We start from the raw sequence: 115,343 nt of genomic DNA, 5'->3' as shown, positions 1-115,343 counted from the left end.
CAAGCTCGATTTCTAATTGATTTCGAAGATTGCTTTTTGAAAAATTTTTTCAATGTGACCTCTAGAGGTGCTTCAGTATAAGGGAGGTTTTTTCTTAAAGACTTCTCAGTATAAATACCTCTAGATCCTGTAGATTTAAAATGTCTGAGTATGTAATTCGAGCAATTTATCAGATCAAAAACTGCAACAAAGCTGTTTGGTAACTTAAGAAGATCTTGGAGATCCTTGAAAAACCAAATGGTGTAACCCGGTACAATATTTTTATTAAGAAGCTCGGCTTCCTTACAGCTTTGTAAAGCTAATGTTAAAGATGCTCCTGAAAATTTTTCAGAGAGACTTTGAAGAAAATTTTGATACTTACCAAGGGAAGATTCTGAGATTATAACAAGAATATGACTGTATCGATATTTCTTTTTAAGTTGAGGAGAAAGTTTTCTTTTCCATCGCTTGTGAATCCACAACCATTGTTCCGGTTTGCTTGCTATTCCTTTTTCTAAGAATCCCATAAGATTATCCATGAGTTTAGAAATAGAATCCTTCATGGGTAAGCTTTTATCTGCATAGAATTTTTTACTGGGAATGACTAGGTAGTCATGAGCTCGTCGATAAACACTGATCGCTAAAACAGGGGCTCCAGTTTTATAAGCTAATAATGCTGGAGATGTTGTTGTAAAAGCTTGCTCTCCAAATAGAGGGTAAGAATATGAAGACATCAGCAATGCCTGATCCCCTACGATACCCACGAGATGTCCTTTTTGCAAAGCTGCAATAGCATGATGAATTCCTCGTTCAGGAGCAACTATTTTACCTTTGTAGATTTCTCTTAAGGAAAAAATTTTTTTATTTAGCCTTTTATTCTTGATGGATTTTGCAAAAGCTAAACCAGGATGGCTTTTCGTAATAAAAAGAAAAGGAAGTTCCCAGTTTGCCTGATGACCACAAAATAAAATGATACCTTGTTGTTTTTCTAATTGATCGAAAGTTTCTGCAAGCTCTTTTGAAGAAAGAATTTCTTGAAGGAGGTATCCTTCCGGTGCGCTGGATAAATCACCTGTTATAGTAATTAGACTATCAATATTTCGTACAAGCTTTTCCATTGTTAACAGTTCTAGCCCTGTTAACATGAGATGTTGTAAAGATTGTTTTGCTAAAAGTCGCCTTTCTTGGAAGGTTTTTTGAGGAAAGGCTAACGCTAAATTGGTTAATGCAGTTTTCCTATAATCTGGAATACAATGAAATGCTAAGAAACCTGTTGTATTCGCAAGCCATCGACAAACATTTCTTGGCAAACATTTACAAAAAGCTATCAACCCTAATGTTGAGTAATAAAGGGGAGCTTCTAAAAGATATTGTTTTGTTTTACGGAAGAATAGCCACATGAATATAAACCCCAGGTCTGTATACCATAGGGTTTGATTAGTAAACAAATAGAAGTAGTTATTATGCAACAGTAGTGCTTAATCGATTATTCGCTTTAAAGCAGCCAGCAGAAAGAGAGCAACTTGTTAAGGACAAAAGAAGAAGAATCGGTGTAATCAAATACATACTTATACCAAGAAATGGGTCTGGTAATTGTAGAACATTTGCACATACGAGACCAAAAGCAACTGCTAAGCCAATAGTAAGAAGGGCAAAAACAATACCACAGATAATGGCTAGTATTTTTTTAGGGGTTGGATTTTCTGAACAACAGAAGGCAGCGTTTAAAAGACATTCTGAACCAGCCCCAAGGCTATTTGTTAGACACATGTGGAACTCCTTTTTTAATATGGGAAAAGATTTTCAAGTAACAAGGAGAAAAAAATAAAGCTCATTTTTTAAAAGGTGAAAGATTGGCCAGAATCACGTATAGATTTACCAATCTTTTTTATAAATGTTTGTTGTTTCTATTGTTTTGGTTTGAATGACAATTTTGTTGTCATGGATTTCCGCGGAAAGATTTAAGAGGGCTCCATCTTCAGTAAAAAGGGCTAATTTCCTTAGATATTCTCGAAAACGATGACGAATGCTGCTCTCATCTATAAGAGCAAGATCATGAAGAATACCGTATTCTTGAGCTATAATAGCTTGTACAAAAGTATCTTCTAAAGTTTTCTCATCAATAAATTCTACAGCCCATCCCAAAGAAGTCTGATTATGGAGTGGAGCCACGACTATTGTGACTGCTATATTATTTTTTACAACATCTAAGAATAATCTACTTACTTCCTTCACATAAAGAGGTATATTAAGCTGAAAGGTTCCTTGATTTAGAACAATCGGATCTCTCGATTCTAAAAAGTACACTTGTGGATTTATTTTTGAAAGATTCTTAACAGGGAAGAATAGAAATACCGGAAGGTTTAAATCTAAATAGACAAAATCTTGTTTTAAAAAGAGTAACCTCAAAAAGTCTGCTTGAGGATCATTAAGACTTATGTAAGTATTTTCAAAAGGAATAAAGATTTTTTTCCATTCTTCTGGAACAGGAAAAATTATTTCATCACGATTTCCTTGAGCTATACGATTTCTTTCTAGTTCCTCAAATGAAACTTTATTAAGATTGAAAGTAAGCTCAAGATTTTGTTCTTTTAATGCGTTAACGTGTTCTTTAGGCCCACTGACTTTTTGATGAAGAATTTTTGGCCAAACATCTAAATACTCGTAACCTTTAGGGGTGCTTCCTATAGGTGTTGTAATCGTTACTGTTATATCTTCTGTTACGTATTGCGTTAAATGAATAAAGAGGTCGTTGGCAGCAATGTGCAATATTCCCTTACTGATATTAGTTTCTTGCTCTAAGCTAACGAGATTATGCTTATTGATAGTTGCTATCCAGCTTTCTGAGTGACCTGCTGCACTAATTACTACTTCTAGGTTAGAGGAGCGTAGCTCTTGAATGGTACTCTTATTCCCTGTAATGGTTAAAGAAACTTTTTTGTTTAATAAACCATTTTTCTGTAAACCTAATACCGTTTGTTCTGCTTCTAAATCAACAATGCGTACAGGAATATTGGTTAAAGTTCGTGTTACTGTAATACTTTGTCCTACGAGAATCCAAATAATAACAGCAAACCCTAAAGAAACTGCTTTTCTAAGCCAATTTTGAATAAATAGACGGAAAAAAATTTTTATCATCTTTTCCAAATCCTAGAAATAAAGGATTTATATTTTGGTTTTTTTGGAGAGAGAATGCTACATAATACAGCTTTAAATTTATCTATTTTCACTCCTCTTGTAAGTAAACCGTCTCGAGATAGTGAAACGTTACCATTTTCTTCAGAGACTGTAATGATAAGAGCATCACTGCGTTGGCTGGCTCCAAGGGCTGCTCTATGACGAGTTCCCATGGATCTAGATAATTGTATTGTATCATGTGCTAAAGGAAGTACAACGCGAGCATAAGCTATTGTTTCCCCTCTGAGAATGACGGCTCCATCGTGTAAGGGAGACGAAGGATCAAAGATAGTTTCAAGTAATTCTTCAGAAAAGTCTGCGTTAATTTTTACAGAGGAAAAGCTTAAATATTCGTCAAAAAGATCTTGTTTTTCTAAAACAACCAAAGCACCAATCTGACGCTCTGACAAATGATAAATACTTGATGTTAAATGCTCAACGAATTGATCTTGTGTGTCTATAGCAAATCTTCTCCCTCGAAATCGTATTCGAGACAAAGCTAAGCGTATTTCAGGTTGAAAAATAATAAAAATAACGATCGCAGAGATGTTGACAACGTGCAACATAAGACGGCGAATAATTGGTAAGTTAAATTTATCTGCGAGAGCAAATAAGAATAAAAAAGCAAGCAATCCGAACACTACGTCCATAGCTCGAGTGCCCCAAAAGAATTTCAATAGGTAGTTGAGTACTGCCCAAATTAAAAGGACTTCTAAAAGAGGGGTTGTGTAAAGCGTAATGTCTTGAGGCATAATGATAGATTCTTTGCTAGAATGCTTCAAAGGAATTCTCGAAGTTCTCCGCAGTTTTCCAGAAGGGGGGATATCCTATATTGTAGCATACTAACAAAAAGGTTAACAGAAAAGCATTTTGTAGTTGCAATAGTTTATTACATACTTCACATTATAAGTTTTTTAATAGTGTATCAATTTGAGGCGATTAATGGATGCTGTGATCTTATCTAGAATACAGTTCGCAATGTTTATCACCTTTCATTACCTTTTTGTCCCATTAAGTTTAGGGTTGAGTATGATGCTTGTTGTTATGGAAGCATTATATCTGATTACAAAGAAAGCTATTTATCAGCAGTTAGTCTGGTTCTGGATCAAAATCTTTTCTTTAACTTTTGTTATTGGTGTTGTCACTGGATTCATGCAGATTTTTTCTTTCGGATCTAATTGGGCAAATTTTTCTGAATATACAGGAAACATTTTTGGTACCCTCTTAGGAAGCGAGGGAGTTTTTGCGTTTTTCTTAGAATCAGGATTTCTTGGAATTTTATTATTTGGAAGGCATAAAGTATCGAAAAAAATGCACTTCTTTTCGACATGTATGGTTGCTTTGGGAGCTCATATGAGTGCCTTTTGGATTATTTGCGCCAATTCATGGATGCAGACTCCTTCAGGTTACGAAATGATTATGCATCAAGGTAAATTCGTTCCTACAATTACTTCTTTCTGGAAGGTTGTCTTTTCTCCTTCTACTATAGATCGTTATATTCATACTGTCTTAGGAACTTGGCTCTCAGGAATATTTTTTGTTATAAGTATTTCTGCTTATTATTTGTGTAAACAGCGTCATCTAGAATTTGCTAGAAAAGGTCTTAAGTTAGGACTCATAGCTTCCGCTATTGTTTTACCTTTACAGCTGTGGTCTGCAGATGTTACTGCTCGCGGAGTTGCTAAAAATCAACCTGCAAAGCTTGCTGCTTTTGAAGGAGTATTTAAAACAGAACCTTATAGTCCTATATGGTTATTCGGTTACGTAGATGTTAAAAATGAAAAAGTCATAGGTTTACGTGTTCCAGGAGGATTATCTTTCCTTGTTCATAGAAATGTCAAAACTCCTGTTATTGGTTTAGATCGAATTCCTAAAGATGAGTGGCCTAACGTGCAAGCTGTTTTTCAGTTTTATCATTTAATGGTTATGTTATGGGGCGTTATGGTTGTCTTAACTTTTATTGGTTGGAGAGCTTATAAGAGGAAGCGTTGGGCTCTTTCTCGCTTTTTCCTATTTTTATTAACTTTTTCAGTTGTTGTTCCACAGCTCTGTAATGAGTGTGGATGGTGCTCTGCAGAAATGGGAAGACAGCCTTGGGTTGTGCAAGGATTATTGAAGACAAAAGATGCGGTGTCTCCAACGCTTGAAGTAAAACAAGTTCTTCAATCGTTAATCATGTTTGGTCTCGTTTTTACATGTCTTTTGTCGTTATTTTTATACCTTTTGTGTAAAAAGGTGAAAGAAGGTCCAGATGATAATGATCTTATAGATGTAGAACTTTCTTAAACTAGGAATTTTTATGGTATTTTCTTTAACAGAAACTCTACCTGTAATTTGGTATTTCATTTTAAGCGTAGCCGTTTTTGCTTATGCTTTAGGAGATGGATTTGACCTAGGTTTTGGAGTAATTTATCCTTTAGCTAGAGGAGAGCAGGAACGTCGTTTTTTATTGAATTCTATCGGTCCTGTCTGGGATGGTAACGAGGTTTGGTTGATTATTGTTGTTGGGGGTTTATTTGCAGGATTTCCGCCAGCATATACCTTGCTTTTAACAATTTTTTATATGCCTGTATGGACCCTAGTTATGATATTTATTCTACGTGGATGTTCTTTGGAGTTCCGTAGTAAAGTAGAAGCTCCTGCATGGAAATTTTTTTGGGACACAGTGTTTGTCGTTTCTAGCATTGCCCTTAGCTTTTTTTTAGGAACTTTTGCTGGTAATATTGTTTTAGGATTACCTATTGCTCCAGATACATCGTACTCATCAGTATCGTGGTTGCTCTTTTTTAGGCCGTATGCTGTTTTATGTGGTGCCGTTCTTACAAGTGCTTTTGCTGTCCATGGTGCCTGTTTTGCTTTAATGAAAACTTCAGGAGAGCTACATACACGTATAAAACATCGCTTCCCTTTTATATTATCAGCTCTTTTTGTTTGCTATTTCTTATTGTTAGTTGCAAGTATTGGAACTATGTCTGAACGTTTCGATTCTTTCCCAACCTATCCGCTATTTATTCTTCTTATTGCTTTTACATGTTGTTTTTGCGTTGCTGCAAAAACAAGTGTGAAACAAGAACGCTATGGTTTAGCTTTTCTCTATTCTACTTTAAATTTATTAATGTTAATCCTTGCTGCTATCTTAATGACCTTCCCAAACATTCTATTATCAACTATTGATTCGCAATACAGCTGTACGATTTACAATACTGTAGTAAACATTAAGACTTTGAAAAGCTTATGTGGTATCATTCTTGTTGGATTGCCTTTAATTATTACTTACGGTGTCTTTGTTTATCGTGTGTTTAGAGGAAAAACAAATTTCCCTTCTATTTATTAATTTAAGGCTTCTTGAATATGTAAAACGTAGTGTGCTGGGAAAGCAAAGTGATTATTTGGGCGAGATACAGCTTCTACAGTAACTCGCTTTCCAATCCAGTCTTTAAGATTGATTTTAGTTGCATATAGGAATGTGAGGACTTGCTCATTGTCTCTAAGAATATAGTCTCCAGGATTGTTTTTGACTACATGAGAATATGTTTCCAATACGCCTGTGAAAACTTGTTTGTGATGTTTATACTCTTCTCGGTAAAAATCTTCTTGAGTTAATTCTTTAGGGCTATTTTGCATACTTGCCCAAATTTTAAAAAGAGCGTGTTCAAGACTTTCCCTTCCTTTAGAAAGAGGTTGTGAGCTTAAGAGTGTTTGTTTTCGAATATGTTGAGACAATAAAGAGGTTTTAGGAGCATTTTCTAATGAAGAAAGGCTTGAAGAAGAGGTTTCGGAGTCTTTAATATTGGATTGATTCTCGGAAAAGGATTCCTGTTTTGTCAAAGACTTTGCAAGATATGCATCTTGAATTTTCTCAAGAGCAGATTGTATTATAGCTTGTAATCCAGAGATATCTGAAAATTCATCTGATTGTAGTTGGTTAATTTTTTTGTAAATTGCTTCTAAATCTATATCTTTAAGATCCTTTTCTAATTCAATATTAGCAAATTTCACTGCAGAATCTAAGATATCCAAAGCTATTTTTTTTTGACATTCAAGTTTTTGATACAGATCTATAGAACCTTTGTGAGAAACAAAATTCTTAGCAACATAGAAGGCACATTGATCTGGAAGAGAAATTTCTAGCCATTTTCCATGAGGCTGCTCAGAAGTTATGAACACTGAAGTTCCTCGAGATAGGCGTACCAATACTGGAGAAGATGTCGTCGGTTCTAAACGTACATTGACTTGCTCTCCCTCAATCTTATTATCTAAGACAAAGGTACGAAATACGTATCCTTTTAGATCATGTGGTGCAGAAACTATATAGTAGTCTTTACTTTCGCCAATGACAGCAACAAGCTCACCTTTAGAGAATTCTTTAATGATAGTACTGTCAGTCTGCGGTGCTAAGCGCATACGAACACGGTTGCCTTTGATTTCTCCAGTGAAGGGTGAAAAAGACAAAGCTTCCCTAGTTATAGAAAATTTAGAATCAACGACGTTTGCATCTGCAGGATGTACTACCCCTAGAACTAAAAGAAGCATAGAAATTAAGAATGCTCTCACGCTTTTACCCCTACAATATATTCGCATTAGCAACCGACAATAGAAAGATACCGCCTACCGCTAAGGAGGCTTTAACCCCCAAAAAAGAATTATATCGACTTAAGGGAAAAAGTCAATTGTCATACTGAAAGCTGAAATATTCATCTTTTATGTATAAAGCACTGCTTTCAAGTGTTCGCAATTGGGCTCTCCACAAGTGCAACCAATAGGAGGACCTAGATATACACTGAATTGTTCTTTTGGGTTTAAAGGATCAGAAACTATATAGAGTTTGTCTCCACTTTGAATAATATCCCAAGTTCGAAACGTCAAATCCTGATCAGAAACAACAATGCTGTCTTCTTCGTGAATCACACGTCCTATTTGACAATGCATACAATTGCAGTGAGGCTCTGGCTTGGGAAGAAGGGATGGAGTATTTCCAGACAATGTACGGATGATATTTGCTATCTTTTCTAAAACATCAGCAGGAGCATCGGGATGATCTTTGTGTTCTGGAGTATGTTGAAGAATTGCTTCTATTGGGTTTTCTACCGCGAATAAGGGTGAGATTAAATTTTTAGGTGAAAGCAGCTGAATATCAGAGTTTTTAGTGAGTTGCTGTAATACACCCATTAACATGCCAAATTTGTCATCTTCTCGAATTAATTCGTCTTTATTGGTTTGAGATGTTTCAAGATAAAGCAGATGTTCATGGAAAGCGATATCAATAATTGATTGGTCTAAATTAGGAATAGAAATCACTTTGCCGTCGATCAGGTGAAGTTTTAATGTCGCCTGTCCTTGAACATCTCCTTCTTGAGACTCAATAAAGGCTATTTGATTCCATCGAGCGGAAATAAAAGGAGGAATACAGATAAGTTGATCATTGATTTTGACTTTCATAGAAGCCTCTGGAGTAAGTCTACGGTAGTTGCTTTTTAATTTATTGTAGTGAGCTCTTCTTTTTTTGACAATAAATTAGCAGTCACTTATTACGATTGCCAATTCTTTTGAAAAAATATTTCGTTTTTAGATGTAAAGAATGCTGTTGTTTTTAATCAAGAGACCATAAAAAGAGAGCAGTTATTCATTTTGAATTAGTAGATTCCAGTTTTTATATTGTAAATAAAATTTTTATGATAGGCAATTTCTATGAAGAAAACAGTGGTTATTGATACAAGTGTTTTTATTTACGATCCTGAAGCCTTATTCTCTTTTGAAAATACACAAATAATCATTCCTTTTACAGTGTTAGAAGAGTTAGAAAGCATTTGTAAATTCCGAGACGAGTCTGCAAGAAATGCTTCTCGAGCTTTAAGCCTTATTCGTTTTTTATTAGAGAGTTCGGAAAACACTGCTTCGCAGGGAATTTCTATGAAAAATGGAAGTTTATTGCGCATAGAAGTTCCTTCTCCATCCTTAAACAGAGAAGAAAACAAAAGAAAGTTACAAACATTAGAACTACTTAAATTCATTTTTGAACGCGAACCAATGGTTTTTATAACAAAAAGCTTAGGGCGACGGGTTCGTGCAGAATCTTTAGGAATAGAATCTAGAGATTATGAAAACAAACGGTTTTCATTTCGATCTTTATATCGAGGTTATCGAGAACTTCAAGTGTCAAAAGATATTATAGAAGCTTTTTATAAGACAGGTTTTTGTGATCTTCCTTTGGATATAAATCCTTCTCCTAATGAGTATTTTTTTCTTTCTGGAGGAGAAAACTTTTTTGCTTTAGGGCGATATCACGTTGGAGAAGGTAAAATTGTTGCTTTGAAAGCTCTTCCTGATACTATTTGGGGGATAAAGCCTTTGAATGCCGAACAAAGGTGTGCCTTGGATCTGCTTTTACGAGATGATGTAAAACTTGTAACTCTGATTGGTCAGGCGGGTTCAGGGAAAACTATACTAGCTTTAGCTGCAGCTATGCATATGATCTTTGATAAAGAAGATTACAATAAAGTTTTAGTAAGTCGTCCTATTGTTCCTATGGGGAAGGATATTGGTTTTCTCCCTGGATTGAAAGAAGAGAAGCTTTTGCATTGGATGCAGCCTATCTATGATAATATGGAATTTTTATTCAATCTCAATGGTATGGGAGATTTCTTTGAAACACTGCATTCTTTGATGGATGCAAAAAAATTGGAGATGGAGGCTTTAACTTATATTCGTGGGCGATCTTTACCCAATGCTTTTATTATCATCGATGAAGCTCAGAATCTTACTCCTCATGAAATCAAAACAATTATTTCTCGAGCAGGAAAAGGAACAAAAATTGTTCTAACTGGGGATCCTACACAAATTGATAGTGCATACTTTGATGAAAACTCAAATGGGCTCACTTATCTTGTCGGTAAGTTTCATCATCTAGTTTTATATGGACACATGTTCATGTCTAGAACAGAGCGTTCGGAGCTCGCAGCAGCAGCAGCAGCAATTTTGTAAAATTAACCACTACTTCTGATTATCCAAAAATTATATCTATATCGTTTTTGTTATGTGGGAAAGGAGCCTGTTCTGGTGTAAGAGGGGGAATGAGTTGCTCAGGTTCTTTTTGCTTTCTACAGCATGTAATTAAGAAATTTTTTATTATGGAAATAATTTTCATAAATCCTACAAAAATATAATACAATCCCTTTACTCCAAAGCATTCAAGCCATGCGTGAAAGTAGATTTTTGGAAGTTGTTCTCGAATCGTAGAGCAAGGTTCCATCTGACAATGGTCTCCTAGATAGCCAGTACGGATCAGGAGGCTTGTTTTAAGAGTAGAAATACCTATAAAAGTGCGAATTCCGTAATTTATACTAAGGACAGGAATATAACTTAGAAATTCTTCAAGACAATTTCGATATAAAGGATTTTGTAGCGGAAGATTTATAGAGTTTCCAGAAACTGCACACCCTTTGGAATTATGACGGTGATTCACCATGAAAACACTAGATGAAGTTACCTGCATAACTGCTCTTGTCGGGTTTTGATCGTTTTGTGATAAAGCTTACCTAAAAACATAACTTTTTCCTAGGAGCTTTCAGGCTAAAGCCTTTTTATAATTTTCTTAGATGATGGAGGTGGAGAGACTCGAACTCTCGTCCTTGATAAACTCCATGAAAATTTCTACATGCTTAGCTCTTAATTGATTACGTTAGTTTCCTTAGATAAGAGCAACTATAGTAACTAACGACTCTCAGAAGTTTCGAAAAAGTTTTCTTGAGAATTAGAGAAAACCAATTCTAACCAGATAGATGACGGTGTTTCACAAACCTCTGGTAGAGCTCATGAACACCGGGTTATCTAGAGATTATCTAAATAACAACTTTTGCTAATTAAGCAGCAACTTTATCTTCGCAAGAAGCGAGATCGAAGAAGTTGATAATTTCGCAATCAGCCTTAGGTTCGGCATTTATTGTTTTGTTGGCTTTTTAGGAGGCCAGCCAACCCCCTCCGCATGCAATTAACACTTTATTTTCAAGTCGAAACCTATACACCCCCAAGAATATATTAAATCTTTTGTTGTTTTTACACAACCAAGCATAAATTATCTAGTGATACTCGAATCTGGACGAAAACTTTAAAAAACTTTAACCTTAAGTGAATTTTTAATCTATGACTATCTTGCGAGCAAGCATGACTATGGAAGAAAGCTGCAAAGGAAACTTTGCTGCAAGGGAAGAAAGTATCTTAGATTTTTGGAAAACTCATGATATTTTTTTTAAATCTCTAAATAATCGCTTAGGAAAACCTCTTTACTCCTTTTATGATGGACCACCCTTTGCTACGGGGTTACCTCATTATGGCCACTTATTGGCTAGTACTCTTAAAGATGTTGTGAGTCGATATGCGACTATGCAAGGATATTATGTTCCACGTCGTTTTGGTTGGGATTGTCATGGGGTTCCTGTAGAGTATGAGGTTGAGAAAACGCTTGAGCTCACTTCTCCAGGGGCTATAGAAAATTTTGGAATAGGCGCGTTTAATGAAGAATGTCGGAAAATAGTTTTCCGCTATGTCCATGAATGGGAAAATTACATTCAACGGTTAGGACGTTGGGTAGATTTTTCCTCTACTTGGAAAACCATGGATCTTTCTTTTATGGAAAGTGTTTGGTGGGTTTTCAAATCTCTCTACGAACAAGGTCTTATTTATGAGGGAACTAAAGTTGTCCCATTTTCTACCAAACTAGGGACACCTTTATCAAATTTTGAAGCTGGTCAAAATTATAAAGAAGTAAATGATCCTTCAGTAGTTCTCAAATTTGCTTTATGTGGAGATGCTGCATCTCTTCTTGTTTGGACAACAACGCCGTGGACTTTAATTTCCAATATGGCTGTTGCTGTTGGAGAGGGAATAACCTATGTTCGTATTGAAGATAAAAAAACTAAAGAGCAATGGATTTTAGGTCAGGGATGCTTGCCTCGATGGTTTTCTAATCCTGAATCCTTTGTAGTTTTAGATAAATTTTCTGGCGTAGAGTTGGTTGGAAAGTGTTATGAGCCGCCATTTTCTTATTTCGAAAATAAAAGAAAAGAAGGTGCGTTTAAAGTACTTTCTGGGCCCTTTGTTGAAGAAAGTGAGGGGACTGGAGTCGTACACATGGCTCCAGCTTTTGGTGAAGCCGACTTTTTTGTTTGTAAAGATCATGATGTTCCTATGGTTTGTCCAGTGGACGATCATGGATGTTTTACAGAAGAGATTCCTGAATACAGTGGGCAGTATATAAAAAATACTGATAAGAACATAATTACGTCTCTAAAGGTTGCTAATAAAATTTTCTATCAAGGAACAATTAAACATCGATATCCTTTTTGTTGGAGGACAGACACTCCTTTAATCTACAAAGCTGTCAATTCCTGGTTTGTTGCTGTTGAGCAAATTAAAGAGAAAATGCTTAAAGCAAACTCTCAAATTCATTGGGTTCCTAACTATCTTAAAGAAGGTCGTTTTGGGAAATGGCTGAAAGGCGCTAGAGATTGGGCTATTAGTAGGAATCGTTATTGGGGAACACCTATTCCTATTTGGAAAAGTAGTGATGGAGAAACTCTTGTTATAGGTTCTATTCAAGAGCTAGAGGCATTATCTGGAGAAAAAATAGAAGATCTTCATAGGCACTTTATAGATCATTTAAAAATTGTAAAAAACGGGAAAACATTTTTTAGAATACCTTATGTATTTGATTGTTGGTTTGATTCTGGAGCTATGCCTTATGCTCAGAATCATTATCCTTTCGAGAACAAGCAAGCAACCGAAGAAGCCTTTCCTGCAGATTTTATTTCTGAAGGGTTAGACCAAACTCGAGGATGGTTTTATACTCTTACAGTAATTGCTGCAGCACTTTTTGATCGTCCGGCATTTCGTAATGTTATTGTGAATGGGATTGTCTTGGCTAAAGATGGCAATAAGATGTCCAAGCGTTTAAGTAATTACCCAAGTCCAAAATTTATTTTAGATACATACGGAGCAGATGCTTTACGATTATATTTGCTACATAGTGTCGTTGTAAAAGCTGAAGATCTTCGTTTCTCTGATAAGGGGGTTGAAAGTGTTTTAAAGCTTGTTTTACTCCCATTAACTAACGTTTTATCCTTTTATAAAATTTACTCAAATTTATACGGATTTGATCCTAAAACTCCAGATCAAGAACTTATATATACTGAAATGGATTCATGGATCTTATCAAATTTGTACAGTGTTGTTGGCAAAGTCCGTGCTGGAATGAAGGAGTATAATCTAAACTCTGCTGTGGAGCCTTTTGTTGCATTTATTGAAGATTTAACAAATTGGTACATTCGACGTAGTCGAAGGCGTTTTTGGGAGTCTGAAGATTCTCCAGATAGGAGAGCTGCTTTTGCTACCTTGTATGAAGTGCTTTTTGTTTTCTGTAAGGTGATAGCTCCTTTTGTTCCTTTTATTGCCGAAGATATTTTCCAGCAGTTAAAGACTGCTGGTGAAGAAGAATCTGTGCATCTTTGTGATTTCCCCGAGGTTATAGATTCAAAGATCTTGGTAGATTTAGAACAGCGTATGCAGGATGTTAGAGAAATTGTTGGGCTTGGCCATTCTTTAAGAAAAGAGCATAAGTTAAAAGTGCGTCAACCCTTGGCAAATTTTTACATTGTAGGACCACGGGAAAGGTTAGATGCTTTGTCTACTTTTGAATCTTTGATCTTAGAAGAATTGAATGTAAAAAATATCATTTTTTATAAAGAGACTCCCAATTTTGTTACTACAACAGTTAAACCTAATTTCCGTGTTTTGGGTAAGAAAGTTGGATCTAAGATGCGCGAAATTCAGATAGCTTTAGAAGAGTTACCAGAAGATGCAATTTATTTTTTGACTCATGGAAAAAGCTACACTTTGGTACTCGGTAATGAAGAAATTATCCTAGGTCCTGAGGATGTTATAATATGTCTTCAAACTCAACAGGGCTATATTGCTCGTAGCTCTGGAATATTTTCCGTTGTTTTAGATTGCCAGTTGTCAGAGGAGCTTATTATTGAAGCCATTGCGAGAGAGCTTGTTAATAAGATCAATACAATGCGTCGCCAACTTCAACTACATGTTTCAGATCGCATCTCTTTAAAATTATTTACTTCTGAAAAAGTACAAAAAGCGTTTTTGCAATATGAACCTTATATTTGTGAAGAGACGTTAACAACAACATATGAATTTGTCTCGGAACCAAACGATCAAGGTGTAGATTGGGATATCAATGGATACCCCACTAATATTACTATCTCAGTTAGCGTTAGAGCTGATCCCAAAGTTTCATATCAAGAACCTACTGTTATGGGTGAATTTTTGGATCTTGGGGATTCTCACTTTTAGGAAATAATCGGCGTTTTCTTTGATAAAAGAAGTAGCATATAGAAGAAAGCACTATTACTAAAGCTGTTCCATTGACCAGGTATCCTGGTAGAGCTTTCGGAGATAAAACGTTAGAAAGTCTTCCAAAGTGACTTAAAGGCCAAAATGTCCATAAGGGAGTGCCTAACAGGTTTTCTACAGGGACAAATCCAAATTCACGACTGTCAGCGCTCATGGGATAGTTATCTCCTAAAACTAAAACATGACCTTCTGGGATTTTAAGGCCAAAATTATAAATAAACTCTTTAAAGAGTTCAGGATTTTTTGGTGGAGAGCCGCGATCTATAAAAGCTATATAAGGCTGAGTCGGAGATGATACTTCTTGTTTTGCTTTTTCAGATTCTATAAATTTTTGCAAAGTTGGGTCATTTTCTATGAAAATCGGAGAATCCATAATGTATAGGTTCCCCTGATTAAAAAAGGCGTACCGGTTTGGTAAGGGAGCTTGTTGTGGATTCGTAGGTGTAAAAATGGAGCTAAAGCTGACTCCGCAGTTAAAAAGTTCTATGACCTGAGCATTACTAAGTTTTGTTAACGAGTGCGTTGGCTTAAGTTTATAGCGAATGCCTCCGAAACCAATTTGATACGCTTCTCCTTTGGAAAATTCGTAGCAACCATTAGGAACCTTCGGCAACGCAAGTGCGAAAGTTTTTGCCGAAGAGCTAATTTTAAATGGTTGATATTTATATGCTAACCCTTGAGACACAATAAAACGAGAGGTTGTTAGGTTCTTTCGGATAAGGTGAAGATGCTCCTTTCTTAAAGGGAGTAGTGTTTTCATAGGATGAATAGTTGGAATCAGTTGATGCCCTTTATTATAGTGACGTAAGAGTGGTGGTGGATAAGAGAGATTCGGAGTGTGGCAAATTTCCAGGTAAGCTTGTGTTTTGTCGCTATTTGTTGGTAGAGGATGTGCTTTAAGAGCTTGTTTTTTTGTGAGAATTCGAACCATAGCATAGTGCCGCATCCCAAATAAATCCGCATAACTTGCTGGCTTCGGAAGAGATTCTTTTAAATTATTAGGGATGTCATCATACCATGCTTTATCGTAAAAGAATTGACCGTATGCGCTTTCTTGTGGAAAAATTATTTTTCCACAAGGCTGATTCATTTGTTTGAATGTAATGGACGTTTGAGTATCCGACGAAGAAATATTTGTCGTACCGTCAAAGCAAATATAGGGGACATGATAAAGCTGATCCAAATCTTTTTCTAAGAGGTAGTTTATAGGATCCCCATTAACATCTAAGCCGTAAAGTTTCCCCCCATAAAAGTATAAAATATCCCCGGGCTTGCCCATACAACGTTTAACATACCGTTTTTTCCCAGAGATGAATCCAAAATATTTTGTATCAGAATCAGGAATGGGAAGTCCTCCAACAGTAAAAACTACAAGACTTCCACGTGAAATGGCCTTCGGGGAGAATCCCCAAGGTTTTTTTATAAAAGGGCAATGTAAACCAAAAGTCGTTTTAGAAACAATAATGCGATCTTGCTCCAAAATAGTGGGGCGCATTGAACCTGTAGGAACTTCATAAAGTTCAAACCAAAATTGCCTTATGAGAAAAGCGACTACAGCTGCAAAGAAAATCGCTTTAGCAAATTCGAAAACTTTCCTAGAGAAAGATATCGGAAATCTTTTACAAAAAGCCTGTGCTTGTTGAGCTAATAATGCTGCAGTTTCTGTATCTTGTTGAAAAATAGTTTCTTCTAATTGTGATAGTAACTGTTGGAGATATTGATATTTTTCAGGGGACTTTATTAAGCTTTTTGTTTTAAGGAGTCTATAGGCTCTGTGAAGAGTTTGACGGCTTTTACGTAAGGAATAATTCTTCATGGAAAAAGGTTGAATTCGTAGTTCTTTATTTTGAAATCTTACCTGCGATTTAATCGCAGATCATTACTGCTTCTACTAGTTTTATAACATTCAAAATAAAAAACCCACTTTATTAAAACTCATGTCTTTTCTTATCGAGTGAAATCATTACATTTCACCATCTAAGATTTTCGATCAAAAAAGTCTTAAGCATCAATTTCAGGTAGAGAATATTCATAGGGAGAAGTTGCTTCATGACCTACGCTTAAAGCTCTTAATACGGTAGGACCTTTAGGAGTGTTGATGCTTGCCCATAGAGGAAATACAGAAATAGTTGGGTGAGTGAAATACATTAAAATATCGGCTTCCGAAAGGATTGAAAGATCTTTTGGCCATGAACCAAGTAGAGCCTCTGTTGTTGCAGATGCCGTAGAGGATTCTTCTAAAGTAACCTTAGGAGACCAGGGGTTGTGATCTTTCCCCATTTTAATAAGATGTTTAGGTGCTGGAGTAAGAGGAATTTTAAAGATCTTTATTAATAACGGTATGTTTTGTGCATTTGAAATTGGATATAATTTTTTAGTTTTTGGACACAAGGAAAAAGCTTTGAGTTGTTCTTTGGATAAGAAAATAACAATAACTGTTGCTGGAGATTTTAGGTGGTGAATAGCTGACTTCCATGAAGTTTCTTGAAGAAAATTTCTTTCGGAACAGAGCAGGCTAGGAAAGTCTATGATCTCTAGCCAGACAGAATTTATAGATGAAGATTTAACTAAGACAAAGATGCGTTGGGTGCCTCGACTGAAAACAGCGTAATCTCCAGGTTTAGCAAGAAAAATATTTTGTTGTATTGAGTGGATCTCTTGTGTGTGAAGGGCTCCTGAGTAAGGAAAAAGAAAGTTTAGAAATAGAAATACTAAAAGTGTTTTTCCTTGCTTTTTCATGGGTCCTTGCGATAAACTTTTTTACTTGAAGCTCATCCTACTTCAACCTTTCTTATAGTAGGATGGTGATTTTGGAGTTGTCAATATGAAAAAGAATATACATCCTGAGTACAGGCAAGTTTTATTTGTGGATTCTTCGACGGGATATAAGTTTGTGTGTGGATCTACATATCAAACTGAAAAAATGGAAACTTACGAAGGTGTAGAATATCCAGTATGTTATGTTAGCGTATCTTCTTCTTCACATCCGTTCTTTACTGGAAGTAAGAAATTGGTTGATGCAGAAGGACGTGTGGACAAGTTCCTAAAGCGTTACAGTTCTGTAAAGCTTTCTGTTCAACAACCTCAGTTAGATGAAGAGTCTAGTACAGTTTCTAAAGGAAAGAAAAAATCCACAAAGAAGAAAAAATAATTAGGCTTTATTTTTATAATAGAAAAAGCTCATCACCTTTATTAAAGCTGTGATGAGCTTTTTATTTTAATCTTACGCTTGCAATAAGCGTGTTGATGCAGTATTTTGATCGAGTTTATGCGCTGTTAGTTACTGAAAAAATCAAACTTCAGATGCTTTTTGTTTAATTTTCTGACAAAGAATATTTTTGATGAAAAAAAAGATTGCTGAATATTTAAAACGTCTAGAAGAGATCGAAATAAAGATTGCAACACCCGAAATTTTTGATCATCCTAAGGAGTATAAAGCTCTTAGCAAAGAACATGCGCGACTTTCTGAATTAAAAAATGTTTATACACAAATTCAAAACCTAGAAAAAGTTTTAATAGATGATAAGCAGGCTTTAGCTACTGAAAAAGATCCAGAAATGATCGCTATGTTGGAAGAAGAGATTGCTGAAAGTAAAGTTAATATTGAAAAACTTGCAAAAATTTTAGAAAATTTTCTTGTTCCTCCAGACCCTGATGACGATCTTAATGTTATTATGGAATTGCGAGCCGGAACAGGTGGTGAAGAAGCGGCTCTTTTTGTAGGCGATTGTGTGCGTATGTATCATCTGTATTCTTCTGCCAAAGGATGGAAGTGCGAAGTATTGTCTGCGTCAGAGTCGGATCTTAAGGGTTATAAAGAATATGTAATGGGAATCTCAGGAACTGGAGTAAAGCGTTTTCTTCAATATGAGGCTGGTACACATCGAGTTCAACGAGTTCCTGAAACGGAAACTCAGGGGCGTGTTCATACATCGGCTATTACTGTGGCTGTATTGCCGGAACCTCCAGAGGACGATGTGGAAGTGTTTATTGATGAGAAAGATCTAAGAATAGATACGTTTAGAGCTTCTGGAGCAGGAGGGCAACATGTTAATGTTACAGATTCTGCTGTACGAATTACTCATATGCCCACAGGAGTTGTTGTAACTTGTCAAGATGAGCGTAGTCAGCATAAAAATAAGGATAAAGCTATGCGAATTCTAAAAGCTAGAATACGTGATGCTGAAATGCAAAAGAGACATAAAGAAGCTTCTGCGATGCGTTCTGCACAGGTTGGAAGTGGAGATCGCTCGGAAAGAATACGAACTTATAATTTTTCGCAGAATCGAGTTACAGATCATAGGATAGGACTCACTTTATATAGCTTAGATAAAGTTATGGAGGGGGATCTAGATCCTATTACAACAGCTTTGGTTAGTCATGCGTATCATCAGCTTCTAGAAAATGGAACTCAAGACTATTCTTAAAGAGGCAGCAGAGTACCTCAAATATTATGGTGTGGCTTTTGAGGATCGTGAAGCTGCATACATCCTCATGGATCTTCTCGGAATAACCTCTCTTGCTCAATTGAGAGAACATTCTTTCATTTCTGACGATGTTTTATTGGCTTATTATCAAAAATTGAAATTTCGAGGAGAAAGGTGCCCTACGGCTTATATTCATGGTTCTGTTTCTTTTTTAGGCCTTTCTCTAATCGTTGATTCTCGGGTTTTAATACCTAGAATGGAAACAGAAATTCTTGCAGAACAAGTGATAAAATATATTTTAGCTCATTCAGAAATTCAAACGGTATATGATGTATGTTGTGGTAGCGGCTGTTTGGGGTTGGCTATAAAAAAGTTTTGTCCTCACATAAAAGTTTTTCTTTCAGATATTTGTCCGAAAGCTGTTTCTGTCGCAAAGCAAAACGCTGTAAATAACGGTCTGAATGTTGAGGTATTTTTGGGAGACTTATTCGACCCCTATTCTTCTCCAGGAGATGTTTTAGTATGTAATCCTCCTTATTTATCATTTAAAGAAGTTATGCGTGTTGATCCCGAAGTGCGTTGCTATGAACCTTGGAAAGCTCTTGTTGGAGGAGCTACTGGATTAGAATTTTATATTCGAATTGCAGAAAATTTATCAAAAATTTTACACCCTCATGGCGTTGGATGGTTAGAAATTGGTTATAACCAGGGGATTCAAGTGCAAACTATTTTTTCTAAATATGGTATTTCAGGTCGTTTACAGAAAGATCTCTCTGGCTGGGATAGATTTTTTTTTCTTGAAATGGATGCAAGTGATCCTGTATCCTCAGCAGTTTATTCGTGATTTTCTCTTGATAAATGATCGGTTCTTTAACACAAAAACTCTCCTCTATACTTTCTTCTTTAACCTCTTCTCGAAGAATTACAGAAGAAAACATTGCAGATGCCATTAGAGAGGTTCGTTTAGCTCTTTTAGATGCAGACGTACATTATCAAGTAGTGAAAGATTTTATCACAAAGGTAAAACAAAAAATTATTGGAAAAGAAGTCTGGAAGCATGTTTCTCCAGGCCAACAGTTTATTCGTTGTTTACATGAAGAACTCACATCTCTCTTAGGAAGTCATGAAGAAGAAAAATTGATAATTCAAGGATTTCCTTCTGTTACGCTTCTTTGTGGTTTACAAGGAGCAGGAAAAACCACAACATGTGCGAAGCTCGCTGCCTATGTTTTAAAAGAGAAAAAGGCAAAAAAGGTTTTAGTTGTACCTTGTGATCGTAAACGTTTTGCTGCTGTAGATCAATTAAAGACTTTAATCTCTCAGACAAAAGCCGATATTTACCATACAGAAGAGAATAACCCAATAAAGATTGCTGAAGACGCTGTAGCATATGCTAAAAGTCATAATTACGATTTTGTTTTAGTTGATACTGCAGGACGTCTACATTTAGATGATGATCTTATGAGTGAGCTGGTCTCCATTCAAAAAGTCGTTCAGGCTAAAGAACGACTTTTTGTTATGAATATTGCTATGGGACAAGATGCTGTAGCAACTGCAAAAGTTTTTGATGAGCTTCTAAATCTTACCGGTGTTGTTGTGTCAATGACTGATGGAGATGCTAGAGCTGGGGCTATTCTCTCTATGAAGAGTGTGTTAGGAAAGCCTATAAAACTAGAAGGTTGTGGAGAATATATTCAAGATCTTCGTCTTTTTAATTCGGCTTCTATGGCGGATCGTATTTTAGGAATGGGTGATACCGTTAATTTCGTGAATGAAATTCGGCAATGCATCTCTGAAGAAGAAGATGAAGAACTCGGGAAAAAACTAGCAACAGCAGCTTTTACTTATGAAGATTATTATAAGCAGATTAAAGCTTTTCGTCGTTTTGGCTCATTGAAAAAACTTTTCGGCATGATGCCGAAAAATCGTAACGCAAAGCTTAGTGAGCAAGATATGGAAGGGTCTGAACGGCAAATGAAATGTGCGGAAGCCATCATCCTTTCTATGACACCGGCAGAACGTTCAGAAAAAGTAGAATTAGATATGAGTCGTATGAAAAGAATAGCCTCTGGTTGCGGTTTAACTTTAGGGGACGTCAATCAGTTTCGAAAACGTATGGTGCAATCTAAAAAATTTTTTAAAGGTATGACTAAAGAGAAGATGGAACAAATGAGGAAAAAAATGTCTGGAGGAAGCTCGTGGCGTTAAAAATTCGTTTAAGACAACAAGGACGTAGAAATCATGTTGTTTATAGATTGGTGCTCGCAGATGTCGAGTCTCCTCGTGACGGTAAGTATATAGAGTTATTAGGTTGGTATGACCCTCATAGGAAGGAGAGTTACTTATTAAAAAGTGAACGAATTTTCTACTGGTTGTCTCAAGGTGCTGAGTTAACGGAGAAAGCCGAAGCTTTGGTAAAGCAAGGAGCTCCAGGAGTTTATAGCGAATTTGTTTCTAAAAAGACAGATCGTCAATCTGTATTATGTAAGAAACGTAGAGAATATCGTAAACGTCGTGCAATGAAACGAGCAGAATCTAAAATAAGTTAGCTTGAGGTATGGGAATGGAGATCGATATAATATCTTTATTCCCCGACTATTTTGATAGTCCTCTGAAGTCAAGTGTTTTAGGAAGAGCAATTAAAAAAAAATTGCTAACTATTCGAAGTAAAAATTTACGCGACTTTGGAGTTGGTAAGTGGAAACAAGTAGACGATGAGCCTTTTTCTGGAGGCGGTATGCTTCTTATGGCAGAGCCTGTTGTCAATGCCATTCGAAGTGTAAAAACAGAGCGTTCCAGGGTGATATACCTTTCTCCACAAGGTTCACTTTTAACAGCAAAAAAGAGTCGAGAGCTTGCGCAAATCCCTCACTTGATTTTGCTTTGTGGTCATTATGAAGGTATAGATGAACGTGCTATAGATAATGAAGTCTATGAAGAAATTAGTATAGGCGATTATGTCCTAACTAATGGAGGCCTTGCCGCTTTGGTTTTAATAGATACGTTATCCCGGTTTATTCCAGGAGTTTTAGGAAACCAAGAAAGCTTTGAAAATGATTCTTTAGAGAACGGTTTATTGAAAGGTCCACAATATACTCGGCCAAGAGTTTTTGAAGGAAAAGAAGTCCCTGAGATTCTGTTAGGAGGTAACCACAAAGCTATAGCCTCGTGGAGAAAGCAGATAAGTTTAGAAAGAACTCGTCAAAGACGTTTAGATCTTTATTTGCGTAATCTTTATAACTACTGTACGAATAATCCTTTTGATTCAAAGCAAGAAGACCCACACGGATCTTCAGGTCCTTTTTTAGATCAAATTACTGTAGTTGTTGAGGTTGAAATATTAAAACGCGCAAAAATTTTTTATACAAAAGTTTTTGGTTTAAGTTCTTCAAAAGGTAGAGAAGAATGGGTATATTTATCTGATCAAAACAAACCATTTCTTTGGCTTAGAGAAGTAGGATTAGAAAGGAAAAAAATTACAACGTTCTCTCTATATTTTTGTGATGAGAAGAGTTTTTATCGTGTTTTAGCAAAATGGGAGTTGTTAGGGGGTATTTTGCTAGAAAAGCAGGTTCATGATAACCTCGTTGTGGTTCGAGCTCAAGATTTGGATGGGCATACGTGGGAACTTTCTCTGCGTAATGTAGAATAGAAATAAGTGATTTTAGGTAGTGTTATGGGGAATTTACTCGAGAGTTTGAAGAAGGAACAATGTAGAAACGATCTTACAGATTTTAAGGTTGGAGATACTATTCGTGTGGCAACGAAAATTTCTGAAGGAGGCAAAGAAAGAGTTCAGGTATTTCAAGGAACCGTGATGGCTCGTAAGGGTGGTAGCTCTGGAGAAACCGTTTCTTTGCATCGCGTAGCTTACGGAGAGGGTATGGAGAAGAGCTTCTTGCTTAATAGCCCTAAGATTGTAAGTATTGAAGTTGTAAAACGAGGTAAAGTTGCTCGCGCCAGATTGTTTTACTTAAGAGGAAAAACAGGAAAAGCTGCTAAGGTTAAAGAACTTATTGGATCTCGACCTGCAAAAAAGAAAAAATAATTTATTCTTAAAAGAAGATCTTTTTTCTAAGTTAATTAATCAATCTATGAAACTGTGACTCTATCGGTATATATGACTACTTCTATCGATTACGATGAAGAACAGCGATTTTCTTTGATGATGACTTTTGAACAAGAAATGACTCGAGAAGGCTTTGTTTTGATAGCAGGAATAGATGAAGCCGGAAGAGGGCCTTTAGCCGGTCCTGTAGTTGCTGGAGCTTGTATTTTACCTAGAAATAAAGTTTTTGTTGGAGTGAATGATAGTAAGCAACTTACTGCAAAACAAAGAGGCTCTATCCGAGAAGTACTTCTTCAAGATCCAGATGTAATCTGTGGTATAGGAGTCATTTCTGTAGAAAGAATTGATGAAATTAATATTTTAGAAGCTACTAAAGAAGCTATGAGCTTAGCAATAGCTTCTTTGTTTCCGTCCCCAGATTTTCTTCTTGTTGATGGTTTACATCTTGCTCACAAGATTCCTTGTAGAAAAATTTTACAAGGAGATACAAAATCCGCCTCCATAGCAGCAGCCTCAATTTTAGCAAAAGAACATAGAGATGATTTAATGCGAGATCTGCATGAGAAGTACCCTGAATATAGATTTGATAAACACAAAGGCTATGGGACAGCTGCTCATCTTGAGGCTTTATGGCATTATGGAATTACCCCTTGTCATAGGAAAAGCTTCTCTCCTATAAAGAAAATTGTATCTGCACATGAGTAATTCTTGGACTGTTTCTCACCCTTTTTCTCGAGATCTTCAGTATTCTCGACCTAAGCTTTTCACCGTGAGTGCTCCTGCAGGTGCAGGGAAGACTACTCTAGTGAAAATGCTGGAACAAGAGTTTCCAAGCTCTTTCGAGAAGACTTTATCTATAACAACACGAAAACCTAGAGAAAATGAAGTTTTTGGAAAAGATTATCTTTTTATTTCTCGAGAAGAGTTTCAAAATCTTCTAGATCAAGGCAAAGTTCTTGAATGGGTGTTCTTGTTCGGAGAGTATTATGGAACAATTGGTTTAGAGATAGAAAGAATTTGGTCATTGGGAAAACACGCTATAGCAGTGATTGATGTTCAAGGAGCCTTGGTTATTCGTGAAAAGATGCCTAGTGTATCTATTTTTATAGCTCCCCCTTCTCATGAAGAATTGGAACGACGTTTGGATAAGCGAGGTTCTGAAGAGCTGCTTCAAAAAAAAGAAAGATTAGAACATAGTGCTAAAGAACTCGCAGTTGCCAATCAGTTTGATTATGTTATAGTGAATGATAATTTGTCTGTTACATATCAAATTGTAAAAAGTATTTTTGTAGCAGAAGAACATAGGAATAATTTATGACTAATAAAAATCGTTTAACTAATGAGAAATTAAACTTACTTTTCGAAAGCCCTTTTAGCCTTGTAAATTATGCTATCCAACAAGCTAAAAATAAGATTGCAAAAGGAGATGTACGCTCATCTAATGTTGTAATTGAGATTCTATCATTGCTAGATAGAGAAGGAATTCAAGAAGATTTGATGGAAGAAATTACATGCGTTGCTCCACCTGTTTCTTCAGAAAGATCTCGAGATAGCTATCACAGTAGAAAAAAAGATCCTTCAGCATATACCTGGAGTGATGTTAAGTAATAATTATGCGAGTATTGATCACATCAGCATTGCCTTATGCAAATGGTCCTTTGCATTTTGGTCATATTGCAGGAGCCTATTTACCGGCTGATGCGTATGCAAGATTTCGTAGATTGTTAGGAGATGAAGTTCTCTATGTTTGTGGTTCTGATGAATTTGGTATAGCAATTACTTTAAATGCAGAACGCATGAGAATGAAGTATCAAGATTACATAGATATATACCATAAATTACATAAAGATACTTTTGAAAAGCTTAATATTTCTTTAGATATTTTCTCTAGAACAACCAATTTATTTCATAAAGATATTGTTCAAAATTTTTATCTCCATTTGAAAAAACATGAAGTGATAGAAAACTCTTACTCAGAGCAATTGTATTCTGAGGAAGAAAAACGTTTTCTTGCAGATCGCTATGTAGAAGGAACTTGTCCTAAGTGTGGTTTCGATCAAGCACGAGGAGACGAATGCCAGAAATGTGGCGCAGATTACGAAGCTATAGATCTTTTAAATCCTAAATCAAAACTTTCTGGAGCTAAACTTACTTTAAAGAAAACCGAGCATGCATACCTACATTTAGAATATATGAAAGAGTCTCTTCTTTCTTTTGTTCAAACATGTTACTTACGTGATCATGTTCGTAAATTCATAATAGATTATATTGAGAACTTAAAACCAAGGGCAATCACTCGAGATCTCTCCTGGGGTATTCCCGTACCAGATTTCCCTAATAAGGTCTTTTATGTATGGTTTGACGCTCCTATTGGCTATATTAGTAGTACTATGGAGTGGGCTTCTCTTCAAGGTGATGTAGACGCGTGGAAGCGTTTCTGGCTTGAAGAAGGTGTTGAATACGTTCAATTTATAGGAAAAGATAACTTACCTTTTCATGCTGTAATCTTTCCTGCTATGCAGATGGGACAGGATCTACCTTATAAGAAGGCTGATGCTATTGTTTCTTCGGAGTTTTATTTGCTAGAAGGTCGTCAATTTAGTAAATCTGAAGAGAATTATGTAGACTTGGATGCATTTTTAACTTCTTATTCTGTGGATAAATTACGCTATGTCTTAGCTGCTACATCTCCAGAATCTTCTGATAGCGAATTTACTTTTCTAGATTTCAAAACACGATGTAATTCAGAACTTGTTGGGAAGTTCGGCAATTTCATAAACCGAGTGTTAGCGTTTGCTGAAAAGAATCAGTTTGTAGAGCTTTGTTATAAAGCAAATTTCATGAAAAATGAAGATCTAACATTTATTCAAGACGCTCAAGCTTTAGTAAATAAAGCTAGATTTTGTTATGAAAGGTATAGTTTACGCAATGCTTCTTCTGTAATTATGGAGCTTGCATCTCTTGGTAATGTGTATTTTAATGACAAGGCTCCTTGGAAATTACTGAAAGAAGGAACTCGTCAACAGATTGAAGTGATATTATTTTGTGCATGTTATTGTCAAAAATTGTTGGCTTTAATTGCTTATCCAATTCTTCCTGACAGTGCTGTTGCTATTTGGGAAATGCTTTCTCCAAGATCTTTAGAGAACCATAAAATAGATTCGTTTTTAGCTTGTAATTTATGGAATTCTGAATTTTTGAATTTTGAAAATGAAAAATTTGAATTACAAACACCTAGGCTGTTATTTACAACAGTAGACTGATTCTTAAAACGTATGAGCTTTAAAAATTCTAAAAGAAAGTTTCTGAATCATTGGTTGTGATTTCGTGATTCAATGCAAAGTCTAAAGTTTTTAGAGCTTCAGTAAGTCCTGTGCAGCGATGTTGTACTCGATTATTTCTTGTTGCTATAGCGATAGCTTTTTTAGTCCCTACAAGAATTACTAGTTGTTTTCCTCGAGTGATTGCTGTGTAAAGAAGATTTCGATACAACATCATAAAATGTGATGTATGAATAGGAATGATAACACAAGGACTTTCACTTCCTTGGTATTTGTGAACAGAAGTTGCATAAGCTAGGATAAGATCGTCAAGTTCTGCAAAAGAATAGGTAACGTATCTTCCCTCCATCTGTACAACAACTTGTTTATCTTTGAAATTTAATTCAAAGACATAGCCAATATCTCCATTGAAGACTTCTTTATTGTAGTTATTGCGAACTTGCATAACTTTATCTCCAACTGCATAAGAATGAAGTTTTCCTTGAAGATTAGCTTTCTTAGGATTAAGAGCTGTTTTAAGTTCTTTATTTAAGTTATGTATTCCTAAAATTCCTTTTTTCATAGGGGAGAGAATTTGAATATCTCTAGGATAGATGTGATATTTTTTAGGAACAAACTGTGTTATAAGATAAATAATGTATTCTAAAGCTTCTTGAGGATCCTCTTTTTGAAAAAATAAGAAGTCTTTGCGTCCAGATTCAGAGTGGAGCATGGGAAATTCTCCTTCATTTACTCTGTGAGCGTTGGTAATGATTCCAGAATCATGGACTTGTCGAAAAATTTCATTAAGTTCCGTAACACTAATTTTATTTGAAGATATAAGGTCTTTAAGAATATTCCCTGGACCGATACTTGGTAGCTGATGAACATCTCCAATAAGAATCAAAATGGTATGATCAGGAAGAGCTTTTAAAAAATGATGAAGAAGATAAGTATCCATCATTCCAGATTCATCGATAATAATGAGGTCGCAGTTTATGGGATTTTCATGATTCTTCCTGAAGGATTTTGTTTTAAAATCATATTGTAAGAGAGCATGTATAGTAACAGAGTGTTTATGAGTGATTTCTGTCATGCGTTTAGCAGCTTTTCCAGTAGGGGCTGCTAAAATAATTTTATAAGTAACTTGTTCAAAGATTTTCAGTATGGCTTGAGTTATAGTACTTTTTCCTGTTCCTGGTCCTCCGGTGATTATATGAAGTTTTTCTGAGAAGCAAGCTTTGATAGCCTCTTTTTGTTTAGTCGCTAAATTTAGATTGAGATTTTTTTCAACCCAAACTATGGCTTTTTCTCCATCTATAGGACGAATCTTTCTTGAGGAAAAGAGAATTCTTTTGAGATCCAATGCAATAGTTTGCTCTGCAAGATAAAGATAACGAGTCCATACATGTGGAATTCCTTCTATATCACAAATATAGAGAGCTTTGCTTTCTTGCATTTGATAGATTTGCGTCGCAATGTCATTGTGTTTTATGAGTTGCTTAGGAAGATCCTGGTTCAGAAGCTTGACAACTATTTCTGTTAGGGCTTTTACAGGGTAGCATGTATGACCTTCTTCCTGTAATTCTTCTAAGCTATGTTGTATGCCGGCACATAGGCGACTTTGAGAGTTAGGAGGTACACCAAGTCTCATAGCAATAAAGTCTGCAGTTTTAAAACCTATACCTTCCATTTCTCTAGCTAAAAGGAAGGGGTCTTCACAGATTTTCTCTATAGATTTTTCTTGATACTTTTTGTAGATTCTAACGCCGTAATGAATAGCGATATTGTATTGTTGAAGAAATAAAAGTGTAGACCTGAGTTTTTTTTGTTCTTGAAGTTGCTTACAAAGACTTTCTAATCGTGTTTTGCTAATGCCAGGAACTTCTGCAAGACGCTCAGGATGAAAATCTAAAACTCTTGCAGTTTCAGTTTGAAATGTTTCAATAATTTTTGTTGCGAGCTTAGGACCGATACCTTTTATAAGTTTTGATGTTAGGTAATTAAAAACTCCACGAGATTCATGTGTTTGGGGAAGATCATGCTTTTCAATTTGAAAATATTTTCCTAAATTGGGTGCATGACACCATTCTCCATAAAGTCGAAGTTGTGTTCCCAACTGTTGAAGTGATTGGGGTAGATGTCCTTTTACTAAGATCGATTCCTCTTTGTGAGAAGTTTTGATATGCGCAGTAAGATCTCCAGAGTCTATATCTTCAACGAGTATTTGTTCTAGGGTGCCGTAGATTTTCTCCATAGAATCTTTTAATATTGTTACAAAGGGTATCCTAGGAGATCTAGGTAAAGTTCCTATAAGGTAATGATTATTAAATTTTTAATCTACTAGTTATTAGACTATTCTGAGGTATCTTAAATAGCTTCTTCTTGGCTTTTATTTATTTTTCTCCCAAATAGGATGAGACTTAGGAGGCTACCTCCTAGCATTAAAAAAATTCCAATGCTCTCAAGGATTTTAGGAAGGCTTTGGGAATAGAGATAGGAAAGTATCAGACCAAAGATGGGTTCAAAGATGAGCATGGTACCAAGTAGGGCTGGAGATAGGCGTAGACTTGCTTTGTTCCAAGAAGTTATTGCTTGTGCTGAAGAAAAAATTCCCATAGTCACACAGAGACCAAAGAAAAGAAGTCGCTGTGACATTGGCGTATGCGAAACTAAAATTGGGATAATATGAGTAACTCGGCAAGTGTCTAGGACAATGATGAGTGGAAGACAGATTATTAAGGTGGTGATTCCCAAGAGATGACAGAGGTCTTGTGGTGAAAGCTTTGGATTATTTTCTAAAAGCTTTTGATTATAGATGACGTAAATTACCCATAACCCTGTGGAGACTACTGCTGAGACTATTCCAAAAATATATTGTAGTGGAGGGATTGTTGTTGTTGAGGTATGTATATCCGAAATATGTGTAAGAACAACTCCTATAAAAGTAATGCAGCTAATTATAAAGAGGAGAATCCATGAAAGTTCTTTTTGTCTTATATTCGAGAGACACAGGACGGCTATAGGCGCAAGTCCTGCAATCATAACAGTGAGCGCAGAACCGACATAACGGATCCCTAAAGTAATTCCTAAGTAATAGACAGGGTTAATTAGCAGAGACCATAAAGTGATGGTCCTCCAGAGTTTTAATGGAGTTTCTCTAAGGAGTTGGGGGTTTGAAGTCAGACATGTAATAAGTGAAAAAATCCCAAATATAGTATAACGCGTGAGGACAATGTCGAGATCTCCGAAAGACTGAAGAAGACTTGGAATTACAAAGACAATTCCCCAATAAAAGCAGGAAACAAGACCGTAGAAAATACCTTGAGATTTGTTTCGTGTAGATGTGATTTGATGTTGGTTAGAAAACATGTTGCTCTAGCTACTAACTGAAATAGAATTTCTATAATTTTATCATAATAAACATTTTTATGAATAATATGCTTTTTATATTATTTTTGATTTCTATTTATAGATAATACGGTTCAAGAGGAGACTCTTATGGAAAAATCTTGCATTTTAGTTTATTCTGGTCAAGGCGTTTCTCCGTACTATCTTCGACACACTATACGTTTTCTTAAAGAGATGCTTAATTTTTTAGAAATCGAGAGGGAAGTTCGTCGTGTTGATGGGCAGTTCATTCTTTATGATCCTATTTGGGAGGAGACAGCAAGTCTTTTAGTTTTTCCTGGAGGTGCAGATATTCCCTATCATAAGCTTCTTCATGGCTTGGGGACTGCTCGTATTGCAGAATTTGTCCTTGAAGGGGGGAAGTATCTTGGAATTTGTGCAGGGGCTTATTTTGGTGCTAAGGAGCTGTATTTTGAAAATCCCAATGGTTGTATTTTATCTGCTGGTAGAGATTTAGGGTTTTTCCCCGGGCTTGCTAAAGGGCCGGCCTATGGAAATATTTTTTCTTATACAAGCCCTATTGGTGTGAGGGCTTCAAAACAAATTTTCTCTGAGTTTGGGGAAGGATATGCTTTGTTTAATGGGGGGTGCTTTTTTGAAGTTGCCGAGACCTTTTCTGACGTTTGTATAGAAGCTCGTTATGCAGATCTTCCTAATCAGCCTGCAAGTATTATTTCTCGTCGTATTGGTCAAGGTTTCGCAGTTCTATCTGGGCCACATATTGAATATTTACCCGATTATTGTAAACAACTTCAAGAAAATGTTAAGGAAGCTAGAGCAATCTTAAAGAAAGAGTCTTATGCCTTGAATTGTTACCGATTAAGCCTTCTTTCCCGTCTTTTATTACATTGAAAGAAAATGTTAAGAATTGGTTGGTGACTGTTGTTGGTTTGTACCTTGCTTACTTTGGCAATATGTTTTTATAGTAGATAACAATTCTTCTTCAGCTTCTGTATTCATATCGGAAATAGCCAGAATTTCCAAGGAGATATCTTGAGAATTAGATTCTGGATAATACGATTTTTTCAATAGAGCCAATGGAGAAAGATTTCTGTAGTAATAATTTTTTTCTACAAAATGTTTCCAATAGTCTTCTGGGAATAATATTTGAGATATGTCTTCACCATATTGAATTTGTTCTATAGCAGAGAAAAACGCAAGCCACTCTAATTGTCTTACATTTTTGTGAGCGCTTCCTCTAGTAAGGGGTTTTATAACCAAAAATTGTTGAGACTGCGAGTTATGCAGTAGTGCGGTGTAATAAAGTAAAAACTGCTGTCGAAACATTTTAAATAGACTATGTTGAGGAGTCGTAGAGTGTTCTAAAATTTCTGAGTTAGAAGACATAACAAAATAATCATGATTTTCAAGATCTTTTTGTTTTGAGTATCGCAGAATTTCACAGGGGTTAGCTTTATTATCAGGTGGTAAATCTGTATCGACTATTTGTTCGCAGTAAGTTCTGAAAACAATATCTTTTATCTCAGTTGTTAAAGCTTGTTGAAGATCTTTATGTGAATTTAGAGAAAGGAAAATATGAAAATTTATATTAGGATGTGTGAGAACAATTCCTTCTGAGGTCTCTTCTTGAGTCCAGCTACTTAAAATTGATTTCAAAAGAAAATCTGGATCTTTAAGAAAGACTTCTTTCCAGGTATCAAAATTCGGAAAGAAGTTTTCTTCCCCATCTAGTTTGTATTTATGGAGATGAGAAGGAGTGGTTGTTAAGCATGCTTTAAGATTTTTAATATCTTGAGGAGGGGCTGTGGGCGTAATTGAGGGTAGAAGAGGAGGTTCTTTAGGAGTTTTTTTTATAAGCCTATCTCGACAGATGAGTAACAGGATTGCACAAATCAAAAAAAAACCAATGGTCGCTATAATTGCAAATACAATCATAGGAGGAACAAGAAGAGAGGCTAAAGCTAGAATGCATGCTACTATAGAAACAAATAAAATATTAAGAACAACTATAGAAAAATATGTTTTATAGAAAGATAAAGAACAGTGTTGCCGGAAGTTGGGGGACTCTATTGCTGTAGAGGCGGCTTGAGAAGGTAGAATCTTTGTCATAAAAGACTCGTTAACGAAAAAAACTCCGGAGGATGGGTTCGAACCAACGACCAATGGATTAACAGTCCACTGCTCTACCGCTGAGCTACTCCGGAACAATCATAACGTCGAGATTTTATAGAAAAATTAGTAAAAAGTCAAACTGTTTTGGGAGAAGTACACACTGATTATTTGTTAGCTTTAATGAAATAATAGTTCTCTTACGAATCCCATAATTTCTTCAGTAGGTCTTGGAGTGATTTTGGATTCTTTAAATTGGTCTTGTAATTCTGAATATGTAGAGTGAAAGTGCTCTCTTGCTTGTTGCGAAAGAGGTTTAACAATATCTCCTGGAAGATTGAGATGATATAGGCTTTCTTCTACGGCAAGGTAAAGAAGAGAAGCTAAAGCTGTAGAAAGAGTTGGAAGAGTAACAGAGCTACTTTTCGTACCATGAAATTCCAAGGACGGAACTGCTAAAGGTGAGAAGTCTTTGTTATGAGAGCGAAGTCCGTGTACTCGAGTATTAACGAAGATACAGCGTTTTACTAATATAGGGGCCTTATCTAGTTTAGATGTAGAGGAGGCTTCAGAATATGAGATATTTTTTATCGGAAGAAAATTTTTCCATAGCAAAGACCAGTTAGTCTGTGTTCCATGATTATCATGGGGAAATATTGTAAAATTTGCTCCATGCACTAGTAAATCAGAAATTTCGATTTTTTTTGCTAAAAGCATTGAAATAAGAGAAAAACGAATATTTATGTATTCAATTTCTGCTGCGTAAGGAAATCGCTCTGATGGTAAAGCATTATAAATGCATAAATGGCGTATTTTAAATCCCGAGGTTTTAGGGGAAATTCTGCCTATAGATACTTGAGTATGTAATTGGTTTGATAACCAATTTTCTACGATACTTTCTTTTCTCAGCCAAAAATAGCCAACAAAACAACAGCCTAAAAAGAATAGGTTTTTGAGGAGCTTAAACATGCTTAAGGATTGAGTTAAACGAGCTAATCATTACGATAGAACAAGGAGAAAATAATACAAAATAAAAAGGTCTTTTTCTCCCAAAACGAAGAAAAAGACCTTTTATTAAAAGCTAGAGATTAGATTTCTCTACAGATTAATAATCCATTCCTGCTCCTGGCATTGCAGGAACTGCTGGAGAAGATTTATCTTCAGGAATATCTGCAATTAAAGCTTCGGTTGTTAGGAGAAGTCCTGCAACAGAGGCTGCACTTTCTAATGCAGAGCGGGTGACTTTAGTAGGATCTAAAATACCTGCCTCGATCATATCTGTATAAACATCTCGCAAAGCATCATAGCCTTCATTTGCAGATCGTGCTAACACCTGTTGGCAGATAATAGCGCCTTCTTTTCCTGCATTAGTAGCAATTTGTTTTAAAGGAGATGTTAATGATTTCAAGATAATACGTGCACCGATTTTCTCGTCATCATTTGTAAGAGTTGAAAGGAAATCTTCCAAAGCTGGGATACAGCGGATTAAAGCTGTTCCTCCACCAGGGAGAATGCCTTCTTCAACAGCTGCAAGAGTTGCATGTTGAGCATCATCTACCCGATCTTTTTTCTCTTTCATTTCAATTTCTGTTGCAGCTCCTACACGAATTACAGCAACTCCTCCAGAAAGTTTTGCTAAACGTTCTTGGAGTTTTTCTTTATCGTAATCTGAAGTGCTATCTTCAATTTGCTTTTTGATGATTTCACAACGAGATTGAAGATCAGCTTTATTTCCTAAACCTTCAACAATTGTTGTGTCTTCTTTTGTGATAATAACTTTTCTAGCTTTCCCTAGCATTTGTAATGTGGTACTTTCTAGCTTCATACCGAGTTCTTCACTGACGAGTTGACCTCCAGTAAGAATGGCAATATCTTCAAGCATTGATTTTCTTCTATCTCCGAAGCCTGGAGCTTTGACAGCGCAGACTCTAAAACCTGCTCTAAGTCTGTTAACAACTAGTGTTGCTAGAGCTTCGCCTTCGATATCTTCTGCGATGATCAATAAAGGTCGTCCAGACTCTGCAACTTGTTGTAGAACTGGAAGAAAGTCTTTGATACCAGAGATTTTTTTATCGTAGATAAGAACATGAGCATCTTCCAATACACATTCTTGTGTTTCAGGGTTTGTAGAGAAGTAGCTAGAGAGATAACCTCTATTAAAATTCATTCCCTCAACAACATCAAGAACTGTTTCGAAACCTTTAGCTTCTTCTACTGTGATGGATCCATTTTTTCCAACTTTTTCCATAGCTTCTGCAATGAGATTACCGATTTCAGAGTCATTATTTGCAGAAATTGTAGCAACTTGAGCGATTTCTTTATGATGTTGTACTGGTTTACTTATTGATTTTAGTTGATCAACGACAACTTTAACAGCTTTATCGATACCCCGTTTAAGATCCATGGGGTTAGCTCCAGCTGTAACATTTTTTAGTCCTTCGCTGTAGATAGCTTCTGCAAGAACTGTAGCTGTTGTGGTTCCATCGCCAGCTTTGTCAGCAGTCTTACTAGCGACTTCTTTTACCATTTGAGCTCCCATATTCTCGTGTTTATCTTCGAGCTCAATTTCTTTAGCAACGGAGACTCCGTCCTTAGTAACTTGGGGAGATCCAAAGCTTTTATCAATAACTACGTGTCTTCCTTTGGGACCTAGAGTTACTTTTACAGCGTCTGCTAAAGTCTTAACTCCCTTTTGAATTTTCTTTCTAGCTTCTTCGTTATATTTAATATTTTTTGCTGCCATCGTTATGCTCCTTAACTTTTCTATGATCTATGAATGGGGTTATTTATTTGAGAATGGCTATAATCTCGGAGGACTGTAAAATGACGAATTCTTCGTCATCGATGGTGATTTCTTGGCCTGCGTACTTGTCCATTAAAACGATATCGCCAACTTTGACTTCAAAAGGAAGAATTTGGCCATCATCATTACGTTTTCCTGTTCCTAAAACAAGAACCTCTGCTCTATCTTGTTTCTTTTTTGCTGTGTCTGGCAAGATAATTCCACCTCTAGTAGAGGAGTTCTCTTCTTCCCTTTTGACAAGAATCCTGTCTCCCAAGGGTTGAATTCGGAGAGTCGTTGCTTGATCTGACATATTATTAAGCTCCTTATGTTTTACGTTCTAAGAGACTTCGTGAGTTTTGAGGTTACGATAACAAAAGCCTCATTTTTTATCAATATTTTTAGCGTTCTCGGTATGCGAGTGCTAAAAATCCTCTAGTTTGATGCAAGTAAGTGTGTTAAAGCATCAATTTGTTTGGATATAAACGAAAATGCTTTGTGTATCGGAGTTATGGTTGTCATATCTACTCCCGAATTTTTCAAAATATTTAAAGGATAATCGGAACCGCCGCTTTTTAGAAATGACAAGTAAAGTTCCAAAGCTCCTTCTTCGTGAGAAAGAATTTTTTCAGTAAAACATAGTGCTGCTATAATTCCCGTTGCATATTGATACACATAGAAATTATAGTAAAAATGAGGGATCCTAGCCCATTCTATGGATGATAGGGAATCAAAAGTTACAACTTCTCCATAAAATTGATTTTGCAGATTTTTATATGTTAGAGAAAGAAATTCTTCTGTTAGAGGTATTCCTTTCTCTGCTGCTGTGTGAATTTCAAGCTCAAATGCTGCGAAAAAGACTTGTCGGAATATAGTTGCAAAAATTGTATCCAATGATCGCGCGAGTATTGCGATTTTTTCTTCTTTAGATTGATCTGCTTTGATTAATGCATCCATAAGCAGCATTTCATTTAATGTTGATGCAATCTCTGCTAGAAAAATAGGGTATTGAGCATTGTGGAAAGATTGGGTGTTCCTACTGAAATAGGAATGCATGCTATGGCCTGCTTCATGAGCAATAACAGAAACATCGTAAAGAGTTCCAGAATAGTTTAAGAGAATATAAGGAGGACTGTCATAGCAGCCAGAAGAATATGCCCCTGATCGTTTATTTTGATTTTCGTATCTATCAACCCAGCGATCTGAGAGTAATCCTTTTCTTAAGATTTGGACATATTCTTTTCCTAAAGGTTGAAGACTGGAGCAAATAAGATCCACTCCCTCTTCATATGTATATGATCTTCCTTGAGATAAACTTATTGGAGCGAAAACATCATAGAAATGGAAATCATTAATCCCTAGAGCTTGTTTTTTTAAAGAAAAGTATTTTGTAATTAAATGAGAATGCTTTTTTGTCTCATCTATGAGATTAGTATAAACTGCTACGGGGATATTGTTCCCAAATAATGCTGCATCCAGACAAGTATCATAATTTTTTGCTTTTGAAATGAACAGATGTGCTTGAACTTTCCCGTTAAGTAGATTAGCAAACGTGTTTTTGTAGTCGTAGTAACGTTGGTTTTGTGCGAGATAAGTTGTTCGTCGTAATTCTCGATCTGTAGACTGCATGTAAAGAGAACTTAGAGCGTGGGATAAAGGGTGAGTTTGTTTTTGGGAGTCTTGGGCTTGACCAAAAGGAATATCTGAATCATTAAGGGAAGAGAATGCTTTACTAGAGGTTTCTAGAGCTGCATACGAAGATGCAAGAATTTTCTCTTCATTTGAGGTTCCTGTATGTGGGGCAAGGCGAAAAATCTTTTCTAAATAGAACTTATAAGTTTCAAGACTAGGATGAGCAAGGATTTTAGTGATATTTTCTTTAGAGAGAGCTATGAGACTAGGTTGTATCCAAGAGATTTCTTCAGAAAAAAGCGTATAAAGATAGGTAGCAGACCTTAGATCTGCCACAGCTTCTTGATTGGTAATATCTTGATCGTGAATTAGGTGTGCATATGTATAGAGTTTATCTAACTGTCTTTCTACAGCGAACATATGAGTTAACAAGGTACTTAGAGATTGTGGGTCTTCAACATTGTATTGGGATGCAGAAAGTTCTGGCCATATAGGAGAACACTCTCTTTTAGAACTACAAAGATCCAGTTCTTGTTTCCAAGCTTCTCGATCACTGTACAGAAGAGAAGTATCCCAACAATCGACCTGAGATACTTGTTGCCTTGGTGGAGGAAGCTTGTGTTGCGTTTCTGTCGCCATGAGAATCTCTCCCCGTATGATTGTCGTAGATAATAGAAAGAGTACTATAAGATAATTCTTAGGAAAAAGCCAAGAAGGAATTTTTAAATTCATAAGGTCTAAAAAGGGTTATTTGTATCAATGAATGTTGTTGTTAAATCAAATTGATTTTGTAAATATTGAGCTAAGGCTTTAGGCCCAACTTTCTCAGTTGCTGTATGACCAAATGCTAGAAAATGAATATGGTTTTCTCGGGCTATTGACCAGGCTGGTTCATCAAAATTTCCTGTAATAAAGCAATCTACTTTACATGTTGCTGCATGAGTCAATTCTTTATATGCACCTCCAGAAACTAGTGCTGCGGAAGAAACTTCTTTAGGCCCCCATAAAGCTTTTCCTTTTATAGGCTCTGAATAATATTGTGAAAGTTGTTCTATGAAAACTTCTATGGGTAAGGGAGAAAAAGAACCTTGAACTCCAAGATGAGGGAATGAAGAACCGAATGGTTGTAGGTTTCCCCATTGAAGATCTAAAGCCGTTTTCCAGTTATTTCCTAGGGTTGGATGTGCGTCTAAGGGTAGATGGTAAGCTAGAAGGTGGATATTATGCTGAATCAAGCGTTGAATGCGCTTATATAGAGTTCCTATTATAGGATAAGACATACCTTTCCAAAAGAGTCCATGATGAACAATAAGAACATTAGCTTCTAATTGTATTGCTTTCTCTATGGTTTCAAGATCCGCGGTTACTGCTACTGTTATTTTTTCTATTGGAGTAAAAAGATTTCCTACTTGTAAACCGTTAGGGCCGTAATCAGAGAAAGTGCTTGTTAATAGAAGGTTATCAAGATGTGCTAGAAGATCAGAGATATTCATAAAAAGAGAAGTCTTTCTTAGATTTTGAAAAGAACTTTTTTACATTAGGTTACATGAAATTTTTTAGCAATTCCTACTTGGTTAGCTTCTTACATGTGTTAGTAAAAACTATTTCAATTTTTTTATCTTTGAATAGTTTATAAGCTTTGGATTATTGAGTTACGATTAGTATCAAGTGTCTTTTCTTTTAAAGATTATATTTGGTGGATTAGAAATTGCGAAACACAATGAAATCAAATGTCTTTATAGAGAAGGAAAAAGTTTATTTCTTGGTTTTATGAAAGTGTTTGAGTGACAGAGCTTAGTATATTTACAAGTTTCTCAATATATTTTAGGAAGCTTATAAATATAAAAAATTTTAAGTTGCTTGAATTTTTTTGCGATAAGGATGATAAGGATTTCGATTTGAGTTTTCCCTACCATATTTGGGACAATTTTATATAAAATATTTCTTTTATCTCGCTTGTTTGTAATGTTTAGAATCTTCTTTAAAAGCTGATGTTATTTGACTGTCTCAATAAACTGTATTAAAAATTCTTATCCAAAGTAGAGATAGACACTTTGTGTGTAAGGATCTTTGTTATAAAAAAGTAAGTTATGTATGGAACGCGATCCTTATCTTTTAGCCAAAAAAAAATTAGCTCGAGAAGCTGTCTCTCAAGTCCTTTCAGGGATGACTTTAGGTCTTGGAAGTGGGTCTACTTCTAAAGAGTTTATTTATGCTCTTGCTAAGGTTATTCAAAATCAAAGTGTAGTGGATATTTATGCTGTAGCGTCTTCTCGAGATTCATATGAGCTTGCTCAACGTTTAGGTATCCCATTAATTGAGTCTGAAAACTTCTCTGAAATAGATCTTGTTGTTGACGGTGCAGATGAAATTGATTCACAGTTACGTATGATTAAAGGAGGAGGAGGAGCAGTATTTCGTGAGAAAATACTACTTCAATCTGCAAAGCGTAGTATTATTCTCGCGGATGAAAGTAAAAGTGTTTCCATCTTAGGAAGTTTTGGGGTTCCTTTAGAGATCGCTCCTTTTGGTAAGCTTGCTACCGTTTTCGAAATAACTCGTTTAGGGTATCAGGGAAAATGGCGCTGTACAGAAACAGGAGAGCCTTTTGTTACGGATAATGGGAATTACATTTATGATATTCATTTGCCTAAAAAATTCCCAAGTCCTGAAGAAGATTTAAGAAAACTTTTACAAATTCGTGGTATTATTGAGGTGGGGTTTGTTATAGAAAATGTTGAGGTCTGGTTTGGAAACAATCAAGGTCAGATTTATAAAAAACATTTTGGAGCTGCATGAGTTTCGAAAAAGAACTTCTAGAAGAAATTCCCCTAGTATTGCTCAACTTTTATAAATTAGTGAGCTTTTGTCATTATGCTGGGATTGTTTTGGGTACAGAAGAGAAGAAATTCTCTATATATGGTCATGTTTCAATGGGGCTAGCATTTCAAGGTGTAGATTCTGAGCCTTCAATTTCAACGTCTCTTCCTTCTTTAGATTTTCCTCAAGAGCGCCCTTTAACTCATGATGTTTTGAATTTCATTTTTTCTGGGTTTGATATTCGTGTATTGCGTGTGGTTATTAATGACTACAAAGAAAATATTTTCTACACAAGAATCTTTCTTGAACAAAAACAAGGAAATGCTTTGTTTGTTGCGGATATTGATGCTCGCCCTAGTGATAGTATTCCTTTAGCTTTAGCTCATAAGGTTCCCATACTTTGTGCCAAAGCTGTTTTTGATGCTGTTATTCCTTATGAAGAAGATTAGAAACTAACCTAGATAAGTTTTATGGTTAAAATTCCTTATACTCAGATAGAAAAAGGTTCTTTACTGATTGCCTCTCCAGATATGGATCAAGGAGTTTTTGCTCGTAGTGTAATTTTACTTTGCGAGCATAGTTTAAATGGTTCTTTTGGATTGATTTTGAATAAGACTTTGGGATTTGAAATATCAGATGATATTTTTTCTTTTGAAAAGACTACTAATGATAATATTCGCTTTTGTATGGGAGGTCCTTTACAAGCAAATCAGATGATGCTTCTACACTCTTTTTCGGAAATTCCTGATCAAACAATAGAGATTTGTTCTTCAGTATTTTTAGGTGGCGATTTGCCTTTTCTTCAAGATGCTGCATCTAGTGATAAAGGAACTAAGGTAAATCTATGCTTTGGTTATAGTGGCTGGCAGGCAGGCCAACTAGAACGAGAGTTTTTAGATGGTATTTGGTTTTTGACTCCAGGATGTAGGGAATATGTGTTTTCCTCAGATCCTGAAAATCTCTGGTCATTAGTTCTTAGGGATATGAGGGGAAAATATGCCTCCCTTTCTACAGTTCCTGAAAACCTTTTTTTAAATTAGACCCTCGTTATAAGAAACGAGCTTTTTCTGGTTATTAAAGCTAGGATGTCTTAAGAATAGGCGCAGTTTTAATTTCGAGAGTTCAATGACATCATTACCTGAAATTTCTAATATAAGTGTTGTACATAGTGAAGCTTGTCAACTGTTTCCTGGAGGAGTAAATTCTCCTGTTCGAGCATGTCGGTCTGTGGGCGTATGTCCTCCAATTGTAGCCTCTGCAAAAGATGATATTTTTATAAATAGTGAAGGCGAGGAATACATAGATTTTTGTGGGTCTTGGGGAGCTTTGATACATGGTCATGGTCATCCTGAGATTGTGGATGCTATTGCTGTAGCCGCATCAAAAGGCTCTTCTTATGGAATAACTTCTTTTTTAGAAATCTCTTTTGCTAAAAAATTACTTAGCTATCTTGGACTTCAAGAGCATAAAGTGCGCTTTGTTTCTACTGGTACAGAGGCGACAATGACCTCTGTTCGCTTAGCTTGTAGTATAACTGGGAGATCAATACTTATTAAGTTCTCTGGGGGATATCATGGCCATGCTGATGTTTTTTTGAATGGAATTTCTATTACATTGGAAAATATTGAAAGTTTAAACGGATTAAAGCTTGATAATGCTTCGTCCCTAACAACTTTGATTCTCCCGTATAATGATTTAGAGTTGTTTCAACAAGTCATGAAGAGTATAGGCTCTCTGGTTGCTGCTGTAATTTTTGAACCTGTGTGCGCAAATATGGGGGTTATTTCTCCTTTGCCAGAGGTCTTAGAAGGAATTATAGCAACTTGTCATTCTTATAAGAGTTTATCAATTATGGATGAGGTCGTTACGGGATTTCGATTAGCCTTTGGTGGAGCCAGAGAGACTTTTCGACTTGAGCCTGATATCACTGTATACGGTAAAATTCTAGGAGGGGGAACACCCGCAGCTGCTATAGTTGCTCATAAGAGTATTATGGACAACCTTATGCCTCAGGGAACTGTGTTTCAAGCAGGAACCTTCTCTGGTAATTCTTTGGCTATGGCTGCTGGCTGTAAGTCTTTGGAGTTATGTAGAAAAGAGGGGTTTTATCAAAAACTAAAAGATCTAGAGCTATTTTTTTATCAACCTATAGAAGATGCTATTGCTTTTCGACAGTTTCCTGTGTCTTTGTCTCGACAAGGATCTATGTTTACATTCTTTTTTAGTGAGAAAGTTCCTACAAATTTCGAAGAAGTTTGTAGCACAAATTTAACAGCATTTAAGAATTTTTACCGCCTAGTATTTGATGACGGAGTATATCTTTCTCCTTCTCCTTTAGAAGCTAGTTTTATTTCCTCAGTACATAAGGAGGAAAATCTTGCTTATGCGCAAAATGTCATTATAGATAGTCTAATAAAACTTTTTGATAAAACAGTAGTTTAGAAGTGTGTGGTTAAGATCGGAGATTTATGGAGGTAAAGAAGAAATTTTATCGAGTTTTGACCCGTCTTCCTATTGGTATTGGTCGTTGGGTTGGATTTAATTATATTGTAGTAAAAAGTATTTCATGTAAGAAGTCCGTATTTAGAGCTATATGTGCTCAAAGCTATGCTATTGGAATTTGTTCTTTACCTATTGTTATTCTTACTGGAGCGATAACAGGAGTTGTTCTCGCTTTACAATCTTACTATCAGCTTGGAGTCTACGGGCTTTCTTGTGCTATAGGTTTTTTTGTTGTTAAGAGCATTTTAGTGGAAATTGGCCCAGTACTTACAGCTTTAGCTTTGTCTGGAAGAGTCGGAGGGGCCATTGCTGCATTTCTTGGTACCTTAAGAATGACTGAACAAATTAGCGCTATGACTTCTCTGGGGGTAAACCCCTTACGTTATTTTGCTTTGCCAAGAATTATTGCTGGAGTGATTACTATGCCAACTTTAGTAATTACTGCCGTTTGGTCTGGGATCTTTTCTGGTTATATTGTTTGTCGTTATGCCTTCCACATTCCTTCTCAAAAATACTGGTATATGGTTATAGGGAATGTATTGCCTGTTGATGTGTTTATGGTTTTAGTAAAATCTTTAGCTTTTGGTTTTCTAATTACATCTTCGGCTTGTTATCAGGCTTTAGGATGTTATCGTCGAATTATAGGAGTTACAGAGGTTACTACTGCAGGAGTTGTAATTTCTTATGTATCTATCGTGTTTATTAACTGTGTTATAACAACTATATTTCATCGATTTTTTTAAGATATGACTCCGTGGATTTGTGTAGATAATCTTTATAAGAGTTACTGGGACGAAGAAGGACAAGGATACTCTGTTTTGCAAGGAATATCATTGCAGATATTTCGTGAAGAAATTTTAGTAATTTTAGGAAAGTCAGGGACAGGGAAAAGTGTGCTTTTAAGACAGATTATGGGCTTAGAGAAACCTGATTCAGGAAAGATCCATTATGATAAGGAGTTTCTTCACAAAGGGAAACTTAAACCTTTAATGATAGGTATGGTATTTCAAGGGGGAGCTCTTTTTGATTTTCTAACAGTTCAAGAAAACGTTGCTTTTGGCTTACAAAACTATAACGAGATCTCAAAAAAGTTTTCAAAAGAAGTTGTAGAAAAAAAAGTTTTACAAGCTCTACAAGATGTTGGCTTAAAATATGCTGCAGAATTTATGCCAAACAAACTGTCAGGAGGAATGATTAAGAGAGTGGCTCTTGCGCGATCTTTGATTTATTCTCCAAAGTTGGTTCTTTATGATGAACCTACTGCAGGCCTTGATCCCATGACTAGTCAGGAAATCATAGAGATCATAGGAAAACTTCGCAATGATCAAAGAGCTGGGGGAGTTATTGTTACTCATGATCTTTCTTTAACTCTGGCTCTTGCAGATCGTATAGCTATTCATCATCAAGGGACTATTGCTAGGGTATATTCAAAACAAGAATTTTTAGAAACGAAAGAACCTTTAGTTCGTCAATTTTTTTGTTTAGCTTCAACATAAAAGATTCAATTTTAGGAGAAATTTGTGATCAAAAAAGATCGTAAATCTTTGTTATTAGGTGGTTTTATTTGTCTTGGTGTGTTGGGATTTTTAGCTGTGTCTCTATTTTTCCCCAGAGCTCATGGTAATGGTAAACAAGAAATTCAAGTGGCTTTTACTTCGGCAGGAGGAGCTGTGCGTGGAATGAATGTATGCTTTGCTGGTCGTGTTATTGGGAATGTAACAGCAATTCATAATATTGTAGACGAGGGAAAGGAAGATTTACAGGGGCATTTGTATTGCTATAAGCTGATATTGAAAATAGATTCTAGTATTCCTGTATATAAAGAAGATTCAATAGCCATGTATTCTCCGAAGATCATTGGAGAACCTATTATTAATATTTTTCCAAATAAAGCTCGGAAGGGAGGAAAGAAAATTTCTTCTCAAGATCTAGTTTTTGGAGAAAGTATAAGTCCTCTTGATAAGCTAATGCAATGCTTGGATAAAGCTGACAAGACTATGTCAACTTTGAAAGAAGAGGTGTCAGAAATCTCTTCTAAAATAGTGAACATTTTAGATGCTGATAAAGAGATGTCTTTAACTGCACATATACTTCTCGCAGCAGAATCTATAGAAAATTTTGCTAAACGGCTTTCTGAATGCTTAGACACTTCGAGAATAGGGAAAATGGATAAGTTTATAGATGAATGTCATGATGTTGCTTGCACAGTTCGTAGCTATGGCCTATTGTATCAGTATAGCCCTAAATGGAAACGTTTACAAAAACGCTTAGAAGAAAAAAATCTAATATCTTCGCAAGAAAAATAGGCAGATTTTATGAATAAGATGTCAGATGCTGTTAGGGAAGCTTTAGAACAAGCTTTTATTTTAGCACAATCTAAGAAGCATACTTCTGTCACAGAAAATCATTTTTTAAAGTATCTTTTAGAAAATACTGAGTCTTTATTCTATCTAATCATTAAGGAGATTCACGCAAATCCTAACTTATTGATTTCTGCTGTGGATGATACTCTTTCTCGAGAGCCTACAATTGTAGATGGTAGTGTCGCCCCCAAACTATCTTCTAGCTTGCAAAATCTTCTTGTGGAAGCAAAGAGTCAAGCTCAAGAATTAGGGGATGAGTACCTTTCTGGAGATCATGTTTTATTAGCTTTTTGGAAGTCGAATAAAGAGCCTTTTGCGTCTTGGGAAAAAACCACGAAAGTTTCTTTAGATGATCTCAAGAAATTAATTATTAAAATACGACAAGGTAATCGAATGGACTCTCCTAGCGCTGAGACAACCTTAAGAGGTTTAGAGAAATATTGTAAAAATTTAACAATATTAGCTCGAGAAGGAAAATTAGATCCTGTAATTGGTCGAGATGAAGAAATTCGCAGAACGATCCAAGTCTTATCGCGAAGGACAAAAAATAATCCTATGCTTATAGGAGAGCCGGGTGTTGGTAAAACAGCTATTGCCGAAGGCCTTGCTTTACGAATTATTCAAGGAGATGTTCCTGAATCATTAAAGAGGAAGCAACTTTATGTCTTAGACATGGGATCATTGATAGCAGGAGCTAAATATCGTGGGGAGTTTGAAGAACGTTTAAAGAGTGTCCTCAAGGATGTCGAAGCTGGAGAAGGGGATAGTATTTTGTTTGTGGATGAGGTCCATACTTTAGTAGGCGCTGGGGCAACAGATGGTGCTATGGATGCTGCAAATTTATTAAAACCTGCGTTAGCTCGAGGATCCCTTCACTGTATTGGTGCGACAACTCTTAATGAATATCAAAAATACATAGAAAAAGATGCTGCCTTAGAACGTCGCTTTCAGCCGATTTTCGTTACAGAACCTTCCCTAGAAGATTCTATCTTTATTTTACGTGGATTACGAGAAAAATACGAAATTTTTCATGGAGTTCGTATAACAGAAGGAGCTTTAAATGCTGCTGTTTTACTCTCTTATCGTTACATTACAGATCGTTTTTTGCCAGATAAGGCTATCGATTTGATTGATGAGGCTGCAAGTTTAATCCGAATGCAGATAGGTAGTTTGCCTCTTCCTATTGATGAAAAAGAACGAGAACTTGCTGCGCTGATCGTTAAACAAGAAGCAACAAAACGAGAAAAGACTGCTTTTTACCAAGAAGAAGCTGCTGCAATGCAAAAATCTATAGATGTTCTTAAAGAAGAACTTGCTGGTCTTCGTTTACGATGGGATGAAGAAAAAAAACTTATTTCAGGACTTAAAGAAAAGAAAAACTCTTTAGAAAGTATGAAATATGCAGAAGAAGAAGCTGAGCGTATCGCAGATTATAATCGTGTTGCAGAACTTCGGTATAGCTTAATCCCTCAATTAGAAGAAGATATTAAAACAGACGAAGCTACATTGAATCAAAGAGATAACCGTTTGCTTCAAGAAGAGGTTGACGAGAGATTGATAGCACAAGTCGTTGCAAATTGGACAGGAATACCTGTGCAAAAAATGCTAGAAGGAGAAGCGGAAAAGCTTCTAATTTTAGAAGAATCTTTGGAAGAGCGAGTCGTTGGTCAGCCTTTTGCTATTTCTGCTGTGAGCGATGCTATTCGTGCTGCTCGAGTTGGATTAAGTGATCCTCAACGTCCTCTTGGAGTGTTTTTATTTTTAGGACCTACAGGAGTTGGAAAAACAGAGTTGGCAAAAGCTCTTGCAGATCTTCTATTCAATAAAGAAGAGGCTATGGTCCGTTTTGATATGACAGAATATATGGAAAAACATTCAGTATCAAAATTAATTGGATCACCTCCTGGTTATGTAGGTTATGAAGAAGGAGGGAGCCTTTCAGAAGCTTTACGTAGACGTCCATATTCTGTGGTTCTTTTTGATGAGATAGAAAAAGCTGATAAAGAGGTGTTTAATATTCTCTTACAGATCTTTGATGAAGGTATTCTTACAGATAGTAAGAAACGTAAGGTGAATTGTAAAAACGCATTATTTATTATGACATCGAATATTGGTTCTCAAGAGCTTGCAGAGTTTTGTGCAAAAAAGGGACGAGAGGTTTCTAAGGATAATGTTCTTTCTGTCGTGTCTTCTGTTTTAAAACAATATTTTAGTCCAGAGTTTGTTAACCGTATTGATGAAATCTTGCCGTTTGTCCCCTTAACAACTGAAGATATTGTGAAAATTGTTGGAATTCAGATGCGCAGGGTTGCACATCGACTTGCTGAAAAACGTGTGTCTTTGTCTTGGGATGACTCTGTAGTACTATTTCTTAGTGAACAAGGATATGATAGTACTTTTGGAGCTCGACCTTTGAAGCGCCTAATTCAACAAAAAGTCGTGACATTGTTATCTAAAGCTTTGTTGAAAGGAGACATTCAACCAGATACTTCTATTGAGTTGACCATGGCTAAAGATGTTCTCCTTTTCAAAAAAATCCCTCATTCAGCGTCATCGGCTTAATAATTATAGGCAAGGCCAACCTTCAAAGAGGAACTGTCCGTTTTGATAGAAACAAATATCGTCAGCGAACATGCTTCCTTCGTTTAGATCTCCAATCAGATTCCAATGAAGTGCTGAGACGTTTGTATTTCCTGTTTCAGGGTCACCTGTTCCTAAAGCTAAATGGAAGGTCTTTCCTACTTTTTCATCAAGAAAAATATTTTTAGTGATTTGCTTTAAAGCACTGTTGGTGCCAATAGCTATTTTTCCGACATTTCTAGCTCCTTCATCAATATCTAGCATTGTAAGAAGAAAATCTTGATTTGTTTTTGCTGTCGCTGCAACTACTCGTCCTTTTTTGAAAGTTAATTGAATATCTTCAATAACAACTCCTGCAAAGACTACTGGAGAAAGAAAGCGTGCTCGGCCATTGACTCCTCCGCAATGGGCTTTAAGATTTGGCCCTGTAAAGATTTCTCCATCGGGGAAATTGCGTTTGCCATCACAGTTTTTCCATTTCATATTTTCAATATGAATAAAGAGCTCTATATTCGGAGTTTTAATGTGTAGGCGGGTTTTTGTTTCTAGAAAACGGATCATTGTTTCATGTTGTTTTGATAGCTCTTGCCATTTCGCTATAGGATCAGGAGCATCTAAGAAGCAAGCTTTATAGAAAAGTTCTTGAAAAGCTTCGAGACTCATTTGAGCTTCTTGAGCATAAGCTGCGCAAGGGAGCATAGAAAGCGTCCAATCTAGCTCATGAGATGCTGCTCGATTCAAGATTTTTTTTAAGATGTTTTGACGACTTTGATTAATAAGGGCAAGTCTTTTCGGGGGAAGACCATGGAGCATTTGTATATTTGTTGTAGAGAGGATTTCCAAGACTTTATTGCATTTTGTTGCAAGAAACTCTCCAACTGCATGAGCGAAAGCTAGTTGTTCTTCTCTACCGAAACGTGCGAGATGTTCGTTCCAAGACTCTACACCTATATCACTATCAACAAAAGCTCCTATTTCTATGAGATTTTGATGCAAGCAAGTAAGAAGAGGGAGTCCTGAGACATCTCCTTTTAGCCAAACATGGTCTCCAGGTTGTACATTTAGAGAATAATTTATTAAAATATTGGCAAGCTTTTGGTTTAAATCTTTAGATATCATAAGGCCTTCTTTAAATTTTTTTTGGAAAATTGATTTATTCACTTGTACAACAAGTTTAGAGAAACGATAGATTTTATGCTGAAACGGTTTTTTGTGTCTTCTCCTACTTTTTGATTAGGGATTTATTGCTTTTTTCCAATTTTTTTAGATCCTGATAGCCTAAACTTTATAGACTTAGTTTGTGTCTTAAAAATTTATTTCTTTGTTATAGATCTTCAAGGATGCTTTGACATGTCTCTTGTTTTATTTTAGTCTTTTTATGTACGAGTTGTTTTGAATTCTAGTATTAAACCTCTATCTAGTTTTATTTTAATCCAAATAGAGACAGCCTAGTTTTTTATAGAAGATTCTGAGTTTATAGTTGATGTTATGCTTAAGCCACTTTTGTGTTTCTTCTTGCTTTCTCCTTTAAATGTTTCTGGAACAATTTTTGCTGGTTTTTTGAAGAAAGAAGAAACTATATCGCACAGTTCTGATAAAAATTCTCAAAGAGGATATGAAAAATTCTGGAATATAGATCCTTATAATTTAGAAAGTCTTTGTGCATATTATAACCTTTATCGCGATGTATTGAGTTTGCAACGTATGCAGCAATTATTCCCTTCTTTAAAAGAAGAAGAGGTCCCTTTATTTGTTCAAAGTATTTTAAAGGTTTCTCTAAAAGAAAAAATATTTTCTTTAGAAGAACAGGCTGTGCTACAAAGGCTTTCTTCAGGAATTTTGTCGTCATCTTTGTCTGATAGTTTCCCTAATGTTATCCCAGAAAAGGACCTCGGAAGAGCATTGATTTTAGCGGAATTTCCTGGTGATGAGAGTAAAGCGACTTACTATAGTTGTTATCTTGATATTTTAGCTTTGAGGATTCACGTGGAGCGTTTACGTGTATTCGACCATAAGCATTATGTTCCGGGATCCAAGGAATATCATAAGATAACTCTCGAAGCTATGAATAAAATCTTATTCTATGATGAGGGGATTCGTTATCCTTCGAAAAAAGAAATGTTTTCTGATGAATTCTCTTTTCTATCTTCTGTCGCAGATAGAAAGTTTGGAGTATGCTTAGGAGTGTCTTCTCTATATTTTTCGTTGTCACAACGTTTAGGAGTGCCCTTAGAAGCTGTAACTCCTCCAGGACATATTTATTTGCGCTACCAGAAAGGAGAAATCAATATCGAAACCACTGCTGGTGGGTGTCATTTCCCTACGAAATATTACTGTGATTGTTTGAATTTAGATAAATTACGCATACGTACTCCTGGAGAAATGGTAGGCTTAACTTTTATGAACCAAGGTTCTTTTGCTTTGCAAAGGCAAAAATACGTTGATGCTGAAATTGCCTATGAAAAAGCTTTATTTTATCTTCAGGATGAAGAGTTGCAAGAGCTTTTAGGATTCACAAAAATTTTATTAGGAAAAAAAGATGAAGGAATTTTGTTTTTACAGAAGAGTTCTCAAGCTTTGATTTTTGGATCTATGGCTTATGATTATCTTCATGATAATATTGATTTAGAGACTCTTATTTTGCTTTTCAAAGATCCTGGATCAACTTATGAGGAGATTTCTAGCTATGAAGAAAATTTAAAAATAGCTATGAAACGTTCCCCAAGATGCTGTGAAGGGCGTCGACGCCTTGCTTCCGTAGCTTTACATTTAGGAAAAACTGCGGAAGCTGCAATTCTTCTTGAGCGGTGTATTCAGGATGCTTGTCAAGATCTTGTTTTGCATCTCAAACTATGCAAGATTTTATGTGCTAGATATGATTATGCTAAAGCGTTGAAATATTTTCTTCTTTCGAAAGAATTGGCAGAATCTCAAGGCTTATCGCAAGAGGAATTGCGTTCTTGTCCACTATATTCCGAGATTTTAAAAAAGATTTATATAATAGCTCCTTAATCATATATAATATGTTTTTAGAATAGATAAAAAATCTATTTTAATGTAAGGTTTTACCGTTTTTTAAATTATATATTCTTTAAACTATGCTAATTGAACCACCTTTAAAAAAAACAGTAGAACAGCTTTTACAAGAGTATCAAAAGCTTTCTAATACTGGAGACACCGCTTGGAAAGTCGCAAGATACCGCGTACTTATTCACGCAACGTTTGTTGTACTTGGGTTGGGACTGGCTATTTTCGCAACTTTATTTGGGGTTGGAGTTTTAACTGGATTGCCTTCATGGGGAATCTGTACTCTTGCTATTGGTGCAGCTTCTTTATTGTCTATAGGAATAACCGCCATAATATTGCATAATAAAGAGCTTTCTCGCGAGTTTTCTTGGAGATCAAATATGTTAAAGTGGAAATTTCTTTCTTCAGAGCTTCAAATGGCTTTAAAAAGAAAAACTCCAGCGTAAAAGACTTTTTCTTTTCTTTAACTTTCTCGACAAGCCTTTCATATAATTTTTTTATGTTTACTATTTTTAGCTATATCCTGTCTAATGCCTTTCTATTTAAGTCGTACAAGTTAAGTTATTTTGCGTGCTTATGATTGAAAAGTTTCTTTTTAAAGTTTTTTCTGAAAATTAAAAATTTTTGCCGAAGCGTGATTTATGCTTGGATCGGGGCTTTAAGGAGAAATTAGAACTGATGTTTTATGAATTTTGATTTTTATTGAGGATCCAATGTTTTCTATTCAACAATTAAAGGGTGTTTGCTCAGGCTTGGGAAAAGTAGATTGTTCACCAGAAGCTATTCCTTCTTTCCAAGCAAAAAATAAGGGGAGAGATATTTGCAGAGTTGCTACGACCGCTCTAATTGGAGCTGTAGCAATGGCTGCAATAATTTGTGGGATTGTCGCTGCGGCTATAGGAGGTCCCTTAGGAGTGCTTACTGGAATTGGCTGTCTTGTCTTAGGTTTACTCTCTCTTGCTTGGGTTGTTATAGTAGCTTTAAGATTGCTTGGTGTTGGTGGAAAAGCTAAACCTAAAGACAACGAAGATCAAGAGTTGATTGTAAAGAAAGGGCGCGACAGTGATTCTTTACAATTAAGTGATTCGGAGGATGTAGGCATAAATAATAGATCAAGTTCTCCCGTAAACACAACTAGTGAATTTGATTCATAAGATAGAAAATGGTTTTTTATCTTCTGTTAGGAGAAAATCTTATATTCTTAATAGTAAGAACCTGCTTAAGAAGAACGTTAGAGAAAAATTCTAACGTTCTTTTTTTATGCTTCTTTGCTTATTGCAATCTTCGTTTTCCCTTACTATAGTTAAGCTAATATGTAGTATTGGGAGGAAAACCCAAAAGATAGGAGCTTCTCTATGGAAGGCGAAAAAGATGTAGAAGTTGAATTTGTAGGAGATTATAAGATTCTTCGTCATCTCGGCCGAACGCTATGGAGTCAAGACTTCTTCGTAGAGCATCGCTTTATAAAAAAACATTATATCTTAAAATTACTGCTTCCTGAATTCACTTCTTCAGAAGTTTTCATGGAAGCTTTTCATGAAATTATTGTAAAATTAGCTACTTTTAAACATCGTGGCATTCTTACTATTGAAAATGTTTCTCAATCAGAGGGACAGTATTTTCTAGTTACTTCAGAAAGAGAAATCCCAACATTATCTTTACAGCAGTATTTGAATAGTCGTTCTCAGCCTTTGTCAGAATTAGAGATAGTGGATTTCTCTAAGCAGTTAGCTTCTATTTTGGATTATGCACATGCTCGAGGACTTATACATGGTGGCATTCATTTGAGTTCCGTGCATGTAGATGTTTCTGGAAGTTCACCAGAGATTGTTCTTCCAGAATTAGGATTTTCTTCTTTATTAAGGGAACACTCTTTGCAATCCGTGTTAGAGAGTTCCACAAATCTTCTAGAAGAAAAATTAAAACAAATACTGCTATTTCTTGCTCCAGAACAAAGCTCTGAAAAAGGTTTGGGAGATGTTTATGCTTTCGGTGTCTTTGTTTATTACTTATTATTTGGAAAAGTTCCTCAAGGAGTTTTCTCGATGCCTTCGGAAACTTTTCCAGATTATGTTTATGATTGGGATAGCTTATTAAGAGCTTGTTTAACTTCTTCTGTAGAAAAAAGAGCGAGAACTTTAACTCCTTTATTAGTGAAAAAATCCTTAGGAGAGCAATTATTGAGTACGATTTCTAATTGTACTCAGAATTTCGTTCGTGAAATAATAGAAGAGCCTACAACAATACCTCTTCCAGAAGCTTTGCGAAAAGAAACCGAGATGCAGAAAACTTCAGAAGCCTTAGAGTTTGTTTTGGTTGAGGCTCGCTCGATAGACGAGGTTATGGATACCTCCACAGAAGTAAATTCTGTGGATCTTAAAGAAGAAGAGGGTTATTCCCAGGCTCTTCAATCGTTATTGATTCGTGAGCCTGTTGTTAGTCGTTATGTCGAACAAGATAAAGAAGAAACAAAGCCTCAGCCTTTGTTAACAGACATGGTTTTCATCGAAGGGGGGATTTTTTCTCGTGGAAGCCTCGAAGGACAAAGGGATGAGCAACCTATACATCAAGTATTACTCCAAAGTTTTTTCTTAGATGTTCATCCTGTAACTAATGAGCAGTTTATTCGGTATTTGGATTGTTATGGAGAACAAGACAAGAACTATAATGAGCTTATTCGATTAAAAGACTCTCGGATTCAGAAACGATCAGGGAAACTTGTCATTGAACCAGGATATGCAAAACATCCCGTTGTAGGAGTAACTTGGTACGGAGCTTCAGGGTACGCTGCTTGGGTAGGAAAGCGTTTGCCTACAGAAGCTGAATGGGAAGTTGCCGCAGGGGGAGGGGTTGCTCAACATCGTTATCCTTGTGGAGAAGAAATTGATAAGACTCAAGCAAATTTCTTTTCTTCGGATACAACTGCAGTTATGAGTTATCCAGCTAATGCCTATGGGCTATACGATATGGCAGGAAATGTTTATGAGTGGTGTCAAGATTGGTATGCCTACGATTTTTATGAAATTTCTGCTCAGGAGTTAGAAACACCTCGTGGCCCTACACAAGGTGTTTATCGCGTGCTGCGAGGGGGATGTTGGAAAAGTTTAAAAAATGATTTACGCTGTGCTCATAGACATCGTAATAATCCCGGTGCAATTAATAGTACCTATGGATTTCGTTGTGTTCAGGAAGTTAAGTAAGAGATTCCTGTATGGGGGATAAAAATTCTCAAGAGTATTACTTGAATTTGTGTCTAGAGATAGAGAAACTTGATTATCGTTATTACGTGTTACATGAGCCTCTGATCTCAGATTACGATTACGATATGAAAATAAAGGAATTGCAGCTTCTTGAGGATCTGCATCCTGAATGGAAAGTTCTTTGGTCTCCATCGTCTCGCCTTGGAGACCGTCCTTCTGGGGATCTGTCTATTGTTGTTCACCAACAGCCTATGCTTTCTATTGCAAATAGTTATTCTATAGAAGAGCTTAATGAATTTTTCTCTCGGGTAGAGAAAAGTTTGGGCTTCTTTCCAGTTTATACTGTAGAGCTTAAAATCGATGGTATAGCTGTTTCCATACGTTATGAAAATCGTGTTTTAGTACAGGCTATGAGTCGTGGAAATGGACGAGAGGGAGAAGATATTACGGCAAATATTTGCACTATACGTTCACTACCCCTAAGGCTTCCTGAACAAGCTCCAGAGACTTTAGAAATTCGCGGAGAGGTATTTTTCCCTAGAGCTACGTTTAATAAGATTAACGCTAGACAGAGATCTCTTGAGAAACCAGAGTTTGCAAATCCCCGTAATGCTGCAGGAGGTACATTAAAGTTATTATCTCCAAAGAAAGTAGCTCAAAGGAAGCTCGAAATTTCTATTTATACAGTTTTGTCTGAGAACTACTGTGAATCACATTATGAAAATCTTTTATGTTGTCGTAAGTGGGGTTTCCCAGTATGCGGTATGCCTCAATTGTGTAAATCTTCGGAAGAAGTATTAATTTCTTTAGAAAATATACAAAAACTGCGAAACCAACTTCCTATGGAAATCGATGGAGCTGTAATCAAAGTTAATAGCTTGAACGATCAAAAAATCTTGGGAATGACAGGAAAGCATTATCGATGGGCTTTAGCTTACAAATATGCTCCAGAGCAAGCAGAAACTCTTCTTGAAGATATCATAGTTCAGGTTGGAAGAACTGGCGTTTTGACTCCTGTAGCTAAATTACGACCTGTTTTTTTGTCTGGGTCTTTGATATCTCGAGCGTCTTTGTATAACGAAGAGGAGATTCATAGAAAAGATATCCGCATTGGCGACACTGTCCTTATAGAAAAAGGAGGGGAAATTATTCCTAAAATTGTCAGTGTTGTTCTAACAAAACGAAATACTAATGCCTCTCCGTGGAAAATGCCTGAAAGATGTCCTGTATGTCATGGAGAGGTTATTCAAGAGGATGATAAGGTTTCTATTCGTTGTGTTAATCCTACTTGTATTGCTGGAGCTATTGAGAAAATATGTTTTTTTGCGGGGCGCTCAGCTTTAAATATTGAACATTTGGGAGAAAAAGTTATCTTAAAACTTTTTGAAATGGGTTTATTGCGTACGTGTTCGGACATCTTTTTACTTTCTAAAGAGGATTTGTTGCTGGTTCCAGGATTTCGAGAGCGTTCCGTAGCGAATATCTTAAAGAGTATAGAAAAAGCTAAAGACGTGTTCTTAGATCGATTTCTTGTGTCTTTAAGTATTCCCTACGTGGGTATAGGAGTTGCAACTTCATTAGCTAAGCATTTTAGAAGTTTAGACAGGATTCTTTCAGCTTCTGAGGAGGAGCTTCTCTCTATTGAAGGGATAGGAGATAAGGTTGCAATCTCTATAAGAGACTACTTCCAAAATTCTAAGAATCTTGAAGAAATAAAGAAGATGCTAGATTTGGGAGTTCGAGTAACTTCTTATTGTGCTGCTGTGGACTCTCCTTGTAAAGAAAAGACTTTTGTTATCACTGGGACCCTGCCTGACATGACAAGGGCTGATATTGAGAGGGCTATTCGTAGTCGTGGAGGGAAGGTTTTGTCTTCAGTTTCTAAACAAACAGATTATCTTGTTGTTGGGAATGATCCGGGATCAAAGTTTCAAAAAGCTCAGGAATTAGGAATAGCTTTGCTTAATAAAGAATCTTTACTAAAAATTCTACAACAGGAATAAAAAAATTTACCCTTTCTTTATAAAAAGAAATTCCTCAATTTAAACGATTTATTATAAAATCTTTTTCTAATATAATACTTCTCTAACTATATAAGTTTTATTATAATTTTGGAGAAAGTATGTCCTCTACCTCTGGGATCGAAAGTAACTCTTTACCTTGGGTTAATAACCCAAGTGTACCTAAAGAGACCGCTCTTTCTTTGGGTCACGAAATTCATGGAATACGCGCTCCTTTAACTTCTCATCGGCAACTTTTAGAAGCTTTGAATGACGAACTTGAGTCTATGGAGTCTTCGGAAATTAAAAAATGCCGACTGTACAAAATAGCTCTCGTTATTATCACTGTCATTGGAATGGCAGTAACCTTTATACTTCCTATAAGTATGTTCTTTGGAATTCCTGTTTGGATTCCTGTCGTTGTAGGTTTGGGTTTTGGGCTTGTCACCCTAATTATTGGTAACAAGCTTAGAAATACGTGTAACGCAATTCGCTTGAAATATAGGTCTCTTCAAGTATATCGGCAGCAATTATTGAGTCAGCATCCCTCCCTTACTCGGTCTACACTTTATAAATATGGCATAGAGCTCCCAAAGCCTAAAAAAGGCTTCAAAGAAAAAATTATGCAACAAGCACACCTTAGTGTAGATGCGACTTATGATGGTGGTGCTACTTTAGATAAGTCTTTAGATTTTGCAGGGGATCTTCCAAAGCGTTATCAAACAAATGCCTTAGTCGGAGTAAATTCTTCCCCGACTTTGGAGATGTGGAGCAAGTACATTAATGCTGTATGTGCAGCTAAATCAGAGATTCTTAAGGGTAGCCCAGGTAACGAGGCTATTAATACTGTAAAGCAAAAAGCCCTGCTTGATGTTGGAATTAGTCCTGATGCCATAATTCCTCCAGGAAGTTTTATAGATCTAGCGAAGACCATCATGAGTGCGTGTAGCTTTGGGGCTCATGTCGGAATTGAAGCTCGTCGAGCCTTTGATCAGTATGAGCGAAGTTTCTTACATAGTAAAACTTTAGCCTCTTGGAATCCTTCTTTATCAGGAGTCACTAAGAAATTTTTCCTTCAAGGAGTAAGTACTTTAGATTTTGCTTCAAAAACGTTTTCGAAGCTTTCTTCCCTAGTTGCAAATTTACTCTCTGCACAATGGCTTGTTGATCTCGAAGCGCTTTCTTGTTTAGTGGCTTCTTCTGTAAGAGGTGATATTCTTGAAAAGAATGCTCCGCAAATAGAAACACTATGTCACAAGCTTGCAACACATGAAGCATGTGACTCTGTTCGCCTGAAACTAATTTTAGGAATAACACATACAGTCTCCGATATTGTAAAAACTCCAGAGAAAAAACAAGAGAACATAAAACGTTTAGCAGATTTGCATGGTCAGCTTGTAAATGAGTGTAAGAAGATACGTTCTCGAGCTGGAGGGCTTCCTGAAGATAGCCTTAAAATAGTCGAAGCTAAGGCAGAAAGATCCTTAGTAAAGGCTCTTGTAGGTTTGGGAGACCTAGGGAAATTCATGGATAAGATTCGTGGAGTCGTACAGTTTGGTAGAAGTGCGAGTTATGATCTAACTAATGCAGTGCAAAAACATCCTGAGAGATTGCTCGCATCTTTAAATGGAAGTTTAAATCAAATCGAATGTAGATTGCATTCTGACATTTGGGGGGCGGTTTCTAATAAGTCTTTTGAAGAAGTCTTTCAGGAAAAAACTGAAATTTTAAACGCTGTTAAGCAACTTCGAGAGAAGTTACAACTTTGGGAACAGCAATATATTGCCTTTAAAGATACTAAGCTTTCTCGAGTTTTTCTTCACGACTTCTCTTCATCATTTGCGAATTTTGAAAAATATATTGGTGAGGTAAAAAATTTTAGTGAAGAAGGTGCTGAAGAAACTGCTAAATTCTTAAAAGACTGTGAAAAGTCTCTTAAAGCAACATTCAAAGAGTTGTCTGGTGGTGGTGCAGCAACTTTCCCCAAGGAAGAGGAACTTGCTTTATGGTCTGCAGAATATCGTGTTTTAGTAGGGCAGCTTGCAACGTGTAAAGAGTATCTAAGCACGATTCATAAAAGAACACAAGAAGAATGCGTTTCAGGAAGCTCCCTATTGCTTTCTGCTCTTACAACTCAAGAGAAAACTTTAGATAAAAATCAACGTAATCGAGAAGCTAAGTTTAAAATTCAAGCACAAGCTTTACGAGAAAGCCAACGTCAGCAGCAAGGTTTGCAACTCCAAAGATTGATTCAAGAAGGTATTCGTGGTTTAGATGAGATTGTTTCTGGAATGACGGAGTTTGAAAACTCCATGAATAATCCAAAAGACCTGCAAACAGATAGGATTATTGAAAATTCTTCAAAACTGTTTAGTGCCATGCACACTTTCAGTTCCAACTCATTCCTTAATCTTCAAGAATCATTAAAAGCTCAAAGTATCAAAAAATCTGGAGACGACACTTTGATCGTTTCTGAAGAGACTTCAGAAGTGGATCAAGGATTGATAGCGAGTGCTGCATGTGCAAAAAAATCTTATACAAATACTCAAAAATCTCGACATGCTAGTTTGAATAATTTTTTAAAGAACTTACAGAAAACTATTGATAAGTGGGGAATGGCCCAGTCAATTATTAGTGGAATTTTGGGATTAATAGCTACGGCTCTTGGTATAGCTTTTATCTCAACGCAGATGGTTTGGATTGTTTTTGGAATCTGCGTTCTCTCTGTATTCATGCGAATTATTCCCATGGTTATGGACCACTTCATTGAAAAACATCTGTTTGATGTACGTGTTGTTGAGACTGCGAAGAAGTTTATTCCAGCTACGAAAATACTTCCTTCAGAGTTTGGTAATGAAGACGTCAAGCGTTTATCTGAACTTCAGGATGTCTTGCAGCTTGAAGGGTTTGAAAAAACCTGGGCTAATGAAATGCTTAAAGATCTTGATGGAAATCCAGGAGCTAAGCCGAAGAAATTTAAAGATATTGCTAAAGAATTGCGTTCGGATGCGAAAAAAATAGATTCACGTATGAAAAAGCTCTTTAAGAAAGACCTTCTTAAAGATCAAGTTACAACAAAAGTAACAGGGGCTTCAGAAATAGCTGAAACAGTACAAAATCTTAAAGAGATAGAGAAAGAGCTTAAACTGCTAGATACTCAAGAAGATAGTTTGATCGCAGAGAGATTGAAATTGTGCTCAGATCAGAGAGTTTTTGCAAATGAAAAATCTTACCTTAGTAGCCTAGAAAAACAAGAACAAGAAGAACAAGATCTTCGTGAAAATTTAGAAAAGGAAATAAGAAAAAAAGTAGAAGCTCGTAATGTTCTCTTTACTGCAATTCAAAGGATACCTAATAAAGAGCCTGTTTCGATTGATGTTTCTGAAGAAGTCCGAACTTTAAATAAGTTCTGTCAGACCATTTATAGTAAAACCTCTAGTCTTCAAGAGAAAGAAAAAGCTAAAAAGGCATTTAAAGAGCGTGTGCTTAAGATCGCCTCTGATGGTAATCTTTCCCGTTTAGAAGCAGAACTTGAGATGGGGTCGTGTTTGGGATCTTGTCAGGCTCGTTTACGAGATGAGTTTGAATTAAGAACTCGAAAAATCCGTTTGTATGAAGAACAAGAAGCTCGTGTTAAAATTGAGGCAGTTTTAGAAAGTCGTGAGGAAATTCTAAAAATTTCAGGATTAGGACACCTTGTGCCGTTTATGCGCTTTTCTTCGGCAACTGGAGGTAGTGGTAGATCTTTAGCAGAAGATGCTAAACGAAAACTTCAACAGCTTTTGGATAAGCTTCAAAATAAAGATGTATTGGGGGTTGATGAATGCTCCAAGGCTCTCACTGCATTAGCCGCCTATCTTGAAAAACACGAATCTTTAGAAAGCTCTGCTTATGGTATATCTTCAGGCTCGGCTCTTTACACGTCTACCGCAGGTTTGATGCGTGAGCTTTATGCTGCGGATCAAATTCTTACTGAAGGCATTGAAATGAGTTTTGGTCATAGATGTGAAACATCTCTACAACGAGTTAGTTTTGTTATGCGAGAGCTAGCCCGAGAAAGAAACAATCTTAGTTTCTTCAAAGAGCTTTTACAAATAGTTAGCTCTTTTTATGAGACAACACCCCATGAAGAATATCAGCAACATATCCAAGAATTTTTGACGCGAATAGAGATAATTCCTCAAGAAGTTATTATACAGATGTGTAAAGAGTTAGAGTTTCAAATTAATAGCTCTGTAAGACGGGTTCGAGAATACCAAGAGATTTCTCAGAAACTTGTTAAAGTTTCTGAGCATGTTCAAGCCAAAGAAGCTGCTTTTGGTGATGTTTTAAGGGCTGGGGTCAGACGTTTGGAAGAGATTTCTGTAGAGTTAGGACAGATTAAAGAAAGAAAATCTGTACTACAGTCAATAAAGGAAAGTTTTTCCCTTACGGATGAAGAGGTTTTATTAGATTTAAGTAATCTTTTCGGAAGCGAAGATTCTGAGTAGGTAAGAAATAAGCTCGTGCAATTTGAAAGTGTGAGTTCTATATCCAATATAACGATCTGGACGGATAATAAATAAGGAGTCCGGATTAGCGTGATAAAGTTTTAAAATCTTAGGATCCTTTATAATCTTAACTTCTATCCACTCTCCGTACTCTTCTTGAAGAGCCTGACAAAGATCTTTACGGTCCTTAAAGAATAGTAGTAGATGTTTCATGCCTCGAAGAGAATCTAAAAGAAAAGAGCCTTCTTCTAATTGGATATCAGCCGCTCTCATTCCTGGTCTAGGCCCTTGGATTTCTTTATCTTGAGGGGTGATTTTAATTAGATCGCTAGAGCAGTATTTTAATGCTTTGTGTGGGGGATAATAATATTCTCCACCAACATTATCAAGCTGTCGACATCCTTTTAAAAAATAATACATTAATGCTGGAGCATAGAAACAAGAAAACGGTAGATTTTTTGTCCTTCTTTCAACTTTTTCGCTAAAGAGAGGAAGTATGTTTCCTTCACGCTGTTCTTTGGATTTAATAAGATATTTTGAAGCAGCACGTTTTAATACAGGAATAAGTTTCCATGCAAGATTAAAAGCTGAATGGATATTAGTATTCACTCCATTCAAATAAGAGAAGGATAAGCTATGAGTAAGCTGTCCTAAAAATAGCATGTTGCTGTACTCCGAAGGCAAAACGTTAAAAGAAGTTTTAATATGAGAGCCTTCTTCAGAAACTATAAGATTATATGTATGTCGTAATTTTTCTTTAAGCTTTGGAGACAACGCATGAGCAAGACAAAGTTGTTTGGTTTTTTCTATAGGGTTATAGAAAACAAAATTTAAGAAAAGTTTTGTCAGAGGAATCAGATGGGCATGACTTTCTTCAAAGGACTGTCCTTCATCACAGTTTATAAAGAAAGTTTCCTTGTGAGTTTTACGGAGCTTGACGTGTGTTTTCAAAAGATCTTTGATATCAGGGTCAGCATCTGCTTCACAAGCAATAATCCATTTCGGATTATAGATTTCTCGTTTTTCAAAATTTTGTGATAACGCAGTGCTTTCGATAAAAATTCTATCTTCAACTAGAGTAACTGGACGTGTTGCCCAATCTATAACTCCACCTCTGGTCAGAAATGTGTTTATTAAATGTTGTTCAAGTTCTCCATACGTAGTAATAATAGAAAAAGGTGTTGGAGAATTGTTATGTTGATTGAATTTAAATAATAGTGTGCGTTTTTTCCAGTGATAACGTGCTCCAAAGATTTTGTGTTGCTTCTCTACAAAGTTATTTAAAAGCTTTCCATTATGGAGAAGCTCCAGAGCAGAACAAGATAAGATTATAGGGAGGTTTCGACAATCTAGGAAGTTGGGATTTTCTGAAGAGTTTCGGTGATCGATGATTTTAACAGAAATATCATGTTGTATCAGCATATTCGCTAATATGAGACCTGTAGGGTTGGCTCCTATGACTAAAATATCTGTCATATTTTTCCTAGTTAGGGGAAAGGGCGAAAAGACCTAGTATAAATCAAATGTTAAGAGGAATCAAGGGAGGATTCAGGTTTTATTTTGAAATAGTGTTTTGCGTTTCAATTACTATAGGCTGATTTTTAAAGTGTTTTTAAAAAATGAGTAACTATTTTTTGGATAATGGTATCACTATGAGGAGAGTTTTCTAAACTATGTCCTGTATTACAATATGTTTGGAATGTCATTCCTCCTGGAGCCATTTGCTTAAACAAGCGTTGTTGCGTCAGAGAGACAATGTTGTCGTCTTCCCCCTGTTGATGTAGGATACGCATCTTAGGATAAGGAATAGAATTCACCACAATATGATCTTGAAGACAAAGAATGTCATCAATGTCACAGGGGCAGACGACTAAAGGCAAAGGTCCTAAACCAAAGTCTTTGCCTACACAACTGGCGCTGTCCTTGTTTGTGTTAAACTGTGTATAAAGCTCTTTTAAAAGAATTCCTCCATCAGCGATAGGAGCCCAGAGACTTAGAGATTTTAATACAAAATCTTTGGGATTATAAACTTTGGAAAGAGAGATAGCTGTATGACAGCCTAAAGAGAATCCTGCGGCTCCTAGCCTATTTGAATCAACTTCTGGATAGTGTTTAATAGTTAGAAAAATATCTTTACCATTCTCCAGATATAATTTTATTGGAACAGAGTTTGAACAGCCTTCGCTATCTCCACATCCTGCCATATCAACACGTACACAGGCTATCCCATTATATGCAAGCTCTCGTGCAAGCTTTCTATAAAGTTTTTGTATTCCACCAAGTTTGTTGCCTCGGAATCCATGAAATAAAACGACTGTAGGATAACCGTTTTTTGGCATTGTTGTTGTTGGAAGATGAAGGACTCCTATAAGATTATAATCCCCACTTTTGATATTAATAGCCCTACAGGTTTCTCTAAAATCTTCAGTTTCCAAGCTGATTTGGAGCATATCCTCGGAAATATTTGGAAATCCTGGAATGAGCGTGGCTTCCGATACCGGAATCACGAAAAGGAACGAAAACAATGAAATTAGCGCAACAAGATTTCTCACACACGTCCTGTTGATTTAAAGAAAAAGAATGCTAAAAGGTTAAGGGGGGATAATTTTTTTGTCAATATAGGGAGAAGTTGTTTAGTAATGAATTTTTTAATCTAAAAGTTCTTTGAAAGATTATAAAGACTCTTGTCTTTTCTCTAGGAGAGAAGTACACTAAGAAGCTTTACATTTATAACACTTAGTGTTTTCCAGGTTTTTATGCATTATGACCCCAATTTAATCGAGAAAAAATGGCAGAAGTTTTGGCAAGAGAACAAGAGTTTTAAGGCTACTGAAGATCAGCAAAAGACAAAGTACTATGTTTTAGATATGTTTCCCTATCCTTCTGGTGCTGGTCTCCATGTAGGGCATTTAATTGGCTATACTGCGACAGATATTATAGCAAGATATAAAAGAGCTCGAGGCTTTTCCGTTTTACATCCCATGGGGTGGGATAGCTTTGGCTTGCCCGCAGAACAATATGCAATGAGAACTGGAACACATCCCAAAATTACTACAGAAAAAAACATATCTAATTTTAAGTTGCAACTATCTGCTATGGGATTTTCTTATGATGAAGATAGAGAATTTGCTACTAGTGATCCTAATTATTATCGTTGGACTCAAAAACTCTTTCTTTTTCTTTATGAGCAAGGGCTTGCTTACATGGCAGATATGGCTGTGAATTATTGCCCGAAGCTTAGCACAGTCTTATCAAACGAAGAGGTTGAAAATGGACTGTCAATTGAAGGTGGATATCCCGTTGAACGGAAGATGCTTCGACAATGGATTTTAAAGATCACAGCTTATGCAGATAGGCTTCTAGAAGGTTTGGACGATCTTGATTGGCCAGAAAATGTCAAACAGCTTCAAAAAAATTGGATTGGGAAATCTGAGGGTGCAACTATTCGCTTTCAGCTTAATACAAAAGATTTTTTAGAAGTATTTTCCACGCGTCCTGATACAATTTGTGGCGTAAGCTTTCTTGCCATTGCCCCAGAGCATCCTAAAGTATCAGATTTAATAGCGGATGCTCAAAGAGAAGAAGTGGAAGCTTATATTCAAGAGGTCGCAAGTCGAAGTGAACGAGATAGGTTAAGTTTCACGAAAGACAAAAATGGCGTCTTTACAGGAAGCTATGCAAAACACCCCATTACAAATGAAGAAATTCCTATTTGGATTGCGGATTATGTAATTCTTAGTTATGGATCTGGAGTTGTTATGGGGGTCCCTGGACATGATGAAAGGGACCGAGAATTTGCAAAAAGTTTTTCTTTGCCTATTTATGAAGTTATAGATGCTGAAGGAGTGTGCATTCGAAGTCAGTTTGAGGATTTTTGTCTGGATGGTTTATCTGGACAAGAGGCTAAAAAATATACCGTTGAGTATTTAGAGAATTTAGGTTTAGGAAAAGCAAGAACTGCTTATAAATTACGAGATTGGCTTTTTTCACGTCAGAGATATTGGGGAGAGCCTATTCCTATACTTCATTTTGAAGATGGAACGAGTAGACCGTTAGATGATGATGAACTTCCTTTACTTCCTCCAGATATAGAAGATTATCATCCCGAAGGTTTTGGGCAGGGTCCTCTAGCTAAAGTAAAGGAATGGGTATTTGTCTATGATAATAAAACCGACAAACATGGTAGAAGAGAAACTCACACCATGCCTCAGTGGGCTGGATCTTGTTGGTACTATCTTCGTTTTTGTGATGCCCATAATTTTTTAGAGCCTTGGTCTAAAGATAAAGAGGCATATTGGATGCCTGTGGATCTTTATATTGGCGGGGCAGAACACGCTGTTCTTCATTTGTTATATGCGCGATTCTGGCATCAAGTATTTTATGATTCCGGTCTTGTATCAACAAAGGAGCCTTTTCAGAAGCTAATTAACCAAGGACTTGTTTTAGCAACCTCCTACCGTTTACCAGGAAAAGGTTATCTTTACTCTCATGAGGTTTATGAAAAAGGAGGTTTGTGGTTTACGAGTTCTGGAGAAAAAGTCCTTGTTCGTCAAGAAAAAATGTCGAAATCTAAACTTAATGGTGTAGATCCACAAACTCTAATAGAAGAGTATGGTGCGGATGCTCTGCGTATGTATGCAATGTTTTCAGGACCTTTAGATAAAAATAAGATTTGGTCTAATCAAGGCGTTGCTGGGTGTCGGCGTTTTCTCAATCGGTTTTTTGAACTAGTAACTTCTTCGAAAGTACAAGACGTTGATGATCGAGAAGGATTGGTTTTAGCATATAGACTAGTATACCGTGTGACAGAAGATATTGAAAAATTATCATTAAATACAATTCCCTCTACTTTTATGGAATTTTTAAACAATTTTTTAAAACTTCCAGTATATTCTAAGGCAGCTTTAACTTTAGCTGTTAGAGTTCTTGCTCCGATAGCACCTCATATTAGTGAAGAATTGTGGCTTTATTTGGGACATAAAGCTGGCATAGATCGCGTTGCATGGCCAGTAGTTGAAGAGCAGTACTTAACTGCAAACCGTGTTACAGTTGTTATTCAAGTAAATGGGAAGCTACGAGGTCGCTTAGATCTTAATAAAGATCTGCCTAAAGATCAGGTTCTTTTATTAGCAAGAAATGCGGTCGTTAAGTATTTGGAAGGAGTCCAAATCAAGAAAGAGATTTTTGTTCCGAATAAGCTTATAAATTTTGTTATATGATTAGGCGATTTTTATACCGATATTTTCAATATTTTTATGATTTAGCTTTAATCTTTGCTTTCATTTTATCACTTCCTAAGCTGATCTATAAAATGATTGTTTATGGAAAGTATAAGCGTTCGATAGGAGTGCGCTTTGGAATAAAGAAGATTGAAGTTCCAGGATGCGGTCCTTTGGTTTGGTTTCATGGAGCTTCTGTAGGAGAAGTTCGTTTACTTTATCCTGTTATCGAACGCTTTGTTGAAGAATATCCTCATTGGCGTGCAATGATCACAGCTTGTACAGAAGCTGGAGTGAAACAAGCAGAACAGTTGTATAGTTCTTTGGGCTTGGTTGTTTCTGTTTTACCTTTAGATTTTAGCTTAATTATCAAACCTCTAGTAAGAAGACTATCACCCTCTTTAATGGTGTTTTCTGAAGGAGATTGTTGGTTGAATCTTGTTGAAGAGGCTAAATGTATAGGTGCTTCTATAATTGTTATAAATGGACGTATTTCTGCAGATTCTTCTCGAGGTTTTAAGTTTCTAAAACGTTTAGGAAAAAATTATTTTTCTCCTGTAGATATGTTTTTACTTCAAGATGAAGTCTATAAACAACGTTTTCTTTCTCTTGGAGTTGCTGAAGAAAAAATACAGATCACAGGAAATATAAAAACTTATTTAGGAAAGCCTTCTTCCGGGAATTTAAGTCGAAGTTATTGGAGAAAACGTTTAGGTTTGTCCGCGGAAGATAAGCTTATTGTTCTAGGCTCTACACACAAAAGTGATGAAGAAAAATGGCTACCAATTATGGAGAAATTTTTTCAAAACAACATTCGTGTTTTGTGGGTTCCTAGACATATAGAAAAAACCAAAGACCTAGAGGAGCGCTTTCGTAAACGAAATATCCTTTATGGTTTATGGAGTCAAAACACTTCGTTTCAAGATGCCTCTGTTGTTATTGTAGATGAGATTGGATTACTGAAACAGCTTTACGTTGCTGGAGATGTTGCTTTTGTCGGTGGAACTTTTGATCCCAAAATAGGAGGACATAATCTTCTTGAACCTTTGCAAAGCAAGGTTCCTTTACTTTTTGGTCCTTGTCTTACCTCGCAATCAGAGCTTGCTGAACGTTTATTAGCAGCAAATGTTGGTATTTGTTTGGATGGTTCCAAACCTATTGCAGATCAGGTCTTGTTTTTGTTAAATCATCCTGAAGAAAGAAAAGCTTTGATTCAGAAAGGTATTGACTTCCTTATTGAAGAAGAAGTTTCTTTTGAACGTGCCTGGCAAGCATTAAAGAGCTTTATTCCCTTGTGTAAAAATACTCAAGTTTGATAGATTCATTGACTTATCGCGGGATAGAGTAGTGGTCATCTCGTTGGGCTCATAACCCAAAGGTCGGAGGTTCGAATCCTTCTCCCGCTATTTACCATCGTTTTTTGTGGCGGTATAGCTCAGGTGGTTAGAGCAGCAGAATCATAATCTGCGTGTCGTTGGTTCAAGTCCGACTACCGCTATACTTGTATACTTATTCAGGTCTTTTGAATAAAAATTTAAGGGAAGCGTCTGATCTTTGTCAGAATTCTAGCTTTTTTATTATCTGTTCTTATTTTCCCAAAGTAATGTTAATGGACGTTGATCTACGAGTTCTTCGTTCCCAAAATATTGTAATGGCCCAGGAAAACGATAGAAATCATTAATCAAGCAATCCTCACCTTGTTTTAGAAGATGTTGTAAAGCTGGGGTATTAGGATGTACAGAATCTGTTTTAATAACGGGAGTTGCTACTCCACAACGGTTTTCTATGTGCATCATTTTATATAGGGGAGTTCCTCCTCCTTTCCACTGAGAATAGGGCTCCGCTAAGTTATTTATTGTGACCATATAGCCCGTTTTTTTCCGAACAAGAAATAAAGCCGAAATGATTCCTAAAGCTATACCATAATTTGAATCAAAATTTGATGGGAAACCTGCTCGAGATTCGTAACCAAAAAAGTGGGTTACAGGGTGAAAATCCATTTTAGGCTCTATTTTTTGAATAGCTTTTTTTACTAAGATTGCAAGAAGTTCTTCAGTAGCAATCTTTGATACACGAACGTTTCCATAAGAATCTCTGGTGATTAGAATTTGACGCGCTATATCTACAGGAAGAGAGTGGAATGTTTTAAGAGCTTCTGGAGAAAGTTTTTCTATGATTTTTTCTAAAGAATTGTGTTGATCTAGAAGTAAGATATTAAGTTCATTAATAAGTTTTCGTGTATCAGAAATATGTTCGATAAGGCCTTCAGGAATGAGCATAGTGCTATAATTTTTTCCAGAACGGTAACGGCTAACAAGGCCTAAAGCAATGTGTTCACAAAGTTTTTGTAGGGAAATTTTCCTTATGGCGATGTGTTCGCTGATTAGGGTAATATTGGGCTGAGTTTGGAGGCCACATTCTAAAGTTGTATAAGACGCTTGTTGGCCCATAAGTCTGACAAAGTGGTGATATTTTTTTATTGAAAGGGTGTCTTTAGTAAGATTCCCGATCATTTCTGAATAGATGCGACATGAAGTGTGGAATCCTAAAGAAGTTTCTATCCAATGATTTTTAAGATCCCCATCTATAGTTTTAGGAACTCCAATTACGGAAGTCGAGCAGCCGTTAGTAAGAAAATACTCTGCTAACATTGCTGTGTTGGTATTCGAATTATTTCCTCCAATGATAAGCAAACCATCAAGTTTTAACTTTTTTACAGTCGAAAGAATAATACTTTTTTGTTCTTCAGTTTTAATTTTTTCTCTGCTGGAAGAAAGCATATCGAATCCTCCAACATTGTAATAATCATAAATTGTCGAGACGTCTAAATCTTTATAAAGTCCTCGAGATAACCCTAAAGGCCCTTTGATAAATCCGAATAATCGAGTTTTAGGATTGAATGCTTTTAGAGCATCAAACAAGCCAATGACAACATTGTGTCCTCCAGGAGCTTGACCTCCAGATAGAAGGACTCCTATTTTTAATGGAGAGGATGGAGTCGCCTCTCCCTCATAAATGGATACTTCAGGAATTCGACATAAGTTAGGAATTTTTTCTTGAAGTTCTTGCAGGTCTGTAGATGGCGCTGGGAATTCTTTAATGTGTTGCGATTTTATAGTTTTTAGAAAAGATAACGTGTCTGGACGATAACGTAAACGCTGAATTTCGAAGTAACTTTTATTTAAAGAGAGTAGTTCCACTGCTAGCCTTGAGAGATGAGTTCTCTTTTTAACCACTGTATAAGATCTGAGAAGATAGAAGAATTTGTAGAAACAAAGGAATGATCAATACTAGGATATGTTTTGAGTTCCAAAGGATTATTTTTGTTTGCAAAAGCTTCGACAAACAACTTTTGATGTTGTGGAGAAACTAGGGTATCTTGCAAACCTTGCATATAAAGAATTGATAATGTAGAAGAAAAAAGGTTGATTTCTTCAAGGATATTTAAATCTAGAAACTGAGAGCAGAAAGCTTTATTTATAGGAAACCCTGCATAGAGAATTTCTTCATTTGTTGAACTGATAATTGGTTGGAGTTGATTTAGAGTTTCTTGAAGCCATAAAGAGCCTAGAATTGTCGGAGCCCAGAGAGCTAGGCTCTTTATTTGTGGCATTGCGGCTATATTAAGAAGAGCAAGAGTCCCTCCTAAAGAGGAGCCAAAAATGGCAATGTTTTTATTGTCTACGTAAGGTTGCTCAAGAGCATAATTTATAATTTCTCGTACACTAGCTTTATAGTCTTCCAGGGAAAAATCTTGAAGATGTCGATCGCTATCTCCATGTCCTGGAAGGTCGATTCTTAACGAAGCTATTCCTGATTTAGAAAGTATTTCAGCAAGGTGAACGTGAGATCTATTAGTTCCTGTCTTATCTGAAGCTAAGCCATGAAGAATTATGACCAAAGGATGGGGAGCTTTGGAATATTTTGGAGTATGAAGAACTCCAAAAGTTGTTACATCATTTAGGAGAGTCATTGACAGCATAGAACGGTGTTCATGACTACTTGCCATACTTATTGTCAAAAGAGGATCCTATTTCTAGAGGTCTTAGTGATAATGTAATTTTTATGAATAAATTAGTCGAGAGAAATTCCCAAGTCTTTATAAAGACTCTTTAGATGGATTTTTTAGATATCTTTGTAGTTCTAATAACTGCCGTCAGGAATTTCCATGCAAACATGACATTGGTGACGCCAATGGTTGTGGTTTAAAAGCAATGTTAATGGAGGGAGATTATCTGAATGTGTTTCTGGTGGAGTTTGTAATTGGAGAGGTCCTAAGAATCTATAAGAATCTTCTAGAGCCCAAATTTTTCTGTAGAGTTTGAATTTGTTAAATGCTGGACTACCAATATCTATTAGGTGTTTTTTGATTTGAGGACATAGAGATCCATCGGATTTATGTTTTAACGTAAACATTTTTACTATGGGGATAGCTCGGAGACGCCACTTTTCAAAGGGACAAGCTAAAGATTCTATAGTGGCGAGATAACCGTTACAACGATGTTGTACCAAAACTCCAGCACCGAATCCTAAGCAGTAACCGTAATCATTATCAAATTTTGTAGGAACTCCAGAGCGCCCTTCATAACCTAAAAAGTGTGATATAGCATTAAAAGGAACCGACTTAAAATATTTTCGAAGATGATTTTGAACGAGATAGATTAAAAGTTTTTCAATACTGATTTTTGAGACATAAACATTCCCGTGGGCATCGCGATCATGAAGTAACTGATCTATGATTAGAGTTGGAAAGCTACGAATCAATAGTTGAGATTCTGGTGATAGTTGGGAAATCTTATTTGCATTATCTGGCAGGGTTTCTATTTCCTTAATAAGATTTGTAATTTCTGGGATAAATTCAATAATGCCTTCAGGAATAAGGATAATACCGTAATACTTTTCCATCGTAGCTCTATCTGCAATTATTGAGCAGATTTTATGGATGATAGTCTTTAGAGGAAGATTTTTAGCTGCGATTTCCTCTCCAATTAGAGCAATATTAGGATGTGTTTGAAAAGCACATTCTAAAGTAATGTGAGAGGCAGAACGTCCCATAAGCTTAATAAAATGGTAATGAGCTTTGCAAGATAACGCATCTCTTGAGATATTGCTAATAATTGACGAATAAAACTTTGTTGCAGTGTCAAAACCGAAAGTGAGATCCAATAAGTCATGTTGTAGATCTCCGTCTATAGTTTTAGGAACTCCAATAACAGAGGTTTTGGGGTAGACACTTGCTAAATATTCTGCAAGAATTGCTGTTGCGGTATTTGATCCGTCACCTCCGATAATCACAAGACCATCAAGATTTTGTGCTTTTATAGTTGCTAAGCAAGCCTCTTTTCCCTCTGTTGAGATGATGTTTTTTCTTCCAGTTCCTAAGCAATTAAACCCTCCAGAATTGCAAAATGGATAGAGAAATTGTTTTGTAATTTCTATAGTATTGTTGTTTGTTAAGCCGTTACCATTATCTAAAAACCCTAGAAGCTTCGAGTCTTTATTGTAGAGCTTTAGACTAGTTAATAATCCATGAATAACGTTATGTCCTCCAGGCGCAGGGCCGCCCGAAAGCATAACACCGACCTTTAAAGGTTTTGTCGGTTCAGGTTCCTTTGAAACGAACTTTAAGTAAGGAAGATTATGAGTTCGAGGGAAGAGTTTCTTGATTTCATCAGAAACTCTGCAGGATCTACTTTTATCTTGTTGAGGAATCAAGCTTGTCGCTTGCTGTAATTCTAATGGTAGAGGGGGAATGTAAGAATTGATTATTGTATCGAGATCTATGTAAGATGGATGCATAGGGAGCGATGATATTTTCGGTAATTTTGCAGCTTATTCTTATTCTATTTTCGAAACAATGAGAATTCCCTGAGAGAATTTTTCAATTAGATCAATCCAAGAACTTTCCACCATAGAGATCCTATACCCATCCAAATGACGATATTAAAGATACTTAGGGTAAATCCAGAGCGCCACCATTCTTTAACAGAGACAAGTTGGGATCCAAAGTATAGGGGAGCTGGACCAGATCCGTAATGGGTAAGACCTCCAAAAAGATTACTGGAGAAAGCTAATGCTAATGCAGCAAACATAGGGTTGGTTCCCAAAGAAATCGCTACTGCAAGAAAAACAGGATACATAGCTCCTATATGAGCTGTGTTACTGGCAAATAGGTAGTGAGAGTAAAAGTAAACTACAAAGAGCAGAGGAAACCCAACAATCCAAGGGAGATCGTTGGCCATAGCTGCTGCAGAGTCTCCAACGAGAGGAATAAAGCCAAGTTGGTTTAGGAACGAAGCCATCATGATTAAGGCTCCAAACCATATAAAGGTTTCCCATGCAGTACTGTTTGCTATAACATCTTTATGCCAATCTAAAATGTTTGTAAGGACAAGTAAGGAAATACCGATGAGAGCTGCTGTTGTTGCAGAAACTCTTAAAATGTCTCCAAAAGTCCATAGAACTATAAGAAGAGCAAAAATACTTAGGATGACTTTTTCACCTTTTTGCAAAGGTCCCATTTCCTTAAGTCGGAGTTTTGCTGTTCGAATAGCTTCTTCGCATGAGGTAATTGTCGGTGGATAGAGTTTATAAAGGACAACAGGCATGCACACAAGACTAATTAATCCAGGAAGAATCGCGGCTTTTGCCCATATTGCCCAAGATAGCGTGATACCGGCGTTGTTTGCTAAAGCTGCAACAAGTGGGTTTCCTGCCATGGCTGTAAGAAACATTGCACTACTAATGACGGAGCTTTGGTAAGCAACTTTAATAAGGAAGGCCCCTATGAGATTTTCTGTTCCTTTTTTTGAAGAACTCCCAAAAGATTCAGAAAGTCCTGTAACTACAGGATAAAGAATGCCTCCAGCTCTGGCTGTAACACTGGGAATTGCAGGAGCTAACAAACAATCTGTAATAACGAGACCATAACTTAGTCCTAAAGGGCTCCTGCCAAGAACACTAACAAAGAAGTAAGCAACTCGTTCTCCTAAACCAGTTTTTATTAAGCCTTTCGCTATAGAGAAGGAAAGAAAGACTAACCAGGCTATAGGATTATGAAATCCTGAAAGCCCTTGTTCTAGAGTTAAAGTGCGAGTAAGTAAGAGAATAGAAATTCCAATGATAACAACTGCTCCCATAGGAAGGGGTTGTAAAATAATTCCGATAATTGTTGCTGTAAATACAGCAAAAAGTTGCCAAGCTTTAGCATCTATGGATGCTGGGTGTGGAGAAAACCAAATACCTATAAGAAGGAAAATTAGAAAAAAAAGAGATAAAAAGCGCTTTTGTATGTTCACTAGGGACCTCATTTAGGTAACTGGAAAAAAGTTTATATTCATTGGTTAGGATTCTATAGGGAAATCTTCGAGCCATTTTTCCATTTCTTCCAGAGTATCGTTAATGAGCTCTGTGGAAGAGTAAAGTTCTTTTAGGCAAGATTCTACACTTTCTTCGTTTATGATGTTGATAATATCTTCCATATTAATAAAAGTCGTATCAATAAGGCCTGCTTGAAATGCTTTAGTTATCGGATAAAAAAGTTCTCCAGGATAAAGGGTGCATATTGAGGCTATAAGGCTGTCCCATGCAAATGAAGGAATTTTTTCTAATCTATAATTTATGAGTTCACCGAAATAGCGCACGGTAGCATCTCTAGAAGCTTTCCGAGAACCAACAAGGGTTGCGAGCCCAGAAATTGCTGCAGCTTTAACATAAGGATTAATATTTGGAGTTTCTATGAGTTCTTTAATGAGCGTGTTGTCATCGCACACACTTGCAAAGATCCTTGGAAGATCTTCAGTAAGAACATCACCAGCAATAGTGTGGGGTGTATCGTCTTCGAAGGCAAATAACTTAATGATTAGAGGCAGTGCTCTAGTTTCTCGAAATTGTGCTAGTAGGTACATAGCATAAAGATGACCTTGATAACTCCCGTCATTTACAATTTCTGGGATGCGCTTCGTTGCGTCTTCTAAGATTTGTAGAAGATAAGGGGTGATTTGAGCTTGTTTGACAATTGCAGCTTCTATAGCTTCTCTAGGGAGAATTCCTTCATCATAAGCGAGATCTTCCAAGATATGGGAAATATCCATGTCAAAGAGACTCCGATTTTTTAAGATTTGTTTGTCTCGTAACACGCCAAGTTTCTTCTGTCAATTGTTTACAAGAGGAGTTGGCATTTGAGATGCACTTTTCTAATCTAGACAATCGTGCATGGCTTAATTTCGGAGTATTATTGTTTATGTAAGGTCTTATCGGCATGACTCATTCTTAAATCTCTTGAGAAAAAAGAAGCAAGTCAAATAGATCTTATAACTCATTCTCAAGAGGGATTTGCCCGATTACAGTATACACAACTATTTTACATACTATAAAGAACTTTAAGCAAGTTCTTTATGATTATATAAGAGCTTCTTCTGATTTTAAGGAGAATAGAGGGATAGCATCAAGAAGCTCTTGTGTTTTTTCATGTAATGGAGAACAGAAGATTTGTTCTTTAGGAGCATGCTCTACGATTTGACCTTTATCCATAACGGCTATAGTGTCTGCTATATAGTATGCTGCAGACATATCATGAGTAATGAAAAGTAGGGTATTCTTATATTCTTGTTGAATCTTTTTAAAGAGTTCTAAAATTAGAGATTGATTTAAGGTGTCAAGAGAAGAAAGAGGTTCATCGCAGATGAGAAGTTCTGGACGGCAGACAATGGCTTTTGCTATAGCTACGCGTTGCTTTTGTCCTCCGCTAAGCTTATGTGGTTTAAGATCGAGAATTGTTCGAGGAAGGTTCACGAGTTCTAAGGTATTGAAAATTTCTTTTTGTTGTTCGGCTTTAGAATAAGTTTTCAAAATACGGAGAGGTTCTGAAATAAGATCTTTTATGGAGATTGTAGGATTTAAACTTGAGTGAACATCTTGCCAAATCATTTGAACGGTTTGAGCTTTTGGCTTGGGAACATCTTGATGAAAAATTATAGAACCTTCTGAAGGTTTTAGGAGTCCAAGAATAGCAAGAGCAAGAGTAGATTTTCCAGAACCACTAGCTCCAACAATGGTCACGCATTCTCCTCGTGTTAATGTTAGATTAATATTACTTAAAATTTTTTGATTACGAATGGATAAAGAAAGGTTTTTTAGGGTAACAAGATCAGTCATGTGCTACCATCTTAGGAGAAAAATATTTTTGAAACTTATTTTTTAAGATAAAAGTAGTATTTTTTTTCATAGGGATTTTAGAAACTGCATTGAGGAGTTGTTTGGTATAGGGGTGCTGAGGAGATGAGAAGATTTCTTGTACGCTCCCAGTTTCTACGATTTTTCCGTTGTTGATAATAGCAATATCATCACATAACTCTGTTACTAGAGCGAGGTTGTGTGTAACAAGAATCATGGCAGATTGGTTTTGTTTATGAAGTTTATGAAGAATTCTTAGAACTTGAGCTTGGGATACGGAATCAAGAGCTGTAGTTGGCTCGTCGGCAAGAATAAGTTCTGGAGAGCATGATAAGGCTATGGCAATTACAACTCTTTGACGCATACCACCACTAAGTTCAAAAGGATATTGATATAGGCAGCGTTGGGGATTTGGGATATAGACGCTAGAAAGAAGGTCTTGAGCTTTTTCGTAGGCCTCTTTTTTACTCATGTGTTGATGATGTTGTTGGAGGGTTTCTGAGATCTGCTCACCTATGCGCATGAAGGGAGTCAAAGAACCCATAGCATTTTGCAGGATTGTAGCAATTTTTTTTCCACGAATATTATAGAAATTTTTTTGCGAGAGCTGAGCAAGGTCTGTTCCATCAAATATAATTTTCCCTTCTATGATTTTGCAATTGCTGGGTAGGAAGCCTAAAATAGCTTTAGTAATCGTTGTTTTTCCCGAGCCACTTTCGCCAATAAGAGCGAGACTGCGTTGTTTTTTTAATTTCATAGAGAGTCTTTGAATCAAGACTTTATCAGGATTTTCAGAAATAATTGAAAGGTCAGAAATATTTAATAGGGAATCATCATTCATGGAAGTCCTCCTCAATGAATAAGACCTTAGCTCCTTCTCCAATAAGATTAAAGCTGATAGATAAGGCTATCATAAAAAACGAAGGGAAAAAAAATAGCCATGGGTAATAGTCGATGGCATTGATTCCTTCTTTTACAAGAGTCCCTAAGCTCGCTTGAGGAGGTTGAATACCAAGGCCGAGAAAACTGATAAAAGCTTCTGTATAGATGGCCCCTGGAATAGTAAAAATAAGCGTAGAAATAATTGGAGCTAGAGTGTTAGGAATTAGGTGCTTTGTTAGAATATGAAAAGTAGAGGCGTTCATGGCTTTTGCAGAGAGAACAAAACCCTTATTCTGTAGAAGTAAGAATTGCCCATAGATAATTCTGGATATTGGAATCCAACCGGTTATTGTCATGGCTAGAACAAGAGGAAAAATACCGTGATTGAAGATCACGAGTAAAAGAATTACTATAGGAATACGTGGTATAGAATAGAGAATTTCAGTAGTGCGCATCATTAGGAAATTAAGTTTTTGATTTCCAAATATAGCAAGTGTGGACCAAAGCAATCCTATACATACATCTATGAATGTAGCTATTAAAGCTATGAGAAGAGAAAGGCGAAGACCTTGTAGAGTTCTTGCTAGCATGCATCTGCCTAGAGAGTCTGTTCCAAAAGGAAAGCGTAGGCTAGGGGGAGCTAAAGTATCATTTAGAGATGTAAGTTCGTAATAAGGATAAATCCAAGGTAACAATATAGCTCCAAAAGTCAGTATAGAAAGAGATCCTAAACCTAATAGAAGCATTTTGTTATTGCGAATGCGTTTCCATACACTTAAGGATGAGGTGGAAAAGGTTTTGTCCATATACCTTCTTGGATAAGGATTTTAAGTTGATTGACCGACTCTATCGTCCAGTCTCTTTTTAAGCTAAAGAGGGAATTTTCTAATTTAAGATAATTTATAAGGATAGTTTTTTTTTCTTTTGTTTTGCTTCCTGTAATTGTAACGAATCTGAGGATCAATAATGGCTTGAAGAATATCTGAAAGAAGAGAAGTTAGCATAAATAGAGTACCATAAAATACTGCTAAACCTAGAATTACGGGGTAATCTCTTTGTTTAATACTACAAATAAACCATTTTCCTAGTCCTGGAACACAAAAGATACTTTCTATGGCAAAGGTTCCTGTTAAAACTGTTGTAATGAGGAATGCTGAATACGAGATTGTTGGGAATAGAGCATAAGGAAGGATATGTTTGAGAATGACTTTCAGAGACGACAGGCCTTTTGCATAAGCTAGAAGAATATAGTCTTTAGTTAACGCTGAAGATACTGAAGAAAAGGTAAGTTGTGTGATAAATGCCATGGGAGTAACTGCAAGAGCTAGAGTTGGCAGAATCGTATGAGCGAAACTTCCCCAACAAGCTACTGGTAATAAGGGAAGCTTTACTGCAAATATGTACTGCATAAGAGTGGCAAAAACAAAAGCAGGAATGGAGATTTGTAAGATGGATGCGCTAAGAATATAGCGTCCTTGCTTTTTCTTTTTTAGAGCTGCTAAAGCTCCCAAGGTAATCCCCCCTCCAATAGAGAGAATCAAACTTTGAATTCCTAGGATTGCTGAAGCTGGGAATGCCGAGGAAATAATACTTATTACGGAGCGATCTTTATAGACTAAAGAATTTCCGAATTCGAGTTTAAGTAGAGATTGTAGGTAAAGGATATACTGTACGTATAAGGGTTTATCTAGACCATATCGTGTTTTTAGTATTTGTAAGGTTTCTTCAGAAAGAACGTTACAGCTTTCGTCATTAAAAGGGTCTCCAGGAATTGTTTTCATAACAAAAAATGTGAGAGTCAGCACGATCCATAGGGAGAGAAAATTGAATAGAAGTCGTTTTTTTATATATGAAAACATAGGGGAGACCTGCTGTTAAATTTGTTTTAATAAGAGAAAAAGACCTCTAAAACTTTTTTAATATTATATTTTAGCTTTTTTCTAGCTTCAATATAAAAAATTGAGATGAAGAAGTTAGGTTCCTTAGAAAAAATCCTTTAAATTTCATTGTAGGGGATTTTTAATAATTTGGGCTTCCTTGAAATCAACATAACCTAAAGGAGAGTGAAAGATATTTTTAATTTGTAAATTTGTAGCATAGATGTAGTCACAGTGGTATAGGGGAATGATCGGCATTTCTTGATCAATAAGAGTTTCTGCTAATTTAGTGTTTTCTGAACCTCCAAGTTCTTTTTGTATTTTTAAAAATGTTTCATAATCATGATTTTTCCATTTTGTAAGATCATGAGGATCACCAAGAATAGCAAGAAATGTCATAGGATTTTGGTATTCAGCAATCCATCCTCCTGTTGCTATGAAAAAATCTCCATGTTTTCTTTGCTCTAAGAAACAATGGTACTCTGTTCCCTGAATAGGAATGTGTAATCCTAAGACTTTTTTGATTTGTTGTTGGATATTTTGTGCGATAGCTGAGAAGTTGTTAGCTTCTACAGGATAGAGTAGATAGAGTTCCGCTAGTTGTTTGTCAGAAAGTTCTTTTTTTGCTTCTTCAAAATATTGTCGAGCTTTTGTGTGACGTTCTTCTAAGGATAAAAATGTCGGAGCAGGAAGTTGCGATAATCCTGGAGGAATTAAAGAATGAGCGGGTTTTCCAAGGTTCACAAATTGCAAGAGGGCCTCTTTATCAATAGCATAGGCCAAAGCTTTTCTTAACGCTTTATTTTGTAATAGAGGTTTTGCAAAGTTATAGATAAGCATTGTGGTTCCAAAAACAGGATATGTATGGACCTTTTCTTGAGGGAGTTTTTTCTGTGCCTCTTTTATAATTGCAGAGCTCCATGGTGCGCCTATGAGATCAATAGTCTGATTTTGTAAGAGTTTTAGTGCTGTTCGAGGGTCTGTGACGACTTTGAAGGTTATGGTTTCTAGATATACGGAATGAAAATCGTAATATCTGGTGTTCTTCTCTAAGATAAGAGAGTTTTGTGGTTGATATTTTTTTAATATAAAAGGTCCATTGGATACATTCAAAAAGCTTTTTTTAGAATTTTTATAGTATTCTCTCAGGGATTTATGTACGGGATAGAATGTTGGATGAGCTAAAATTTCTAAGAAGTAGGTTATAGGTTTCTCTAGAGAAATTTCTAATGTAGTCTCATCTTTAGCATAAATTCCAAGCTTTTCTATAGGAAGTTTGTTGTTAGAGATCTCTTGAGAATTTTCTAATGTGTTAAGGAGGGTGTGCACAGCAGGAATAGCTGAATTGGTGTAGAGTTGTTTTATAGATTCTTCGAAATCATATGCTGTTAATGGATCTCCATTGCTCCAAGATGTGGATTTTAGAGTGAAGGTATAGGTTCTTTTATCAGTAGATAAGGTATAAGAATCAGCAAGAGCCAGTTGGATTCCTGAGGACGTTTCTCTTGTAAGGCCTTCATAGAGAGCTTTTGCTATCGAAATGTCTTTTGCAAGATAAACACTTCGAGGATCTAATGAAATAGGATCATAGCTCATGGCTATTGTTAATGAGCTATTTTTATTCGTTACATGAGTTTGAGCACAACTTGATATCCCGAAAGCTAAGAGAAAATAAAGCTTTGTAAAGGTTGTCTTGAAAATTTTGTATCGTTTGTTTTCCATAGGATAGGCTTCAAGAAGGTCTTACTATTCATTTATGAAATTTTTCTTAAGACACCTTATTTTTTTGAGTCTTGGATTATTTCTTAGTAGATTTACAATTACTTTCTCTTTGATTGGAATAGGGTGTCATTAAGAAGAGAATACCTTATGAATAAAAAGATTTTTAATTAAAGATACTTCCTCGCAGTTAGTATACTGAGGACGTTTCGTCCCTTCAATGAAAAAAAATTGCACTTATGGAGTTAGGTTGCTAGCCTAAGAATGCATACTTAAGATCTACCGCTCCAGAAGCATTATAAAGTACATTTTTTATAGGACGTGAGGACAAGTAATCATAATGCATGTGGTATAGAGGAATAACCTCTATATTACAGAGTTTGTGTCTTTCGTTGGGTTGTAGGTGAGCATTTGGGTAATGGGCTACTTCTGTTTGTGTAGTGATGACATAGTCGTATAGATTTCTTTTATTTAAGAAGCAATGATATTCCAACCCCTCAAGATGAAGATGGATCCCTTTGGGTTTGAGCTGCTCTCTGAGGACTTCTGCAATCCTCTGGCAGCGGATAATTTCTATAGGATAGGTTAGAGTGAGGGTTATATTTTCTAGAAATGTCGGTTGAGATTGTTGCGTGTAGGTAGTAAATTTTGTAGAGCCCTTTGATAGAGAATAGGCAGGCTGTTGTCTTCCTTCTAAAGCCTCTTGAATTAGCGCTGATTTATTTATAGCTGCAGCGATTCTAAGGCGATTTGCGAGATTTGTGAGTTGAGGCGCTTTTATATTTAGTGCAAGCCAAAAGGTCCCTTCTACAGGATAACTATAGTACAAAGATTTTGAATGCGCTAGGAATTCTTTGGGAATGCCTTGATGCCATGGTTGTCCAACCCAATGAATTTTGCCTCGAGTCATGAGATGCTTTGCTGTATGGATGTCTGGGAGAACAGTAAGTTGTATAGAATCAATAACAACAGCATTGAAGTCGTAATAATAAGGATTTTTAGTTAGAAATAAATTTTGGCTGGGAGTGTATTCTTTAATAACAAATGGTCCGCTAAAAATTCGGGAATTTAAAGGCTTATAGATAAAGAAGGCAGGAAAAGCTAAAAGTTTTGGTAAATCGGGATTAGGGGTATCTGAAATAACCGTAACAGAAGTGGCTGATGAAGCATAGAAAGAAAGTCCTTGGAAGATCTTATAATGAATAGTGTGAGCTTGAGAATATTCCCAAGCTTCAAGAATATCTTGAGATGTTATTGGAGTTCCGTCGCTCCATAGGACATTATCTTTAAGATAAAAAGTATATTTCTTATGTTCTTTATCTGAGGTATAACTGCTGGCTAGAGCGAATTCTATAAAATCTTTTTTTTCAGGATTTTCTCTTAAGAGGCCCTCAAAAAGAAGTTTTGCTAAAGAGAGATCTTGAGCCTTTCTAGCTTGTGCTGGAGATAAAATAGGATCAGCATAAATAGCAATATTTAAATGTGATGAGGATGAGTGTGTTTGTGAAAAAAAACAACCAGATAAAAGAGACGATGTCAGGATTACTAAGATCCACAAAATTGACATAGTATAATTCTTAAAGAATTTTTTGCATCTAAGAAAAGAATGAATGTTACCCAAGATCTTCTACAAAACGAAGGTCTGCTACGCGCCTGCCATGAAGGTTAAGATTCTTAAGTTTTTTGTTCAATGAGAATCTTAGGTTTGGGATACATAAGGGTTCTAGAATATGTTTTCTTTCTAAATAATCTAGTGACTCAATAATGAGAGTATCTCTTTTACTCGGGATATGCTCTTGAGATAGTGCTGTAAGTAGAGCTTGGAAATGAGAATCATTTAAACTGTAAGGAATAGTTCCTTGAGGATATAGGAAAGCGGAAAAAGTCGCCATAGGATCTATAAAATTTGCAAGCCATTGGCTAATGACTAGAGAATATTGTTTTGATTGTAGAGTCTGCTGTAGCACAGAAAATTCTTTTCCTGCTAGAGGAAGGGTGATTCCTAAAGTTTCCTTCCATTGCTCTCTTAGAAGTTGGGCAATTTTTTCATAGGAAAATGAGAGTGTAGAAAAAGCAATTTCTTCATTTTCAAGATCTTTTCTGGAGATTTGAAGTTCTTGGAGAGCCTCTTCAAATAGTTTTTTTGCTTCTATAGAACGTTTAGCTTGGCTATGACGCTTAGGATAGGGCTTTGGATAGAATTTTTGATGAAGGATATGGTCCGTAGGTTCGGCTAAATCCTGAAAGACTATGTGAACAAGGGCTTCTTTATCTATAGAAAGAGCTAGTGCTTTTCGAAGTTTAGGATGACTCCATGGGCTTCTTTCTATATTAAAGATAAGTCTTGTCGTAGTATTTCCTGCTATACTTAGTAGTTTTCCTTGAGAATCAAGAAACGAAGAAATTTCTATAGGAATGGGCTCTCCCCAAGGAGGGCCTAGCCAATGAAGTTTTTTTTGCTGGAAGAGTAGGGCTGCAGTATGGGGATCTGCAACAAAATAGATTAAGATCTTTTTCAGGTGAACACGATGTTTTTCGTGATAAAAAGGATTTTTAGAGAGGCAAAGCCACTGTTGATTTTGTTGGTCTGAAGGATAAAAAGCCCCACTAGTGATTTGAAGTTTTTTCGAAGAAGGATTTTCACGAAGAGTTTTATGAACGGGATAAAATACAGGAAGCGTAAGTAGTCGTAAGAAATGAGCGCAAGGAGTTTCTAAGCTTACTATTAAAGTTTGTGGATCAGGAGATTCTATTCCAAGAGACTGAGTAGAGCACTTATCTTCCAAGATATCTTTGGCGTTTTTTATTGGATAAAAGGTGTGACTTTGTATGGAAACTATATTTTTTCGGATAACCTGTTCCCAAGACTCTACGAAGTCTTGGGAAGTGATTGGGTCGCCGTTGCTCCAGAAGACGTTTTTTAGATGAAAAGTGTAAGTAGTTTTATCTTCAGAAATAGTGTAGTCTTTTGCTAGAGCTAGCTCAATATCCCCCGTTTGTGAATTTTCCTGTAGGAGACCCTCGTACATGTGACGGATAAGAGTCTGATCTGCAAATAGTCGTGTTTGTCTTGGGTCAAAAGACTGGGGAGGATACTTCATATTTACAGCAAAAGTTCCTAGAGACGATGTTGTGGAAGAACATCCGAAGGAAAAGGTAAGAAGTAGGAGAAGAAAAAGGCTTTGCAAGAAACTCTTGAAAAGAACTGACCAGAGCACTCCCTTATCTGCTGATCTATACATATTTTTAAGAAAGGATCGAATAAAGTGGTGTATGAGTGTTTTTTTACGACAAACCTTTTACTACGTCCGAAGGTTTTCTTTCAAGTGAGAGGATATTTTAAATTAAGATTCTTCAGTATAGCGTAAATCTATAGTTCCTGTTGAGGAAAACTCTAAGTTAGAAAATTTTTTATTTAGAGCAAAATGATAGGAGTCATGATAGATTGGCTCAACAATATGAAGAGACTCTAAATAGATAGCTGCTTGTGATACAAGAGATTGTCGAGTTAAATAGTCGTGTTCATGTTGTATAGTAGAGACGAGGTTTAAGAATGTTTGATTATCTATGGTATAGGGAGAAATCCCTGAAGTAAAAATAGAGAGGAATGCCATAGGATCTGAAAAGTCTGCATACCAACCTCCAATTGCAAAAGAAAAGTTTTTGCTTGCGAGATCTTCTTGTAGTAGAGAAAACTCTTTTCCAGATAAAGGGATCGTAAATCCGAAGGTTTCCTTCCATTGATGACGGATTAGCTGAGCAAGAAGGGGATTTATTGAAGCTCCTGCAGAAAAAGAAAGACAAAGATTTTCAAAATTTCTTGGAGAGATTTGGAGTTCTTCTAGAGCTTCATTAAATAGTTTTTTTGCTAAGATTTTGCGCTGTTGTGTATTTAGAGAAGTTTCTTCTGGATAGCTATGAATATGGTGAGGGATTAGGTGTTGAGCAGGCTTAACAGCGTCGATAAATAGAGAGGAGACTATAATGTCTTTATCTATAGCAAAAGCGAGAGCTTGACGAAGCTTTTGATGATTTAAAGGAAATTTGTGTGTATTGAATACCAACCATGAAGTTGCCGCTACATCGAATACATGAAGATAGCCTTGAGTTTGAAGATTTGCTTGGGCTTCTAAAGGAATACGATCTCCCCAAGGAGGGCCTAGCCAGTTGAGTTTACCTTGATTAAAGAGGAGGGATGCTGTGTTAGAGTCAGGAACAAAATGAATTTTAATTGTCTGAGTTTTAACCTGATCTTGTTTGTAGTAGTAAGGATTTTTGAAGAGAGTTAACCATTGTTTTTGCTTGGTTTCTTTTGGGAAGAAAGCTCCGCTTGTGATAGGTAGTTGTGAGTGGTGAGAGTTTCTTTGTGAAGCATGAGTAGGAAAATATATAGGAAGGGAAAGAAGTCTTAAAAAGTGTGAGGTCGGTTGTTCTAGAGATACTTTTAGGGTAGTTTTATCAAGAGCTTCAAATCCGATGTGATCGAGAGGAAGAGAACCTTTCTGTATTTTTGTGATATTTTTTAATGGAGCAAAAGCAAATGCGTAGATACCTACAACTTCTTGTGTAACGACCTGTTTCCATGAATCGACAAAATCGTAGGCTGTAATGGGATCTCCATTGCTCCAGAAAGCCTTGCGAAGATGAAATGTGTATGTCATTTTGTCTTCAGAAATTGTGAAGCTTTTTGCAAGAGCTGGCTCTATTTCTTTTGTCTGAGGATTTTCTTGAACAAGACCTTCATAAATTTGTTTAATTAGGTTGATGTCTGCAAGAAGCCGCACTTCTCTGGGATCTAGAGAACGGGGATCTTCTCTCATGCTGAGGGCGATATGTTTAGGAGCAGAGTGCTTGTTTTCACAACTTTGTAACATCAGAGACGAGATTAAGAAGAGGTTGAAACAAACTCCCATTGAAATCTTGCGCATGGTAGAATGTCTTGGGTTTTTCCGTTGTTTGGAAAGCATTGTCCTCCTAGACCGGCAATCATAGCGGCATTATCTGAGCAAAGGTCTGGTGGAGGAACATATAAGGGAACGCCGCAGGCAGTTTGTAAGACTGTTTTGACATAAGTATTATTTGCTACTCCCCCGCCAACAAGCATAGATTGACAAGAAAACTCTTGTATAGCAATGGAGACTTTTTGTGCAATAGTTATACAAGCAGTTTTTTGAAAAGAGGCTGCAATATTTGCTTTTTCTTTTTCAGAGAGTTTTGGAAATGGGGTGCGCTGATTGCTATTCTTGCCTTTAATTGCATAGAGAACTGCTGTTTTTAATCCACTGAAAGAGAAATCATAACCAGGAATTTTTGATGGGGAAAAAGGATATGAGTTTTCATCCCCTTGCTCTGCAAATTTTTCTACTAAAGCTCCACCAGGATAGGGTAGACCTAAAAAACGTCCTACTTTATCGAAAGTTTCTCCCAAGGCATCGTCTCGAGTTTTTCCTATGAGTTGATAAGAGTCGGGAGAGTTCATAAGAAACATAGCTGTGTGAGCTCCTGAGATGATTAGTCCTAGAGCGGGAAAACTAACATTTTCTGCGGCCATATAGGCTGCATAAAGATGAGCTTCTACATGGTTTACTCCGATTAAAGGAATTTTTAATCCTTGAGCAAGACCTTTTGCAAAGTGTATTCCAACTGATAGAGAACCGATGAGTCCTGGTGTATGGGTAACGGCAATTAGGTCTATATTTTTTAAGGTGAGTTGGGCTTGATCAAGGGCACATTGGACAATAGTAGGAAAGTTTTGGAGGTGAGCTCGGGAAGCAAGTTCCGGTACAACGCCTCCATAGGTAGCGTGAATTTTTTGGGATGCAACAATATTTGCTAATATTTTTTTATTATCATTAACTATAGCACAACCAGTCTCGTCACAGGAGCTTTCTAGACCTAAGGTGAGCATAAAAACCAAAAAGAGTAGGAATTTCCTTCTATAGTAAGAAGGAGATTTGAATATGAGCAAGTAAAACTTGAATGAGGGTAGGATGAAAAAGAAATTAGCTATAGAGGAAGTGTTAAAGAAAATTTTAATTAAGGAAGGCGCTTCTACTCAAGAAGAATTATGTGAGAAATTTTCTACATTGGGAATCTCTATGACGCAGTCTTCAATTTCTCGATGGTTACGCAGGATTCAAGCTGTTAAAATTCGAGGAGATGAGGGATATCGTTATGCATTACCAGAGAATGTGGAAGAAGCTAAAGCTTGTTTTTTGGTACTTTCTATTCGTTACAATACTTTTATGGTTGTAATTCGTACAGCTCCAGGGTCAGCATCGTGGGTTGCTGGTCTTTTAGATAAAAGGTTTAGTGAAGAGATTTTAGGTACTTTGGCTGGAGATGATACAATTTTTGTTGCTCCTGTTCGGGAGAAGCAACCTTCACTTTTAGCAGAAATTCTAGCAAACTTCTTGCAAGTTAGTGTGGATTGATTACATAATTATGCTTTTCGTTGAATAAATATTCATAGCGTTTATGGAACATTGGGTCGAATCTGCAAAGTTATTGTTTCGTGGAAGCCTTTATACAATGGGAATTAGTGCAGTTGCGATTCTTTGTGGATCTATTTTAGGATTGATTATAGGAACTTTAACATCTCGTTATTTTTCTTTTAGGATTATAAAATTTTTTGGGAATAGCTATGTCACAATAGTTCGTGGGACCCCTTTGTTTATTCAAATCCTTATTATTTATTTTGGTTTACCTTCAGTTATTCATTTAGACCCTTCGCCTTTAGTGGCAGGCATTATAGCTTTGAGCATAAATTCTGCTGCATATCTTGCTGAAAATATCCGAGGGGGTATAAATGCTCTACCTATAGGTCAGTGGGAAACTGCAAAAGTTTTAGGATACAAGCCTCATCAAGCGTTTCTTTTTATTCTTTATCCTCAAGTTTTTAGAAATATTCTTCCTTCTTTAATGAATGAGTTCGTTGCTTTGATTAAAGAGAGTAGCATTTTAATGGTAGTAGGAATTCCTGAACTTACAAAGGTTTCAAAAGATATTGTTTCTCGGGAACTTAATCCTATGGAGATGTATGGCCTTTGCGCAGCTCTTTATTTAGTAATGACAACGACTTTTTCTTATGTAGCTAGAGTCTTTGAGAGAGGAAAACATGAGTATCAGAGTTGAAAATCTTACTTGTAGAGTACAAGGAAAGCAAGTTTTATCAAATGTCTCTTTTTTTTTAGAATGTGGGCATATTACGTTATTTGTCGGGAAGAGTGGCTCAGGAAAAACAACATTATTGCGTACTCTTGTTGGATTAATACAACCTTCTGCCGGAGAAATTTTTTTAAGTGAAGAAACTCCTGCTTTGGTTTTTCAACAGCCAGAGCTGTTTCCTCATATGACTGTTTTAGAAAACTGCGTGCATCCTCAAGTGCATATAAAAAGGAAAAAACATGAAGAAGCAAAAGATTGTGCTCAGATTTTTTTGCAACTTTTAGGAATAGAAGGTTTGATAGAGAGGTATCCTTCTCAGCTTTCTGGAGGACAAAAACAGCGAGTTGCTATTGTACGCTCTTTATGCTTAGGGAAACGCACACTTCTTTTTGATGAACCGACATCTGCTTTGGATCCTTTTTCTACAGTTTTGTTTAAGCGACTCTTGGATGATTTGCGAGATCAAGGATTAGCTATTGGAATATCAACACATGATATTCCATTTGTACAAAGCTCTATGGATCGCATTTATCTTATAGATCAAGGTGTGATTGTAAGTGCTTATGATTGTCGTGATGGAGGGTTGCATGTGGATCATCCTATCTCTCAATATCTTGATATGTCGACATGGTCTCTTTAAAGAAAGCGCCCTTCCCAGTGGCACGAATGTATTGCATGAATGACATACAGAGGTCTTTAAGGTTTATTTTGATGTTTTTCTGCTTGTGGAGGAGAGGTTTTTTCCCAGGGAAGTGGGGATGTTGTTTGTGGTGGCGTAGTGCTTCCTAGGGAAGAGAAAAGTTTATCCGCAAGATTATTAAAGGGAGCTGCAAGGTTATAACTCTTCAAAAGGGCAATGCGTGCGTATGCTGAAGACCAATCTACTTCTGGAGAAGAGATTGAACCTCGGATTTTTATTAGGAAGAAATCTTTAGTTCTTAACGAAGTATTATGGAAATATTTTTTAATAACTTCAGGATCTATTCCCAAAGTCATAAAAATTTTGTCATTAGGAATATCTGTTTTTCCCCAAAGAGCTAAACGGATTCTGTTATCGATAAGGGCATCAAAACGAGAGCAGATAATAGAGCCTTTTTGGACGGAAAAGAATATGGGAGTAAACCAGCTCTCTACAAATTGTTTTTGCTCTTCAATATCTAAGAATTGAAAGAGGGCGTGCATAGTTTTTGTATTAGCAATTGAAATTTTCCCAATATCTAAACTTGCTGATTGGATATGAAACTTTTCGAATGAATAGGGACGGATGGGAAGATAAAAGTTGTGTTTGTCTACTTCTAGGGTAACAGGGTATTGCGAATAGGCATTTCCTGAAATAAGAGGATTGAATTCTTGGAGAAAAGCTTTATTTATAGCCTCATTAATATGGAGATTTGCTTTTAAGTTGTCCTGAAGAAGGATAGCTTTTTCTGTAAAGATAAGGGGAATTTGAGCTTGAAGATTTTCAGAGTCGACAAGAATATTTATTGAACCTTTGCCTTGTACAAAGTGATTCGTTATAGAAACATCAATTCTTGGTCCTGCAAGAGAAGAGATTTTAGCTTTTACTGTCGGGGATATAGGCACAATCCCCGTAATAAAAGATGAGGGGATGTATTTCCACTCTGTAGTTTGAGAAAATTCTCTTTTTGAAGGTGTAAAGAGATGGTTGACTTCTCCTTTTAGAGAGAACTCAGATGATATTTTAACTGTTTGACTTCCTGGTGCAAGGCAGGTCCCTTTTAAATCATATTCGAGATTTGTATCGAGATTGTTTGCACGAATGGAGCCTGCAAAGTTATCTATGATGAATGTTTCTTTGGAAACATAGTCATAAAAGATTAAGGGATGGGCGGAGAGCGTTCCCTCGAGTAAACCCGATCCAAGTAATGTTAGGCAAGAAAGGCCAGAATAGGTTTTAGCACAAGCGAGTTTAGCAATGTCCAAGCGAATAGTAGCTGTTCTATGAAGCATGCATGTAGGTAAAGAAGAGGTATTTTCAAAAAAACTTGCATAGCGGTTTGGTGAGATTTCCCATTGTAGTGTACCTTCAGTTTTTGGGGATAACATCATAGAGGAATCCATGATCAGATTGAATTCACCAGAAAGAGCTTCGGAGGTAAGCGTTGAGAATAGAGTTAAGTGTTCTTTTTCTTTAGGGGTATATTGACCAGAGAATGTCAAATCTCCCGTAGATCCAAAATAAGTAGAGATTATAGCATCCTTACCATAGATCTTTGAAATAACATCTAAGGGTAGAGAAGTAATTTCTCCGTTACCCTGAATTTTGAGATTTTTAAAATCCGTAAATTCAGAGTCTGAAGTAGAAAATAAGATTTCTGGAATGTGAATTCGAATTGAGGGTAGTGAGTCGTCTTTAGGATTGTCAATAAGAGCTTGTAGGTTTCCTTTTTTAATAGATTTGGCTCCGTCTGAATGTATAGAGAAGTTTGCTTTATTGAGTTGAAGAGGAGCTAATTTTTCGGAAAAAAGATTTAAAGGTAGGGATGCCAGCTTTCCATGAATAAGAAGAGAGGTTGTTTCAGCTTTTATAGGTTCGCTGGAATTCCCAAATTTAGCATGAAGAGAGAGTTCATTTTCTCCTGCAGAAATTTTTCCTGAGAATTTCGGGAAAAACAGGTGTTTTTGTGCAATATGAGACTTTCCTGAAAAAGAAAGATTTATTTGAGAAAAAAGAGGAGAGAGATGATTTTTCCATTTATCCATAAGGATATAGGTTCCTTCTCCTTCAAAATGTAAGGCTTGAGGACTACCTGATGCAGAGCAAGAAAGCTTTAGAGAGGGATTATCAAGATGGGCTTGGGCTTGTAATAGAGAATTTTTATAGAGTCCTCTAACTTCTAGGGAATAATAGGGGGATTCTAAGGTTGGATCGACAAGAAGGGACTTAGGAAATAACGCTCTCAAATAAGTATGGGGGAGCATTGCTTGTTGCAGACGGAATTCAGCATAATGTTTTTTATTATGAATACGAACAGTTCCATTTAGATGAGATGGTGATGCGTTTCCAAAAATTGGTGATGCAGAATAACGAATGTCTGTGAACGCAGATACTTTCTTAATATTTATTTGTGTATCTCGAAATTGAATAGAGGAGTTGGGATTTTCTGGAAATAGGAAAACCTCAGGTAGGGTTGCTTCAGAAGAAATTTCAATAAGAGGCCATTCAAAAATGTTTAAAGGAATTTTTGCTTTTGAAATATATGCGTGAATGTATTGACTTGTAATATTTCCTGATAGAGGTAGTAGAGAAGAGCAGAGAGCTGTTGCAATTTTTGGTTGCAGCTTAATAAAGGAAGAGCTCCCTTCTATAATATAAAAAGTAAGATTGTGGATGTGCCCTTGTAGTTTCGTTTGAATTTGATTTCCTTGACTTACCACAGTCATAAGGATTTTCCCATCATGTGTATGCGTTGCAGATGCTGTTAGATTAAAGATTTCTTCATGAGAAAGTAGGTTATCCCAGAATGGAGAAGCAATGAAGAGTCTTAGGAAGGCTGTAGGGACAGAAGAGAATTCTGCTGCGATGCTTATCTTTGGAGAAAGAGTGCTTTCTATAAAAACTTTTCCAGAAAGATCTCCTTCAGAGGCAACACTTTTTAAGATGATTTTTTCTGAAGTTTTTTCAAGATAAAATCCAGATACAGATAACGAAGATCCTGAAAGAGTCTTCATGAAAATAGAACCATGCTCTGAAAGAACATCACTTTTTTTCAGATAGGAAAGAAAAATCCCGGGATCAAAATGACTTAAGAAAGAGGAGTGATTTATGGTTTGTGGCTCGTTAATTTTTAGGGACCATCCATAAAGCTTCAATCCTTTAGGTTTTCTATAGAGAAGAAGTCGAATTAAAGATCCATCTATCTGTACAGAATCTGCAGTGAAAACCTCTGTTTCATCACCCTCTCCTAAAATTTTAATTTTTTTTGCTTTTTGAGGACCAAACCAAGAGAGTTTCAGTTCTTCAATATCACAAGAATATTGCGTTTCTTTGTGAATTATAGAAAAGAGCAAGTATTTTCCTGACCCTTTTGAAAGAAATGTTGGCAAATACCCTAAGAAAACTAAGGGAATTCCAAAGCCTAAACATATGCCTAAAAATTTATTCCAAAATTTTCGTTTCATCTTAGGTGTTTGGCTATTTCCATTAAAGTAAGGTTGTTTTTGCTATTAGAAGTTTCTTGAAGAATCTTGGCTAATTTTGTCTGTATAAGATTAATGGTTTTATCTGTAGAAGGAATAGATTCAGAGTGAATGAGTTTTTGTATAATATCCTTAATAGTGAGTTCTGCGAGGTTATAGGTAGGTTGATATTTTTTATTGTGAGAAAAAACTAGATTTTCTGATTCTAAGATATTAAGACTCTGAGTTATTTCTCCAATAGGGATGTTAGAGCGTTGTGCTATGGATTTTGCTGTTGGTGATGGGAGAGCTGTGTTGAAACATTTTGTCATGAAAGCCAAGATATAAGTTGTTGTTACAAGTTTAACATAACAATCAGGAAGAGGCTTGTTTCTTGGGAGAGTAAATGAGCAGCTACGATTTTGAATAGCAAAGGTTAATGCTCCCCCAAAGAGATAGATAGTTGCATAGGAATAAAATAGAAGAAGAATTGAAGGAAGAGCGACCAGAGCGCCGTAGGTAAAGCTATAGTTAAATAGATGAGCTTGTAAGCAAAAGAAAGCTTTTTGGAAAACAACCCATATGCTTCCTACAATTAAGGAAGAAATTAATGCAGAAGATTTTTGTACAGTAGCTCGAGGTAGGAAAGAATATAAGCAAAATAAAATGAAGTATAACAGCAAATAAGAGGTCATTCTTGAAAGTAGGTAGATGGTTGTCATTGAATGACTAAAATTGAAGAATCGAGAATATTGTATGGGTATAATTTGGGTAATATAAACCCATGAGCCACAAATAATAATGAAGATCATGGGGCTAACGAGAGTGATAATCAGATAAGAGATAAGCCTTCTTGGAGATATTGGAGTCCAACCTGTTCTAAAAATTTTATTCAATCCGTCTTCTAGAGAAAGAAGCATGAGGATTCCAGACCAACAAAAAACAAAGAAACTTCCAACAAGAACAAGACCAATGTTACTTTCTTGATGAGAGTCTTTAGCAACTTCAATGATTGCTTGAATAGGTTCTTTATATTCAGGAAATTTGATGATGAGCCATTCTTGCCATCCTGTGTTTATAAAAAGGTGACGAGAAAGACGCAAAAAGAATACTAGAATGGGGATGCAAGAGAGCAATCCATAATAACTCAGAGAACATGCTTCTTTTGTTATTTCATTGCGTCCTAAAATTTTAAGAGATAGAAGCAGGGTTTTATAGATTTTATTTTTTCGAAAACTTTTTTGTTTCTTCTTGGTGCGTTGTTTTTTGAAGAGAGAAAATTTTCGAAACATAAAGAAATGGGGCGTGTTTTTTATTTATCTTATAAAAAACTGCGATTTTTTAGTAAAAAATCGGTATGTTTGAAACTCTTTATTTCTATTTTATTTTAATACTTGAAATCATAAGAAATAATGGGAACTCTTGCCGACAAAGGTTTTCAGCTTTTGCTCGTTTCCCCGTAGATCTTTTTGGGGATATCCATTCGTCAATATTATGAATAGCAAAGCCGTTTGAAGTTAAAGCTTTAGTCCAAAAGCTTAAGGGGAAATGAAAAGAAAGAGTAGAAGCAGATTGTTTTTTTCCAGGATTGGCTGAGATAGGGATGATCATTGGAGAGAGATAGCGTTCTATCTGGCGTGTCATAAGTTTCTTATCTTCTATATAATGCCAAAAGGAGGCTCTTGGAATTCTAAAACAAGGGTGATTTAGGATCATAAAGAACTGCCCTAGAGGAGTAAGATATGCAGCAGCGTTTTGTATGGCTTGTTCTGGAGTGCGCATATTTTGTAAAGAAAGGATTGCTACAGCATGGGAAAACGAAGATGTATAATTTTGTAGAGGCTGATTTGCATCGTGTATTAGAAATTGGTGAGATTTTGATTTGCGAAGTTTTTTTGCTATGGTAATGAGATTCGGAGAGATGTCTACTCCTAAGTAGTTACATGTTTTAGGAATAGCTCGTTCAAAGATTCCTTGGCCGCAACCAAGATCGAAAATAGAAGACTCTGAAGTTAAAGAAAGAGCAGAGAGAAGTTTAGGGAGTATCACTTCTTTATGGTAGTAGTGTCCTTTGGTTTGCACTAAATTATGGTAACTTTTAGCTACAGGATCCCAAGACGTAGATTTATTGCAAGATGAGGATAGTTTTTTTGAAGGTTTTGACTGCATAAAAAAATGCTATAGAGAAAAAAGAAAAACCTCAAGATGAGATTTTGCTCTTATAAAGATAATAGCAAAGGCGAGAGAAACTCTCGCCCAATTGAGAAAAACAAAGAGATTATTCTTGGCCTACATTTTCATCGTTCTGCTCATCGTTATCATTCTGACCAGCACCTCCTTCAGCACCAACAACAACAGCTCCTCCTACTCCTCCTTCTTGGTTGTTATCTTGTTGTTGTTGTTGTAATGCATTCTGAACGCCTTGAACTAGCTGCTCTTGAGCTTCTCTTGCTGCTCCCGCCGCAGCTTGAAGTTCTGCAAGAACCTCTCGTAGTGTCTCCTCTTGTCGTTGAAGTTCTATGAGTACGTTTCGTTCAGTCTCTATGTTTCTTTGTATAGTTTGTAGTACTAGATTAGCTTGATCTATATTTATTCGAGTTTCTTGAAGTTCTTGTGTTAGTGCTGCCATTTGATTGGTTAATTTTTGTATATCTTCTTTAGTAAGTAGCGAACGTATGGCGGCTGTTAAATCAGAAACAGGTCTTAACGCTTCTTGCATTTCTAGTTTCAAACTTTGAAACACGTTTAGTATTTCTATGCATTTTACAGAAAGTCCTTCTGAAGTTTCTGTATGTTTCTCCATAGCTGAGCTTAGATCTCCTAAGCGGCCCAACGCTGATTGAAATTCATTCACGTTGTCTGTGAGTCTCTTAACTTCGTTTTCGAGCTCTGTAGATACTTTCTGCAGTTTTTCGTTTTCATTCGAAAGTTGTTGAATTTGAGCGCGCATTGCTCTAGCTTCTGCTCCTGGAAGACTGTCTTGAAGAGCGAATAAAATAATAATGAAGCAGATTAAGGCAACACATGCAAGTGCAATAGCTCCAACTAAACCTAAAGGTAAGCCTGCATAGCAACCGACAATGGCAACAGCAGCGATAACAAAAAGAGCAATAGCTGCGATGAGCTTGACAGCATAAAGAGCTCTTTGAGCACAGGTAGCTCTTGAAGGTCTTGAAGGTGTTGTTTGTGTTTGTATAATAGGAAAAGCAGTTTTTGAATTATCAGTATTTTGATTTTCATTAGTTTCTATCTTATTAGTAGCTGCTCCGATTGGCAATGTAGTCATGGTGTTATCTCATTAGTAAATTAAAAAGTAGAAAAATTATTGTTCTAAAACTTAAAAAAAGCAAGAGTTTTAGGTTTTAATAACTGTTCCTAGAGTATTGATGGAAAAGAAGTTTTGATAAATTTTTTAATTTTTTTGTTATTTGTAACACCCCTAGAATAGAAATGTTTTAGAAAGTATGCGTATAAAGGAAGGGTGAGGGAGATCTTGGTATGTTTTAAAGTTCTTCTTGTGCTTATCTCTATTCTAGAGATATGTTATAGGTTATTTGTATAATGTATGGCCAGAAGTTGGCTTTAAAGAGATTCTTTGATTAGAAGAAAAGTAGGTGGGTTTTGAAGCAAACTAATATGAAGGGTCGTGTGAAAATAGCTCCTTCTATTATGGGGGCGGATCTTTCTTGTCTAGGTGTCGAAGTAAAAAGAATAGAAAACGCTGGAGCTGATTTGATCCATATCGATGTTATGGATGGGCATTTTGTTCCAAATATTACTTTCGGTCCTAGTGTGATTGCTGCAATAAATAAATCCACAGATCTGTTCCTTGAAGTTCATGCCATGATCTATACTCCATTTGATTTTGTTGAAGCATTTGTTCGTTCTGGAGTAGATCGAATTATAGTTCATTTCGAAGCTTCTGAAGATATTAAAGAACTTTTAGCTTATATTAAAAAATGTGGAGTTCAAGCGGGTCTAGCTTTTTCTCCAGAAACTTCTTTAGAATTTATTCCCTCTTTTCTACCTTTTTGTGATCTTGTATTGCTGATGTCTGTTTTTCCTGGATTTTGTGGGCAAAGTTTTTTAAAAGAAACCCTAAATAGGATCATTTTCACTCGTAAAACAATAGAAAAGTTTGGATTAAAAAATTGTTTAATAGAGGTGGATGGGGGGATAGATCCTGAATCAGCAAAACTTTGTCGTGACTCAGGAGCAGATATTTTAGTCGCAGCATCATATTTGTTTGACTCTCAAGTGCATCATACAACGACTATGGAAAATAAAGTTTCGCTACTTCGAGGAGAAAATTAATTATGGTATTAAGTAGCCAGCTATCAATAGGGATGTTTATTTCTACAAAAGATGGTTTATACAAGGTTCTTTCTGTTTCAAAAGTATTGGGGCCCAAAGGAGAATCTTTTGTTAAAGCCTCGCTAAAAGCTGCTGATTCCGATGTTGTTATCGAAAGAAACTTCAAAGCTGGTCAAGAAATCAAGGAAGCGCAGTTTGAAGCTCGAACTTTAGAGTATCTCTATCCAGAAGAAGAGAGTTATCTTTTCTTAGATTTAGGAAATTACGAAAAAATGTACCTCTCTAAGGAAATTATGAAAGAGAATTTTCTGTTTTTGAAAGCAGGAGTTACTGTTTCTGCTATGGTCTACGATAATATCGTTTTCTCTGTAGAGCTACCGCATTTTCTAGAATTGATGGTATCAAAAACTGATTTTCCTGGAGACGCTCTTTCTTTATCAGGAGGAACAAAAACAGCTCTACTCGAAACAGGTATAGAGGTTTTAGTGCCTCCTTTTGTAGAAATAGGAGATATTATAAAAATTGATACGCGAACGTGTGAATATATTCAGCGTGTCTAACCTCAAGCAGAGAAGACAACTATGGATTTAAAGCAAATAGAAAAGCTCATGATTGCTATGGGGCGTAATGGCATGAAGCGTTTTGTTATAAAACGAGAGGGGTTAGAGCTTGAATTAGAAAGAGATACTGGAGAAAAGAAAAGTCAAGAGCCAGTGTTTTATGATAGTCGGCTTTTTGCTGGTTTTTCTCAAGAGCGTCCTATTCCCACAGACCCTAATAGGGATGTCGTTAAAGAAGTCTCAGTAGATAAAGCTACAGATTCTGGACAACAACCTGGAGATTTTATTAACTCTCCTCTAGTAGGGACGTTTTATAGTTCCCCAGCTCCAGATGCACCCTCTTTTGTTAAGCCCGGAGATATTGTTTCCGAAGATACTATAGTTTGTATCGTTGAAGCTATGAAAGTCATGAATGAAGTGAAAGCTGGCATGAATGGGCGTGTTGTTGAAATTTTGCTTACCAATGGAGATCCTGTTCAATTTGGATCTAAATTATTTCGTGTAGATAAGGCTGAATAATGAAAAAAGTCCTAATTGCCAATAGAGGCGAGATTGCGGTTCGTATTATTCGAGCGTGTCATGATCTGGGGCTATCTACAGTAGCTGTCTACTCTTTAGCAGATCAAGAAGCTCTTCACGTGTTGCTTGCAGATGAGGCCATTTGTATTGGAGAACCTCAGGCCGCAAAATCCTACCTTAAGATTTCTAATATTTTGGCTGCTTGTGAAATCACAGGCGCTGACGCTGTTCACCCTGGTTATGGATTCTTAAGTGAAAACGCAAGCTTTGCCTCTATATGTGAAAGTTGTGGCCTAACATTTATCGGTCCTAGTGCGGAATCTATCGCTACAATGGGAGATAAAGTGGCGGCAAAACTTCTCGCAAAGAAGATAAAATGTCCTGTGATTCCAGGATCGGAAGGGATTATCCGAGATGAATCTGAAGGATTGAAGATTGCAGAAAAAATAGGCTTCCCCATTGTTATTAAGGCTGTTGCTGGTGGAGGTGGTCGTGGAATTCGTATTGTTAAAGAAAAAGATATGTTTTATCGAGCTTTTTCCGCTGCAAGAGCAGAGGCTGAGGCAGGATTTAACAATCCCGATGTGTACATTGAAAAGTTTATAGAGAATCCTCGACATTTAGAGGTCCAAATTATCGGAGATAAACACGGTAACTATGTTCATCTAGGAGAGCGTGATTGTACGGTACAAAGACGTAGGCAAAAATTAATAGAAGAAACTCCAAGTCCTATTTTGTCTTCAGAGATGCGTGCTCGGGTAGGAAAGGTCGCTGTAGATCTAGCTCGAAGTGCGGGTTATTTTTCCGTTGGAACTGTAGAGTTTCTTTTGGATAAGGATAAGAAATTTTATTTCATGGAGATGAATACAAGGATCCAAGTAGAACATACTATTACAGAAGAAGTCACTGGTATAGATCTTGTAAAAGAGCAGATACTTGTTGCTGCTGGAAATCGGTTACCTTGGAAACAGAAAAATATTACTTTTTCAGGTCATACTATTCAATGTCGTATTAATGCCGAGGATCCTTCTAACAACTTTACACCTTCCCCAGGTCGATTGGATTATTTTCTTCCTCCGGGAGGGCCTTATGTTCGTGTTGACGGTGCTTGCTATAGCGGCTACACCATTCCTCCATATTACGACTCTATGGTAGCCAAGGTCATTACTAAAGGGAAAAATCGCGAAGAATCAATAGCTATTATGAAACGAGCTTTGAAAGAGTTTCATATAGGAGGAATATGTTCTACAATTCCTTTTCACCAGTTCATGTTGGATAATCCGAAGTTTATTCAGTCAGACTACGATATTAATTATGTCGATAATTTGTTGGCACAAGGTGCCCCTCTATTCTAATTAGGCGGCTTATGGCAGATTGAGAAGTCTATTTTTTTCTGTTCATTTTTACATGTTCAATTATTGGATAGGGAAATTTTTCTGCTTAGTCTGCAAAAGTTTTTGAGTCTATGAAGAAGATAATTGGCCTAACTGAATTGAATGCTCACGATGTTTTTTTGTTAAATTTTTTATAAATACTATATTCTCCTCCATAGTCTTTGGTTCTGTTGTATAACACTTTCACTTCACGAGCTTTTTAAAGCCCACTCATCATAGAATTGTAAAGATTTTGATGTTTTTTATTTTTTTAAGTTGTTGTTGTTTTGTGGTATAATAAATTCGTTTTTTTATTATTAATGTTTAATAATCATGAAATTTTATTTAAATAATTATACTTTACATTCTCAATATACTTCTCCCAGTTGTTCGGAGAAGGTTTTAAATGTTCTAGAGTCCCTCTTTTATTGGGGTGGACATCGTTATGAGATATTAGCCAAAGATAAGTTTGCCCAAAAGCTAATTTGTATTTCTAATGAAGGAAGAAAAGTTTCAACAGTAGAGAAGATCCTTAAAGTTATTTTATACCTGTTTATCCCTGTCGTTCTTATTGCGCTATTATTGCGTAGCTTATTACGTTGTGTCGTCTTTAAAAATTATGATCCTTATCTTATAGAAAATTCTGTGCCTTCAGAGGCCTACTTAACCAAGTTTTTGGAGATTCGAAGTAAATGCTTGGAGTTATATCGTTCCGGCTTGGCCGATAATTCTTATATTGAAAGAATGAGGAAGGAGGGGATCACTCTTATCAATCTTTACAAAGATGGCGGCAATGAAGTCTTCACAATTGCCTTTCGACAATTTCCTGGAGTTACATTTACCTTCGTATCCGATAAGAAAACTGAAGATCACACCACAGTTTCTCTAGAAACTACAAAATCCTTACTAAAACATTGTTTAAGAACTATCGAAGCAAGAAATTGGGTGTATGGCCAGGATCGAGCAATGTTTGTTCCAGGGGTTATTGGATTAAGTTTGCGGAACAATATGTTGATATGTTGCACAAGCTTGACTCCAGATAAAATTACAGCTTTGAGTGTTCAATTATTACCTGAGACGCAAGCTGGTCGAAAACCTTTTCAAGATTGTATAAGTAAGTTTTTTAATTTCGCTATTCAATCTGGTTGTTCTGGAGTATCCATAGCTCGTGGGGGACTGCTAATTTTTGAAAATCAAGGAATATGTCTACCTGTTATTGAAGATACAGGACGCTTTAAAAATAATTTTGAAGATCCTGTGATCAAAAAGGCAATGCAATTAGAGGCGATTAAACAAATTTTACTGGTGAGTCCTGAAGAATTATTAAAAGAGCTTATTTTAGAAATTCCAGCGACTTTGAAATCTCCAGAATTAATGCACTCTTTGATGGGAGAGAGGCTTGCAAAAGCTTTGAATTTGAACATAGATATAAATAAGCTGAAAAGTTTTCTAAATTTTCTTTCTATTCGTATGCTTCAAATAGATAAAGAGACAGATAGGAGTGTTATCGTCTTTCAAAAGTTTGGTGGGGAAGACCGTCTTATAGCTGAGCCTAGCATATATGGGGAGTTGTTTATTAAACAAGAAGGTCAGAAATTACCTTCAACTGGAGAGGTAATCCTTAAAAAAATGATGGAAGTGGGGATTATCAAGACGTTTAGCAATAATGCCAGAGAAGTTTGGATTTATTACGATTAGAACTTAGTACGCGAATTCTTTAATAGAGCGCCCAAGATTACCTTTTATTCGGAAGATCTCTAAAATTTTATGATATTCTTTCATCTGGATTCTACTGCCCCAGAAGCTTCTATTTCCTTGTTGCCAGTGCTAATTCTGATTCAGAAGAAGAAATATTTTTTGAATAATTTTACTAAAAATTTTTTGTTCTGTTCGTAACTTCATATAATATTCTTGTGTTTTTCTTAATGTCATAAGCGATTTCTAGGGAAGGTATGTCAAGTTTTTTTACACCTATAACATTTTCCAAGAGTTTTATTTCGTTTTCCTCTCTTCAAGGAAAACAATTTGGAATTTTAGAAAAGCTCTCTTGTAAAGTAGATTCCTATTTCGACTTATATGGGAAGAACATTAGAGTCGTTAAAGAATCTGTATCGGGAGGAGTTTTTTGCTTAGAGAGGTTTAACACCATTAGCTTTAGAGAAAAGACCTTGAAAATTCTTTCTTATATGTTGTTGATTCCAGTAATTATCATGTTACTGGTGAAATTTATTCTTAGGATCATCCTTTATTTTAAATACAGACCCTGGATGTATTTGAATGACGAAGCATTCTATGATTTATTAATGTTTCGAAATGATGAGTATCATCTTGCTCCTCTTCATCCTAAAGTGCTCAGATATATTTGGTCTCAGCATGCAGCACTTCGCTCTGGGTTAAGTAAAAAAGAATTGGAACGTCGGGGAATTTATTTTATTTCGGATATTTCTGCTATTGTGTTCTGTTTAAAAAAATTCCCGGATTTAGTTTTCTCATCATTTCCAAATAAGACAGAAGATAAGGATGGGCAGATACAAAATTCTGCTCAGAGAAATATAGAGGCTATTCGTATCTTAGAAACTGCGAAAATCTTTGATAATCATATTATTCGTTGTCAGGCTTTACCATGGACTGAAAAAGAAACGAGTTCTCTTTATGCATTAATAGTTCAGGGAACTTTTAAGTGGTAGATCGTTTTCAATATTTAAAAAACATATTGATGATAAAAGAACTTCAGATTTGGGATTCTAGATGTATTTCTTTTTAGTACTTTTAAACCAGTTCTTTGGAATCATTAAATGGTTCCAAAGAAAAATCCAAGTGTTGGTTTTAGCTCCTTGTCTTTAAAGATGTGATTTTGTTGGTAATATCCTTAAGATCTTGAATTTCAATGTTTAATGAGTTTAAGGGATTTCTAGTGCTGAATTGTCGTTTTTTAGTTAAAATAATGGTAGAATAATTAAGTATGGTTCCTTTACTTACTTATACTTTATTTTTGATACATTAAATGTAAAAATAATATTTATCTAGAGGAGTGTACCTTGACTAGTCTAGTTGTAGAGAGAGATTAAGCATGTTTGTAAAATTTAGTACACCTGTTTCTTTTTCCGATGGTTTTTTTGAGAAAAAAACTAATGAAGGTAAAAATACCTCTTTAGAAAAATTGGTCCAATTGATCGATTCATGTTGCTCTGTTTTGCAGAAAACTGGAATTGAAGTGAAATCGGTTTCTAAGGATAGGGTTCTCATTTATGACAGAACTCTTCTTAAGTCTTCATGCCTAGAGAAAAGTATAAAAATTTTGATGTGTTTGCTAATTGTCCCAATGATCATTTTATTAGCATTAAAATTAATCTTGCGTTTTGCTTTGTCTATAAAATATTCGGGATTTCTCCTAGATCAAGAAGTTGAGCCTGTTAAGCCTGTTATACGTAAACCCGAACCTACTCCAGTCAAAAAAGTTGAAAAAAAACATATAAAGCTAACAGATAGGGAAATAGAGAAGACATATCTGACTCTTCGTTTTTCTCGTAAAGAAGAAAAAGATATAGAAAAAATAACTGAAACTATTTTCTCTCTCGGAGCTACGATTACGTCTTTAGAGGGACAGGGGATTCATGTTTCAAGCGATCCTTCTTTAAAAAATGATTTAGTATTTACTTGTGAGCAATTTCCTAACATTACATTTAAGTATTATCATGGAAGGTTGGCATCTCAGTTTGGTACATTGATCGAAAAGAGTTCTGGTCGGATAGCTAGGAAGTCTTTGGATAAAATTTGGAGTGTTGGAGTCCGTGTTCTTCGTCCTATTTTAGACGCGCAGGGGACGATAACTTCCAAAGAAAGGGATAAGATTTTTATAGAGAATTCTGCATTATACGTACCCCCGGCTGTAGCGTGTGTTGTTGATATTTCTCTTAGTTACGAGGTCATTGGCTTGCTCGCGATCGAAACATCAAAAAGACAAGAAGAATAAAAACTCCTAGTTAAATTTATTTTTTAAGGCTGATATTTATTTTTAGAAAGTTTAAACTACCTGAATTTATTTTAGAAATTTGGTGATATTGTGTTAAAGACACTTAACCTATCTATATTCCTAGGTATTTCTTTAGTAGTAGGGAGTTGTTCTAATTCAGAATCAATTTGGTTTATTAAGGATCAGAAAGATGTGAAAATTTCACATGAGCTTTCTTGCTTACCAAGTTACCCCGCTCCTATAGATGAGATTGAAAAGCTTTCATTAGAGAGTGATCCTGATTTTATAGAAAAAATTAATAAGGAATCTCACGTAATTTGGAAAGAAATACATGAAAATCTTAAATTACAGGGGGATACTGTTCCCATTGCTGTTTATGGAAGCTTAATGAGTCCAAGCTCTGCAGCTCATACATTAGCAAATTTTAAAACTATGCCTGTATGGTTGTATGGATATACGCGTTTCTTTAATCTTGATCAAGGCTTTTGGAGAAAGAGCTTTCACTCTATAAACGGAGCTAGGAATCGTGGCGTTTTAAGCCTTGTTAAGGACCAGACCAAGCGTTGTAATGCTATAATTTTAGAGATGAGTGAAGAAGATTTTGTTGCAGCAAGGAAAAGAGAAGAGTGCTATAGGCTTGTCCCTGTCAAGGTGTGTTCTTATCCTTATGAAGAATCTTGTAGCTTAGCCTATGTTTTTGTTGCAGAAGAGGTCTTTTGTTCGAAAGATATCCTTCCTTTAAAAGAGTATTATTATTTGGTTTGGAGTGCTGTTTCATCTACCGAAGCTAAAGAGGCTTATGGTAAGGATTTTGCAAAAGATTTTCTTGAAACTTCCTTTTTAGCTAATGGGGATTCTGTTCTTTGTATTCACTCAGAGTATCAAGAAAATCCTCAAGTTGAATATGTGACACCCACTCAAAATCAGAATTCAAAATAACGTCTGATAATATTCATTATGTTGCATTGTTTGTTTGAGACTAAAAAATTCTATAAAGATGGTCTTTGTGTTTAAGCACTCTGCAGAAAACCACTTCCTTGAAGACGAAATTCCTTTGAAGACGAAATTCCTTTGGAACGGGAATTGGACACATGGTTCGTCTAGTGTGTTAGTGTGTGCTAGTAAACTTTCCTCATCCTGTACGGTTCTGATAAATTGTTCATTTTTATAATAAAAAAGTTTTTAATTGATCGTTTTTTTATTTATTTTTTTATGAAATTTTCTTTTTCAAAGAAAAAATTAAAAAACGAGTTGCGTTTATTTTGTTGCTAGAACACAATCGCTCCTATGTTATTAAAGCCCAGTTATGGAGCAATTATGAATTATTTATCGGCTTTTAATTTTTTTGATGAAAGACTTTCCAATATCAACGCTAATCAACTCTCTTGGACTCCTCCCTACGAGGAAGAAAACTCCTTAGAAACTTTTATCAACGGATTAACAGAAAGCAGTTTTCCTAAAGAAGTAACTTCTGCAACATCTCCTTCAGGAAAAGAAAACATTACAAGTAATAATTATTTTTTAACCTGCTCACTTATTGATAAAAGTGGTGCTTATTATGAAATTATAGATGCGACTCTCCTGCAACCTATTGCTGCATGTATTGTTTCTCACTCTATTTTAGAAAAACCATTTGATTCAGACACTGTTTCAGATATTCAAAATGCTTTTATCAGAAGCATGCAAAACGGTGTGCGTTATTTACTATCTAGTAATGGTGATGATGAAGTTCTTGGAGCAGATACGGGGCATCTAGAATTAATTAAGAACGTTTCATTTTTAGGCCAAGCTCTAGACATCACAAAACTTGACCCAGCAAATATTGTAAATACTTTGAGTTCTTATAGAGTTATTGACCATTCCTTTACTGAAGATACCGCCATTCCAAGTTCTGATGGAAGGTTGGGAATCCCTCCAGGAACAAAGTTACTTCCAAAACAATCTGCTGATATTGCCATTAGTACCTCTGTTTTCGATGAAAAGACAACATTTTCTAGTAAGTTTTCTACAACTTTGACTATCAATATCCCCCCTCCCCTTCCTAAACCTTGTCCAGAGAACCTTTTAAAAGGAGAGGCTGAAGCTACTGGAGAAAATTCAAAAGAGATCTGCGTACAACGTATGCAGCTGTTTCCAAGTTATGATTCAAAGCTTCTAGATATTGTGAAGGTTGCAAAGAGAAAAGCAAAAATCTTAATTAATAAGATGACCTACTCTAATATTTGGCGAAATCAGGCAAAAAGCCAAATTTTAACAGAAGAAAACGTAAGGTTAGATCTTCAAGGGTTTATTTCGGGTAAATTCAATTACCAGATACAAGTGGGAACTCATACTATTGCTACAGTTTTGATAGATCGAGCAATTTCAGAAATCAGGATTCCTTCAGAGCAAGCTTACGCTATTCGCAAAATTAAAAGCGGATTCCAACAAAGTCTAGATGATTGTCATATCTATTATGTAGGTTTTAAATCTTCGACATTGATACAGAGCTCTGGTTTTATGATGGAAGACGAAGATCCTATGAGTGGCGCATTAGGAGAAGCAGCTTCTAAAGCCTCTGCATTTTCAGGAAGCTTTACATTTGATTTTGTTCAAAAAAATACTAGTGCATCAAAGAATGTTGTCACCCACTCTACTGCTAAACATACATTATATACTTTGAAACAAGACATTGCTTATGATCCGAAGAAATTGAAATTGGATGATGAGTTTTGTTTTTGGGTTAAAAAGTTAGTAGACAAGCCTTCTGTTATTCAAGACTTTATTAAAGAAGTTGGAACACACTATACGACATCTGTAACTTATGGTGGCGTTGGTTTTCAAGTTTTGAAAATCTCTACAGAAGAGATTGAGAAACTACAAGAGAAAAAGCTTACTGTAGAAGCAGCAGCTTCTGAAGCTTTATTGAAGAGTAAGACCTCTTCAGATACACAACAAGGTTATTCTTCTTATTCTGAATCTATGTCATCTCAGACAGTCTTTTTAGGCGGAACAGTTCTTCCAGAAATGGGTAAAGAGCAATTGGATTTCAAGGCATGGTCAGAAAGCGTTCCTCAGGAACCAGTACCTTTAGAGATTGCTATTTCCCCTATTACAGAATTGTTAGTGTCTCAGTATTTCCCTTCTATAGATGCTAAAGCTTTAGCTAAGACTAGAAGTGACTTAGGAAAAGCTATTTTAGAGTATTTGAAGGCAAAAACTCCTCATCAAGATAAACCTTCTGACAAGCTTTTCACTACAGGCTATGATTGTTCTGCATCGCAGTTTGTTCTTTATGCAGCGAATTCTCCTTTAGTTGTTAGTGATCCTTATGTAGGGACTTGGTCAGCACTTCCTTATTTGTTCCCAACTATTAAGGAAACATCAGGAGCTCACCCGTTAATTTTCTTTTTCTCTTTAGATAACATTAAAACACGTCAAAACGTAGTTCATAATACAACCTATTTTTTACGTTGTCTTGCAGCGCGGTTTGGGAATTATGGAGAAGGGTTTATTGATTACGATTCTTTGAGTTTCTATAGTTATTGGGGTGAGGGATATTTTGATACGTCTGCGTATACAGATCGTTGTACTTGGGTTATTGAAAAACTTAATACTACAGAGGATCTTTATATTCGAGAAGGAGATCAGGTGCGCTTTAAGCATGTTGCAACTGGAGAGTATTTAGCAACGGTCCCGATGAGAGATGGTAAACAAACCTTAACAAAAACGTCCGTAGCACAAGATGGTATTTTTATTATCAAAAGGCCTCTTGTAGGTTAATAATTTTTATCGAGAAGTCAGATAAGGAAAAGGCTCAAGAGCAATCTTGAGCCTTATTTTTTGAGAATCATGACTCCACAGTATCACTTCAGTTTGTTTAGAAATAGGGGTTTTTATAAAAAATTTATAAAAAATGAAGAGCAAGAGCTATAAGGACTATGAGAGATCTTTTTACAAGTAGAAACTTCGTAGTGCTTTGTTATATAAAGATCGAAGTTACTGTTAGATTGAGCTAGAAAAATAGCATATTAGGTGGTCGGAAGAAAACTTAAAGACTCTCATTATTTATTCCTCTATTTTTTCATGAGCATATTTTTTTTTGAGAGCTTTTTTAAGACTATCGGGCATCCCCCATTTCACTCGAATGCCTTTAAACTTTTCTTCAGGATTTACAAAACCTCTTCTGGAATAGAGAAGATTATTGGCGCTTAGTTGTCTCAGGACTGCTTTAAGAAATCCTCTAGATTCTTTATCTTCAAAATGTTCAAGAAGCAGTTTATACCAAACTGTATTTGGAGTACGCTTCCCCTTAGAAAAAAAGTAGAAGAAAGTTTCCCAGAATTCATCTTTGATAGTTGGTCCTGCAGATTTTTTATGAACACCTGAGATATAAAGGTACTCTAAAGTTGCGTTTAAAAGCTGTCTTTTCCCGTTTTCACTAATGTATCTCTCTTTTTCTTCTGAAATAAGCTGATCAAGAATCGCTTTCATGTAAGGCTCACAGGCCATTTCTTCTCTAAGCTTAGAGGTAGGAATATCAATTTTTGATACATCTAATAACTCAGAAATTTTTTTAAGATCGATAGTAAGGACGAGTTTAGCTTCCTTTTGGGTTATGGGAGGGTATGTGAGAGAAACTTCCTTTTGGATGTTGGGAGGATATGTGAGAGAAACTTTACGGTATAGCGAAGGAAGAATGAAAAAGGTGTGAGGAACATTCTTAACCGCCTCCAAGACTAAGTGCGGATGTGTAATGAGAAACGCCTTATCTTTTTCGGAAACATTAGAATCTAAATAAAAGATTTTATGAGTTTTTTCGTAATAAGTGTGCAAGAAGTAATGAAGGGCTAAAGCAATTAGTACTATAGGGAAGAAGATGAATGAAAGGATTTTTAAGATCTTTTCGCATGTAGATATATGGGATTGCTCTGTAAGAGCTATGTCATAACGCCATGAACTTGCTACAACGACAGTTCTCTTCCCTCCGAGATTTAAATAGTTGTCTATGATATTTAATAATTTTTCTAAACATGTTGGAGAAACAGTTAGGGCAAAATTATAAATCTTCATAAACTTCCCTTTTTCTTATAAAGCTTACTCCCAGTATACGTAAATTCCTCTAGGTTTTTCGTCTGGGTTATCAAGCGTTGGATGTTTCAGGAGTAGATTGAGATCCTTTAACTGTTGCAAAATATTTATAGCAAATCCTACCGAAGGTTCATTTAATCTAGGGATAACGAAAAGTCGGTACCATGCAGTTTTGCATCTAGCCCCATACTGAAATAGCGTTAGCCAAGGATCAGGTCCCCAATTAGGCTCTCCTCCATGTTCTCTCCTAACTCCTACGTCATAGAGATATTTTAGAAAGGCGCCTAAAAGTTTCCTTTTCCCTTCTTCACTAACATATTGCTCTTTTTCAGTTAGTTTAAGTTCATCAACAATAGGTTGTAGCAGAGGTTCGCATGTCATCTCTTGGTGTAATTTCTCTGTTTCTAACGTGACTTTTGACAAATCGATATCTTGAGCAATTCTTTTCAAATCGATATTGAAGACCAATTTTTTAGTTCCTTCAGCATCACTAGTAACAGTGGCTGTACGATATCTGTTTGTAACAACAAAGAAAGGAGCTTTAGCATCGAGTGCAGCTCGAGTAACTTGTTGAGGGTTCGCTATAATAAAGGCTTTGTCTTTTGGTGAGATAATAGGACCTAGAGCGAAGATTTTTAAAGTTCGTTCAAAGCGTGTACTTAAGAACCAGCGAATTATAAGAGCTATAAGAGCAATAGGAAAGAAGATAAACGAAAGAATCTTTAAGATCTTTTTACAGGTTGAAACCTGAGGTCGCTCTTGAACACAAAAGTCAAATCCCCTGGCTTTAGCAAGAAATAAAGTTCTCTCTCCTCCAAAGTTTAAATAATTGGAGACATTTTTTAGTAGTAGATCTCTCCAAGAAGGATTATATTCTGATGAAAAGTTATATGTTCTCATAAATAGATTAAATCTTTTTTAGAAGAGCATCATAGTTTATAAGCTTTTTTATTTACAGAAAAAAGAAGAACTTTTGATTATTATTTTCTAATTAAAAACGGATTTAGTTTTTCTAGAAAAACAAGCTGTAATGTTCTGTCTCTATGTCAGAAGGAAGACTTTTTAAGTTTTATGTTTGAGAAAAGCTATAAATTTTCTATGTATCAGAACTCCAGTATACATAAACTCCACGAGACATAAAATTAGGATTTGGCAATTTAAGTTGTGAGCCTTCACCTCCTTTTGGGATTAGGCCTAAACATTGTAATTGATAAAGAACTTCAGGAATAAATCCTGAATCTTCTTCTAATAAATTTCTTTCCGTAAGTAATTCTAGCCATAACGTTGGGGCTCCCTTATTGGTTAGATAATATGGGATCATTGTTTGTGGTAGGTTCGTAGTTTGGTTGACTCCGGAAACAAACAAGAATTCTAAAAAAAGATCCAATAGTTTTCTTTTTCCATTCTCACTAATGTGTTCGCCTTTTTCTGTTCGTTTAAGTTTTTCTATTAATTGATGTATCGAATCCGAGGAGTGATCCATCTGGAAAAAGAGACGACGTGTTTCTATGTCAATGTGCGATACATCAATAGATTGAGAAATCTTTTCAAGATTTATACCAAAAATAAGTGTTTTGCATTCATTTACTGTAGAGACTGTAACTGTACGATATTTTGATGGAATCACAAAGAAGGGAGCTTTAGCATCGCGTGCAGCTCGAGTAACTTGTTGGGGATTTGCTATAATAAAGACTTTGTCTTCAGGAGAGACATTTTGGTCTAGGGAAATAATGCGATGGGTTTGTTGAAAACGATTATGTAAGAAATAGTAGAGTGCAAGAGCTATGAGAACTATTGGGAAAAAAATGAATGAAAGAATTTTCAAAACTTTCTTAAGAGTTGAAATATGAGATTCTTTTTGAATACAGAAATCATATCCACGAGTTCTAGAAAGAAATATAGTCTTTTCTCCCCTTAAATTTAAATAAGAGCTTACATGAGAGAGTAGTCGTTCTTGGAAAAACGATAAGGAATATTCTGAAGAAAAACTATAGATTTGCATAGACAACATTAAATATTAGTTTAAAACAAAAATATTATAGATTTTTCTATATTAAAATTAATAGGAGTTTCTTTGTAAATAAAGTAAACTCAAGGAATTATGAGTTTGCTTAAAAAATTCATATCGAATAAAAAGTGTAAAGAATTAAATAATAGGGCTTAAAATTTTTACCCCTGAGTATTTCTTATAGAGGGATCAACCATCTGTTGGTCAGAAGTTTGTATTAACTTATCAATAAATTTTTCTATGCGAGTTAGAAACCGTATTTTGATTTCCTCACTAGTGAATGCGGAAGTTATTGAATTTATAATGAGCAGAATGAGTTCATTGAGTTGGAGTGGTGCCTGTTGTGCTGCTTCAAAAGGTAAAAAAAGAGTATCAGCAGGTTTTATTCCAGCGAGGAGCATCATAGACTTCTGTAGAGAAATTCCTCCCATTTGAGGATTATCAGAACTGAGAGCAATTTTTATTCCTTGATTTCTGAATAAATAAAAGAAAGGATGGTCATCAATTTTCTGAATCAGAGTTTTTCCTATTTTAATATTATTTTTATACTGATAAATAGCAGCTCCTAAAATAAGATTGATAATAGGAGACATGACTAGAGTAAGTTGTGAGTTTTTTATCTTCTCTATGGTTTGAGGGTTCTCGATAGCTTGAAAGCCATGAGCTACCCGCTGTACAGGAAGTTCATTTATTGTTGTCTGTAAATAATGAAACCCTGTTCCTTCTCCAGCATGTGCTTCACAGCCAAATCCATTATCACAAGCAAGCATGTAACCAGAAACTAATTGAGAGGGACACGCTCCAGGACAAGATTCCGTTCCTGCAGATTGTAGACCAACAAAAAGCTCGGGAAAATTTTCTTGAGATTCTTTCAACCAGAGAGCTGCTTCTAGAGAACGCTCATTAGAAGTCTGATTAAGACCTGCAAAGTTTGTTTTATTAAAGCAATTTAAAAAATGTAGGGTTATTCCATGTTTCTCAAAGAGTTGCTTAGCTTGGAATAAAAGTTGATAGAAGCGGTATCGAGCAATTTTTGGAGGAAGATCCGGATAGATTATATGTGCTAGACGGATATTTTGTTGTACTTCCGTATAGAAAATATTTTCGTTAAGACATTGCTGAAGGTAGTTTTGTAGAATAAAAAGGAGATCCTCTTCTGTCTGGATACCTCCTGGGGGGAATCTGTGTCCCTGAACAGTCGCCATAACACGATCGAAGCTACAAAAATCTCGATAAGAGATATTGTATTGCAAAAGATTTAAGTCTGGGAGTCTTTTGTATCGCAAATCTTCAAAGTTTAAGAAGATATCGGAATAGTTTCTATGTGGGTTTTTAGAGGATAAGGGACGATGGTCTAGCCAGCTTGACGAACCCCACTTTAAAAATCCGTGTTTTACACCTAGTTCCCACGCAGTTTGTGGAGTTATTGTCCCTGGAAGATGCACATGGATATCTGCTTTTGGTAGGCTTTGTATGATTTTGTCTGTGCAGGACTGCATGTGTAGTAATGGTAGTTTTTTAGTTATTTCGAGAAGAAGTTTTGAAATTCTTACTGTTAACACAAATTATTCCCACTCGATAGTTGCTGGAGGTTTATCGGAAATGTCATATACCACACGACTAACCTCTGGAATTTCATTAATAATGCGAGAAGAACAGAAATTCAAAAACTCATAAGGTAAATGTGCCCACTGCCCGGTCATAAAATTTAGAGATTGTACTGCACGTAAAGCTATTGTATAACCATATCCCCTACAATCCCCTTTTACAGATACAGACTTTACTGGAAGAAATACGGCAAAAGCTTGGCTTATGGAATTATAAAATCCTTGATTTTTTAGTTCTTCAATAAAAATAACATCAGCTTTCCGTAAGATAGGAATATACTCAGAAAGAATATTACCAAGAATACGAATAGCTAAACCTGGCCCTGGAAAAGGGTGTCTATCTATAAGTTGTGAGGCTATCCCTAAGGAACGTCCTAATGCTCGGACTTCATCTTTGAATAGACAGCGTAAAGGTTCTAAAAGTTTTAAATTTAAATATTCAGGAAGTCCTCCAACGTTGTGGTGAGACTTAATTACTTGAGATGCCTTTCCTGCTTTAGAAGACTCAATCACGTCAGAATATATGGTGCCTTGTGCTAGCCAATGAATGTTAAGGTTTTTTGCAATTTCTTCAAAAACTTCTATGAATGTTTTTCCTAGAACTTTTCTTTTTTGTTCAGGATCTGAAATGCCTTGCATCTTGCTGTAGAATAATTGAGATGCATCTTTAACAATAAGATTGGGACCTAGGGAAGCGAATTGTGAGGTAACTTCAGATATTTCATTTTCTCGTAGAAAACCTGTGTCTACAAGTACACAAATTAATCGATCTCCAATAGCTTTATGTAGAAGTGTTGCTGTAACTGAGGAGTCTACTCCCCCAGAAAGACCAAGAATAACCCGCTCATTTTCTCCAATAGTTTCTTGAATTTCTTGAATAAGTTGTTCTTGAATGGTTTTTGTGTTCCAATTGGTTGGAGCATTGCAAATATTTTGAACAAAATTTTTTAGAATCTGTTGTCCTGTACTATTTGTATCAGATACTTCTGGGTGAAATTGCAAACAGAAAATCATCTTCTTTTCATGCTCTATCGCTGCTATAGGACAGGTTGGCGTACTTGCTATAAGTTTAAAATCTTTAGGAATATGTGCTACATAATCACTATGACTCATCCTGATTTCTGTATTTATAGGATCTTTAAACACAATATTTTGAAAAAGTTCACTAGCTTGGAGAGTAATTGGTGTATAACCAAATTCTCTGACCCCTTCATAGACTTCGCTTCCAAAATCTTTAGAAATAAGCTGCATCCCATAGCAAATTCCTAAAATAGGAATCGTACTATCATAAATTTTTTGAGAAACGCTTGGAGCTCCTTCTTGAAATACAGAATGAGGGCCTCCAGAAAGAATTATTCCTAAAGGTTTTTTAGCTTCTAAAGTTTCCCATGAAGTATCCCAGGGAAGAACTTCACAGTAAACTGCGAGTTGTCGAATTTTTGTAGCAAGGACTTGAGTATATTGAGATCCAAAGTCAAGAATGACTATAGTGCTCACGAGTTTTCCTATGTAGTTATTGAATAATTTGGAGTATTTTTAACATATTGAAGATTATGAATATGACTTTCTGCTCTTCCTGATTGTGAAATACGAGTAAAAATAGCCTGTTCTTTGAGCTCTTTAAGAGTTCTTGCTCCTAAATATCCCATCCCTGATCGTAATCCTCCAAGAATTTGATAAAGAACGTCATTTATGGAGCCTTTAAAAGGGACAAGACCTTCAACACCTTCGGGAACAAATTTTCTCTCTTTTTGTTTTTGAAAATAACGATCAGCGCTTCCCTGCTTCATTGCTGCTACAGAGCCCATGCCGCGGTACATTTTATATGCTTTTTCATCAATATAAATTACTTCTCCAGGAGCTTCTTCTGTTCCTGCAAGCATTCCTCCAAGCATTACACAGTCTGCTCCAGCTGCTAAAGCTTTGACGATATCTCCAGAATAGCGCATTCCCCCATCAGCTATGATTGTGATAGGAGTTTTCTTTAGGGCTTTGGCTACAGACATAATTGCTGTAATTTGAGGATACCCTACTCCTGAAATAATTCGTGTTGTGCAAATAGAGCCTGGTCCAATGCCAACTTTCACAGCATCAACACCGACTTTAGCAAGACAAATAGCTGCTTCTCCTGTGACAATATTTCCAACTATTAAAATTTTCTCAGGAAATAGGTTTTTAATTTGTTTTGCAGTATCTAGAACAGTTTTTGAATGAGCATGAGCGGTGTCTATGACTAAAACATCTACTCCAGCTTGAACTAAAGTGGACGCTCTTTCTACAGATTCTCCAATACCAATTGCAGCGCCAATAGGAGCTCCTGGAGCATTAGCTTTGCATGTTTTTACACAAAGGCTTTGTTCGTCTATTGTCATATTCTTATGAATAATCCCTAAACCTCCAACTTTAGCCATACCTATAGCCATTGAAGTTTCTGTGACAGAATCCATTGCAGCAGAAAGAATCGGAATAGCCAAAGGTTGACAAGGTGAAAGTTGTGTCTCTAAACACACCTCTGAAGGTAAAATTTCAGAATATTGGGGGATAAGAAGGACGTCATCAAAGGTTAAAGCTTCTTCCACTTTATTCCTATTTAAAAGGCAAAAATTAAAAGAAGTATTAAGTTTTTTATGATTATGTCAATGCTTTTTTATTTTTTGACTTTCTTAAAAGATGTAAGAACCTTATAGGCACTTTATTTATGTGCTGTTTTTTAGAAGAATTGCAAGTTTCTATACCCTCATCAAGAGGGTTTTGCTTTCTATTAATGTATTGTATGAAAGACTTTCTTTCTAAGAATGGAAAGTATTTTTTGAAGCAAGGGCTTAGGTTTTTACGTATGTTTTTTATATGGATTTTTAGCCACTTACGCTTGGTTTAAATAAATATAAAAAACTTTTATTATATTGCTGGCTTTTGACTACGCTTACCAGGAGATGAAATGAATGATGACAGAAACAGCCTCTTTACCAAACTCTTTATCTTCTATAGGAACACAAACATTGTTGTCTTACACTGAGATTAAAACAACAAGTCGTCGAACTACATGCCGTTTGCTTGTGGATATTATGATCATTATATTGGGCTTGGGAACTATTTCTTCTATCTTTGTTGTACTCTTTTTCCTTTGTGGGTTGGATATGCTTTCCGTTTCCGTAATTGCTATTGCTTCAATTCTGGTTGTTCTTGGACTTCTATGTATTGGGCTTGGACTATATTTTGTTGTAAGTACTCTAAATTCGAGCCTTATAGGGGTTTTACAAAAGCAGTTAACAGAGTCGGAAGAAGAACTCAGTGTTTTGTATAAAAAAGTAGCTTCTTTACAAGAACAATTAAGTGTTTCAGAAAATAAAGTCTTTTCAGAAAATTAGAAATGATTTTTAATTGTTGCTTATTTTTATTTTGTTTATAAAAACATGTTCTCAGAGTTTATTTTTAAATTTAAAAGAGCTTTAGCTTTATTTCTTCTCTGTATAGTAGTACTACCATCTTCTGGGTGTGATCGCGATCGTGTATTTACCTATGATCGTCGATCTACTGCTTTCCTTAAGGAATCTTTACCTAAGTTTCCGCGACGAGAATTAACTAATCCTGATAAAGTTTGGGATACAATCGAAGCTGCTGCAGATCTTCCTGGACGTTTAAATTCTATTCTCATAGTTGTATATGATGAATTAATGAATCCGAGTATTTTTGAATCTGTTGCTGGAATTCCAGAGTGGTTTACCCCCGTCTACATCGCTGCTTCAAGATGTTTATTTGATTTTCATCCCGAAGGTAAAAATTCTCCTGTTGGAAAACTGAATATTGCGACTACTGTAGGTATGTTTTGCACACCTCATGAATACAGGTTGCCAAGCTTGTATTCTAACGCAGTTTGCTATTGTGTAAATCGACAAACCTTTAGAAATCTTTGTTCTAGGTATCACACCTATTTTTCCCTTGTTCCTGTAGAAGTTTTTGCTTATCAAAAGTCTGAGGGTATCACTGTTGCGTATACATTTTCTGTTACAGATCGACAGTTTTTAACATCTACAAAAGCTACAATTTGTCAAGAGAGTTATGATAGTCTTATGAAAGCTGTAGATTCTAAGGTTGTCCGCCTTTGGTTTAGCGATTGTTTTATTCAACGCTATATAGCAACTTTGCGGAGTGCTGAATGTAGTGGAATGGATAGGTATTGGCCTCGTTATCGTCATCCAGATTCTGAACTTTGTAATGATAAACCAGTTTTTCCTTCTGATGATTTTCCTCCTAAAAAAACTGATGAAGAGCTGCAAGCTGAGAAGGAACGTCGCGATAGCTATTGGTACTTCTAGTAACTAAGTAGAATGCTTCTTATGTTTTATCTTTTTGAATAAATTTTTGTCGTAAATAAAAATAGGGACTGTTAGTCTTCTCCACGTTTTAGTTTATAGTATTATAAGAGAGTTAAAAGATGAAAACAGTAAGTACATTAAAATTTATCAGAAAGCTTAGCTTTCTAGCTTTTGCCTGCTCAGCAGTGCTCTTTTCTAGTTGCAATCGTGCTGATATATTCACAAGTGATTTTGAAGAAGCTAAGAAAATTAAAGAAATGCTTCCAGGTTTTGGGAGTAGTGATATTAAAGATACAGACAAGGTTTGGGATACTATTGTTAAGTCCATCGCAATGCCTGTTAAGATAGACTCCCTTCTTATAGTTGCATATGACGATTTAATGAATCCAGAAACTTTTAAATCTGTTTTGTTGAGATATCCTGCTTGGGGAGCTGCTGTTGATGTAATAGATGCTCACCGCAGCTTTAATTTTCATCCAGCAGGACCAACATCTCAAGTTGCGAATATTAATGCTGAAGTTATTGAAGGTAAAGAATCTTCAGAAACATTTTCAGCAGTTTGCTATGATGTTAATAAAGAAACATTCCGAGCTTTATGTGCGCTATACAACACTTACTATGATTTAGTTCCAGTTCTTGTCTCTTCAAGAACCGGTGAAGGTTACACCGTTGGCTATTTATTTTCTGTTAGAGATTCTAAATTCCATTCAAGTGTTAAAGCTTTGCCTGTTCAATCTCATTTTCAAGCTATCTGGGATTCAGTAAACTCTATTTCCCCTTCAGAAGGCTTTGGCTCAGATTTTTCTTCTGCATACTTAAAAACTACTTTCTTAGCTGATGGAAGAAATATTACCACTATCCTTCCTCCTCCTGTGGAAACTGAAACTACAGAATTTGTATCATAACTGAAAAAATATATTGATAAAAAGTCGCCTTCAATGCTTTCATTGGAGGCGATTTTTATTCCTAGATGTTTTGATCCCCTATTCCCTAAAAATTAAGGGAGAGTTTTTGTCTTTTATTCAACATAATCTAGGATTCTTATCATTGATTTTTATCAATGTAAGTAATGAATTTTGTTGTTACATTTTATTACTATAACGAGGATAATGTTTTTGTCTTGAATTAGAAAAACTAAAATAAGACACATACTAAATTTTAGGACATTAGAATTGTTCTACTTTCAAAGTACCCTATTATGCCTTGTCGTCTTTATGTTTACAAAAATAGTAAAGATTTCTTTAATAAAACTGCATCTTGGCCACAATGTGTAAAAGATGGTTTTGTTCGTAGAAAGACTGGCTTAAATCCTTTTTATAATTCCTCATGGAAAAAGGTAGCCAAAGCCTCTCTTCCAATTCTTGGAAGTATCATGGGCTTTGCCCGTATCTATAGTGTTTTATCCACTAAAAGAAGTATTTACGAATCACACTACTTACGTATAGGCCATACTCTCATTGGTTTTATAGAACTTTTAGGATTAGGGAGCATATTTTTTGCTATTATCATTGTATTTATCATTTTTCAAATACTTTATATTATTTTCGACACTTGGTGCTTTACTCCTCTAGGAAATGCTCTAACAAGGTACTTTTGGTCAGGAAAATCTTTTATTAAAAATTTTTCTCATCGTATGTAAAAAATTTATATAGCTATGATAGCTCCTTTTTTCATAAAAGGAGTGATTCATGTCGTGTTACGTTTATCCTGATAGCTATATCTTTATTAGCGAGACTGCATCTTGGCCTAAATTCATTAGGCGAGGTTTTGTACGTCAACCTTGTGGATTAAAAACTTTTATTATTAGAAAAAATTGGTGTAGAGCCATTAAAGCTTCTCTTCCAATTCTTGGAAGTATCATGGGCTTTGCCCGTATCTATAGTGTTTTATCAACTGAAGAAAGTATTTACGAATCGTTATACTTACGTATAGGCCATACTCTCGCTGGTTTTATAGAACTACTTGGTTTGGGAATTATACTTTTTATTATTAAAATTATAATGACGCTTTTTTCTATGCTCGCTGTTAAGTTTCCTATATGCTGTTTTAAATCTACTGTAAGATCTGTTCGAAGGCTTTCCCTCTATCCAGAAACCCTAATGGAAAGAAGAAAGAGCTTTTCAATTTCATGATACGTTTTATAGATGAGTTTAGAGTTGTCTTAAGGCTTTTTATTTAGTACTTTACTCTCTTTCTCTTTATGTTATGATTTATGATC

General features: G+C 36.0%; 94 protein-coding genes, 3 tRNA genes and 1 other RNA gene (2 of these 98 only partly in view). 52 read left to right on the top strand and 46 right to left on the bottom strand.

Annotated features, from left to right (window positions below; genetic code table 11):
* On the top strand, positions 1–20 hold the 3' portion of the coding sequence (gene pyk / locus JMS40_RS04300; RefSeq protein ID WP_201457041.1) for a pyruvate kinase. It extends 1,429 nt beyond the left edge of the window; 20 of the gene's 1,449 nt are visible here — the last part of the coding sequence; its start codon lies off the left edge, out of view; it ends in the stop codon at positions 18–20.
* Here pyk and JMS40_RS04295 read toward each other — a convergent pair.
* From JMS40_RS04295 to cdaA, 4 genes are all read right to left on the bottom strand, one after another.
* Positions 1–1,379, bottom strand: partial view of a lipid A biosynthesis lauroyl acyltransferase gene (locus tag JMS40_RS04295; RefSeq protein ID WP_201457040.1) — the 5' portion only. The gene continues 4 nt to the left of window position 1, outside the view; only the first 1,379 of its 1,383 coding nucleotides appear in the window; its start codon is at positions 1,377–1,379; the stop codon falls past the left edge of the window. The genes pyk and JMS40_RS04295 overlap by 24 nt on opposite strands.
* Before the next feature lie 61 nt (positions 1,380–1,440).
* Entirely contained in the window at positions 1,441–1,749 is a 309-nt protein-coding gene (locus JMS40_RS04290; RefSeq protein ID WP_201457039.1) for a hypothetical protein, read from the bottom strand.
* 105 nt (positions 1,750–1,854) lie between these two features.
* The gene (locus JMS40_RS04285; protein ID WP_201457038.1) at positions 1,855–3,117 is read right to left on the bottom strand and encodes a hypothetical protein; all 1,263 of its coding nucleotides are present in this window, start codon (positions 3,115–3,117) and stop codon (positions 1,855–1,857) included.
* Positions 3,114–3,908, bottom strand: a complete 795-nt coding sequence (gene cdaA / locus JMS40_RS04280) for a diadenylate cyclase CdaA (RefSeq protein WP_201457037.1) — start codon at positions 3,906–3,908, stop codon at positions 3,114–3,116. Before cdaA ends, JMS40_RS04285 begins: the two co-directional genes overlap by 4 nt.
* A gap of 190 nt (positions 3,909–4,098) precedes the next feature.
* Between cdaA and JMS40_RS04275 the strand changes: the two genes are divergently transcribed.
* Both JMS40_RS04275 and cydB read left to right on the top strand, forming a co-directional pair.
* Complete coding sequence (locus JMS40_RS04275) at positions 4,099–5,442, top strand: cytochrome ubiquinol oxidase subunit I (RefSeq protein WP_201457036.1); 1,344 nt, start codon at positions 4,099–4,101, stop codon at positions 5,440–5,442.
* Between the two features lie 13 nt (positions 5,443–5,455).
* Positions 5,456–6,490: a cytochrome d ubiquinol oxidase subunit II gene (cydB, locus tag JMS40_RS04270; RefSeq protein WP_201457035.1), complete on the top strand. Its 1,035-nt coding sequence runs from the start codon at positions 5,456–5,458 to the stop codon at positions 6,488–6,490.
* On the opposite strand, the gene JMS40_RS04265 is transcribed toward cydB, so the two are convergent.
* Positions 6,487–7,710 carry an SH3 domain-containing protein gene (locus JMS40_RS04265; protein WP_236558951.1) on the bottom strand — a complete coding sequence of 408 codons (1,224 nt, stop codon included), beginning with the start codon at positions 7,708–7,710 and terminating at the stop codon, positions 6,487–6,489. The two genes, cydB and JMS40_RS04265, sit on opposite strands and share 4 nt — an antisense overlap.
* 147 nt (positions 7,711–7,857) lie before the next feature.
* Complete coding sequence (locus JMS40_RS04260) at positions 7,858–8,595, bottom strand: hypothetical protein (RefSeq protein ID WP_201457034.1); 738 nt, start codon at positions 8,593–8,595, stop codon at positions 7,858–7,860.
* A gap of 249 nt (positions 8,596–8,844) precedes the next feature.
* Between JMS40_RS04260 and JMS40_RS04255 the strand changes: the two genes are divergently transcribed.
* The gene (locus JMS40_RS04255) at positions 8,845–10,137 is read left to right on the top strand and encodes a PhoH family protein (protein WP_201457033.1); all 1,293 of its coding nucleotides are present in this window, start codon (positions 8,845–8,847) and stop codon (positions 10,135–10,137) included.
* Between the two features lie 19 nt (positions 10,138–10,156).
* On the opposite strand, the gene JMS40_RS04250 is transcribed toward JMS40_RS04255, so the two are convergent.
* Complete coding sequence (locus JMS40_RS04250) at positions 10,157–10,648, bottom strand: hypothetical protein (protein WP_201457032.1); 492 nt, start codon at positions 10,646–10,648, stop codon at positions 10,157–10,159.
* 104 nt (positions 10,649–10,752) lie between these two features.
* Positions 10,753–11,181: a transfer-messenger RNA gene (ssrA, locus tag JMS40_RS04245) on the bottom strand.
* A 141-nt stretch (positions 11,182–11,322) separates the two neighbouring features.
* On the opposite strand from ssrA, the gene ileS reads away from it, so the two are divergent.
* Entirely contained in the window at positions 11,323–14,514 is a 3,192-nt protein-coding gene (gene ileS, locus JMS40_RS04240) for an isoleucine--tRNA ligase (RefSeq protein ID WP_370545340.1), read from the top strand.
* Here ileS and lepB read toward each other — a convergent pair.
* On the bottom strand, positions 14,474–16,390 hold the full coding sequence (lepB, locus tag JMS40_RS04235; protein ID WP_201457031.1) for a signal peptidase I: 1,917 nt from the start codon (positions 16,388–16,390) through the stop codon (positions 14,474–14,476). The genes ileS and lepB overlap by 41 nt on opposite strands.
* Positions 16,391–16,575: 185 nt before the next feature.
* The gene (locus JMS40_RS04230; protein ID WP_201457030.1) at positions 16,576–17,313 is read right to left on the bottom strand and encodes a hypothetical protein; all 738 of its coding nucleotides are present in this window, start codon (positions 17,311–17,313) and stop codon (positions 16,576–16,578) included.
* 85 nt (positions 17,314–17,398) lie between these two features.
* On the opposite strand from JMS40_RS04230, the gene JMS40_RS04225 reads away from it, so the two are divergent.
* From JMS40_RS04225 to metG, 11 genes are all read left to right on the top strand, one after another.
* Positions 17,399–17,725, top strand: coding sequence for a type B 50S ribosomal protein L31 (locus JMS40_RS04225; protein WP_201457029.1), 327 nt, complete (start codon positions 17,399–17,401; stop codon positions 17,723–17,725).
* 190 nt (positions 17,726–17,915) lie between these two features.
* Complete coding sequence (gene prfA, locus JMS40_RS04220; RefSeq protein ID WP_201457028.1) at positions 17,916–19,001, top strand: peptide chain release factor 1; 1,086 nt, start codon at positions 17,916–17,918, stop codon at positions 18,999–19,001.
* Positions 18,979–19,845 (top strand): peptide chain release factor N(5)-glutamine methyltransferase, encoded by an 867-nt coding sequence (prmC, locus tag JMS40_RS04215; RefSeq protein WP_201457027.1) that lies wholly within the window; start codon positions 18,979–18,981, stop codon positions 19,843–19,845. The genes prfA and prmC overlap by 23 nt, the downstream gene beginning before the upstream one ends.
* Positions 19,846–19,859: 14 nt before the next feature.
* Positions 19,860–21,209: a signal recognition particle protein gene (ffh, locus tag JMS40_RS04210; RefSeq protein WP_201457026.1), complete on the top strand. Its 1,350-nt coding sequence runs from the start codon at positions 19,860–19,862 to the stop codon at positions 21,207–21,209.
* The gene (locus JMS40_RS04205) at positions 21,200–21,550 is read left to right on the top strand and encodes a 30S ribosomal protein S16 (RefSeq protein WP_201457025.1); all 351 of its coding nucleotides are present in this window, start codon (positions 21,200–21,202) and stop codon (positions 21,548–21,550) included. The genes ffh and JMS40_RS04205 overlap by 10 nt, the downstream gene beginning before the upstream one ends.
* Before the next feature lie 14 nt (positions 21,551–21,564).
* A complete protein-coding gene (trmD, locus tag JMS40_RS04200) occupies positions 21,565–22,653 on the top strand; it encodes a tRNA (guanosine(37)-N1)-methyltransferase TrmD (protein WP_201457024.1) in 1,089 nt (362 codons plus the stop codon).
* 24 nt (positions 22,654–22,677) lie between these two features.
* Positions 22,678–23,049, top strand: a complete 372-nt coding sequence (rplS, locus tag JMS40_RS04195) for a 50S ribosomal protein L19 (RefSeq protein ID WP_201457023.1) — start codon at positions 22,678–22,680, stop codon at positions 23,047–23,049.
* A gap of 72 nt (positions 23,050–23,121) precedes the next feature.
* A complete protein-coding gene (locus JMS40_RS04190) occupies positions 23,122–23,775 on the top strand; it encodes a ribonuclease HII (RefSeq protein ID WP_201457022.1) in 654 nt (217 codons plus the stop codon).
* The gene (gene gmk / locus JMS40_RS04185) at positions 23,768–24,388 is read left to right on the top strand and encodes a guanylate kinase (RefSeq protein WP_201457021.1); all 621 of its coding nucleotides are present in this window, start codon (positions 23,768–23,770) and stop codon (positions 24,386–24,388) included. The genes JMS40_RS04190 and gmk overlap by 8 nt, the downstream gene beginning before the upstream one ends.
* Positions 24,385–24,678 (top strand): hypothetical protein, encoded by a 294-nt coding sequence (locus JMS40_RS04180; protein ID WP_201457020.1) that lies wholly within the window; start codon positions 24,385–24,387, stop codon positions 24,676–24,678. Before gmk ends, JMS40_RS04180 begins: the two co-directional genes overlap by 4 nt.
* A gap of 5 nt (positions 24,679–24,683) precedes the next feature.
* Entirely contained in the window at positions 24,684–26,333 is a 1,650-nt protein-coding gene (gene metG, locus JMS40_RS04175; protein WP_236558950.1) for a methionine--tRNA ligase, read from the top strand.
* Between the two features lie 28 nt (positions 26,334–26,361).
* Here the strand turns inward: metG and JMS40_RS04170 are convergent, their stop codons facing one another.
* Together JMS40_RS04170 and JMS40_RS04165 are read right to left on the bottom strand one after the other, a co-directional pair.
* Positions 26,362–28,587: an ATP-dependent RecD-like DNA helicase gene (locus JMS40_RS04170; protein WP_201457019.1), complete on the bottom strand. Its 2,226-nt coding sequence runs from the start codon at positions 28,585–28,587 to the stop codon at positions 26,362–26,364.
* 113 nt (positions 28,588–28,700) lie between these two features.
* The gene (locus tag JMS40_RS04165; RefSeq protein WP_201457018.1) at positions 28,701–29,702 is read right to left on the bottom strand and encodes a DMT family transporter; all 1,002 of its coding nucleotides are present in this window, start codon (positions 29,700–29,702) and stop codon (positions 28,701–28,703) included.
* A 129-nt stretch (positions 29,703–29,831) separates the two neighbouring features.
* Between JMS40_RS04165 and JMS40_RS04160 the strand changes: the two genes are divergently transcribed.
* The gene (locus tag JMS40_RS04160; protein WP_201457017.1) at positions 29,832–30,593 is read left to right on the top strand and encodes a BPL-N domain-containing protein; all 762 of its coding nucleotides are present in this window, start codon (positions 29,832–29,834) and stop codon (positions 30,591–30,593) included.
* A 9-nt stretch (positions 30,594–30,602) separates the two neighbouring features.
* Here the strand turns inward: JMS40_RS04160 and JMS40_RS04155 are convergent, their stop codons facing one another.
* The 7 genes from JMS40_RS04155 to JMS40_RS04125 all read right to left on the bottom strand — a co-directional run bounded on the left by JMS40_RS04155 (position 30,603) and on the right by JMS40_RS04125 (position 37,718).
* Positions 30,603–31,811, bottom strand: coding sequence for a hypothetical protein (locus JMS40_RS04155; protein ID WP_201457016.1), 1,209 nt, complete (start codon positions 31,809–31,811; stop codon positions 30,603–30,605).
* Between the two features lie 23 nt (positions 31,812–31,834).
* Positions 31,835–31,906 (bottom strand) — tRNA-Asn (locus JMS40_RS04150).
* An 85-nt stretch (positions 31,907–31,991) separates the two neighbouring features.
* Positions 31,992–32,780 carry a hypothetical protein gene (locus tag JMS40_RS04145; protein ID WP_201457015.1) on the bottom strand — a complete coding sequence of 263 codons (789 nt, stop codon included), beginning with the start codon at positions 32,778–32,780 and terminating at the stop codon, positions 31,992–31,994.
* Positions 32,781–32,916: 136 nt separating this feature from the next.
* Positions 32,917–34,554 carry a chaperonin GroEL gene (groL, locus tag JMS40_RS04140; RefSeq protein WP_201457014.1) on the bottom strand — a complete coding sequence of 546 codons (1,638 nt, stop codon included), beginning with the start codon at positions 34,552–34,554 and terminating at the stop codon, positions 32,917–32,919.
* Between the two features lie 43 nt (positions 34,555–34,597).
* Entirely contained in the window at positions 34,598–34,906 is a 309-nt protein-coding gene (locus tag JMS40_RS04135; RefSeq protein WP_201457013.1) for a co-chaperone GroES, read from the bottom strand.
* Positions 34,907–35,028: 122 nt separating this feature from the next.
* Positions 35,029–36,864 (bottom strand): oligoendopeptidase F, encoded by a 1,836-nt coding sequence (pepF, locus tag JMS40_RS04130; protein WP_201457097.1) that lies wholly within the window; start codon positions 36,862–36,864, stop codon positions 35,029–35,031.
* Positions 36,865–36,962: 98 nt separating this feature from the next.
* Complete coding sequence (locus JMS40_RS04125) at positions 36,963–37,718, bottom strand: Nif3-like dinuclear metal center hexameric protein (protein WP_201457012.1); 756 nt, start codon at positions 37,716–37,718, stop codon at positions 36,963–36,965.
* A gap of 601 nt (positions 37,719–38,319) precedes the next feature.
* Between JMS40_RS04125 and rpiA the strand changes: the two genes are divergently transcribed.
* The 8 genes from rpiA (at position 38,320) to JMS40_RS04085 (ending at position 46,472) form a co-directional block, all read left to right on the top strand.
* On the top strand, positions 38,320–39,024 hold the full coding sequence (gene rpiA, locus JMS40_RS04120; protein ID WP_201457011.1) for a ribose 5-phosphate isomerase A: 705 nt from the start codon (positions 38,320–38,322) through the stop codon (positions 39,022–39,024).
* Positions 39,021–39,494 (top strand): bifunctional nuclease family protein, encoded by a 474-nt coding sequence (locus JMS40_RS04115; protein ID WP_201457010.1) that lies wholly within the window; start codon positions 39,021–39,023, stop codon positions 39,492–39,494. Before rpiA ends, JMS40_RS04115 begins: the two co-directional genes overlap by 4 nt.
* 21 nt (positions 39,495–39,515) lie before the next feature.
* A complete protein-coding gene (locus JMS40_RS04110) occupies positions 39,516–40,085 on the top strand; it encodes a YqgE/AlgH family protein (protein WP_201457009.1) in 570 nt (189 codons plus the stop codon).
* A gap of 85 nt (positions 40,086–40,170) precedes the next feature.
* A complete protein-coding gene (gene hemL / locus JMS40_RS04105; protein WP_201457008.1) occupies positions 40,171–41,487 on the top strand; it encodes a glutamate-1-semialdehyde 2,1-aminomutase in 1,317 nt (438 codons plus the stop codon).
* 26 nt (positions 41,488–41,513) lie between these two features.
* Positions 41,514–42,290: an ABC transporter permease gene (locus tag JMS40_RS04100; protein ID WP_201457007.1), complete on the top strand. Its 777-nt coding sequence runs from the start codon at positions 41,514–41,516 to the stop codon at positions 42,288–42,290.
* Positions 42,291–42,293: 3 nt separating this feature from the next.
* On the top strand, positions 42,294–43,043 hold the full coding sequence (locus JMS40_RS04095) for an ABC transporter ATP-binding protein (protein ID WP_201457006.1): 750 nt from the start codon (positions 42,294–42,296) through the stop codon (positions 43,041–43,043).
* Positions 43,044–43,067: 24 nt separating this feature from the next.
* Positions 43,068–43,853 (top strand): MlaD family protein, encoded by a 786-nt coding sequence (locus JMS40_RS04090; protein ID WP_201457005.1) that lies wholly within the window; start codon positions 43,068–43,070, stop codon positions 43,851–43,853.
* Between the two features lie 9 nt (positions 43,854–43,862).
* A complete protein-coding gene (locus JMS40_RS04085; RefSeq protein WP_201457004.1) occupies positions 43,863–46,472 on the top strand; it encodes an ATP-dependent Clp protease ATP-binding subunit in 2,610 nt (869 codons plus the stop codon).
* Positions 46,473–46,475: 3 nt separating this feature from the next.
* On the opposite strand, the gene JMS40_RS04080 is transcribed toward JMS40_RS04085, so the two are convergent.
* Positions 46,476–47,609 carry an aminopeptidase gene (locus JMS40_RS04080; RefSeq protein WP_201457003.1) on the bottom strand — a complete coding sequence of 378 codons (1,134 nt, stop codon included), beginning with the start codon at positions 47,607–47,609 and terminating at the stop codon, positions 46,476–46,478.
* Between the two features lie 369 nt (positions 47,610–47,978).
* Here JMS40_RS04080 and JMS40_RS04075 point away from each other — a divergent pair, with 369 nt between their 5' ends.
* The 6 genes from JMS40_RS04075 to JMS40_RS04050 all read left to right on the top strand — a co-directional run bounded on the left by JMS40_RS04075 (position 47,979) and on the right by JMS40_RS04050 (position 59,207).
* Entirely contained in the window at positions 47,979–49,502 is a 1,524-nt protein-coding gene (locus JMS40_RS04075) for a transglutaminase family protein (protein WP_201457002.1), read from the top strand.
* 86 nt (positions 49,503–49,588) lie between these two features.
* Positions 49,589–49,963: a hypothetical protein gene (locus JMS40_RS04070; protein ID WP_201457001.1), complete on the top strand. Its 375-nt coding sequence runs from the start codon at positions 49,589–49,591 to the stop codon at positions 49,961–49,963.
* 267 nt (positions 49,964–50,230) lie between these two features.
* Entirely contained in the window at positions 50,231–50,671 is a 441-nt protein-coding gene (locus JMS40_RS04065) for a hypothetical protein (protein ID WP_201457000.1), read from the top strand.
* A gap of 201 nt (positions 50,672–50,872) precedes the next feature.
* Positions 50,873–52,717, top strand: coding sequence for an SUMF1/EgtB/PvdO family nonheme iron enzyme (locus JMS40_RS04060; protein ID WP_201456999.1), 1,845 nt, complete (start codon positions 50,873–50,875; stop codon positions 52,715–52,717).
* Between the two features lie 11 nt (positions 52,718–52,728).
* Positions 52,729–54,720 carry an NAD-dependent DNA ligase LigA gene (gene ligA / locus JMS40_RS04055; RefSeq protein WP_201456998.1) on the top strand — a complete coding sequence of 664 codons (1,992 nt, stop codon included), beginning with the start codon at positions 52,729–52,731 and terminating at the stop codon, positions 54,718–54,720.
* A 119-nt stretch (positions 54,721–54,839) separates the two neighbouring features.
* Positions 54,840–59,207, top strand: coding sequence for a hypothetical protein (locus tag JMS40_RS04050; protein ID WP_201456997.1), 4,368 nt, complete (start codon positions 54,840–54,842; stop codon positions 59,205–59,207).
* Here the strand turns inward: JMS40_RS04050 and JMS40_RS04045 are convergent.
* Positions 59,172–60,683: an FAD-dependent monooxygenase gene (locus JMS40_RS04045; RefSeq protein ID WP_201456996.1), complete on the bottom strand. Its 1,512-nt coding sequence runs from the start codon at positions 60,681–60,683 to the stop codon at positions 59,172–59,174. The genes JMS40_RS04050 and JMS40_RS04045 overlap by 36 nt on opposite strands.
* 125 nt (positions 60,684–60,808) lie before the next feature.
* Positions 60,809–61,759, bottom strand: a complete 951-nt coding sequence (locus JMS40_RS04040) for an alpha/beta hydrolase (RefSeq protein WP_236558949.1) — start codon at positions 61,757–61,759, stop codon at positions 60,809–60,811.
* A gap of 204 nt (positions 61,760–61,963) precedes the next feature.
* On the opposite strand from JMS40_RS04040, the gene leuS reads away from it, so the two are divergent.
* The 4 genes from leuS (at position 61,964) to JMS40_RS04020 (ending at position 65,924) form a co-directional block, all read left to right on the top strand.
* Positions 61,964–64,426, top strand: a complete 2,463-nt coding sequence (leuS, locus tag JMS40_RS04035) for a leucine--tRNA ligase (RefSeq protein WP_201456995.1) — start codon at positions 61,964–61,966, stop codon at positions 64,424–64,426.
* Positions 64,423–65,742 (top strand): lipid IV(A) 3-deoxy-D-manno-octulosonic acid transferase, encoded by a 1,320-nt coding sequence (gene waaA / locus JMS40_RS04030; protein WP_201456994.1) that lies wholly within the window; start codon positions 64,423–64,425, stop codon positions 65,740–65,742. Before leuS ends, waaA begins: the two co-directional genes overlap by 4 nt.
* A gap of 17 nt (positions 65,743–65,759) precedes the next feature.
* Positions 65,760–65,832, top strand: a tRNA-Met gene (locus tag JMS40_RS04025).
* An 18-nt stretch (positions 65,833–65,850) separates the two neighbouring features.
* A tRNA-Met gene (locus tag JMS40_RS04020) sits at positions 65,851–65,924 on the top strand.
* Between the two features lie 79 nt (positions 65,925–66,003).
* Here JMS40_RS04020 and JMS40_RS04015 read toward each other — a convergent pair.
* The 14 genes from JMS40_RS04015 to tsaD form a co-directional block, all read right to left on the bottom strand.
* Positions 66,004–67,626, bottom strand: a complete 1,623-nt coding sequence (locus JMS40_RS04015; RefSeq protein WP_201456993.1) for a diphosphate--fructose-6-phosphate 1-phosphotransferase — start codon at positions 67,624–67,626, stop codon at positions 66,004–66,006.
* Positions 67,627–67,628: 2 nt separating this feature from the next.
* A complete protein-coding gene (locus tag JMS40_RS04010; RefSeq protein WP_236558954.1) occupies positions 67,629–68,435 on the bottom strand; it encodes an alpha/beta hydrolase in 807 nt (268 codons plus the stop codon).
* Between the two features lie 134 nt (positions 68,436–68,569).
* Positions 68,570–70,225, bottom strand: a complete 1,656-nt coding sequence (locus JMS40_RS04005) for a diphosphate--fructose-6-phosphate 1-phosphotransferase (protein ID WP_201456992.1) — start codon at positions 70,223–70,225, stop codon at positions 68,570–68,572.
* 86 nt (positions 70,226–70,311) lie between these two features.
* Positions 70,312–71,724, bottom strand: coding sequence for an anion permease (locus tag JMS40_RS04000; RefSeq protein ID WP_201457094.1), 1,413 nt, complete (start codon positions 71,722–71,724; stop codon positions 70,312–70,314).
* 45 nt (positions 71,725–71,769) lie between these two features.
* On the bottom strand, positions 71,770–72,519 hold the full coding sequence (locus JMS40_RS03995; protein ID WP_201456991.1) for a DUF1186 domain-containing protein: 750 nt from the start codon (positions 72,517–72,519) through the stop codon (positions 71,770–71,772).
* A 307-nt stretch (positions 72,520–72,826) separates the two neighbouring features.
* Entirely contained in the window at positions 72,827–73,582 is a 756-nt protein-coding gene (locus JMS40_RS03990; protein WP_201456990.1) for an ABC transporter ATP-binding protein, read from the bottom strand.
* Complete coding sequence (locus tag JMS40_RS03985) at positions 73,575–74,441, bottom strand: ABC transporter ATP-binding protein (protein ID WP_201456989.1); 867 nt, start codon at positions 74,439–74,441, stop codon at positions 73,575–73,577. Before JMS40_RS03985 ends, JMS40_RS03990 begins: the two co-directional genes overlap by 8 nt.
* A complete protein-coding gene (locus tag JMS40_RS03980) occupies positions 74,434–75,288 on the bottom strand; it encodes an ABC transporter permease (protein WP_201456988.1) in 855 nt (284 codons plus the stop codon). The genes JMS40_RS03985 and JMS40_RS03980 overlap by 8 nt, the downstream gene beginning before the upstream one ends.
* 84 nt (positions 75,289–75,372) lie before the next feature.
* Entirely contained in the window at positions 75,373–76,341 is a 969-nt protein-coding gene (locus tag JMS40_RS03975; protein ID WP_201456987.1) for an ABC transporter permease, read from the bottom strand.
* 144 nt (positions 76,342–76,485) lie between these two features.
* Positions 76,486–78,081, bottom strand: a complete 1,596-nt coding sequence (locus JMS40_RS03970; protein ID WP_201456986.1) for a peptide ABC transporter substrate-binding protein — start codon at positions 78,079–78,081, stop codon at positions 76,486–76,488.
* A gap of 250 nt (positions 78,082–78,331) precedes the next feature.
* Positions 78,332–79,645, bottom strand: coding sequence for an ABC transporter substrate-binding protein (locus JMS40_RS03965; protein ID WP_201456985.1), 1,314 nt, complete (start codon positions 79,643–79,645; stop codon positions 78,332–78,334).
* A gap of 46 nt (positions 79,646–79,691) precedes the next feature.
* Positions 79,692–81,266 (bottom strand): peptide ABC transporter substrate-binding protein, encoded by a 1,575-nt coding sequence (locus JMS40_RS03960; protein WP_236558948.1) that lies wholly within the window; start codon positions 81,264–81,266, stop codon positions 79,692–79,694.
* A gap of 156 nt (positions 81,267–81,422) precedes the next feature.
* Positions 81,423–83,006: a peptide ABC transporter substrate-binding protein gene (locus tag JMS40_RS03955; protein ID WP_201456983.1), complete on the bottom strand. Its 1,584-nt coding sequence runs from the start codon at positions 83,004–83,006 to the stop codon at positions 81,423–81,425.
* Positions 82,964–83,986, bottom strand: coding sequence for a tRNA (adenosine(37)-N6)-threonylcarbamoyltransferase complex transferase subunit TsaD (gene tsaD / locus JMS40_RS03950; protein ID WP_201456982.1), 1,023 nt, complete (start codon positions 83,984–83,986; stop codon positions 82,964–82,966). The genes JMS40_RS03955 and tsaD overlap by 43 nt, the downstream gene beginning before the upstream one ends.
* Positions 83,987–84,068: 82 nt before the next feature.
* Here tsaD and argR point away from each other — a divergent pair, with 82 nt between their 5' ends.
* The 3 genes from argR to JMS40_RS03935 are packed head-to-tail and all read left to right on the top strand — an operon-like array spanning position 84,069 to position 85,885.
* Positions 84,069–84,512, top strand: coding sequence for an arginine repressor (gene argR, locus JMS40_RS03945; protein WP_201456981.1), 444 nt, complete (start codon positions 84,069–84,071; stop codon positions 84,510–84,512).
* A gap of 43 nt (positions 84,513–84,555) precedes the next feature.
* Positions 84,556–85,212 carry an amino acid ABC transporter permease gene (locus JMS40_RS03940; protein ID WP_201456980.1) on the top strand — a complete coding sequence of 219 codons (657 nt, stop codon included), beginning with the start codon at positions 84,556–84,558 and terminating at the stop codon, positions 85,210–85,212.
* The gene (locus JMS40_RS03935; RefSeq protein WP_201456979.1) at positions 85,196–85,885 is read left to right on the top strand and encodes an ATP-binding cassette domain-containing protein; all 690 of its coding nucleotides are present in this window, start codon (positions 85,196–85,198) and stop codon (positions 85,883–85,885) included. The genes JMS40_RS03940 and JMS40_RS03935 overlap by 17 nt, the downstream gene beginning before the upstream one ends.
* A 56-nt stretch (positions 85,886–85,941) precedes the next feature.
* On the opposite strand, the gene JMS40_RS03930 is transcribed toward JMS40_RS03935, so the two are convergent.
* The 4 genes from JMS40_RS03930 to JMS40_RS03915 all read right to left on the bottom strand — a co-directional run bounded on the left by JMS40_RS03930 (position 85,942) and on the right by JMS40_RS03915 (position 92,671).
* Entirely contained in the window at positions 85,942–89,388 is a 3,447-nt protein-coding gene (locus JMS40_RS03930) for a hypothetical protein (protein WP_201456978.1), read from the bottom strand.
* Positions 89,385–90,677 carry a YihY/virulence factor BrkB family protein gene (locus JMS40_RS03925; protein ID WP_201456977.1) on the bottom strand — a complete coding sequence of 431 codons (1,293 nt, stop codon included), beginning with the start codon at positions 90,675–90,677 and terminating at the stop codon, positions 89,385–89,387. The genes JMS40_RS03930 and JMS40_RS03925 overlap by 4 nt, the downstream gene beginning before the upstream one ends.
* A gap of 85 nt (positions 90,678–90,762) precedes the next feature.
* Positions 90,763–91,554 (bottom strand): class I SAM-dependent methyltransferase, encoded by a 792-nt coding sequence (locus JMS40_RS03920; RefSeq protein WP_201456976.1) that lies wholly within the window; start codon positions 91,552–91,554, stop codon positions 90,763–90,765.
* Between the two features lie 109 nt (positions 91,555–91,663).
* Positions 91,664–92,671 carry a hypothetical protein gene (locus tag JMS40_RS03915; protein ID WP_201456975.1) on the bottom strand — a complete coding sequence of 336 codons (1,008 nt, stop codon included), beginning with the start codon at positions 92,669–92,671 and terminating at the stop codon, positions 91,664–91,666.
* Between the two features lie 350 nt (positions 92,672–93,021).
* On the opposite strand from JMS40_RS03915, the gene rpe reads away from it, so the two are divergent.
* From rpe to JMS40_RS03870, 9 genes are all read left to right on the top strand, one after another.
* Positions 93,022–93,699, top strand: a complete 678-nt coding sequence (rpe, locus tag JMS40_RS03910; RefSeq protein ID WP_201456974.1) for a ribulose-phosphate 3-epimerase — start codon at positions 93,022–93,024, stop codon at positions 93,697–93,699.
* 2 nt (positions 93,700–93,701) lie between these two features.
* The gene (locus JMS40_RS03905; RefSeq protein WP_201456973.1) at positions 93,702–94,259 is read left to right on the top strand and encodes an elongation factor P; all 558 of its coding nucleotides are present in this window, start codon (positions 93,702–93,704) and stop codon (positions 94,257–94,259) included.
* 21 nt (positions 94,260–94,280) lie between these two features.
* On the top strand, positions 94,281–94,778 hold the full coding sequence (accB, locus tag JMS40_RS03900) for an acetyl-CoA carboxylase biotin carboxyl carrier protein (RefSeq protein WP_201456972.1): 498 nt from the start codon (positions 94,281–94,283) through the stop codon (positions 94,776–94,778).
* Complete coding sequence (gene accC, locus JMS40_RS03895; protein WP_201456971.1) at positions 94,778–96,133, top strand: acetyl-CoA carboxylase biotin carboxylase subunit; 1,356 nt, start codon at positions 94,778–94,780, stop codon at positions 96,131–96,133. Before accB ends, accC begins: the two co-directional genes overlap by 1 nt.
* Before the next feature lie 351 nt (positions 96,134–96,484).
* Complete coding sequence (locus tag JMS40_RS03890; protein ID WP_201456970.1) at positions 96,485–97,849, top strand: DUF648 domain-containing protein; 1,365 nt, start codon at positions 96,485–96,487, stop codon at positions 97,847–97,849.
* Between the two features lie 254 nt (positions 97,850–98,103).
* A complete protein-coding gene (locus JMS40_RS03885; RefSeq protein ID WP_201456969.1) occupies positions 98,104–98,838 on the top strand; it encodes a DUF648 domain-containing protein in 735 nt (244 codons plus the stop codon).
* 383 nt (positions 98,839–99,221) lie between these two features.
* Entirely contained in the window at positions 99,222–100,124 is a 903-nt protein-coding gene (locus JMS40_RS03880) for a hypothetical protein (protein ID WP_201456968.1), read from the top strand.
* Positions 100,125–100,316: 192 nt separating this feature from the next.
* A complete protein-coding gene (locus tag JMS40_RS03875) occupies positions 100,317–101,063 on the top strand; it encodes a gamma-glutamylcyclotransferase family protein (RefSeq protein ID WP_201456967.1) in 747 nt (248 codons plus the stop codon).
* A gap of 378 nt (positions 101,064–101,441) precedes the next feature.
* A complete protein-coding gene (locus tag JMS40_RS03870) occupies positions 101,442–103,886 on the top strand; it encodes an MAC/perforin domain-containing protein (RefSeq protein WP_236558947.1) in 2,445 nt (814 codons plus the stop codon).
* Between the two features lie 285 nt (positions 103,887–104,171).
* On the opposite strand, the gene JMS40_RS03865 is transcribed toward JMS40_RS03870, so the two are convergent.
* The 6 genes from JMS40_RS03865 to JMS40_RS03840 form a co-directional block, all read right to left on the bottom strand.
* On the bottom strand, positions 104,172–105,176 hold the full coding sequence (locus JMS40_RS03865) for a DUF648 domain-containing protein (protein WP_201456965.1): 1,005 nt from the start codon (positions 105,174–105,176) through the stop codon (positions 104,172–104,174).
* Positions 105,177–105,200: 24 nt separating this feature from the next.
* Positions 105,201–106,094, bottom strand: a complete 894-nt coding sequence (locus JMS40_RS03860; RefSeq protein WP_201456964.1) for a DUF648 domain-containing protein — start codon at positions 106,092–106,094, stop codon at positions 105,201–105,203.
* A 196-nt stretch (positions 106,095–106,290) separates the two neighbouring features.
* Positions 106,291–107,196, bottom strand: a complete 906-nt coding sequence (locus tag JMS40_RS03855) for a DUF648 domain-containing protein (RefSeq protein ID WP_201456963.1) — start codon at positions 107,194–107,196, stop codon at positions 106,291–106,293.
* Between the two features lie 167 nt (positions 107,197–107,363).
* Complete coding sequence (locus tag JMS40_RS03850) at positions 107,364–108,764, bottom strand: adenosine deaminase (RefSeq protein WP_236558946.1); 1,401 nt, start codon at positions 108,762–108,764, stop codon at positions 107,364–107,366.
* 3 nt (positions 108,765–108,767) lie between these two features.
* Entirely contained in the window at positions 108,768–110,306 is a 1,539-nt protein-coding gene (gene guaA / locus JMS40_RS03845) for a glutamine-hydrolyzing GMP synthase (protein WP_201456962.1), read from the bottom strand.
* 8 nt (positions 110,307–110,314) lie between these two features.
* Positions 110,315–111,388 carry an IMP dehydrogenase gene (locus JMS40_RS03840; RefSeq protein ID WP_201456961.1) on the bottom strand — a complete coding sequence of 358 codons (1,074 nt, stop codon included), beginning with the start codon at positions 111,386–111,388 and terminating at the stop codon, positions 110,315–110,317.
* A gap of 363 nt (positions 111,389–111,751) precedes the next feature.
* On the opposite strand from JMS40_RS03840, the gene JMS40_RS03835 reads away from it, so the two are divergent.
* The 5 genes from JMS40_RS03835 to JMS40_RS03815 all read left to right on the top strand — a co-directional run bounded on the left by JMS40_RS03835 (position 111,752) and on the right by JMS40_RS03815 (position 115,257).
* Complete coding sequence (locus JMS40_RS03835) at positions 111,752–112,177, top strand: hypothetical protein (RefSeq protein WP_201456960.1); 426 nt, start codon at positions 111,752–111,754, stop codon at positions 112,175–112,177.
* A 45-nt stretch (positions 112,178–112,222) separates the two neighbouring features.
* Positions 112,223–113,125 (top strand): hypothetical protein, encoded by a 903-nt coding sequence (locus tag JMS40_RS03830; RefSeq protein WP_201456959.1) that lies wholly within the window; start codon positions 112,223–112,225, stop codon positions 113,123–113,125.
* A 119-nt stretch (positions 113,126–113,244) separates the two neighbouring features.
* Positions 113,245–114,030 (top strand): hypothetical protein, encoded by a 786-nt coding sequence (locus tag JMS40_RS03825; protein ID WP_201456958.1) that lies wholly within the window; start codon positions 113,245–113,247, stop codon positions 114,028–114,030.
* A 293-nt stretch (positions 114,031–114,323) separates the two neighbouring features.
* Positions 114,324–114,764, top strand: coding sequence for a hypothetical protein (locus tag JMS40_RS03820; protein ID WP_201456957.1), 441 nt, complete (start codon positions 114,324–114,326; stop codon positions 114,762–114,764).
* A 49-nt stretch (positions 114,765–114,813) separates the two neighbouring features.
* The gene (locus JMS40_RS03815; RefSeq protein WP_201456956.1) at positions 114,814–115,257 is read left to right on the top strand and encodes a hypothetical protein; all 444 of its coding nucleotides are present in this window, start codon (positions 114,814–114,816) and stop codon (positions 115,255–115,257) included.
* Positions 115,258–115,343: the final 86 nt, after the last annotated feature.

The organism is Chlamydia sp. 17-3921 (assembly GCF_902705545.1).
In the GTDB taxonomy this organism is placed as follows: domain Bacteria; phylum Chlamydiota; class Chlamydiia; order Chlamydiales; family Chlamydiaceae; genus Chlamydia.
The sequence above is the reverse complement of the archived record's forward strand: the minus strand, read 5'-3'. Positions and strand labels throughout refer to the sequence as shown.

Excerpts from the sequence above, each read along its gene's own strand:
- argR (WP_201456981.1), top strand. The coding sequence starts at position 84,069 with ATGAAAAAGAAATTAGCTATAGAGGAAGTGTTAAAGAAAATTTTAATT.
- accC (WP_201456971.1), top strand. The coding sequence starts at position 94,778 with ATGAAAAAAGTCCTAATTGCCAATAGAGGCGAGATTGCGGTTCGTATT.
- JMS40_RS03985 (WP_201456989.1), bottom strand. The coding sequence starts at position 74,441 with ATGAATGATGATTCCCTATTAAATATTTCTGACCTTTCAATTATTTCT.
- cdaA (WP_201457037.1), bottom strand. The coding sequence starts at position 3,908 with ATGCCTCAAGACATTACGCTTTACACAACCCCTCTTTTAGAAGTCCTT.
- JMS40_RS04070 (WP_201457001.1), top strand. The coding sequence starts at position 49,589 with ATGCTAATTGAACCACCTTTAAAAAAAACAGTAGAACAGCTTTTACAA.
- JMS40_RS03990 (WP_201456990.1), bottom strand. The coding sequence starts at position 73,582 with ATGACTGATCTTGTTACCCTAAAAAACCTTTCTTTATCCATTCGTAAT.
- JMS40_RS04170 (WP_201457019.1), bottom strand. The coding sequence starts at position 28,587 with ATGGAGAAAATCTACGGCACCCTAGAACAAATACTCGTTGAAGATATA.
- rplS (WP_201457023.1), top strand. The coding sequence starts at position 22,678 with ATGGGGAATTTACTCGAGAGTTTGAAGAAGGAACAATGTAGAAACGAT.
- prfA (WP_201457028.1), top strand. The coding sequence starts at position 17,916 with ATGAAAAAAAAGATTGCTGAATATTTAAAACGTCTAGAAGAGATCGAA.
- JMS40_RS04145 (WP_201457015.1), bottom strand. The coding sequence starts at position 32,780 with ATGTTTAAGCTCCTCAAAAACCTATTCTTTTTAGGCTGTTGTTTTGTT.
- cydB (WP_201457035.1), top strand. The coding sequence starts at position 5,456 with ATGGTATTTTCTTTAACAGAAACTCTACCTGTAATTTGGTATTTCATT.
- pepF (WP_201457097.1), bottom strand. The coding sequence starts at position 36,864 with ATGGCGACAGAAACGCAACACAAGCTTCCTCCACCAAGGCAACAAGTA.
- JMS40_RS03980 (WP_201456988.1), bottom strand. The coding sequence starts at position 75,288 with ATGGACAAAACCTTTTCCACCTCATCCTTAAGTGTATGGAAACGCATT.
- lepB (WP_201457031.1), bottom strand. The coding sequence starts at position 16,390 with ATGAAGAATTATTCCTTACGTAAAAGCCGTCAAACTCTTCACAGAGCC.
- JMS40_RS03905 (WP_201456973.1), top strand. The coding sequence starts at position 93,702 with ATGGTATTAAGTAGCCAGCTATCAATAGGGATGTTTATTTCTACAAAA.
- ligA (WP_201456998.1), top strand. The coding sequence starts at position 52,729 with ATGGGGGATAAAAATTCTCAAGAGTATTACTTGAATTTGTGTCTAGAG.
- JMS40_RS04275 (WP_201457036.1), top strand. The coding sequence starts at position 4,099 with ATGGATGCTGTGATCTTATCTAGAATACAGTTCGCAATGTTTATCACC.
- JMS40_RS03930 (WP_201456978.1), bottom strand. The coding sequence starts at position 89,388 with ATGAAACGAAAATTTTGGAATAAATTTTTAGGCATATGTTTAGGCTTT.
- JMS40_RS04065 (WP_201457000.1), top strand. The coding sequence starts at position 50,231 with ATGTTTTCTATTCAACAATTAAAGGGTGTTTGCTCAGGCTTGGGAAAA.
- JMS40_RS04165 (WP_201457018.1), bottom strand. The coding sequence starts at position 29,702 with ATGTTTTCTAACCAACATCAAATCACATCTACACGAAACAAATCTCAA.
- JMS40_RS04125 (WP_201457012.1), bottom strand. The coding sequence starts at position 37,718 with ATGAATATCTCTGATCTTCTAGCACATCTTGATAACCTTCTATTAACA.
- JMS40_RS03890 (WP_201456970.1), top strand. The coding sequence starts at position 96,485 with ATGAAATTTTATTTAAATAATTATACTTTACATTCTCAATATACTTCT.
- JMS40_RS03940 (WP_201456980.1), top strand. The coding sequence starts at position 84,556 with ATGGAACATTGGGTCGAATCTGCAAAGTTATTGTTTCGTGGAAGCCTT.
- JMS40_RS04155 (WP_201457016.1), bottom strand. The coding sequence starts at position 31,811 with ATGACAAAGATTCTACCTTCTCAAGCCGCCTCTACAGCAATAGAGTCC.
- JMS40_RS03995 (WP_201456991.1), bottom strand. The coding sequence starts at position 72,519 with ATGGATATTTCCCATATCTTGGAAGATCTCGCTTATGATGAAGGAATT.
- accB (WP_201456972.1), top strand. The coding sequence starts at position 94,281 with ATGGATTTAAAGCAAATAGAAAAGCTCATGATTGCTATGGGGCGTAAT.
- JMS40_RS04115 (WP_201457010.1), top strand. The coding sequence starts at position 39,021 with ATGAGTTTCGAAAAAGAACTTCTAGAAGAAATTCCCCTAGTATTGCTC.
- JMS40_RS03860 (WP_201456964.1), bottom strand. The coding sequence starts at position 106,094 with ATGAGAACATATAACTTTTCATCAGAATATAATCCTTCTTGGAGAGAT.
- JMS40_RS04230 (WP_201457030.1), bottom strand. The coding sequence starts at position 17,313 with ATGAAAAAGCAAGGAAAAACACTTTTAGTATTTCTATTTCTAAACTTT.
- JMS40_RS03935 (WP_201456979.1), top strand. The coding sequence starts at position 85,196 with ATGAGTATCAGAGTTGAAAATCTTACTTGTAGAGTACAAGGAAAGCAA.
- JMS40_RS03865 (WP_201456965.1), bottom strand. The coding sequence starts at position 105,176 with ATGAAGATTTATAATTTTGCCCTAACTGTTTCTCCAACATGTTTAGAA.
- JMS40_RS03885 (WP_201456969.1), top strand. The coding sequence starts at position 98,104 with ATGTCAAGTTTTTTTACACCTATAACATTTTCCAAGAGTTTTATTTCG.
- JMS40_RS03855 (WP_201456963.1), bottom strand. The coding sequence starts at position 107,196 with ATGCAAATCTATAGTTTTTCTTCAGAATATTCCTTATCGTTTTTCCAA.
- JMS40_RS04005 (WP_201456992.1), bottom strand. The coding sequence starts at position 70,225 with ATGCATCCATCTTACATAGATCTCGATACAATAATCAATTCTTACATT.
- ileS (WP_370545340.1), top strand. The coding sequence starts at position 11,323 with ATGGAAGAAAGCTGCAAAGGAAACTTTGCTGCAAGGGAAGAAAGTATC.
- gmk (WP_201457021.1), top strand. The coding sequence starts at position 23,768 with ATGAGTAATTCTTGGACTGTTTCTCACCCTTTTTCTCGAGATCTTCAG.
- JMS40_RS04180 (WP_201457020.1), top strand. The coding sequence starts at position 24,385 with ATGACTAATAAAAATCGTTTAACTAATGAGAAATTAAACTTACTTTTC.
- JMS40_RS04045 (WP_201456996.1), bottom strand. The coding sequence starts at position 60,683 with ATGACAGATATTTTAGTCATAGGAGCCAACCCTACAGGTCTCATATTA.
- JMS40_RS03870 (WP_236558947.1), top strand. The coding sequence starts at position 101,442 with ATGAATTATTTATCGGCTTTTAATTTTTTTGATGAAAGACTTTCCAAT.
- leuS (WP_201456995.1), top strand. The coding sequence starts at position 61,964 with ATGCATTATGACCCCAATTTAATCGAGAAAAAATGGCAGAAGTTTTGG.
- hemL (WP_201457008.1), top strand. The coding sequence starts at position 40,171 with ATGACATCATTACCTGAAATTTCTAATATAAGTGTTGTACATAGTGAA.
- metG (WP_236558950.1), top strand. The coding sequence starts at position 24,684 with ATGCGAGTATTGATCACATCAGCATTGCCTTATGCAAATGGTCCTTTG.
- groL (WP_201457014.1), bottom strand. The coding sequence starts at position 34,554 with ATGGCAGCAAAAAATATTAAATATAACGAAGAAGCTAGAAAGAAAATT.
- JMS40_RS03820 (WP_201456957.1), top strand. The coding sequence starts at position 114,324 with ATGCCTTGTCGTCTTTATGTTTACAAAAATAGTAAAGATTTCTTTAAT.
- JMS40_RS03825 (WP_201456958.1), top strand. The coding sequence starts at position 113,245 with ATGAAAACAGTAAGTACATTAAAATTTATCAGAAAGCTTAGCTTTCTA.
- JMS40_RS04095 (WP_201457006.1), top strand. The coding sequence starts at position 42,294 with ATGACTCCGTGGATTTGTGTAGATAATCTTTATAAGAGTTACTGGGAC.
- JMS40_RS04225 (WP_201457029.1), top strand. The coding sequence starts at position 17,399 with ATGAAAAAGAATATACATCCTGAGTACAGGCAAGTTTTATTTGTGGAT.
- JMS40_RS04290 (WP_201457039.1), bottom strand. The coding sequence starts at position 1,749 with ATGTGTCTAACAAATAGCCTTGGGGCTGGTTCAGAATGTCTTTTAAAC.
- JMS40_RS03915 (WP_201456975.1), bottom strand. The coding sequence starts at position 92,671 with ATGACTACATTGCCAATCGGAGCAGCTACTAATAAGATAGAAACTAAT.
- JMS40_RS03815 (WP_201456956.1), top strand. The coding sequence starts at position 114,814 with ATGTCGTGTTACGTTTATCCTGATAGCTATATCTTTATTAGCGAGACT.
- JMS40_RS04100 (WP_201457007.1), top strand. The coding sequence starts at position 41,514 with ATGGAGGTAAAGAAGAAATTTTATCGAGTTTTGACCCGTCTTCCTATT.
- JMS40_RS04250 (WP_201457032.1), bottom strand. The coding sequence starts at position 10,648 with ATGCAGGTAACTTCATCTAGTGTTTTCATGGTGAATCACCGTCATAAT.
- JMS40_RS03925 (WP_201456977.1), bottom strand. The coding sequence starts at position 90,677 with ATGTTTCGAAAATTTTCTCTCTTCAAAAAACAACGCACCAAGAAGAAA.
- JMS40_RS04255 (WP_201457033.1), top strand. The coding sequence starts at position 8,845 with ATGAAGAAAACAGTGGTTATTGATACAAGTGTTTTTATTTACGATCCT.
- JMS40_RS04260 (WP_201457034.1), bottom strand. The coding sequence starts at position 8,595 with ATGAAAGTCAAAATCAATGATCAACTTATCTGTATTCCTCCTTTTATT.
- JMS40_RS03920 (WP_201456976.1), bottom strand. The coding sequence starts at position 91,554 with ATGCAGTCAAAACCTTCAAAAAAACTATCCTCATCTTGCAATAAATCT.
- prmC (WP_201457027.1), top strand. The coding sequence starts at position 18,979 with ATGGAACTCAAGACTATTCTTAAAGAGGCAGCAGAGTACCTCAAATAT.
- JMS40_RS03835 (WP_201456960.1), top strand. The coding sequence starts at position 111,752 with ATGATGACAGAAACAGCCTCTTTACCAAACTCTTTATCTTCTATAGGA.
- JMS40_RS04110 (WP_201457009.1), top strand. The coding sequence starts at position 39,516 with ATGGTTAAAATTCCTTATACTCAGATAGAAAAAGGTTCTTTACTGATT.
- JMS40_RS03975 (WP_201456987.1), bottom strand. The coding sequence starts at position 76,341 with ATGTTTTCATATATAAAAAAACGACTTCTATTCAATTTTCTCTCCCTA.
- ffh (WP_201457026.1), top strand. The coding sequence starts at position 19,860 with ATGATCGGTTCTTTAACACAAAAACTCTCCTCTATACTTTCTTCTTTA.
- JMS40_RS04060 (WP_201456999.1), top strand. The coding sequence starts at position 50,873 with ATGGAAGGCGAAAAAGATGTAGAAGTTGAATTTGTAGGAGATTATAAG.
- JMS40_RS03880 (WP_201456968.1), top strand. The coding sequence starts at position 99,222 with ATGTTTGTAAAATTTAGTACACCTGTTTCTTTTTCCGATGGTTTTTTT.
- JMS40_RS04190 (WP_201457022.1), top strand. The coding sequence starts at position 23,122 with ATGACTACTTCTATCGATTACGATGAAGAACAGCGATTTTCTTTGATG.
- JMS40_RS04050 (WP_201456997.1), top strand. The coding sequence starts at position 54,840 with ATGTCCTCTACCTCTGGGATCGAAAGTAACTCTTTACCTTGGGTTAAT.
- rpiA (WP_201457011.1), top strand. The coding sequence starts at position 38,320 with ATGGAACGCGATCCTTATCTTTTAGCCAAAAAAAAATTAGCTCGAGAA.
- tsaD (WP_201456982.1), bottom strand. The coding sequence starts at position 83,986 with ATGCTCACCTTAGGTCTAGAAAGCTCCTGTGACGAGACTGGTTGTGCT.
- JMS40_RS04080 (WP_201457003.1), bottom strand. The coding sequence starts at position 47,609 with ATGATATCTAAAGATTTAAACCAAAAGCTTGCCAATATTTTAATAAAT.
- JMS40_RS04010 (WP_236558954.1), bottom strand. The coding sequence starts at position 68,435 with ATGGCAAGTAGTCATGAACACCGTTCTATGCTGTCAATGACTCTCCTA.
- JMS40_RS04075 (WP_201457002.1), top strand. The coding sequence starts at position 47,979 with ATGCTTAAGCCACTTTTGTGTTTCTTCTTGCTTTCTCCTTTAAATGTT.
- JMS40_RS03970 (WP_201456986.1), bottom strand. The coding sequence starts at position 78,081 with ATGGAAAACAAACGATACAAAATTTTCAAGACAACCTTTACAAAGCTT.
- JMS40_RS04285 (WP_201457038.1), bottom strand. The coding sequence starts at position 3,117 with ATGATAAAAATTTTTTTCCGTCTATTTATTCAAAATTGGCTTAGAAAA.
- trmD (WP_201457024.1), top strand. The coding sequence starts at position 21,565 with ATGGAGATCGATATAATATCTTTATTCCCCGACTATTTTGATAGTCCT.
- rpe (WP_201456974.1), top strand. The coding sequence starts at position 93,022 with ATGAAGGGTCGTGTGAAAATAGCTCCTTCTATTATGGGGGCGGATCTT.
- JMS40_RS03965 (WP_201456985.1), bottom strand. The coding sequence starts at position 79,645 with ATGTCAATTTTGTGGATCTTAGTAATCCTGACATCGTCTCTTTTATCT.
- JMS40_RS03955 (WP_201456983.1), bottom strand. The coding sequence starts at position 83,006 with ATGCGCAAGATTTCAATGGGAGTTTGTTTCAACCTCTTCTTAATCTCG.
- JMS40_RS04160 (WP_201457017.1), top strand. The coding sequence starts at position 29,832 with ATGGAAAAATCTTGCATTTTAGTTTATTCTGGTCAAGGCGTTTCTCCG.
- JMS40_RS04135 (WP_201457013.1), bottom strand. The coding sequence starts at position 34,906 with ATGTCAGATCAAGCAACGACTCTCCGAATTCAACCCTTGGGAGACAGG.
- JMS40_RS03830 (WP_201456959.1), top strand. The coding sequence starts at position 112,223 with ATGTTCTCAGAGTTTATTTTTAAATTTAAAAGAGCTTTAGCTTTATTT.
- waaA (WP_201456994.1), top strand. The coding sequence starts at position 64,423 with ATGATTAGGCGATTTTTATACCGATATTTTCAATATTTTTATGATTTA.
- JMS40_RS04085 (WP_201457004.1), top strand. The coding sequence starts at position 43,863 with ATGAATAAGATGTCAGATGCTGTTAGGGAAGCTTTAGAACAAGCTTTT.